Source organism: Nocardioides kongjuensis (assembly GCF_013409625.1).
GTDB lineage: Bacteria > Actinomycetota > Actinomycetes > Propionibacteriales > Nocardioidaceae > Nocardioides > Nocardioides kongjuensis.
In genome coordinates, this window is the sequence record NZ_JACCBF010000001.1 from 626,458 (window position 1) to 738,960 (window position 112,503).

Here is a 112,503-nt window from a genome sequence, read left to right on the forward strand (position 1 = left end):
GGCCGACATCGCCGACCGGGTGCTCGGCTGGACCGATGGCGACGCGGGCGAGGACAGCCTCGAGGGCCTGATCGTCGCCGGTCTCGCGGCCGGGCGCACCGGCGACCTCACGCCACCGGCCAGCAAGGGCCGCACCATCATCCTGACCTCCGGCACCACGGGTACGCCGAAGGGCGCGCCCCGGCCCCAGGGCGGCCTGCCGGCCGCGATCTCGCTGCTGTCGCGGATGCCGCTCAAGAGCGGGTGGAAGTGCCACGTCGCCGCGCCGCTGTTCCACACCTGGGGCTTCGCGCACTACCAGCTCGCGATGATGCTCGGCACCACGCTCGTGCTGACCCGCAAGTTCGACCCCGAGGACGCGCTGCGCCTGCTGCACGAGGAGGAGTGCGACTCGTTCGCGGTCATCCCGGTGATGCTGCAGCGGATCCTGGCGCTGCCCGAGGAGACGCTCGACCGGTACCCGCTGCCGCACCTCAAGGCGGTCGCCTCCTCCGGCTCGGCGCTGCCCGGCGACCTGCCGACGCAGTGGATGGACCGCTTCGGCGACAACCTCTACTCCATCTACGGCTCCACCGAGGTCGCCTGGGCCTCGATCGCCTCCCCGCAGGACCTGCGCGAGGCGCCGGGCTGTGCCGGTCGCCTGCCGCACCAGACCGTCGTGCGCATCCTCGACGCCGACGGCCGCGAGCTGCCCGTGGGGGAGTCGGGCCGGATCTTCGTCGGCAACTCGCTCCAGATCGAGGGCTACACCGGCGGTGGCGGCAAGGAGATGATCGACGGCCTGATGTCGTCGGGCGACGTGGGTCGCTTCGACCGCGAGGGACGGCTGTACGTCGAGGGCCGCGACGACGAGATGATCGTCTCCGGCGGCGAGAACGTCTTCCCCAAGGAGGTCGAGGACTGCATCGCCGCCCACGACCGGGTCGCGGAGGTCGCCGCCATTGGCGTCGAGGACCCCGACTTCGGCAAGCGGCTGCGCGCCTTCGTGGTCCGCGTGCCCGAGGCCGAGCCGGTCAGCGCCGACGAGCTCAAGGACCTGGTCAAGGAGAACTTGGCCCGGTTCAAGGTGCCGCGCGAGATCGTCTTCCTCGACGAGCTGCCCCGCAACGCGACCGGCAAGGTCCTCAAGCGCGAGCTCGCGGCGATCGAGCCGACGGACTCCACCCCGTGAGGCCCGACGTGGCCGGCCCACCCAGCGCCGCCACCGGCATCGAGGTCGGAGGGCTCGCCCCCGACTTCACGCTGCGCGACCAGTTCGGCCAGGACATCACGCTGTCGTCGTACCGCGGGGTGAAGGCGGTCGCACTCGTCTTCTACCCGTTCGCGTTCAGCGGCGTGTGCAGCGGCGAGATGCACGGCATCCGCAGCCGGCTCGACGAGTTCCTCACCTTCGACACCGAGGTGCTCGCGATCTCCTGCGACCCGGTCTACGCGCTGCGGGCGTTCAGCGACGCCGACGGGCTCAACTTCGGGCTGCTCAGCGACTTCTGGCCGCACGGCGAGGTGGCGCGGGCCTACGGCGTGTTCGACGAGCGGGGCGGCAGCGCCGAGCGGTCGTCGTACGTCATCGACAAGGCCGGACGCCTGGCCTGGTCGGTGCACAACCCGAAGCCCGCCGCCCGCAGCGCCGACGACCTGCTCGCGGCACTGCGCGCGGCCGCCGTCCAGCACGACCGGTAGGCAGTTCGCCCCGGTCACGTAGTCCGTTTGGGTCATTTTTCAACTATTTTCCCGCGACCCGTTGGACGGACCGGATCCGGCCGCTACTGTTCTACTCGTTGAACCGCTGGTGACCCGAGACGCCAGCGGTTCAGCTCATTTTTCTCCCCTTCACGCGGGGTGCTCGTTTCGGTCCTGCGGCCGCGCTTCGGTACGCTGGCCCGGCTTCTGGGGCGTATAGCTCAGCGGTAGAGCCCTTCGCTTACAACGAAGTGGTCGGGGGTTCGATCCCCTCTGCGCCCACCGGTCCCACGGTTTTGGCGACACGTCGTCAACAACTGTGGGAGGGTGGCGTCATGTCGATCTCGGTGTCGCGGGCCGTTCCCGCCCTGCTGCTGTCCGTCCTGATCTCGGGGGGCACGGTCGCGCTCGCCGCGCCCGCGCACGCCGACCGGTGGACCTACGACGACGCGGCGGGCGACGTGACGCACACGGTCGAGACCGACACGTCGCTGTCGATCGTGACCGCTCCGGAGCAGGAGAACGGCGACATCACGCAGGTGGCCGTCGACCACCGCCGCGCGAAGCTGGTGGTCGACGTCCGGACCCGCACCCGGATCACGGGCTCCTTCATGGCCGGGGTCGGCATCCGGACGCGGGGTCACCACTTCCTGCTGATGTCGATGCGGGCGCCGGGCATGAGCAGCACCGACCTGATGGACTTCAACAGCGACGGCCCGTCCGAGCGCTGCCCGGGCCTCAAGCGCAGGCTGGTGGCCGCCAAGACGGCCATCCGGTTCACGATCCCTCGTTCCTGCCTCGACGACCCGCGTTGGGTCCGGGTCGGGGTGACGCTGTCGACCTTGGCGATGTTCACGGGCGAGTCCTACGACGACGACGGCCTGCGGACGGGGATGACCCTGTCCTCCTCGGTCGGCGTCGGCGCCGGCAAGTCGCCGAAGATCAGGCGCTGACCCGCGGGCTGGTCAGAGCGGTTCATGAGAACCCTCTCACCGGCGACTCATGCCCACCTCACCCCGGCTCGGGAGGGTGGTGGACGTCGACGGTCCGTCGACGTCCACCGATCGAGGAGGTACCGATGAAGAAGCCCCTGATGGTCGCGCTCAGCGCACTGGGCGGCGTCACGGCCGCCGGCGTCGTCCTCAGCGTGCTCGCCTGGCCGGCCGAGGCGAGCGGCGGCGACGCGCAGCTGGCGTTCAAGCGGGAGCAGGACACCGCCGACGTCGTCCTCGTGGCCGATGACGACGACCCGGACGACGACGGCCCCCAGGCCGCGGACACCCACACCCGTACGGGCACGAGCGCCGGCACCGTGACGAACACGCGCGGTGACGACAGCCGGACCGGTGCGCGCAGTGGCCGGGACGACAGCCGTACCGGCCGGGCGGTCGTGGACTGGACCAACGACGGGCCGGGGCCCAAGGTGCGGGACTGGACCCGCAACCACACCAACGACAAGACCCGCCACAACACGCGCGGCTGACGAGCCGACGATGGGCACGCTGTCGTCCTGGGGCTTCGCCGAGGGTGACGCCATCACCCCCGAGCTGACCGCGTTGCGGTCGCTCGGGGGCGGCTCGGCGTACGAGGCGTACCTCGCCTTCGACGAGATCACCTACGGCCCCGTGGTCGCCAAGGTCGTGCGGCCCGTCGAGGTCGACGACCCGCACACCCTCGAGGGGCTCCTCCGCGAGGCCACCGCCCTCGACGTCGCGCACCACCCCGTCACCGTCCGCGGCCTGAGGCACGACGTCGACGGGCCTCGTCCGCACCTGGTGCTCGAGCACGTCGAGGGGCCGAGCCTGTCGCGCCTGATCCGCCGGCACCGGCGGCTCTCGCCGCAGCAGTACCTGCCGCTCGCGATCGACCTCGCCTCAGCGCTGCACTTCTTCGGGCACGCCGACGTGTGCCACCTCGACCTCAAGCCGAGCAACGTGATCATGGGCTCGCCCGCGCGGCTGATCGACTTCTCGGTCGCGCGTGCGTCCGCGCGTGCCGCCGAGGTCACCGGGCACATCGGCACCGACGCGTACATGGCCCCGGAGCAGGCCGCTCCCGGAGGCGCGTACGGCGTCCCCGGTCACGCGAGCGACCTGTGGGGGCTCGGGACCACCCTGTTCCACGCGATCGCCGGCCACCGGCCGTTCCGCGACGGCGACCCGGCGGCGGTCGAGCCCGCCGACCGGTTCCCGCAGCTGCTGGACGCACCGGCGGAGCTGCCGGGCGACGTACCGGCGACGGTGGCGAAGGTCGTGCACGCCCTGCTGGAGCCCGACCCCGCGGACCGGCCCCTGCCGCGCGAGGTCGCCGAGGCGCTCGAGCCGGAGATCGCCGCCCTGCCGGCGCCGAGGCTGCACTGGAAGGGCTGACCGGTCAACGGTCGAGCCGGTAACCCATCCCACGCACGGTGCTGATCGCCCCGGTGCCGAGCTTGCGGCGCAGGTAGCCGACGTAGACGTCGACGACGTTGGAGCCGGGGTCGAAGTCGAGGCCCCAGACCTGGTCGAGGAGCTGCTCGCGGGAGAGCACCTGGCCCGCGTTGCGCAGGAAGATCTCGGCGAGGGCGAACTCGCGCGCGGAGAGCTCGACCTCGCGGCCCGCGACGGTGGCGCGGCGGGTGCGCAGGTCGAGCTCGATGCCGGCGGCGGTGAGAGCGTCGGGGGTGCCGTTGCCCGCGGGTACGGCGGCCGCCTGGCGCAGGCGCAGCCGGACCCGGGCGCTCAGCTCGGCGAACCGGAACGGCTTGGGCATGTAGTCGTCGGCACCGCCCTCGAGCGCGGTCACGGTGTCGGTGACCGAGTCGCGGGCGGTGAGCACGATGACCGGCACCCGCGAGCCCTGCGAGCGCAGCTGGTCGAGCAGGTCGAAGCCGTCGATGCCGGGCAGGCCGATGTCGAGGACCACGAGGTCGACGTCGCCGGCGAGGGCGTGGTCGAGCCCGGCGTGGCCGTCCGCGGCGACGGTGGTGCGGTGGCCCTCGGCCCGCAGGCCCTTGGCGACGAAGGAGGCGATCCGCTCCTCGTCCTCGACGATCAGGATGTGGGCCACGTCAGGACCTGGGTCTGCTCGGGGTCACCGGGGTCACCGGCGTCGGCGGGAGGGGGCGTCGGCGCGGGTGGCGGGAGCACGACCGGCAGCACCGCGGGGACGTCGACGGCGAGCCGCGCGCCGGGGCCGGGGGCCGACCGGTCGACGTACGCGGTCCCGCCGTGGGCCTGGGCGATCGCGGCCACGATCGAGAGCCCGAGCCCGAAGCCCTCGTCGCCCGCGTGGACGACCGCCCGGCCGAACCGGCCGAAGATCCGGGCCTCGTCGCCGGGGGCGATGCCGGCGCCGTCGTCCTGGACCCAGCAGTGCAGGGTCGAGTCCACCACCGTGGCGCCGATCGCGATCCGGCCGCCGGGAGAGGTGTGCTTGACGGCGTTGTCGGCGAGGGCGAGCAGGGCCTGGGTGACCCGCTGGCCGTCGAGGACCAGCTCGGCGGGCAGCGTGGGCGAGGCCTCGAGCACCCAGTGCCGTTCGCCGAGGGCGCTGGCCTTGGTGAGCACGGCCGCGAGCAACGCCGACGGGTCGGTGGCGCCGGGCTCGAGGAAGTCGGGCCGGTCGCTCTTGGCGAGGACGATCAGGTCGCCGACCAGCCGGGCCATCCGGTCGACCTCGTCGAGGAGCAGGGCGCGGGTCTCGGCCACCTCCTGCGGGTTGCCGGTGTCGAGGAGCTCGAGGTGGCCGCGGAGCACGGTCAGCGGGGTGCGCAGCTCGTGGCCTGCGTCGTCGAGGAACTGGCGCTGGCCGGCGAACGCGTGCTCGAGCCGGTCCAGCATCCCGTTGACGGTGCGGGTCAGGGCGGTGATGTCGTCGTTGCCGCGCTCGGGCAGGCGGCGGGAGAGGTCGGTCGCGGTGATCGTGTCGGCGGCCTGGTGGAGGGTCCGCAGCGGCCGCAGCAGCCGCCCGGACACCCAGGCCGCGGTCGCGGTCACGAGGACCGCGGACAGCAGGGCGACCAGCGTGTAGGTGCGCATCGTCTGCCCGAGCTCGCTGCGGTCCTCGGACAGGTAGGTGACCACGAGCAGCGCGCCGCGCTGGCTGCCCTGCGCGACCGGCTGGGCGGTGATCCGCACCTCGCCGCGGTCGGTGTCGAGGTAGGTCGTGCCACCGTCGACGACCAGGGACGAGACCGCCTCCTGGAACGACGGGGAGTCGACGAGGTCGTCCTTCGGGTACTGCACGAGCGTCCCGTCGCCCACCCAGCCGACCAGGAGCTCGCCGTCGGCGGGGACGTTGCGGGTCAAGAAGCCCTCGAGCAGGTCGCGCACGGTGGTGAAGTCGCCGGTGCGCTGGAGGGCGACGAACTCGTCGAGCTCCTGCTCGACCTCGCCCTGGAGCGACTCGTCGAGCGCCCGGCCCTCGACCCAGTAGACGATCAGGCCCGCGCCGGCGAGGGCGACGGTGACCAGGAGCGCGACGGCCGCGGTGATCCGGGTCCGGACGGACAGGCCCGCGCGGCTCGGAGGAGGTGGCGTCGGCTCAGTCGTCATCGTGCCCGCGGCCGCCACGGTCGTCGTCGTGGCGGTCGTCGCCACGCTCGTCCCGGTCGTCGTGCCCGCGCCGGTCGTCGTCCCGGTCGTCGTCACGGTCGTCGTCACGGCCGCGCCGGTCGTCGTCGCCGTCGTCGTCACCGTCGAGGTCGGGCTGCGGCGTGATCACCTCGGCCGACGGGGTGGTCGGCTGCTCCTGTGGCGTGGTCGGGGTGGTCGGGGTGGTCGCGGTGCTGTCGGCCGGCGCGGGGCCGAGGTCGATCGGGGTGCGGGCGGGCGGCTCGTCCGCCCCGGCGCGGACCACCGCGCCCGCAGCGAAGCCGGCCAGCACCATCAGCGCTGCAACCGGCAGCAGGATCTTCCACGCACGACTCATGACCCGATCATCCTGCCCGATCGTGGGCCGACCGTGAGAGCCGGATGAGAGTCCTCTCATCGCGGCACCCGGCAGCGGAGCGGCTCCCTCCTTTCGGAGGGGGCGCACACCTGGGCCGCGGGCCTAGGGTGGTGACTGTCACATCCGTGTGTCCCGAGCCCAGGAGGCCCCGCGTGTTCGTCCCGTTCAGCGTCAACGACTTCCTCGACCGGGCCGTGCAGGTGTACGGCGAGCGGGTGGGCGTCGTCGACGAGCCGACCCAGCCCGCGCCGAGCCAGGGCGAGCTGACCTATGCGCACATCGGTGAGCTCGCCCGTCGCCAGGCCGCGAAGCTCGACGAGCTCGGGATCGGCGTGGGGGAGCGGGTGGCCATCGTCAGCCACAACAGCAGCCGGCTGCTGACCTCGTTCTTCGGCGTGAGCGGCTGGGGCCGGGTGCTGGTGCCGGTGAACTTCCGGCTCAGCCCCGACGAGGTGCAGTACATCGTCGAGCACTCCGGCGCCCGGGTGCTCTACGTCGACCCGGAGCTCGAGGAGTCGCTGTCGGGGGTGAGCTGCGAGCAGAAGTACGTCCTCGGCGACGACGACGCGCTCTATGCCGCACCTGGTGTCGACCCCAAGCCGTGGGAGCACGACGAGGGCGCCACCGCGACCATCAACTACACCTCGGGCACGACCGCCCGGCCCAAGGGCGTGCAGATCACCCACCGCAACATCTGGGTGAACGCGCTGACCTTCGGCCTGCACGCCGGCATCAGCGACCGCGACGTCTACCTCCACACGTTGCCGCAGTTCCACGCCAACGGCTGGGGCATGCCGTTCGCGATGACCGGCGTCGGCGCGCAGCACATCATCCTGCGCAAGGTCGACGGCGCCGAGATCCTGCGCCGGGTCCGCGACCACGGCGTCACGGTGATGTGCGCGGCGCCCGCGGTGGCCGCCGCGGTGCTGGAGGCCGCCCAGACCTGGGAGGGCGAGGTCCCCGGGCGCGACAGGGTGCGGATCATCATGGCCGGCGCCCCGCCGCCGACGAAGACGGTGATCCGGGTCCAGGAGGAGCTGGGCTGGGAGTTCATCCAGATCTACGGCCTCACCGAGACCTCGCCGCTGCTGACCATCAACCGCACGCGCGCCGAGTGGGACGACCTCTCGGCCGAGGAGCGTGCGACCCGGCTCACGCGCGCGGGCGCGCCCGCGATCGGCGTGCGGCTGGCCATCGACGAGTCCGACGAGGGATCCGGTGAGGTGCTCGCCCGGTCCAACGTGATCCTCGAGGGCTACTGGGAGCAGCCCGAGGAGTCGGCCGCGGCGCTGGCCGGCGGCTGGTTCCACACCGGTGACGGCGGCGTGCTCGGCGACGACGGCTACCTGACGATCGCCGACCGCAAGAAGGACGTCATCATCACCGGCGGCGAGAACGTCACCTCGATCGAGGTCGAGGACACGCTCTTCTCGCACCCGGCGGTGGCGGAGGTCGCGGTGATCGGCGTCCCGAGCGAGAAGTGGGGCGAGACGATCAAGGCGCTCGTCGTGCTCGCCGGCGACGCGACCGCCGGCCCCGAGATGGAGGCCGAGCTGATCCGCTGGTGCAAGGAGCGGCTGGCCGGCTACAAGTCGCCGACCTCCGTCGAGTTCCGCACCGAGCTGGCGCGGACCGCGACCGGCAAGCTGCAGAAGTTCAAGCTGCGTGCTCCCTACTGGGAGGGGTTCACCCGCCAGGTGAACTGATCCGCCGGGACCAGCGTGGCGGCCCACCCGGCGGCCCGCCACGCGGTCACGGTCGTCGCCGCCCACGCCGGGTCCTCGGACGCGACGACGTCGACGGCGGTCTCCACCGGTGCGGCGGACGGCGCGGCGAGGGGCTGCCCGCTGATCGGGTCGGTGAGGTCGGCCGCTCCGTCGACGCAGGTCACCCGGCGCAGGCCGATGCCGAGGCGCCGTTGGTGCTGGGCCAGGCTGAGCGCGGCGATCCCGGCGTCGCCGTACCCGACGACGGAGAGCTGGTCCGGCGGGTGCACCGCGGTCTGGCGGGCGTAGCGGACCGAGCGGAGCAGGTCGCGGCCGTCCTCCCAGGCCGGTACGACGACCCGGACCCCGCTGCGGGTGGCGATCCGGCTGGCCAGGGCACCGACGGCGTCCGCATCGGTGCGGACGGCCGGGTGCCACAGAAGGAGCGTGTCCAGGTTGGGATGGCCGTGGACGGCCACGTGGAGGCCGGGCGCCTGCGCAGAAGTCACAGCACCACCGTAGGCTGAGCCCCCACAGGTCCGCGGCCCAGGAACCCGGTGTGAGACCGGGGCGGTTCCGCCACTGTGACCCCGACGCCCTCGTGGCGGCGGGCAGCCAGACACTGGCCGCGGACGAACCTACCGATGAGGGGCGAGAACCCCGAGGAGGCCTTGAGCGTCATGGCGCGCATCGCACTGCTGTCCACGTCCGACACCGACCTGCTGTCCGCGCGCGCGAGCGGCGCGGACTACGGCTGGGCCAACCCGAGTCGCTCGGACCTGGCCGCGCTCGTCGCCCTGGCCGACGACGCCGATCTCGTCGTCGTCCGGCTCCTCGGCTCCCCGCAGCAGTACGACGCCGAGCTGGCCGCGCTGCGCCGCACCGCCCGTCCGCTCGTGGTGCTCGGTGGCGAGCTGACCCCGAGCGCCGAGCTCATGGAGGCCTCGACCGTGCCGGTCGGGATCGCGGCCGAGGCGCACCGCTACCTCGCCGAGGGAGGACCGCGGAACCTCACCGAGCTGCACCGGTTCCTCTCCGACACCGTGCTGCTGACCGGCGAGGGCTTCGAGGCGCCCGAGGTGATCCCGGCCTGGGGCCTGGTGGAGCGTCCGGCGGTTGCGGGGGACCGCGCCAGGGTGGGCGTGCTCTTCTACCGCGCCCACCAGGCCAGCGGGAACACCGCGTTCGTGCACGCGCTGTGCGACGCGGTCGACGCGACCGGGGACGCGGTCGGCGTACCGATCTTCGCCGGCTCGCTGCGGGCCGCACCCGACGAGCTGTTCACCGCGCTCGGCACGCTGGACGCGCTCGTGGTGACCGTGCTGGCGGCCGGAGGCGCGACGCCCGCGTCCGTCAGTGCCGGCGGCGAGGACGAGACCTGGGACGTCGAACGGATCGCGGCCCTCGACATCCCGGTGCTGCAGGGTCTGTGCCTGACCAGCAGCCGTGCCGAGTGGGAGGAGTCGGACGACGGCGTCACGCCGCTCGACTACGCCAACCAGGTGGCGATCCCCGAGTTCGACGGGCGGATCAGCACGGCGCCGTTCTCGTTCAAGGAGCTCGACGAGGCCGGGCTGCCGTCCTACGTCGCCGACCCGGAGCGGGCGGCGCGGGTCGCCGGGCTGGCGGTCAACTACGCGCGGCTGCGGAAGGTGCCGAACGCCGAGAAGCGGATCGCGCTGATGCTGTCGGCCTACCCCACCAAGCACTCGCGCATCGGCAACGCCGTCGGCCTCGACACCCCGGTCTCGGCCGTGCGGATGCTGCGCCGGCTGCGCGATGCCGGGTACGACGTCGGCGACGGCTTCGGCGTCCTCGACCTCGAGGACGACACGGTCGCCGGGGACACCCTGATCCACGCCCTGATCGCCGCCGGTGGCCAGGACGAGGAGTGGCTGACGTCGGTGCAGCTCACCGACGCGCACGTGCGCATCAGCGCCGACGACTACACGGCCTGGACGGCGGACCTGCCCGACGACCTGCGTGAGGCGATGGTCGAGGCGTGGGGCCCCGCGCCGGGCCGGCTGTTCGTCAACGACAGCGACGAGATCGTGCTCGCGACCCTGCAGGCCGGCAACGTCGTGCTGATGATCCAGCCGCCGCGTGGCTTCGGGGAGAACCCGGTCGCGATCTACCACGACCCGGACCTGGCGCCGTCGCACCACTACCTGGCGGCGTACCGCTGGGTCCAGCACGGTTTCGGTGCCCACGCCGTCGTCCACCTCGGCAAGCACGGCTCGATGGAGTGGCTGCCCGGCAAGAACGCAGCCCTGTCGGCGTCCTGCGCCACCGACGCGGCGATCGGCAGCATGCCGCTGATCTACCCGTTCCTCGTCAACGACCCCGGCGAGGGCGCGCAGGCCAAGCGCCGCGCGCACGCGACGATCATCGACCACCTGGTGCCGCCGATGGCGCGCGCCGAGGCGTACGGCGACATCGCGCGCCTCGAGGGCCTGCTCGAGGAGTACGACAAGATCTCCGCGATGGACCCGGCCAAGCTGGCCGCGATCCGCGGCGAGATCTGGCAGCTGATGCACGCCGCTGAGCTGCACCGCGACCTCGGCATGGACGAGCAGCCCGAGGACGACGACTTCGACGACTTCCTGCTCCACGTCGACGGCTGGCTCTGCGAGATCAAGGACGTCCAGATCCGCGACGGGCTGCACGTGCTGGGCCAGGCGCCCGAGGGCGAGGCGCGGGTCAACCTGGTGCTCGCGATCCTGCGCGCCTCGCAGGTGTGGGGCGGCCAGGCACAGGCCGTGCCGGGCCTGCGGGCCGCACTCGGCCTGGCGCCGGACGCGCCGACGGTCGAGGTGGACCGGGTCGAGGCCGAGGCGCGGGCGCTGGTCGAGGCGATGGAGAAGTCGGGCTGGGACGCGCGACGCGTCGACGACCTGCACGCGTCGCCGGACGTGCGCAAGGTGCTCGCCTTCGCCGCCACCGAGGTCGTCCCTCGACTCGGGCGGACCACCGACGAGCTCGACCACACGCTGCACGCGCTGGCCGGCGGCTTCGTGCCCGCCGGCCCGTCCGGCTCGCCGCTGCGCGGCCTGGTCAACGTGCTGCCGACCGGCCGCAACTTCTACACCGTCGACCCGCGGGCGGTCCCGTCGCGGCTGGCATGGCAGACCGGGCAGGCGATGGCCGACTCGCTCGTGCAGCGCTACCTCTCGGAGGAGGGGGCCTACCCGGAGTCGGTGGGCCTCTCGGTGTGGGGCACGTCGGCGATGCGCACGTCGGGCGACGACGTGGCCGAGGTGCTCGCGCTGCTCGGCGTGCGACCGGAGTGGGACGAGGCGTCCAAGCGCGTGCACACCCTGAGCGTGATGCCGCTCGAGGAGCTCGGCCGGCCGCGGATCGACGTGACCGTGCGGATCTCCGGCTTCTTCCGCGACGCCTTCCCGCACGTCGTGGCGATGCTGGACGACGCGGTGCGGATGGTCGCCGAGCTCGACGAGCCGCTCGAGGCGAACTTCGTCCGGGCGCACGCCCGGGCCGACCTGGCCGAGCACGGCGACGAGCGGCGCGCGACCACGCGGATCTTCGGCTCCAAGCCGGGTTCGTACGGCGCCGGCATCCTGCAGGCGGTCGAGTCCGGGTCCTGGCGCGACGACGCCGACCTCGCCGAGGTCTACACCGCGTGGGGCGGCTTCGCGTACGGGCGCGACCTGGACGGCGTACCCGCCTCCGACGACATGCGCGCCAACTACCGGCGGATCAAGGTCGCGGCCAAGAACATCGACACCCGCGAGCACGACATCGCCGACAGCGACGACTACTTCCAGTACCACGGCGGCATGGTGGCCACGATCCGCGCGCTGACCGGATCCGCGCCCAAGGCCTACGTCGGCGACTCGACCACGCCGGACGCCGTCCGGACCCGCACGCTGCAGGAGGAGACCAACCGGGTCTTCCGCGCGCGCGTCGTGAACCCGCGCTGGATCGGCGCGATGCAGCGCCACGGCTACAAGGGCGCCTTCGAGCTGGCCGCGACCGTCGACTACCTGTTCGGCTTCGACGCGACCGCCGGCGTCGTGCACGACTGGATGTACGAGTCGCTGGCCCAGTCCTACGTGCTGGACGAGACCAACCAGGAGTTCCTGCGCAAGTCGAACCCGTGGGCGCTGCGCAGCATCGTCGAGCGGCTCCACGAGGCGAAGGACCGTGGGCTGTGGTCCGATCCCGACCCGGACGTGCTGGCTGCCCTGCAGGCGGCCTATCTCACGGTCGAAGGGGACCTGGAGGACCGATGAGCGCCGGTCGAGAGGCTGCGGTTTGGTCCCAAACCGCAGCGACACGCCGCACGAGGCTGCGGTCTGTGCCCAATCGGTGCATGTCCGGGGGAGCCCGGTGAGCGCCGCTCGGGTGCGGATCGTCGGTTTCGGGATGGGTCCGCAGCACGTGACGCCGGAGGCCGCTCGGGCGCTGGGGGAGTGCGACTACGCGCTGGCGGTGCAGAAGGGTGAGGACGACCCGCTGCTCGACGTACGGCGGGCGGTGGCCGCCGCCCACGGCCTGGAGCTGGTCGTGGTGCGCGACCCCGAGCGGGACCGCTCGCCGGGCCTGGACCGCGCGGGCTACGAGGGTGCCGTCGCGGACTGGTACGACGCCCGGCTGGCGGCGTACCGCTCCGTGCTGTCGTCGCGGGAGGGCGTGTGTGCCTTCCTGGTGTGGGGCGACCCGTCGCTGTACGACGGGGCGATCCGGGTCTTCGAGGGGCTGGGCGTCGACTTCGACGTGGTGCCCGGGATCAGCGCCCCGCAGGTGCTGGCGGCGCGGCACGGGATCGTGCTGCACGAGGTCGGGCAGCCGGTGCACGTGACGACCGCGCGGCGGCTGCGGGCCGACGTGGCGTCGGGGCAGCGCAACGTGGTGGTGATGCTGACGTCCGGCGTCGACCTCGACGGCTTCGAGGACTGGTCGATCTGGTGGGGCGCGAACCTCGGCGGCACGGGGGAGCGGCTCGTGTCCGGACTGGTGCGTGACGTGGTCGGGGCGATCGCGGCAGCGCGGGCGGCGGCGAAGGCCGAGGCCGGCTGGGTGATGGACCTGTTCCTGTTGAGGGGGCCCGCCGATGGCGCTGCCTGAACGCGACGTGCTGCTGTGCCGCGACTGCTGCTGCGGCACGACCGGCAAGCACCCCGACGTCGACCACCGAGCCCAGCGCGACGAGATCGAGGCGCTCGACGACCCTGCGGGCCGCCGCGGTCCGCGGGTCCGGGTGCGGGTCGTCGACTGCCTCGACGAGTGCGACCGGTCGAACGTCGTGCTGGTGCGGGACTTCACCTGGTTCCCCGGCGGTCGCCGGCCCAAGGACACCTGGCTCGGCGGCGTGCTGTCCCCGGCGTCCACCGACGCCGTGGTCGACTGGGTGCGCGAGGGTGGTCCCGTGCCCGCTGTGCTGCAGCGCCACGTGTTCCGCGGGAAGCGGGGGTGAGTCACATGAGTTCCATGCGTCACCGCTGTCAGGGAATCCATGCAGCCGGACGGCGGCCCCGATGAGCGGCGGGGCGCTGCTGGTGGCGGGGATGACCTCCGACGCGGGCAAGAGCGTGGTGACGACAGGCTTGTGCCGGGCGTTCGCGCGGCGGGGGATCCGGGTGGCGCCGTACAAGGCGCAGAACATGTCCAACAACTCGATGGTCGTCGTCGACAAGGCCGGCGAGGCAGGCGAGATCGGCCGGGCCCAGTGGGTGCAGGCGATCGCCGCCGGTGCCGAGCCCGAGGTCGCGATGAACCCGGTGCTGCTCAAGCCCGGCAGCGACCGGCGCAGCCACGTCGTGCTGATGGGCCAGCCCGACGGCGAGGTGTCGGCGCGCAACTGGCACGACGGGCGCGCCCGGCTGGCGGCCACCGCGTTCGAGGCCTTCGACGACCTGCGTGAGCGCTACGACCTCGTCGTGGCGGAGGGGGCGGGCAGCCCGGCCGAGATCAACCTGCGCGCCACCGACTACGTCAACATGGGCCTCGCCCGGCACGGCGATGTCGCGACGGTCGTGGTCGGCGACATCGACCGCGGCGGCTGGTTCGCCTCCGCCTACGGCACCTTGATGCTGCTCGACACCGCGGACCAGGCCCTGGTCAAGGGGTACGTCGTCAACAAGTTCCGCGGTGACGTCGACCTGCTGCGACCGGGCCTGGCCGACCTCGAGCAGCGCACCGGGCGCCCGACGTACGGCGTGCTGCCGTGGCACCCCGACCTGTGGCTGGACTCCGAGGACGCGCTCGACCTCGCCGGTCGCCGCGCCGAGGTGGGCGCCGGCGTGCGCAAGGTGGCGGTCGTGCGGCTGCCGCGCATCAGCAACTTCACCGACGTCGACGCGCTCGGGCTCGAACCCGCCCTCGACGTCGAGTTCGTCTCCGACCCGGCCCGGTTGGCCGATGCCGACCTCGTCGTCCTCCCGGGCAGCCGGGCGACCCTCGCCGACCTGGCCTGGCTGCGGGAGCGCGGCCTGGACGCTGCGATCGTCCGCCACGCCGAGGCGGGGCGTCCCGTGCTGGGCATCTGCGGTGGCTGCCAGATGCTCGGGCGCCGGATCGAGGACCCCGACGGCATCGAGGGCGTGGCCGGTGCCGCGGTCGACGGGCTCGGCCTGCTCGACCTCACCACGCGCTTCGGCGCACGCAAGCGGCTGGTGCTGCACGAGCCCGCCGGCTACGAGATCCACCACGGGCGGATCACCGGCTCCCCCGTCAACGGGACGGTGACCGGGACGATGGTCCACGGCAGCCTGGAGGACGACGCCACCCGGGCGGCGTACCTCGCCGAGAGCCTCGGGATCGACAGCGCCGCGTCCTTCCCGGCCGCCCGCGCGGCCCGGCTGGACCTGCTCGGCGACCTCGTCGAGGAGCACCTCGACGTCGACGCCCTGCTGGAGCTCACCCGATGAGGGTGCTGCTGCTCGGCGGCACCGGAGAGGCCCGCGACCTCGCTGCCCGGCTGGTCGAGGCCGGCATCCCCGTCGTCTCGTCGCTGGCCGGCCGCGTCGCCCGTCCCCGGCTGCCGGTGGGCGAGGTCCGGATCGGCGGCTTCGGCGGCGTTGCCGGACTGCAGGAGGCGCTGGCCGACTTCGACGTGGTCGTCGACGCGACGCATCCGTTCGCGGCGGGCATCTCCCGCAACGCCGCGCGCGCCTGCGCGGCAGCCGGCGTGCCGCTGCTGCGGCTCGAGCGTCCCGGCTGGGCCGATCGCGCCACCGCGTCGTGGATCTGGGTGCACACCCACGAGCAGGCCGCGACCGTCGCCGGCGAGCTCGGCAGCCGACCGTTCCTCACCATCGGCCGCCAGGAGCTGGCCCGGTTCGTCCCCGCACTCGCCGAGCGCCAGGTGCTCGCCCGCGTCGTCGACCCGCCGGACGTCGAGATCCCGCCCACGTGGGAGCTGCTGACCTCGCGCGGGCCCTACACCCTCGAGCGCGAGCTGGACCTGATGGCCGACCGCGACGTCCTGGTCACCAAGGACTCCGGCGGCGAGCTCACCTGGCCGAAGATGGAGGCCGCCGCGGAGCTCGGCATCCCCGTGGTCGTCGTACGACGGGCGGCGGCGCCGGAGGGCGTCGGCACCGTGCACGACGTCGACGCGGTCGTCGCCTGGTTGCGGTCCCGTTAGGGGGTCCGCTCGTGACCGCGCCGCCCGTGGGTGCGCCGGTCCTCCTTCATCTCCGCCTCGTAGAGGTGGCGACGGCCCGCGACGAGGGCGTCGCGGGCCGCCTGCTCGAGCTCCTTGAACGCGGCGTAGTAGCCGTCGTCGTACTCCTCGACGACCTGGAACGTCCAGCGGCCGTCGAGCACGTTGCGCCCGACGAGCTCGCGCTCGATCCGGTCGGCCAGCTCGCTGTGGCCGGCCCGGCGCAGCCCGTCGACGCCCTTGCCGAGGGTCAGGTCGGCGGTGCCGCTCATCCGGTGGAAGGCGTACAGGTGGCCGCGGGCGACCTCCACCGCCTCCAGTGCCTCCGAGATGTCGCCGAGCGCCTCGACCGTCAGGTCGTCGACGCCGTCGGGACGGGTGTGCTCCTCATCGATCGCCATGCATCGTCGATGCCCGCGACCGGTGAGGAGCACACGCCCGGGATCTCAGAGCGCGGCGCGCAGGGCGTCCGCGAGCGAGGTCGCCGGGCGGCCCAGCAGCTCCTCGAGGTCGGTCGGCTCGACGTACAGCTCGCCGCGGCCCAGACCGAGGTCGGCGTCGGCGAGGACGGCCGCGAACTGCTCCGGCAGGCCGGCGCCCACCAGGACCTTCGTCAGCTCGTCGGCCGGGAGGTCGGTGTAGGTGACGTCCTTGTCGAGGACCTCGCCGACGGTGGCGGCGAGCTCCTTGAGGCTGAACGCGGCGCCGCCGAGCTCGTAGACCGGCTTCGGCTGCTCGAGCAGGAGTGCGGCGGCCGCGGCCTCGGCGAAGTCGGCGCGGGTGGCGGCGCTGACCCGGCCGTCACCGGCTGCACCGACGACGCCGTGCGCGGCGTACGTCGCGAGCTGGTCGGTGTAGTTCTCGAGGTACCAGCTGTTGCGCAGGAAGGTGTGCGGCAGGCCGGAGGCGAGGATCGCCTTCTCGGTCGCCGCGTGCTCGGCGGCCAGCGCGATGCCCGAGGTGTCGGCGTGGGGGATGCTCGTGTAGGCCAGCAGGGTGACGCCGGCAGCCTTCGCGGCGTCGATGACGTTCTGGTGCTGGGGGAGGCGCTGGCCGACCTCGCTGCCCGAGATGAGCAGCACCCGGTCCGCGCCGGCGAAGGCGGCGGCGAGGGCCTCGGCGTCGGCGTAGTCGACCTTGCGGGTGGTGACGCCGAGGTCGGCGAGGCCGGCGAGCCGCTCCTCGTCGCGGCCCAGCGCGACGACCTGGTCGGCGGGGACGCCCTTGGTGAGGAGGGAGGCGACGACGTGGCGGCCGAGGTGGCCGGTGGCGCCGGTGACGACGAGGGACATGGGTGCTGCCTTTCGAACGGTGGGGTCGTGCTTGTCGACCTCCTCAACGGGTCGTTCGGGTAGTTGCTTCCCATTGGTTAGTACGCACTTTGAAGTAAGGTACTGACGTGGCAGAAAGTACCGACACGATCTTCGAGCAGTTCCCGGGCGGGGTGTTCCCCGCGGCCTGCTCGAGCCGGGTGCTGCTCGACCACGTGATGAGCAAGTGGGGCGTGCTCGTCCTGGTCTCGCTCACCGACGGTCCGCAGCGCTGGAGCGACCTGCGCCGCCGGGCCCAGGGGATCAGCGAGAAGATGCTCGCCCAGACCCTGAAGACCCTCGAGGCCGACGGCCTGGTGCACCGCGAGCAGCAGCCGGTGATGCCGCCGCGCGTCGACTACAGCCTCACCCCGCTCGGCGAGGACCTCGCCGAGGTGCTGGTGCCGCTGCTGCGCTGGGTCGGTCGCAACGCCGACGCGATCATCGGGCCGGCCACGACGTGACCGGCCCGACGACGGTGGGCTGACTACTTCGGCGGGGCCGGGACCAGGCAGGCCACCGGGGCGGCCGCGTTGCCCGAGAAGTCCACGGCGTACAGCTCCGCGTCACCCGTCCCGGTCAGGTGCGTGATGCCACCGGCCATCGACGACTGCCGGGGACCGGACGCGGCCTGGGTGTACTTGATCCGCTGGCCGCTGGCGAACGGGCCCCAGACGTGGCCGCTGCCGGTGTCGCGCAGGTAGACGTCAGGGTCGGTGTCGACGACATCGGTGGCGTCGAGCCGGTAGAACCCGTCCTGGTTCTGGCCCTGCGGGTTCGGCCGTGTGCCGCCGGCCTTGGGCACGGTGCCGCCCGGGTTGGTCGACTCGGCGCAGGTGACGCTCGGCGGGGTGGTGTCGACGACCTCGATCGTGCCCGAGCCGTGGCCGGTGTTGCCGGCGGCGTCCGTGGCCTCGCAGCTCACGGTGGTGCTGCCGAGCGGGAACTGCGAGCCGGAGGGCGGCACGCAGGTCGGGGTGAGCGGTCCGTCGACGTTGTCGAGCGCGCTGGCGTCGTACGACACGACGGCGCCGGCGGGGCTGGTGGCCTCGACGGTCTTGCTCTCGACAGTCACGTCCGGGGGCGTGACGTCCTTGACGGCGATGTCGACGCTCTGCACGAACTCCGGGCCGGGGACCGCGCCGTTGATCTTGAACGACACCGTGCACGACACGGTCTGGCCCTGCGGTGCATCACCGGCGAGGGTGATGGTCTCGTCGAAGGTCGTGGTCGCGCCACTGGTGACGTTGCGCGAGCCGGGCGACAGCGTGACCGTCACGCCCGGGTCGCAGGCGACCTCGTGGGTGACCTCGGCCGGCAGGTTCTGCAGCTGGCTGAGGATCACGTCCGAGACCTCGCCGGGGTCGGCGTTGGTGAGGGTGCCGCCCGTCTGCGAGGTGACGTACGACGCCTGCCCGGCCGAGTCGAGGCCGTTCCACAGGTAGCCGTCGGCGCCGGGGACCGCGATCGCGATCACCCGGATGCCGGCCGCCTGCAGGGCTGCCGTCGCGGAGGCCAGGGACTGGCCGGCCGACGGGTCGTGGCTGCTCGAGTCGCCGAACATGACGACGATCGGGGAGCCGTCGGCCCGGAAGTCGATCGAGCCCGGCACCTGCGCCAGGGCGCCGACCCAGTCCTCGGCCGCGTCGCTGCCGCCGCCCGAGAGCGGCGTCCACGCGTTGATCCCGTTGGTCACCGCCGTGGTGTCGCCGGTCAGCTGCTGGCGCAGCAGGAAGTACCCGGTCGCGTCGTCGGTGTCCTTGTAGTCGGCGACGGCGAACCGGGCGCTGGGCTGGGCCGCGAGGATCTGGCTGACGATGCTGGTGGCGTTGGCCTGCACGTTGCCGATGCTCGCGGTCATGCTGGTGGTCGTGTCCGCCAGGAACACGATGTCGGGGTTCGGTGGGATGGGCGGTGTCTCCACCGTCTTGGTGATCGTCACCGAGGCGCCCGGAGCGAGCGCGTCGGTGTAGTGCTGCGGGCTGACGCCCGGGTCGCCGACGGCTGCGACGGTCGCGGCCGCGCTCACGCCGAGCGTGAGCAGGCCGGCCGAGGCCGCCCGGGCCAGGGTGCTGGAGGGTCGAACACGCATGTCAGGTTCCTTTCCGAGGGGTGTGACTGACACCCACGGAGTCGGGGACCGACCGCGTTGATACCCAAATCTGGGTATCAGCTGCGTCGGAGCAGGGCGACGCCCGCCGCGGTCAGTGCGGCCGCGGTGCCGATCCGCCGGGCCAGCACCCGGGCCTGCTCGAGGCCGGCCCGGTCGGGTGCGGGCCCGTCGCCCATCAGCGCCCGGTGCTCGATCCGGCCGCCGTAGTCGTTGGTGCCCCCGAGCCGGATGCCGAGCGCTCCGGCGAAGGCGGCCTCGACCGGACCGGCGTTGGGGCTGGGGTGACCGGCGGCGTCGCGGCGCCAGGCCCGCCACGCTCCCCGCGGGTCGGGGCCGAGCACGGTGCCGAGCACGGCCGTGAGCCGCGAGCCGGGCAGGTTGAGCAGGTCGTCGATGCGTGCGGCCGCCCAGCCGAAGCGCTCGTAGCGGGCGCTGCGGTGCCCGACCATCGCGTCGAGGGTGTTGGCGGCGCGGTACCCCAGCAGCCCTGGTACGCCGGCCACGGCTCCCCACACGAGCGGCGCGACCACCGCGTCGGAGGTGTTCTCCGCCAGCGACTCCAGGGTCGCCCGGACCACCTCGGCCTCGTCGAGCCGGGTGGTGTCGCGCCCCACGAGGTGGGTCAGCTGCTGTCGGGCCCGCGGCAGGTCGCCCTCGGCGAGCAGGCGGCCGACCTCCGCGGCCTCGCGGTCGAGGGAGGTGCCGCCGAGCACCGCCCAGGTGGCCGCCGCGGTGAGGATCGTTCGGGGCAGCGGGCCGGGCAGTGCGCGCTGCGCGACGAGGCCGAGCACGACGGCGCCACCGACCAGGCTGCCGGCGTACAGCACGCCGGCGGTGCGCTCGTCGCGCCAGGTCGCACGCTCCAGGGCCGCGGCGACCTGCCCGAACCCGGCGACGGGATGACCACGCCGCGGATCGGCGAGGAGCCGGTCCGCGGCGTACCCGAGCACCAGCCCCGCAGCCGAGGGGACGGTCACAGGCTGGCGGCGAGCTGGCGGCGGGCGAGGTCCGCCGCCGCTCGGTCGTGGAGCCGGCCGACCAGGACGGTCAGGCCGACGCCGATGCCCGCCCACAGCGCGGCGAGGGTGATCAACGAGGAGCGGCGGAAGTACCAGAGCGTGTCGGCCGGGAAGTCGCCGAGCTCGTTGACCGTCGGCAGCAGGTACCCGGCGACCGACACGACCGCCACGTAGACCCCGGCGGCGACGAAGGTGGCCGTCCAGCCGTCGTACCTGGTGCGCAGTCGGTTGGCCAGCACGACCACCGCGATCGCGGCGAGCACGGAGACCAGCAGCAGCCCGAAGTACGACGCCGTGCGGCCGCCGATCGTCTCGCCGCTGCCGACCGCCGGTGGTGTGGCGGGGTACTTCGTGAACGGCACGAGCGTGACCGCGACGAAGCCGATCAGCACCACCAGCGCGGTGGACCCGCGTGCCGAGAGGCTGCCGAGCCGGCCGAGCACGGCGGCGGCCGCCAGCGCTGCGAGACCGCCGAGGGCCGCGCCGATGGCGAGGGTGCCGGTCAGCAGGCCCCAGCTCTTCTGGTTCTCGCGCGAGATCTCGACCATGCCGTCCTGGCCGGCCGGCTCCTCGGCGTGCTCGGTGTGCCCGGCGTGGCCCTCGCTCGGCTGCGCGGCAGCCGACTCCTCGAGCGCGATGGCGTCGTCGACGTACGGCTCACCGAGGGCGAACGCGACGACGAAGGCGATCAGGCCGGCGACCAGGCCCACCGCGAGCCCGCGGATGAGGAAGGCAGCCGGGCTGAGGACAGACCTGTCCCTGGGAACGGTGCCCATCGGGGGTCAGTGGCAGGGGTAGCCGAGGAGGTGGCGGGCGTCGTGGACCCACTCGTGCACGGCGTTGCCGGCGGGGAGCGAGATCGCACCCTGGTCGGCGCTCACGAAGAAGATCGCCAGCATGGCGAGCAGGCCGAAGAAGACGACCCAGGTGCCGAGCTGCAGCAGCGGGACGACCGGGACCTGGACGGCCGGCGCGGCGATGGGGGTGGCAGTGGACTGCGACATGGTGCCTCCTCAGGGATTCAGCGTCCCTGGTCAATGGGTGTGAGGTGTGAGCAGGCACTCGTTCCTGACTCCACCGCACCCGTCCCCATGCTGTTGCTGGGACGGAGGCGGTGTCACAGTAGCGCGACTGTGCCGGACTCCCACCGGCTTCCTCGTGCCTGCATGAAGGACTCTAGGGCATCGCGCTCAGTGCCCGCAGCAGCTCGTTCGTGGTGTCCGGTGGTCGGACGGCGATCCGGATCCAGCTGCCGTCGAGGCCGGGGAAGGTGTCGGCCCGTCGTACGGCGATCCCGCGCTCGCGCAGGGCGGCGTGCACGCCGTCGCCGACCCGGGCCAGCACGAAGGACGCGGTGGCCGGGAGGTGGTGGATGCCGAGGTCGGCGAGGCCCTTCTCGAGGTGCTCGCGCCAGTCCCGGACCTGCTCGGCCCTGCGCGTGGCCTCCGGCGCCGCCTCGGGGCCGGTGCAGGCGACGACCGCGGCGGCGGCGGTGGTGCCGACCGACCACGGGGTCTGGGCTCGCGCCAGCTCCGCGACGACGAGCGGGTCGCCGACGACGTAGCCCGCGCGGATGCCGGGGATGCCCCAGTGCTTGGTCAGGGAGCGGAGCACGACCATGCCGTCCAGGGGGCCGCCGGCCAGGGACTCGGGCTCGCCGGGGACGCAGTCCATGAACGCCTCGTCGACCACGACCAGGCGGCCCGGGCGGCGCAGGCCGTCCAGCAGGGCGGCGGGGTGCAGGACGCCGGTGGGGTTGGTCGGGTTGCCGACGACGACCAGGTCGGCGTCCTGCGGCACCAGGGCCGGGTCGAGGGTGAACGGCTCGCGCAGCACCACCGGCGTCACCGTGTGGCCGGCCTGCTCGAGCGCGGCATGGGGCTCGGTGAACTGCGGGTGCACCACCACGGGCCGTCGCCAGGCACGCAGCCGGGCGACCAGCGTGAACGCCTCCGCGGCGCCGGCGGTCACCAGCACGTCGTCCTCGCTGCGCGCGTGGTGGGCGGCCACGGCCGCGCGCGCGGCGCTCGGGTCGGGGTAGGCGCCGACCTCGTCCAGCGAGCTGCGCAGGGCTGCGTCGAGCCAGGCGGGGCGCGGGCCGTCGTACACGTTGACGGCGAGGTCGAGCATCCCGCGGGCCTCGACGTCGCCGTGGTGGCGCAGGTCAACCATGGGCGTGCACCGCCTCGGCGAAGCGGGCCGCGAGGCGGGGGTGCCCGGCCCAGTGCGTGTGGAGGTACGACGCGTGCAGGGTCGGCGAGGCGAAGCCGACGTCCTCGCCGTCGATCGTCCACGCCGGGGCCCCGGCGGCCGTCGGGGTGACCGTGGTGCGGTGGAACTCGTGCCCCGTGACCTGCTCGCCGGCGCGGGTCAGCAAGGTGTCGGCGGTCGCGGTGGCGACGGGGTAGCGCAGGGTGAGCCGCTCGGTCATCGCCGCGTCGGCGTCGAGGACGCCGGCCATCGGGGCGCCGTCGAGGGTGCGGCACAGGTAGAGCAGGCCGGCGCACTCGGCGACGGTCGGCAGCCCGTCGAGCACGGCCTCGCGGATCTGGGCGCGCAGGGTGCTGTTGGCCGTCAGGTCGGCGGCGTGCACCTCGGGGAACCCGCCGCCGAGGTACAGGCCCGCGGTGCCGTCCGGCAGTGCCGGATCGCTCGCCGGGTCGAACGGGACGACGTCGCAGCCGTGGGCGGCGAGGAGCTCGGCGGTCTCGGCGTACCGGAAGGTGAAGGCCCGTCCCGCCGCGACTGCCACCTTCTGCCGGGTCGGCGGGATCTGCGAGCCATTGCGCGCCGGGTCGGCGGTCCAGGGAGCCGCTGCGAGCGGGGGCGCCGACCGGGCGAGGGCGAGGACGGCGTCGAGGTCGACGTGCTCGGCGACGACCTCGGCCAGTCGCGCCACGACCTGCTCGGACTCGCCGCGCTCGGCGGCGGTGACCAGGCCGAGGTGGCGCGAGGGGGTGGCGATCGAGGCGTCGCGGGGGATGACTCCCAGCACGGGCAGGGAGATCGACGAGCGGACCTCGTCGGCGTGCCGCGGCGAGCCGGCCTGGTTCAGGATCACGCCGGCGACCGACACGCTCGGGTCCCAGGTCGCCATGCCGTGCACCACCGCGCCGATCGAGCGCGAGGAGCGGGAGATGTCGACGACGAGGACGACGGGCGTGCGGGTCAGCGCGGCGACGTGGGCGGTGGAGGAGAAGCCGTTGCCGCCGATCCGTCCGTCGTAGAGGCCCATCACGCCCTCGACCACGGCGACCTCGGCGCCGCGCGCGCCGTGCAGCAGCAGCGGGGCGACCAGGTCCTCGCCGACCAGGTGCGGGTCGAGGTTGCGGCCGGGACGCCCGCAGGCGAGCGCGTGGTAGCCGGGGTCGATGTAGTCGGGGCCCACCTTGTGCCCGCTCACCTCGTGCCCCGCCGCCGCCAGGGCAGCCATCAGGCCCGTGGCGACGGTCGTCTTGCCCTGTCCGGTGGCGGGCGCGGCGACGACGACGCGGGGCAGGGGCGTCACCACTCGATGCCCTTCTGGCCCTTCTGGCCGACGTCCATCGGGTGCTTGACCTTGGTCATCTCGGTGACCAGGTCGGCGAGCTCGACCAGCTTGGGGTCGGCCCGGCGGCCGGTGATCACGACGTGCTGGTGGCCCGGACGGTTCGCGAGCGTCTCCACGACGTCGTCGACGTCCACCCAGCCCCAGTTGATCGGGTAGGTGAACTCGTCGAGCAGGTACAGGTCGTGCTGCTCGGCCGCGATCCGCCGCTTGATCTCCGCCCAGCCCTCGGCGGCGTCGGCGGCGTGGTCCTCCTCGGACCCGGCCTTGCGCGACCACGACCAGCCCGAGCCCATCTTGTGCCACTCGACGGTGCCGTTGCCCGGGGGCAGCTTCTCGAACGCGGTCTGCTCGCCGAGGCGCCACTTCGCGGACTTCACGAACTGGAACACCCCGATGTCCCAGCCCTGGTTCCAGCCGCGCAGCGCGAGCCCGAAGGCCGCGGTCGACTTCCCCTTGCCGTCGCCGGTGTGCACCATCACGAGCGGCCGGTTGCGGCGCTGGCGGGTGGTGAGCCCGTCGTCCGGTACGACGAGCGGCTGGCCCTCAGGCATGGTCGTCCTCCCTTGCTTGCCAGGTGTCTTCGTGGATGGCGTCGGCGAGCGGGCGGCGCGAGCGCCAGCCGTGCCGCTCGAGGTCGGGCACGGTCTCGAGGTGGCTGACGGTGCCGAGGCACAGCCACGCGACCGGGCGTACGTCGGCCGGGATCCCCAACAGCTCCTGCAGGAAGGACTCCCGGTAGAAGGACACCCAGCCCAGGCCGAGGCCCTCGGCGGTCGCGGCGAGCCAGAGGTTCTGGATCGCCAGCACCGTCGAGTAGAGGCCGGCGTCGGCGATCGCGTGCCGGCCGAGCACGTGGGTGCCGCCGCGCGCCTGGCTGTGGGTGACCACGACGCCCAGCGACGACTCGCAGATCCCCTCGACCTTGATCCTGTCGAAGGTCGTGCGCCGCTCGGGCGGCAGCGAGGCGGCGAAGGTGTCGCGCTCGGTGGCCACGTGGTCGCGGAAGGTGCGCCGCAGCGCGGGGTCGCGCACCAGCACGAAGTCCCACGGCTGCGTCATGCCGACGCTCGGGGCGCGGTGCGCGGCATCGAGGACCCGGTGCAGCACGTCGTCGGGCACGGGCGCGCCGGTGAACTCGGCCCGGACGTCGCGGCGGCGGCCGATGACGTCGTACAGGTCGGTGGTCGTGGTGCTCATGCGGCTCTCCGGGTGACGTCGACGAGCGCCTCGGCGCTGACCTCGCCGATCGGGACGTGCTCGGCGCCGAGGTGCTCGGCGAGCGTGGCGGCCAGGCCCATCCGCATCGGGCCGGACTCGCAGTCGACGACCACGCTGGCGATCCCGGCCTCGGCGAGCAGGCCCGCGGCCATCCGGGAGCGGACCACGGCGTCGGCGCCCGCGGTCGCGCGGCCGTCGGTCACCACGACGAGCAGTGCCCGCCGCTGCGGGTCGCGGGTGCGCTCGACGGCGAGCAGGTGCGCGGCCTCCAGGAGTCCCTCGGCGAGCGGGGTCCGGCCGCCGGCGGGCAGGTCCTCCAGCCGCTGCGCGGCGGCGTCGACGGAGTGCGTCGGCGGCAGCGCCACCTCGGCCTCGGCGCCGCGGAAGGTGACCAGCCCGACCTTGTCGCGACGCTGGTAGGCGTCGAGCAGCAGGCTCAGCACCGCGGTCTTCACCTGCTCCATCCGGCGCCGCGCGGCCATCGACCCCGAGGCGTCGACGCAGAACAGGACGAGGTTCGACTCCCGTCCCTCGCGCACGGCGACCCGCAGGTCGGCCGGCTCCAGCAGCAGCCGACCCCCGGTCCGCCCACGTGCGACCTGGTGGCGCACGGCCGCCCGGATGGTCTCGGTGAGGTGGATCGCACCGCCCGCGGCGGTCGGGGTGGTCGCGCCGATCCGGCGGCCGTTGCTGGTGCGGGCCCGGCTGCGCCGTCCGGCGGTGCCGGCGCCGACGCCGCGGACGGTGAGCAGCCGGGTGCGGTACGCCGCCGCGGTGGCCGCGACGTTGCTCGGCGCGGTGCCCGTGCCGTCGCCATCCGTCGGCGGCGCACTGGCGGGTGCGTCGGCGGGTGCGTCGGCGGGTGCGTCGGCCGGATCGCCGTCGCCGTCGTCGGCTGCGCCGTCCCCGTCGGCGGCGGGGCCCTGGGGCTCCGGCTCGGGCCCGTCGTCGGGGCCGTCCGGCTCCGGCGGCAGGTCGTCGCCGAGCACCTGGTCGAGCAGGTCCTCGTCCAGTCCGGGCGCGTCGAACGGCTTGCGCCGGCGCCGGTGCGGCAGCGCCAGCCGGGCCGCGACCCGGATGTCGTCGAGCGTCACCTGCGAGCGGCCGGACCAGGCCGCGTGGGCGACCGCGGTGCGGGCGGTGACGATGTCGGCGCGCAGGCCGTCGACGTCGAACGCCGCGCACACCTCGGCGATCTTGAGCAGTCCGGCGTCGGTGAGCCGGACCTCGCCGACCAGGCTCCGCGCCGACGCGATCCGCGCCTGCAGCGCGGCCTCCGCGTCGGCGTACCGGGCGGCGAACCCGGCCGGGTCGGCGTCGTACGCCATCCGTCGGCGGACCACCTCGGCCCGCAGGGCCGGGTCGCGCGGGGCGGCGACCTCGACGGTCAGGCCGAACCGGTCGAGCAGCTGCGGGCGCAGCTCGCCCTCCTCGGGGTTCATCGTGCCGACCAGCACGAACCGCGCCTCGTGGGTCATCGAGACCCCGTCGCGCTCGACGGTCGCCCGGCCCATCGCGGCCGCGTCGAGGAGCAGGTCGACCAGGTGGTCGTGGAGCAGGTTGACCTCGTCGACGTACAGGATCCCGCGGTGGGCCTTGGCCAGCAGGCCGGGCTCGTACTCGGCCCTGCCCTCCGCCAGCGCGCTCTCGAGGTTGATGGAGCCGGTGACCCGGTCCTCCGTCGCGCCGATCGGCAGCTCCACGAGCGGGACCGGCCGGTCCTCGACGGGCGGCAGCACGGCGGCCAGGGCGCGCACGATCGTCGACTTGGCCGTGCCCTTCTCGCCGCGCACCAGCACGCCGCCGACCTCGGGAGCGATCGTGGTGAGGATCAGGGCCAGGGCCATCGGGTCCGGTCCGTCCGGGCCGTCGGCGCCGACCACGGCGCTGAAGGGGAAGTGCTGGATCTGGGGGGAGGTCATCGGAGGCGCTCCTTGCGGGCCACGCGTTCGGGGGAGTACAGGTACGACTCGGCGTCCGAGCGTTGATCGCCGGACGCGAGCGCCGGACCGACCAGGATCACGGCGGCCTGCCGCAGCCCGGCGTCCTCGACGAGGTCGGCGACGGTGCCGACGGTGCCGCGCAGCACGAGCTCCTCGGGCTGCGAGGCGCGGGAGACGACCGCGACCGGGCAGTCCTCGCCGTAGTGCGCGACCAGCTCGGCCATCAGCGTGCGGGTGCGGGTGATCGCGAGGTGCAGCACGAGGGTCGCGCCGGTCGCTGCGTACGCCGCCAGCGACTCGCGCTCCGGCATCGCCGTCGAGCGTGCCTGGGTACGGGTCAGCACCACCGACTGCGCGACGAGTGGCACCGTCAGCTCGCGCCCGACGATCGCTGCCGCGGCGGCGTACGCCGGCACGCCGGGCGTCACGTCCCACGGCACCCCGGCCGCGTCGAGGCGTCGGGTCTGCTCGTGCAGGGCGGAGTAGAGCGAGGGATCGCCCGACGTGAGCCGGACGACGTCGCGCCCGCCGACGTGCGCCTGCACCATCACGGCGGTGATCCGGTCGAGGTCGAGGTCCTGGGTGTCGACCCGGTCGGCGTCCTCGCGGCAGTGCGAGAGCACCTCGGCGTCGATGTAGGTGCCGGGGTACAGCACGACGTCCGCCTTGCCGAGCAGGGTCGCCGCGCGCAGGGTGATCAGGTCGGCCGCGCCGGGGCCGGCGCCGACGAAGTGCACGGTCACGGAGCTTCTCCCTCGATCGGCTTGGTCCAGGCCCACTGCACGACGGCACGGGCCGGCGTCCAGCCGGTGAACCGCCCGCCCAGCGGGGTGACGTGCTCGACACAGAGCCGGGTCAGCTCGCCGCCGTGGGCGCCGAAGGCGTCGACGAGCAGCCGCTCGGTCTCCAGGGTCACGCCGTGCGCGACCAGCCGGCCGCCGGGTGCGAGGGCGTCACGGCACAGTCCGACCAGGCCGTCCGCGGTCGCGCCGCCCCCGACGAAGACCGCGTCGGGCGTGGGCAGGCCGGCGAGGGCGTCGGGGGCACGGCCGGTGACCACCTCGAGGCGGGGTACGCCGAGCCGGCTCGCGTTGCGACCGATCCGGGCCGCGCGCTCCTCGTCGGCCTCGACCGCGGTGGCGGTGGTGAGCGGGTGCGCGCGCAGCCACTCGATCGCGACCGACCCGGCCCCGGCGCCGACGTCCCAGAGCCGGTCGCCGGGCCGCGGGGCGAGCCGGGCGAGGGCGCTGGCGCGGACGTCGCGCTTGGTCAGCTGTCCGTCGTGCTCGAAGGCGTCGTCGGGGAGCCCGGTCGCCCACGTGGCGAAGCCGTCGCCGGCGACCTCGAGGGCGAGGACGTGCAGCCGCGGGACCGGGCAGGGGTGGACCGCGTGGGTCTCGGCACCACTGCCCAGGTCGCCGAGGACGTGGATCGTCGTGGCACCGAAGCCGGACTCCTCCAGCAGCGCAGCCACCGCGGCCGGGGTGCTCTCGTCGGAGGACAGCACCAGCAGCCGCCGGCCGGGGGCGAGCTCGCGGCGCAGCGCGTCGACGTCGCGGCCGACCAGCGTCACGACGGCGGACTCCTCGGCCGACCAGCCCATCCGCGCCCGCGCGAGGGACACCGAGGACACGGCCGGGACGACGTCGACCGCGTCGGGTCCGAGCAGCCGGATGAGCGTCGTACCGATGCCGGAGACCAGCGGGTCGCCCGACGCCAGGGCCACGATGCTGCGGCCCCGGTGCTCCTTCAGCACGCCGGGCAGTGCGGACAGCGGGCGCGGCCACGGGCGGCGTACCTGACCGGGGACGGCGGGCACCAGGTCGAGGTGGCGCTCGCCGCCGAGCAGCACCTCGGCGTTGCCGACCAGGGCCCGGGAGGCGGGCGGGAGGTGGCCGTCGGCGCCGATGCCGACGACGGTGATCCGTCGGCCGGTCACTCGACCCACCGGGGCGTCCAGACGATGCCGTTGGGCTCCACCCGGGTGGCGGAGGCGCCGATGATCAGCAGGCACTTCATGTCGATGCTGTCGGTGTCGAGCAGGCCGAGGGTCGTCACGGTCAGTGACTCCTCGGCGCGGCCGACGTCGCGGCCGACGACCACGACGGTGTCGGGGGAGCGGTGCTCCAGCAGGATCTTCTGCATCTCCACGACCTGCTCGCGACGCGAGCGGGAGGCCGGGTTGTAGACGCCCAGCACCAGGTCGGCCTCGGCGATCGCGCGCAGCCGGCGCTCGACGACCGGCCACGGCTTGAGCCGGTCGGAGAGGCTCAGGACCGCGAAGTCGGCGCCGATCGGCGCGCCCGCGCGGGCCGCGACCGCCTGGACCGCGCTGACCCCCGGCAGGACCCGAACGGGCACCGTCGCGTGCTCCGGGTGCTCCGGGTCGGCGGCCGCCTCGAAGACCGCGGCGGCCATGCCGAACACGCCCGCGTCGCCGCCGGACACGACCGCCACCCGCTCTCCGCGCAGGGCCAGGTCGAGCGCGAACCGGGCCCGGTCGACCTCGACCGTGTTGCCCGACGCGTGCCGCTGGAGCCCGGGGCGCTGCGGCACCCGGTTGACGTACGGCGCGTAGCCGACCACGTGCTCGACCTCCCCCAGGGCGGCGCTCGCCTCCGGGGTGAGCCAGCCGTCGGGGCCGGGGCCGAGGCCGACGACGAGGAGCTCTGCGGGTTGCGGTTTGGTCCCAAACCGCATGGATTCTGGCTCGGAACGTGCGGTTTGTGACCAAACGGCGCGCCCGCGCATCCGCTCAGCGGAAGCCGGCCGGGCGGAGTCACCGGGGACCACGATGAGCGAGAAGTACGGCACGGAGTCGGCGTCGACCTCGGCGACGGGCAGCCAGCGCTCCTCGGGCTGGGAGGCGCGCTCGACGTACAGCGCCCCTTCCAGCCGGCCGGCGGCCGCGAGGGCGGCCCGGACGGTGGGGAAGGTCCGGCCGAGCTTCATGATCACCGCGCCGTCGGTGTCGGCGAGGCGGCGGGCGAGCTCGGGCTCGGGAAGGGTGCCGGGCAGCACCGTGAGGACGTCGGTCTGCCGCACCAGCGGGGCCGGGACGGTCGCGGTGGCGGCGGCGAAGGCCGGGATGCCGGGGACGACCTCGACAGGGAAGCGGTCGCGGAAGCGGTCGACGAGGTACATCGAGGAGCCGTAGAACAGCGGGTCGCCCTCCGCGAGCAGGACCACGTCGCGGCCGGCGTCGAGGTGCGCGGCGAGCCGGGTCTCGCACTCGTCGTAGAAGGCGGCGAGCGCGCCGACGTACCCGCCGGGGTGGTCGGTGGTCCCGGTGGTGACCGGGTAGCGCAGCTCCTCCTCGATCGCGTCGGCCGGGATCAGGTCGGCGGCGATGCGGCGGGCGTGCGACTCCTTGCGCACGCCGGCGTGGAAGGCGACGACGGGGGCCGCGCCGATCAGCCGCTCGGCCTTGCGGGTGATCAGCTCGGGGTCGCCGGGGCCGATGCCGACGACGGAGAAGCTGCCGGTGCTCGTGGTCACTCCGCCTCCTGGGCCAGCGCGTTGACGGCCGACGACGCCATCGCCGACCCGCCGCGGCGACCGCGGACGGTGACGAACGGGATGTCGATGCCGTGCTCGTCGGCGAACGCCACCAGCGCGTCCTTGGACTCCGCGGCGCCGATGAAGCCGACCGGGCAACCGACGATCGCGGCGGGCTGCGGGCCACCGGCGAGGATCATCTCCAGCAGGTGGAACAGCGCGGTCGGGGCGTTGCCGATGGCGACCACCGCGCCGTCGAGCAGCGGCTCCCACAACGAGACGGCGGCCGCCGTACGCGTGGTCGACCACTCCTTGGCCAGGGCGGGGACCCGCTCGTCGGTGAGGAAGCAGTGCACCGGGTTGTCGGCCGGCAGGCGGCCGGCGGTGATGCCCATCGCGACCATCCGGGCGTCGCACAGGATCGGCGCACCCGCGTCCAGCGCCGCGCGGGCCGCCGGGACCAGCCGGGGGTGGATGACCAGGTCCTGGACGAGATCGGTCTGACCGCTGCCGTGGATCATCCGGACGGCGACCTTCTCGGCCTCCGCCGGCACCTGCGAGAGGTCCGACTCGCGGCGGATGGTCGCGAACGAGTCGACGTAGATCGCCGGTCCGTCGGCGATGTAGTCGTACCGGCGCGGGGGAGCGGTGAGCTCGGTCATCGGTTCTCCTCGGGGATGAGCACGCCGTGCCAGGGCGTCACGATCACGGTGGGTGCGGTCCAGGCCGCGATGGTGGTCAGGTCCAGCCCGTCGTCGGGTACGGCGACGTGGCGGCCGCCGGCGACCGGGCCGAGGGGGAGCGGCCCGGTCGCGACGGGGGCGCCCGGTGCGGCCGCGGCCGCTGGGGCGAGGGGACGATGGAGCTCGCTCACGTGCCAGGGCGCGTCCGGCCCGGTGCCGCGGGCGGCCAGGAACGCCCGGGCCAGCGCGGCCAGGGCCGTGGGGGCCTCGCTCAGGGCGACCACCTCGCCCCACTGCTCGCCGACGCGGAGCTGGGCGGTGGTGTCGTCGAGGGCGACCAGGCCGAGGTCGAGGTGCTTGTCGGCGAGGTCGCCGCGGCCGTCGTCGAGGGTGAACAGGAAGCGTCCCGGCAGGCCCGCGAGCGCGGGGTCGGCCAGCAGCAGCGCGTCGAGGGCGGCGAGCACGGGCCGCAGGTCGGCGCGGCCGCCGGCGAGGCCGGTCTGGGGGGAGACCAGCACGTTGCGCACCCGGTCGTGGGTGCGCGAGGGCAGCAGGCCGGTGGCCTCCAGCGCCGCCAGCGCGGCGTCCTCGAGGAGGCCGTCCGCGGTCAGGGGCATGGCCCGGACCTGCAGGTTCGCCCGGCCGGTGACGCGGACCCGGCCGTCGCCGTGCTCCTGCGCGACCTCGGCCAGCGCCCGCAGGGCGGCGAGCGGCACGCGTCCGCCGGGGACCCGGATCCGCACCAGGCCGCCGTCGTCGGCGGGCCAGGGGTGCACGACACCGGGGCACCGGTCGGGTCGGCTCCGCACAGTTCCAGCCGGGGGCTGCGCCATGGTGGTCCTTCGAGGCCGGGGCTCCTCGCGATCGCCCCTCATCGACCTCGCGACGGGTGGCCGCAAGGGCCAGCAGGTCTTCGGACTCGGGATCGTCCGGTTCGGAGCGTCTTCCCAGACCCCGGGGGGTCCAGTGACATCAGTGCTCCGGCCGTCACCCACACCGCTGCGCGTCAGTCCCGGACTCGCACCGGGTTCCCTACGCTGGCGGTGGCAGCGTACCAAGGCCGGGCGTCGTCCCCCATCGGTAGCCTGACCGCCATGCCTTCCCTCAAGGACGTCGTCGACCTCGTCCACGGCTGGTACCCGCCCGCGACCGCCGACAGCTGGGACGCCGTCGGTCTCGTGTACGGCGACCCCGAGCAGCCCGTGAAGAGGATCCTGCTGGCCGTCGACCCCACCCCGGAGGTCGCCGCGGAGGCGGCCGAGTGGAAGGCGGACCTGCTCCTCGTGCACCACCCGCTGTTCCTCAAGGGCGTCCACGGCGTCGCGGCGACCACGCCGAAGGGCCGCACCCTGCACACGCTGGCGAAGGCCGACTGCGCGCTGCTCACCGCCCACACCAACGCCGACCAGGCCGTCGGCGGCGTGTCCGAGGCGTTCGCGGTCGCGCTGGGCCTCAAGGACCTCAGCCCGATCATCCCGGCGCCGAGCGAGCCGCTCGACAAGCTCACCGTCTTCGTCCCCTCCGACGCCGCCGCGCCCGTCCGGGCGGCCGTCGCCGAGGCCGGCGCCGGCCGGATCGGCGACTACGACTTCGCCTCCTTCACCAGCGCGCCCGGGGAGGGCCGGTTCCGCCCGCTCGACGGTGCCAACCCGATGATCGGCACCGTCGGCGAGCTGGAGACGGTCGAGGAGGTCCGGATCGAGGTGGTCCTGCCACGGGCGCGCCGCGGCGCGGTCGTGCGCGCGATGCTGGGCGCGCATCCCTACGAGGAGCCCGCGTACGACGTCGTCGAGGTCGCCGACCCGCAGCTGGTCGACGTCGGGACCGGCCGGATCGGCAGCGTCGAGCCGACCACGCTGGCCGGCTTCGCCGAGGCCGTCGCGGCCGCGCTGCCACCCACCGAGCACGGGGTCCGGGTGGCGGGCGACCCCGAGCGCCCGGTCAGGCGGGTGGCCGTGTGCGGAGGCGCCGGCGACTTCCTCCTCGACCGGCTCGCGACCTCCGACGCCGACGTCTATGTGACCAGCGACCTGCGCCACCACCCGGCCGCGGAGTTCCTCGAGAAGGGCGGTCCGGCGCTGGTCGACGTCGCCCACTGGGCCGCGGAGTGGACCTGGCTCCCGGTGGTCGACCAGCTGCTCCACGAGGCGCTCGGCGACGCGGTCGAGACCCGGGTGAGTGCGATCTCCACCGATCCTTGGACAATGCACCTGTGAACGCCGATCCCGCCGCCCAGCTCCGCCTGCTCGACCTGCAGGCCCTCGACTCCCAGGTCGACCAGCTGCGCCACCAGCGCAACAACCCGGCCGAGGCCGCGGAGATCAAGGACCTGCTCGGCAAGCGGGTCGACGTCGACGGCCGCCTGCGCGACCAGCGCATCGTCGTCGACGACCTCGCGGTCGCCCAGGCGAAGGCCGACGCCGACGTCGAGCAGGTCAAGGCCCGTCGTACCCGCGACCGCGAGCGGATGGACTCCGGCGCCATCGCCGACCCCAAGGCGCTCGAGCGGATGCAGCACGAGCTCGAGTCGCTGGAGCGGCGCATCTCGACGCTCGAGGACGAGGAGCTCGAGGTGATGGAGCAGCTCGAGGAGGCGCAGTCGGCGCTCGCCGAGCTCAGCTCCGCCATCGAGGACATCGACGGGAGGCTCGGCACCCTGACCACCGCGCGCGACGAGAAGGTCGCGGCGCTCGACGCCGAGATCGCCTCGGTCGCCGGTGGCCGCGACGCCATCGTCGCCGAGATCCCCGAGGACCTGCTCGCCCTCTACGAGAAGCTCCGCGCCAGCAAGGGCGGTGTCGGCGTCGGCGCGCTGCGCGCCCGTCAGTGCAGTGGCTGCCAGCTGAGCCTCGACGCCGGCGAGCTCGCCGAGATCCGCGCGACGCCCGCCGAGACGGTGCTGCGTCACGAGGAGTGCCAGCGGATCCTGGTCCGCACCCCCGAGAGCGGCCTGTGACCGATCGGGTCGTCGAGAAGGTCGTCGTCGAGGCCGACGGCGGCTCGCGCGGCAACCCCGGCCCGGCGGCGTACGGCGCCGTGCTGCGCGACGCCGCGACCGGTGCCGTGATCGCCGAGGACGCCCGCACGCTGGGGGTGGCGACCAACAACGTCGCGGAGTACTCCGGCCTGGTCGCCGGGCTCGCGCTCGCGGTCGCGCACGCTCCCGGGGCGTCGGTCGAGGTGCGGATGGACTCCAAGCTCGTCGTCGAGCAGATGTCCGGGCGCTGGAAGATCAAGCACCCCGACATGGCCGCGCTCGCGGCCGAGGCACGCGAGCTCGCGCCCGCCGGCACGACGTACACCTGGGTGCCGCGCGCCCGGAACTCCCACGCCGACCGGCTCGCCAACGAGGCGCTCGACGGCAAGCGCTCCGGCGTCAGCATCCCCGGGGACCACGTCGAGGACGAGCCCGAGTCGGCGATCGAGGAGGCCGAGTCGCCGTCCTTCGGTCCGGGCCAGCCGACCACGATCGTGCTGGTGCGCCACGGCGTCACCCCGCACACCACCGGCCGCCGCTTCTCCGGCGGGCTCGGCGGCGACAACCCGCCGCTCTCGGAGGAGGGCCGTGCCCAGGCCGCCGAGGTGGCCGCCTGGCTCACCGAGCTCAAGGACAGCGTCGACGTCGTGGTGGCCTCGCCGGTGCGTCGTACCCGGGAGACGGCCGACATCGTCGCCGCCGCCCTCGGCCTCGCGGTCGAGGAGGAGCCGGCCTTCGCCGAGATGGAGTTCGGCGAGTGGGACGGGCTGAGCTTCACCGAGGTCGCCGAGCGGGACCGCGAGCGCCTCGACGCGTGGTTCGCCGACATGGCGGCCGCGCCGCCGGGCGGAGAGTCGTTCGTGACCGTCCAGAAGCGGGTCCTGGCCGGACTGGCCCGCCTGCTCGAGACCCACGCCGGTCGGACCGTCGTGCTGGTCAGCCACGTCACGCCGATCAAGACCCTGGTCGCGCACGCCCTCGACGCCCCGCTCGAGACGCTGTTCCGGATGGAGCTCGCGCCCGCTGCCGTGTCTGTCCTGGCGTTCTACCCGGACCCGCGCACGGGTGAGCAGAAGGGCTCGATGCGGTTCTTCAACGCGCTCGCGCCCGGCCGTCGTACGTTGCGCGACACGGGGCGCTGGTAGGTCCGACGCGCGTGTCAGTTTCACCGGCCAGCCGGTGAAACTAACGGCCCGCCGGTCTCACAGCTCGCTGACCACCACGTCGAACTGGGTGCCGGTCCGGCCGGGAGCACCCGCCTCGACGGTCCAGCCCAGGTCGCGCAGCACGTCGGCGAACGCGGCGGGCGTGCGCGGGTCGGCGCCGTCCTCGAGCAGGGCGCGCACGATCCGGCCCTTGGTGGCCTTGTTGAAGTGGCTGACCACCTTGCGGGTGCCGTTGTGCTCGTGGAGCACGCGCACGGTCGCCACGCGCGGGGCGAGGTCGGGGCCGGGCTTCCAGAAGTTGGCGTACATCCCCGAGCGCAGGTCCACGAGCAGCCCGCGGCCGAGCGCCTCGGTCATCACGGCCGGCAGCGCCTCGCGCCACACCCCGGCCACGGGGCCGAGGCCGGGCAGGGACGCGTCGCCGGAGAGGCGGTACGACGGGATCCGGTCGCCGAGGCGCACCATGCCGAACAGGCTGGACGCCACCGCGAGCCGTGAGGTGGCCCGACGCTTCGCGCCGGACGACAACGACGCCACGTCGAGGGCGTCGTACAGGACACCGGTGTAGATCCGGTCCGCCCGTGCCGTGGGCGCGGACGGCAGGCCCGCGTTGCGCTCGACGAGGTCGGCCTGGCCCGCCGACAGGCCGAGCACCTCGGCCGCCTTGGCCGGGTCCTCGCGGCACAACGTGACCAGGGCGTCGAGCACGTCGCGGCGCGCGTCGGTCAGTGCGGGGGAGGACAGGGAGGCGAGGTCGAGCGGCTGGCCCCGCCGGGGGACGGCCTTGCCCTCGCTCGGCGGCAGCAGGATCAGCACGGGGCCAACGATAAAGTCACGGACATGCCGAGCAATCTCGTGGTCCGGGTCAAGGCGAGCTCCCCCGAGATCCAGGCGGGTCTGGCCGCGATCGCGAAGGAGCTGGACCTGCCGGGCGAGTTCCCCGCCGAGGTGACCGCGGCCGCCGAGCGGGCCGCCGCCGACGTCGTGCTGCCCGAGCTGGACCGCACCGACCTGCCGTTCATCACCATCGACCCGGCCGGATCGATGGACCTCGACCAGGCGGTGCACATCGTGCGCGACGGCGACGGCTTCGTGGTGCACTACGCGATCGCCGACGTCGCGGCCTTCGTCAAGCCGGGCGACCCGGTCGACGTGGAGGCCAACAAGCGTGGCGAGACGCTCTACGGCGCCGGCACCCGGATCCCGCTGCATCCGCCGGCCCTGTCCGAGGGCGCCGCGTCGCTGCTGCCCGACCAGGTCCGCCCGGCCCTGCTGTGGACGATCCGGCTCGACGCGGAAGGCGCGCAGCTCGACGTACGCGTGGAGCGGGCGCGGGTGCGCTCGACGGCCCGCTGGTCGTACGTCGACGCGCAGGAGGCGCTCGACGCCGGCACCGCCGGTGAGGTGCTCGAGCTGCTGCGCGAGGTCGGGACGCTGCGCGAGCAGCAGGAGGTCGCGCGCGGCGGCATCTCCCTGCCGCTGCCCGAGCAGGAGGTCGACGAGACCGACGGCGGGTTCCGGCTGGTGTTCCGCGAGCAGCTGCCCGTCGAGCAGTGGAACGCGCAGGTCTCGCTGCTGACCGGCATGGGCGCCGCGTCGCTGATGGTCGGCGCCGGGGTCGGGATGCTGCGGACCCTGCCGCCGGCCGACCCGCGCGACGTCGCCCGGCTGCGGCGGGTCGCCAAGGGTCTGCGGATCTCGTGGCCCGAGGACATGGACTACCCGGCGTTCGTGCGCTCGCTCGACCCGTCGGTCTCCCAGCACCAGGCGATGGTCGTCGCATGCACCCGGCTGCTGCGCGGCAGCGGCTACGCCTCCTTCGACGGCGAGCTCCCCGCGCAGACGCGCCACTCCGCGATCGCGGCGGAGTACGCCCACGTCACCGCGCCGCTGCGTCGCCTCGGCGACCGGTACGCCGGCGAGGTCTGCCTCGCCATCTGTGCCCGCACCCCCGTCCCCGACTGGGTGGCCGCCGCTCTGCCCGGGCTGCCGAAGACCCTGCAGGACTCCGCGCGCCGCGCCGGCTCCTACGAGCGCGCCGTGCTCGACCTGGTGGAGGCAGCCGTGCTCGCCGACCGGGTCGGCGAGCAGTTCGCGGGGGTGGTGACCAGCGTCCGTGACGACGAGGCGACCTCGGGCGTCGTCGTCCTCGCCGAGGTCGGGGTCGAGGCCCCGGTCACCTCCACCGCGCCGCTGCCGCTGGGCGAGGACGTCACCGTCACCCTCGCCACCGCCGACCTCGCGGCCCGCAAGGTCGCCTTCACGCTGCCGTGAGCCCGGGCGTGAAGGTCCTGGTCACCGGCGGCGTGCGGTCCGGCAAGTCCCGCCACGCCGAGTCGCTGCTCGCGGCCGCCGCGAGCGTCACGTACGTCGCCGCCGGTCCGGTGTACGACGACGCCGACTGGGCCGCCCGCATCGCCGCCCACCGGGCACGGCGGCCCAGCACCTGGTCGACCGAGGAGACCCGCGACGTCGCCGGCGTGCTCGGCGCTGCGGCCGAGCCGGTGCTCGTCGACTGCCTCGGCACCTGGCTCACCGGCGTCATCGACGACGCGGGACTGTGGGAGGCCCCGGTCGAGGAGGTCGAGGCCCACGTCCTCGGGCTGCTCGACGCGCTGCTCACCGCCCTCGGCGCGACGGGGGAGCAGGTTGTGCTCGTGACGAACGAGGTCGGCCTCGGCGTCGTACCGGAGCACCGGTCGGCGCGCGTCTTCCGCGACCTCCTCGGCACCGTCAACCAGCGGGTGGCCGAGGCGTGCGACGAGGTGCACCTCGTGGTCGCCGGCAGGGTGCTGCGTCTGTAGGGAGACGCTGATCGATCCCGGCCTGCTACGCGTCGCGCGGTCGATCAGCGGTTCCCTAGGCTCCCGCGAGCCCGATCAGCAGCACGGCGAGCGCGACCTCGATCCCGGCGCCGAACACGTCACCGGTCACGCCGCCGAACCGCCGCACCGCGTGGGCCGTCAGGACGGCGACGACGACGAAGGCGGCCGCGACACCGACCGGCCCGCGGACCGGGTCCGCGAGCACCGAGAGAAGCGCCAGGCCCACCCAGCCGACCACCGCCACGAGCACCGGCACGCGCCGGGTGAACGTCACGCCCAGCCCGTCCGGCCGGGCGGGCGGGGCCAGGGTGCAGGCGGTGACCCACAGCGCGGCGCGCGAGGCGCACACGGTGGCACCGGCCAGGACGGCGGAGCGCACCTCGCCGCCGTACGACACGAAGGCCGTCAGGGCGGCCGCCTGCGCCCCGAGCACGAGCACGAGCGCGGCGACGCCCGCCGGCCCCGCCGTGCCGCCCTTCATGACGGCCAGCGACCGCTCCCTGTCGTACGACGACGTGAGCCCGTCGGCGACGTCGGAGAGCCCGTCGAGGTGGAGCGCGCGGCTGCCGACGGCGAGGGCGGCGAGCGCCGTGAAGGCGACGGCCAGCGCGGGCAGCTCGAGGCGGCCGCCCGCCCACACGATCGCCCCGACCAGCACCCCCAGGGGCAGCACAGCCACAGGGGCGAGCAGCATCGCGCCGGTCGCGACACCGGGGGAGACCGTCAGCACCGCGGGGACCCGCAGCGCCGTCAGCATCCCGATCGACAGCCGCAGGCTGCGGCCGACGACGGCGACGCTCACAGGCCCTCGGCGGGCGGCATCAGGTCGGCGAGCAGGGCCACGTCGCGCAGCAGCGCGACCGCCGAGCGCAGCACGGGGACGGCAGCCACGGCGCCGGAGCCCTCGCCCAGGCGCAGCCCGAGGTCGAGCACCGGCTCCAGCCCGAGCTTCTCCAGCGCCAGGGTCTGCGCGGGCTCGGTCGAGCGGTGCCCGGCGGCGAACCACGCGGCCGCGCCGGGCGCGATCCGGTCGGCGTACAGGGCGCAGGCAACGGACATCAGGCCGTCCAGCAGGACGGGTACGCCGCTCTCGGCGGCCTCCACGAGGTAGCCGACGGTCGCGACCAGGTCGGCGCTGCTCAGCGCGGTCAGCGCGTCCATCGGGTCGGCGATCCGGTCGCCGGCGCGGTCGAGCGCCTGCTGGACGACGACCTGCTTGTGGGTGAGCGCCGCATCGTCGACGCCGGTGCCGCGGCCGGTGACCTCGACGGCGGGCAGCCCGAGGGCCGCGGCGACCATGGCGGCGGCCGGAGTCGTGTTGCCGATGCCCATGTCGCCGGACAGCAGCAGCTGGGCCCCCGCGGCGATCTCCTCGCGCGCGACGGTGCGGCCCGCCTCGAGGGCCCGGGTCGCCTCGTGCGCCGAGAGCGCGTCCTCGACGTGGACGGCGCCGCTGCTGCGTCGTACCTTGTGCGCCCGGACCTCGGCCGGCACACCCTCGAGGTCGTCATCGACGCCCAGGTCGAGCACCCGGACGCTCACGCCGTGGGCAGCGGCGAGCGCCGAGACGCCGGCCTTGCCCATCACGAACGTGCGCACCATCGCCGGCGTGATCGCCGGCGGGTAGGCGGAGACGCCGTGCTGCGCGACGCCGTGGTCGCCGGCGAAGATCACCAGTCGCACGTTGTCGAGCGGCTGCGGCGGCACGACGCCCTGCGTCGCGGCGAGCCACACGCCGAGGTCGCCGAGGCGGCCCAGCGCGCCGGCCGGGGTGGCCAGGCCGGCCAGGCGCTCGGCAGCGGCGGAGCGGACGTCAGGATCGGGTGCGGCGAGGGCGCTCATGGTGCCGAACGCTACCGCCGTCGAGCCCTCCGCCACCGGCCTGCTCAGGTGAAGAGCATCACCAGCACCCCGGCCAGGGCGAGCATCATCAGGACGAGCACGATGCCCGACCACTCGTGCTCGTCGGTGTCGTGCAGGTCAGGCGTGTTCGCGGTCATGGTTCCCCCCAGTGACGCGTGTTCCGAGTGTGTCGCCACGGGTCCAACGACCCAGTGGTGAGAACAGCACGGCCCGGGCCTGCCCTAGGGTCCGAGGCGTGGCCCACACCGTGCTCGTCGTCCCGGTACCCGCACTGGAGGGCTACATCCGCGGTCGGTGGGAGCACTACGACGCCGACTGGGTCTCCCGCGACCCCGCCTTCACCCACGCCCACATCACCGCGCTGGCGCCGTTCCGGCCCGCGCCGAGCGACGACGACCTCGCCCGGGTGGCCGCGATCGCGGCCACCACGCCGGCCGTCGAGTTCGTCCTCGACGAGGTCACCGCCTTCCCGGACGGCATCGTCCACGCCGTGCCGTCGCCCGCGGCGCCCTTCGCCGCGCTGACCGCACGGCTGTGGGAGGAGTTCCCGGACTGCCCGCCCTACGCGGGGGAGTTCGCGCACGTCGTACCGCACCTCACGCTGGACCGCCTCGGTCCCGACGTGTCGATCGCGACGGTGAGCGCCGACCTCGCCGGGACCCTCCCGGTGCGGGCGCGCGCGGACCGCCTCGAGCTGCACCGGTACGCCGAGCGCGACTGCCGGGTGCTGGCGAGCTGGTCACTGGCCGGGATCGGCGATCCGGTCGCGCAGCCAGGTCGTGGTGCCGGCCGGTAGGCCCTTGAGCTTCGGGCGCGCGGGCAGGGGAGCCACGAGCAGCGCCGTTCCCTCGGGGAGGGACCACTTCAGCTCGTGGTAGACCCGGGACAGGCCGGCGTCGCTCTCGACGAGGGCCAGGCCGTCGGCGAGCGCACGCAGCTCGGTCCACGGGCCCTGCGCGTCCTCGGGCACGGCGGTGGGGGACCAGGCGAGGTAGACGGCCATGAACGGCCGGTACCCGGCAGGTGCCGAGGTCAGTGCGCCAGCTTGAGCCCGATCACGCACCCGACCAGCCCGAGCAGCAGCAGGATCCGCACCGGGCTCGCCGGTTCGTCACCGCCGACCATCGCGATCACCACCGTCAGCGCGGCGCCGATCCCGACCCACACGGCGTACGCCGTACCGACGGGCAGGGTCCGCATCGCCCACGCCAGACCGGCCATGCTGGCGGTCAGGGTCACCACGAAGACCACCGACGGACCCAGCCTGCTGAACCCCTCGGAGCGCGACAGGGCCGTCGCCCACGCCGCCTCGAGGACCCCGGAGAGCACCAGCACCAACCACGCCACGACTGCCACATCCTTCGTGGCCGTCTTGTCGCGCTCCGGGTACGGCTCCCTCGTCCGGCAACCGGTCACCGGTTGTACGTCCATCGTACGTCGCGTCGATCGACACTCGTCGCCTCCGCACTGCTAGGCTCGTTTCCGTTGAAGAGCGCTCCGCAAGGAGTGCTCCTGCTCTCTCGGTGGGGGCAGAACATCTTGTCGCTCTTGGTCTTCGGTTCAGCTGGGCATCAGGCAAGGGATGTCTTCAGCACCAACGGCCCGGCAGCTCGCCGGTCCGGAACACGAAACCAAGGAGAAAATCATGGCTCAGGGCACCGTCAAGTGGTTCAACAGCGAGAAGGGCTTCGGCTTCATCGCCCCGGCCGACGGCACCCCGGACGTCTTCGTCCACTTCTCGGCCATCCAGGGCACGGGCTACAAGTCGCTCGACGAGAACCAGCAGGTCGAGTTCGACGTCACCCAGGGCCCGAAGGGCCCCCAGGCGGAGAACGTCCGCGCGATCTGACGCACCCCGTCTGACGCAACGCGTGGCCCCCGGCACCTCGGTGCCGGGGGCCGCGTGCGTCTACCAGCGCGGCAGCACCGCTGTCGGCATCCCGCCGTGCACGGCGGTCGCCAGGTTGGCCGCGACCTCGTAGGCGTCGGCGAAGCGTGGGAACTCCGCCCGCGACACCAGCACCCGGCTGCGCACCTGCGCCACCCGCCCGGCCTTCACGTCGTCGTGGCGGCTCGTGAACACGTCGAAGGCGTAGACGTCGTACTCGTCACGCTCCTCCACGTCCGCCACCCCCGCCACCTCCGCCACGTCCCGCAGCCTAGGCCGCCGCTGGCCTACCCTCGGCAGCGTGGCCGACCTGACCGAACCCTGTCCCAACTGCGGAACGCTGATGCGCTGGGAGACCTCCCACGAGCGGTGCGACGGCTGCGGCTACATCCGCCCGTGCTGCGAGGGCGCGCCCTGCCACTGAGCCCTCGGACCGGGGCTCAGACGTGACCGCTGAGCTGCGCCAGCCGGGTGGCGAGCCTGTCCACCAGGGCGCTGGCCTGCTTCGTGGTCAGCCCGTCGCCGTCGCCGAGGCTCGACACCGGCAGGACGTCGACCGACAAGCGGGCACCCCCGGCCAGCGCACGCAGCTCGTCGACCTTCGCGCCGAACGGTGAGCCACTGCCGGGGGAGTAGTAGCGGACGACCTCGTCGAGGTCGCCGGCGAACAGGTCCGCCTTGGTGACGGCGATGACCAGCCACACCGGCTTGTCCCGGCGCACGGCCATCGACGCGATCCGGTGGGCGGTGATCGTCCAGTCCTCGAGCTCGGCGGCCAGCTGGTCCTCGCGCGAGGCGGTGGTGGGACCCGTCGTACCGCCGGCGCGGCGGGGCGTCGCGTAGCCGTTGGCCACGACGTGGATCACGCCGTCGACCGGCTCGTCGTGGAACACCTCGTCGAGCGCGCCGAGCCGGGTCGCGGCGTTGTCGCCGGGCACGACGAGGAACCGGAAGCCGTGGAGGCGCCGCGAGCGACGGGTACGACGCTCCATCACCGCCGAGCCCACCTCGCCCGCGCCGTCGGCCGGGCTGCGACGGGAGAGCCGGTCGGCGAGCTGGGTCTTGCCGACCCCGGTCATGCCCGTCACCGCGACGGTCGGGTAGCGGCGCCGCAGCGCGCGGCCCACCCGCTCGGGTGCGGCGGCCAGCGCGCCGAGCACGCCGGTGGCGACCGTGGCGCTCAGGGCCGCCACCCCGGGCTTGCGCACGACCGTGCGCGAACGACCACTCGGCGACACGACGCCTCCTCCGGCTGCTGACGGTGTGGCTTCAGAGCCTACGTTCCGGGTGTCAGCGTCGAGGTTCGCCCGCTCCGCGACCGGCCGGGCCGAGGGGGTGCCGCGACACACCCCTCACGGCCTAGCCTGACCCATGGCCACCTTCACGCTCACCTGCATCGGGGACGACCGCCCCGGACTCGTCTCGGACCTCTCGGCCCAGCTGAACGCCCACGGCGCCAGCTGGAACCGCAGCCAGATGGCGCGGCTGGCCGGCAAGTTCGCCGGGATCCTGCTGCTCGACGTCCCCGACGCGCGGGCGGACGAGCTCGTCGGTGACCTGGCCGGGCTGGAGGCCGTCGGGCTGCAGGTCACCCTGGCCCGCACCGACGCACCCTCCGACCAGCCCGCGGTGCTGGTCGACCTGGAGCTGCTCGGAGCCGACCGTCCCGGGATCGTGGCCGAGATCTCCGCCGCGCTGGCCCGCGAGCGGGTCAGCATCCGCGAGCTGGTCACCGACGTCCGCGACGCCCCGATGGCCGGCGGCCACCTGTTCGAGGCGCGCGCGGTGCTGGAGGCGCCGACCGGTACCCACGTCGAGGACCTGCGCACGACCCTCGAGGCGATCGCCGACGAGCTGATGGTCGAGATCACGCTCGCCGAGGCGGAGGTCCCGGCCTGAGCCGGATCCTCAGTCCAGGCTGTTGCGCAGGCGCTCGGCGGAGCCCACCGCGAGCTCGGCGTCGTAGTTGCCGGTGATCGGGGTGATGGTGACGTACCCGCGGCGGAACCACACGTCGTCGGCGTCGCGCTCGACGCTGTCGAAGAGGTCGGCGCCGACCGTGTACGTCGACCTGCCACCGACCGCGGGGAGCGCCGCCCCCGCGTAGGTGAGGTCGGCGTACCCGCTGCCGCTGTCCAGCACCTTGACGCCCCGCGCGCGGTCGTGGCCGCCGTTGACGTAGGGGTAGTTGACGTTGAGGCCGACGCCGTCCGGCAGCAGCGGACCGCCGGGGTGCGCGGTGGCCCGGAGCCGGTCGAGGAGCTGGAGCAGGTAGTCGGCGGTGTAGTCGTAGGGGAAGCTGTTCGGGTCCGCGTGCGGGTCGGCGTAGTCCCAGCCGGTGCTGATGGCGATGGCGGGGATGCCGTCGTTGAGCGCGGTCGCGGCCGCCGCGACGGTCCCGGAGTGGATCTGGAGGGACGCGAGGTTCTGGCCCTTGTTGGTGCCCGAGATCACCAGGTCCGGCGGGTCGCCCGCGAAGACGGTGTTGATGCCGAACTCCGCAGCGTCGGAGGGGGTGCCGTCGACGGCGTACTTGCGCGGTGCGGGCTGGGTGACCGCGAGCGTGCCGCCCAGCGTGATCCGGCCACCCATGCCGCTGTTGTTGGCGAGCGGGGCGACCATCGTGACGTCGTGGCCGGCGGCGACGAGGGCGTCGAAGACGGTCGTGATGCCCTGGGCGGCCCAGCCGTCGTCGTTGGTGAGCATGTCCGCAGCCCGCGGGCGGCGGCAGGGCGGTCCGGGACGGCTGCGGCCGGGGCGGTCTGCTCGGGACGGGCGGCCGTGCCCTGGCCGGCGACCAGGAGGGTCGCCGCGCCGGCAAGGGACGCTGCGGCGAGACGGAAGGTGATGGGACGCACGGGAACTCCTCGGAGGTTTCGTCGGGCGCCGGCGGATGCCGGCGCGGGCGACGCTAGGGGCCCGGACGCGGCGTGGGGCGAGGCACAGTGCCCGCGGCGCGGGGCGGGTCTGTGCAGGCTGCCCGTGGCGGTTGCGGCGCTCAGCGGCGGGGCGTCAGGAGCTGCTCGAGCGCGCCGAGCAGCCGGTCGGCGTCCGCGTCGTCGACGTACGGCGCCAGGCCGATGCGCAGGCCGCCGGACTCGCCGAGCCCGAGGTGGCCGGCCGCCTCGTGGGCGTAGAACGACCCGGCAGGGGCGTTGATCCGCTGCTCGGCGAGAAAGGCCTGGACCGCCCTGGGGTCGTGACCCGCGAAGGTCACCAGCAGGGTCGGTGTGCGGCGGGCGGCGCGGGAGTGCACGGTGACGCCGGGCAGGCCCAGCACCCCGCGCTCGATCCGGTCTCGCAGCCGCTCCTCGTGCGCCTCGAGGGCGGTCATGCTCGCGACCAGCCGCTCCCGGCGCGTGGTGGCGGAGGACGGGACCATCGAGGCGAGGAAGTCGACCGCGGCGGTCGTGCCGGCGAGCAGCTCGTAGGGCAGGGTCCCGAGCTCGAAGCGCTCCGGCACCCGGTTGGGCGAGGGCAGCAGCTTGTCCGGCTCCAGCTCCGCCAGCAGCTCGGGCCGCCCGAAGACCGCCCCGCAGTGCGGTCCGAGGAACTTGTACGGCGAGCACGCGAGGTAGTCGGCACCCAGCGCCGCGACGTCGACCACGGCGTGGGCGCAGTAGTGGACGCCGTCGACGAAGAGCTGGGCGCCGGCGGCGTGGACGAGGTCGGCGATCGCCCGGACGTCGGGCATCGTGCCGATCAGGTTGGAGGCGGCGGTGACGGCGACCAGCCGGGTGGACGGCGACAGGTGCCGGGCGATCTCGGCCGGGTCGAGCTCGCCGGTCGCGGGGTCGAAGTCGGCGAACCGGACCGTGGCGCCGACCCGCTGCGCCGCCAGCACCCAGCTGCGCACGTTGGCGTCGTGGTCGAGCCGGGTCACGACGACCTCGTCGCCGGGGCCCCAGCGTTTCGCGAGCGTGCGCGCGAGCTCCATCGTCAGCTGGGTCATGCTGCGACCGAAGACGATCCCCGACGGATCGGCGGCGAGAAGGTCGCCGAGAGCCGCGCGCGCCTCGGTCACGGCGACGTCGGCGTTGCGCTCGGCCTCGGTGAGGACGCCGCGGTTGGAGAGCGGCGCGACGAGGGTGTCGTGGACGGCGCGTGCCACGACGTCCGGGGTCTGGGTGCCGCCGGGACCGTCGAAGTGCGCGGTGCCGCTGGCCAGCGAGGGGAAGTGGGACCGGATCGCGGCCAGGTCGAGCGAGGCGGTCACCGGGCCAGCCGCTCGAGCAGCAGGGCCTCGGCGAGGCAGGCGTTGCGGAAGTCCGCGAGGTGCAGGCTCTCGTCGGTGCCGTGGGCGCGGGTGTCCGGGTCCTCGACGCCGGTCACCAGCACGGCTGCCCGCGGGAAGGCGTCGGTGAAGAGCCGGATCAGCGGGAGCGTCCCACCCACGCCGATCTCGACCGGCTCGGCACCGCCCCAGGCGTCACGGAGCGCACCCAGCGCCGTCTCCCGCACGTCGGCCGGCGGGTCGAGCAGCACCGGGTGGGCCTGCGCGCCGGGCGTGATCGAGAGGTGGGCGCCGTGCGGGACGTGGGCCTGCAGGTGCTCGGTGAGGGCCTTCAGGGCGATCTCGGGGTCGTCTCCGGGGGCGATCCGCATCGAGACCTTGGCCCGGGCCCGGGCGCTGAGCATGTTGGCGGAGCCGTCGACGCTCGGTGCGTCGACGGCGGTGACGGTGATGCACGGCTGGAGCCAGAGCCGGTCGGTGATCGACCCGGTCCCGGTCAGCCGGACCCCGTCCAGCAGGCCGGCGTCGGATCGGAAGCGCGCGTCGTCGTAGTCGACCTCGCTGCCGGTCGCGCGCTGCAGGCCCTCGACCGCCACGGCGCCCTCGGCGTCGTGCAGGCTCGCCAGCGTCGCGACGAGCGTGGTGAGCGCGTCGGGGACCGGTCCGCCCCACGCGCCCGAGTGCAGCGGGTGCTCGAGCGTGCGCAGATCGACGACGACGTCGACCAGGCCGCGCAGCGCGACGGTGAGGGACGGCGTGCCGACCGCCCAGTTGACCGAGTCCGCCACCACGACCACGTCGGCGGCGAGGTCGTCGCGGTAGCGGGACAGCAGCTCGGGGAGGCTCGGTGAGCCGATCTCCTCCTCGCCGTCGACCAGCACGGTCACCCCCACGGGAAGGTCGTCGCCGTGGGCGAGGAGCGCCGCCAGGTGGACGGCCAGGCCGGCCTTGTCGTCAGCGGCTCCCCGCCCGAAGAGGCGGCCGCCGCGGTGGGTCGGCTCGAACGGCGCGGACGCCCAGGCGGCGGGATCCTCCGCCGGCTGGACGTCGTGGTGCGCGTACAGCAGCACCGTCGGGGCGCCCGGGGGAGCAGGGCGGTGGGCGATCACCGAGGGCAGCCCCCCGGCGTACACGACCCGGGACTGCAGGCCGAGCTCGGCGAGCAGCTCTGCGGCGTAGCGCGCACTGCGTGCCACGTCCTCCGCGTGCTCGGGAAGGGCGCTCACCGACGGGATGCGCACCATCGCCTCGAGGTGGAAGAGCACCTCGGGCAGCGCGTCGTCGATCCGGTCGGCGAAACGGGTCGTGGTCATGCGGGGATCCTCCCGGTGGCGTCGTGGGCGGCCGCGACGAGCGCGTCGACGTCGTCGGCCGTGGTGTCGAAGGAGGTCATCAGCCGGACCTCGCCGGTGGTCGCGTCCCAGGTGCTGAAGGTCCAGCGCTCCCGCAGCGCGTCCGCGACGCCGTCCGGCAGCACGGCGAACACCGCGTTCGCGTGCACGGGGTGCGTGACCCGGGTGCCGGGGATCTCCAGCAGCCCGCGGTGCAGCCGCTCGGCCATCGCGTTGGCGTGGGCCGCGTTGCGAAGCCACAGGCCGTCCTGGAGCAGCGCCAGCAGCTGGGCGGAGACGAAGCGGGTCTTGGACGGCAGCTGGGTGCTGGCCTTCTTCAGGTAGGGCAGGCCGGCGGTCGCCTGCGGGTCGAGCACGATGACGCAGTCGCCGAACATGCCGCCGTTCTTGGTCGCGCCGAAGGACAGGACGTCGACGCCCGCGTCCGTCGTGAGCTCGCGCAGGGACGCACCGGTCCGGGCCGCGGCGTTGGCGATCCGGGCACCGTCCACGTGCACCCGCAGGCCGAGGCGGTGGGCCGTCGAGGTCAGGGCGCGCAGCTCGTCGGGTGAGTAGCACGTGCCGAGCTCGGTGCTCTGGCTCAGCGAGAGCACCCCGGCCTGGGCGTGGTGCCGGTTGGCACGGTCCGCCGCGATCGCCGGCAGCACCTCGGGACCGACCAGGCCGTGCGGTGCCGGCACCGTGATCAGCTTGAAGCCGTGGTGCTCGGGGGCCGCGCACTCGTCGGTGTGCAGGTGGGCGGACTCGGCGCAGACCACCGCCTCCCAGCGCTGGGCCATCGCCTGCAGCGCGACGATGTTCGCGCCGGTGCCGTTGAAGACCGGGTACACCTCGGCCTGCGCGCCGAACTCGCGTCGTACGACGTCGCGCAGGCGCGCCGTGTAGACGTCGGCGCCGTAGCCGGGCTGGTGCCCGCGGTTCGCGGTGGCGAGCGCGGCGAGGACCTCGGGGTGCGCGCCGGCGAAGTTGTCGGAGCCGAAGTCGTGCCGCTCGGGGTCGTGGAGCCGCTCGATGCTCATCGTGCCCCCACCACAGCGGGCGCCTCGGCGAAGAGCGCGGCGATGCCGGCCTGCAGGGCCGCGGCGTCGGTGGCGACACCGAGCAGGTCGACGTCCGGCAGGCGCGTGGTGAGCTCGCCGTTGCCGGAGAAGACCCCGAACGAGCGGCCGTGCCGTCGCGCCGCGTCACCGACCCGCGAGATCGCCGCGACCATCCGGTCGGTGGTCACCGACGGCTCGCCGAGCGAGAGCGAGAGGTCGTAGGGCCCCACGAACAGCCCGTCGATGCCCTCCACCGCCGCGATCTCGTCAGCGGCGTCGAGGCCCGCCGCGGTCTCGACCATCGCGAGCAGCAGCGGCTGGTCGGCACTCGGGGCGAGGGCGGCGCGGCACAGTCCCGTGCTGCGCCGCCCTCGTGGGGGAAGCGAGGCCGCCGCGACCAGGTGGGAGGCCTGGTCGGCGGACTCGACGCCCGGGACGACGACACCGGCGGCGCCGGTGTCGAGGATCCGGGCGAGGTGCGCCCCGTCGTGGGAGGCCAGGCGCACCAGGACGGGAACCCGGGTCGCGCGGACCAGCGGTGCGACGTCGCCCGGCTCGATGTCGCCGTGCTGGAGGTCGACGCCCAGCCACTCGATCCGCTCCGCCACGGACGACGCGGCGACGACCTCGAGCCCGAACGGGCCGAGGAAGCTGACCCAGAGTCCCCGTCGGCAGCTCACGCCCTGCGGTCCTTCGCGGGCGGGGGCATGTACGTCGTCCGGCTGGGGCTGACCCCCAGGCGGACAGAGCTCTCGAGCCAGGCGATCGCCGCGCCGGTCGGGTCCACGACGGGGACCCGGTGCCCGGCCGCCGCGAGCCGGTCGCGGAGCTCGGCCGCGACGCCGAGCATGCCGGTGCATCCGAGCACGATGACGTCCGCCTCGCGCTTCGCGACCGCGTCCGCGGCCTGCTCGAAGAGCCGCTCGACGAGCACCTCGTGGTCCTCGAGGCCCAGCACGGGGAGGTCGACCACGCGGATCGTCCCGATCCGGCGCTCGATCGTGTAGCGGCGGGCGAGGGAGTGCAGCATGGGGACCACGTTGGGCAGGACCGTGATGATGCCGACGTTCTCGCCGAGGCTGAGGGCGGTGAGCATGGCCGGCTCGAAGCCGCCGACGACCGGGGCGTCGATGATCTCGCGGGCCGCGTGCACGCCCGGGTCCCCGAAGCAGGTGATGAAGACGCCGTCGACACCGTCGGTCGCGGCCTCCTCGATGCGCTGGAGGATGCCCGGCGCGGAGAGCGCCTCGTCGTACTCCGACTCGATGCTGGCGGTGCCCCGCTCCAGCGCGATGACATCGACCTTCGTGTCGGGCGACGCCCAGGCGAGGACCTCGCTGCGGACGTGCTCGACGAGCGTCTCGCCGATGACGGGAAGGACCACTCGGATGTGCATGTGCTCTCCTTCGGTTGGGTTACCTCGGAGGCTAGGTAGGCCACGTCACAGCGGGAATGTGCATCGTGCCGCTGCCCGCCGCGGGCACTGTGCACGACGACGTGTCGAGGTCAGGCGCCGAGCGCCCGACAGGCCACCTGCAACGCCAGTCGCTGGCTCGGGTCGTCGAGGTCGACGCCGAGGCGGTCGCGGATCTGCTGCACGCGGGTCGTCACGGTGTTGCGGTGCACGCCGAGCGCCTGCGCGGTGAGCACGGCCGAGCCGCCGCTCTCCAGGTAGGCGTGCAGCGTGCTGAGCAGGTGGCTGTGCGCCGGGTCGCGCAGCGGAGCGAGCGCCGTCTCGGCGAAGGCGCGGGTGACGTCGGAGCGCTGCCAGGTCGCGAGCAGCCGAGCGACACCGAGCTCGTCGGAGTGCTCGACAGCCGGGCGGAAGTCGTGGCTGCGGGCGAGGTCCGCCGCGTCCCGTGCCTCGCCCAGCGACTCCGCGAGGCCGTTGGGCCCGCGGTGCGGCCTGCCGATCCCGGCGGTCAGGCTCCACTCGCGGGGCAGGGCCGCGGTGACCAGGCGGACCGCGCGCATCACCCGCCGCGCGTCCTCGGGCGCGGGCTCGTCGTCGGTCGTGATCCACATCGCCCACCCGTTGCCGCGGCTGGCCGAGGCGACGAGCTCGATGCCGTGCCCGGCCAGGCCGGCTGTCAGCTGGTCGACGATGCGCTCGCGGTCGACCGGTGCGTCGGCATCGGAGTGCACGTGGATCCCCACGTGCCACCCGGGCAGCCGCCAGCCCAACGACACGGCGCCCTCCACCACGTCGCGGCTGACCGAGTCGCGGCCCGCCACGATCTCCGAGACCAGCTGCGCGCGGAACACCGAGTCGCGGTCGGCCTGGGCGCGCTGCCCGGAGAGCCAGGACCGGATGAACGGCTCGGTCATCGCCAGACCCACCGCGAGCACGTCGAGCCGCACGTCGGCGGCGCGCTCGAACGGGCACGCCAGCCAGGCGGCCAGTCGGTTCACCTGGGGGTCGAGCACCGGGTGCACGAGCAGCTGCTCGCCGCGCTGCGGCACGGCCTGGTCGAGGTGCAGCCGGGGGTCCACCTCGATCGTGTCCCCCAGGATGCAGGAGCCGTCGGAGGTCATCAGCGAGACCCGGGCCGACAACACCGTCCCGGCGGTGGCGAGGATGTCCTGACCGGTGCGCTTGCTGCTCAGCTGGCGCAGCAGCCTCTCGATGGTGCGGGCCCGGACCTGCTCCGGAGCACGCACCAGCGCCGTGAGCTCGAGCACGAGCTGTCCGGGCGAGCCGCTCTCCAGCCACAGCACGGGGATCTCCAGCCGGTCCGCGAGCCGCACGGTCGACAGCAGCGGACGAGCGGGCCCGGCGACCACGAGCAGGGCGGCCGCACCGGCCTCCTGGGCGCGACGCACCGTGGCCTCCAGGCGGTACGGCGGACTCGCCTGCGCCTCGTCGCACACGACGAGGTGGTCGGCGACCGCCGGGAACGAGCCGTCGTACCAGTGCACGTCGGCCACCCGTCGCTCCAGGCCGGCCGCTCCTGCGACGATCCGGGTGCCCGCGAGCACGGGGTCGTGCAGCAGGTCGGCGACCCTCGGGGCACCGCTCACCGGGCCACCTCCTCGAGCTCCAGGTCCAGGCCGAAGGCCCGGGGGCCGACGACGTCCGCGGCGGACGCGGGCCAGCGGTGCAGGGCCGGCAGGCTGACGAGGGACAGCATCTGCCCCGGCCGCACCTGGCCGACGCTGAGCACGCCGCCGCTGGTCGGGTCGATCCCCACGACGACGTCGGGCGTGCAGGCCCGGGTGATGCCGTCGACTGTCACGGCGAGGAACTCGTCGAGGTGGTCGACCCGGGCCGCCGACCCGGCCGCTCGGTCGCTGACCGTGATGCTGCCCGGCAGGGCGCCGTCGCGCGGGCGGATCTCGTCGACGCGGCCCTCGAAGAGGGCCGTCCCGCCGAGTCGCACGGCGAGGCCGGCGACCTGTCCGGCGGGAGCGGAGCGGAAGGCCGCGCCGAGGGCGACGCACGCCGACAGGCTGCCGGCGATGCCCACCTCGGCGAGCCACGCGGCCGAGGTCGGGTAGAGGGCGAGTGCCCCGGCTCCGCCGAAGGCGCCGGCACAGGTGAGCAGGAGCCGCTCGGCCAGTGGCGCGGAGCTCCTCGTGACCACGACCGTGTCGCCCGCCGGGCTGACGACGCTCAGGGGTGCCGCACTGCCGCCGGCCAGGGCGATCGTCGTCTTGTTGATGCTCGGGAAGGCACGGCCCATCAGGTCGCCGTCGACGAGCGGGAGGTCCAGCTCGGCCGCGGCCACGACTCCCGCGAGGGCGTTCAGCCCGCCGATCTCGATGATGCCGACCGCGTCGAGGCCCCGGCCCGCCTGCTCGGCGACGGCATGGGCTGCGACCGCCATGTCGTGCGGGTCGATCAGCCGCTCCGCCAGCACGTCGGGGGCGCCGACCACGCCGACGTGGACGACGTGGGCGTCCGGCGGCAGCGCGTCGGCGCGTCGTACGACGACCGGCCGGCGTCGCACGGCATGTCGGACGAGCTGCTCGGCGAGGACCACGTTGCCGCCGCCGCCGGAGCCGAGCAGCGTGGCACCCGCGGCGAGCGCGTCGACGTGCTCCTCGGCGATCAGGCCGAGGGGAGCGGCGTGGACATGGCTCACGGTTGCGATGTTCCCAGAACCGGCGGTCAGGCCGGCACGTGCTCGTGGTCGTGGCCGGCGCGCGCCGGCCCGGTCAGGGCCAGCTCACCGACGGCCTTGACCCGGATCCGGGTGGCGTTGCCGGGCAGGTAGGCGAGGGGTACCTCCTCGATGTCGACGACGCGCACCGAGCCGGGACGCGCGCCGGCGGCGGTCGCTCGGTCGACGGCCTCCTGGCGAGCCTCGTCGAGGACGGTGTCGCGCTGGCCCGGGCTGACCGAGAAGACCCGGTCGACCTCGCCGCCGACCTCGGCGATGGCGGCACCGATCGCGTTGGCGACGGCGTGGTTCTCGGGCCGGATCACGCTCGACGCGCCGACCAGCTCGTCGGGCACCAGGATCGAGCCGCCCCCGACGGCGACGACCGGCACGGGGTCGGCGGAGATCCGCATCCGGTCGACGACCTCGCCGACCCGCTCGCCGATCCGGTCCAGCGCGGCCCGGACCAGGGCAGGGGGCAGGTGGGCGACGCGGTCGCGGTCCCCGACGTCGACGAGGCCGGCCGCGACCGCGAGGTCGGTGGCGGTGAGCCGGTCGCCGCCGAAGACCATGGCCTGCTCGGTCAGCCGGTGGCCGACGCTGTGCGGGCCGACCCGCGGTGCTGCCGGGTCGCCCTCGACGAGGCTGCCGCCGCCGATCCCGAGCGAGAGGACATCGGGCATCCGGAAGTTGGTCTGCACCCCGGCGACCGCGACGTCGGCGGACGCCTCGCGGGGGAAGCCGCTCTGCAGGACGCCGACGTCGGTGGTCGTGCCGCCGACGTCGACCACCGCGCAGTCCAGCTGCTGGGAGAGGAACGCCGCGCCGCGCATCGAGTTCGTCGGTCCGGAGGCGAAGGTCGCGACCGGGTAGCGGCGCGCGTAGTCGACGTCCATCAGCGTGCCGTCGTTCTGGCTCAGGAACACCGGCGCCGTGATCCCCGCCGAGCTGACGCTCTGGCTCAGCCCGGTCGTCACCCGGTCCGCCAGGTCGCGCAGGGCGGCGTTGATGACGGTGGCGTTCTCCCGTCCGAGCAGGCCCATCCGGCCGATGTCGTGCGACAGGCTGACGGGGGCACCGGGGGCCGTCTCCGCGATGATCCGGGCGGCCCGCAGCTCGAACTCCGCGTTGACCGGGGAGAAGACCGAGGAGACGGCGAAGGACCGGGCGCCGGCCTCGAGTGCCTTGTCCAGGACGTCGCGGAGCTCCCGCTCGTCGAAGTCGGCGACCTGGCTGCCGTCGTACTCGTGGCCGCCGTGGCACAGGTAGCCGCGCCCGCCGATCGCGGAGCGCAGCCGCTCGGGCCAGTCCGCCAGCGGCGGCAGTGCGCTGGTCGCGGGGAGGCCGAACCGGATCGCGGCCGTCGGGGTCAACCGGGTGCCCTCGACGAGGGCGTTGATGAAGTGGGTCGTGCCGATCATGACGGCGGACACCGTGGAGAGGTCGACGTCCCCGACCCGCCCGAGGTCGGCGATCGCGGCGACGATCCCGCCCGTGACGTCGGGCGTGGTCGACGTCTTCGTGGCGGCGACGACCCGCCGGCCGTCGACGAGGACGGCGTCGGTGTTGGTGCCCCCGACGTCGATGCCGAGGCGCAGCGCACTCGTCATGCGATGCGTTCCTTGGCGGGCGGGGTGCGGTACGTCGTGCGGCTGGCCGTGAGGCGCATCCTGACCTGGGACTCCAGCCACTGCACGGCGGCGGCGGTCGGGTCGACCACCGGGACGGCCGGGCCGTCGGCCGCCAGCCGGTCCTGGACCGCGGCCGCGACGCCGAGCATGCCCGTGCAGCCGAGCACGAGCACGTCGGCCTCGCCGTCCCGGACGGCTGCCCGGGCCTGCGCGACCAGCCGGTCCACGAGCACGTCGTCGTGGGCCAGGCCGAGCACGGGCAGGTCGATCACCCGGATCGTGCCGAGGCGATCGGCGATCGCGTGGCGCCGGGCGAGGCTGCGCAGCATCGGCAGCACGTTCGGCAGCACCTGCAAGATCCCGACCCGCTCGCCCAGGGTCAGCGCCGTCAGCATCGCCGGCTCGAAGCCGCCGACGACGGGGACGTCGGTGATCTCGCGCGCCGCCTGGATCGCGGGGTCGGCGCCGCAGCTGACGAAGATCGCGTCGACGCCGTCACGTGTCGCCTCCGCGACCCGCTCGAGGATCCCGGGGCCAGCGAGCGCCTCGTCGTACTCGCTCTCGATGCTGGCGGGGCCGCGGGAGATCGAGACCACGTCGACCTCGGTCCCCGCCGTCACCCAGGCGCTGACCTCGGTGCGGATCTGCTCGATGAAGGTGTCGCCGATGATCGGCAGGATCACGCGCAGGTGCATGGACCGTCTCCTCGTGTCGGTGGGGTCTGGATGGCGACACTAGGAGGACGACGCTACGCCGCTGCCTTGCAGCCTGCCCATCAAGGCGTCTCTTCCTGTGCAACCGGCCCAGTGACCCGGGACACGTCTGGCGGTTCGATCACTGCCACGGCACCTCGGGGGAGCTGACCCAACCGACCTCCTCGGACAGACACCTGGAGACAGCACATGAAGCGATTCCTCACCGCACCCGTCCTGGCCGGTGTCACGGCGCTCGCTCTGGCGGCGTGTGGCACCGGTTCCACGGGCTCGGCGGACGCGTCGGGCGGCGACAAGCCGCTCGCGGAGGCGAGCGTCGACACCAACGGCGCGCTCGCCGGCAAGAAGATCCTCTACGTCGACGGAGTGCCGGGCAACGCCCTGCTCGACGGCCTGGCGCAGGGCCTCGCGGCCGAGCTGAACAAGCAGGGCGCCACCATGGCGCGGGTCTTCCAGCTCAACGCCCAGAACCAGATCGACCTCGCCGCCGGCAACCAGCGGATCAACGAGGGCATCGCGCAGGGTGTCGACGCGATCGTCACGTTCCCGCTGGACGCCAACGCGATCCGCCCCGGGGTCGAGGCCGCCAACGAGGCGGGCATCCCGATCTTCACCTTCCAGGACCTCGGCGGACTGGACGTCACCGGCAAGCTGAAGTTCCCCGACGAGCAGCGCGGTGACGACACCGGCAAGGCACTCGCCGAGATCGCCGGGGGCCAGGGCGAGGCCACGGTCCTGTCGGGCATCCCCACCGACAACATCGAGGCAGCGGTGCGTGGCGCGGTCAAGGGACTCGAGGACGGCGGCATGAAGCTCGTCGGCGACCCCGACAACCAGCGCAACCTCAAGGACGACGCTCCCGAGGCGCAGCGGGTGGCGCAGACGATCTTCCAGAAGTTCCCCGACCTGAAGGCCCTCGTGGTCTACAACTCCGCCTCGGCCACCGGTGCCATCGCGGCCGCCCGCCAGGCAGGCCTGGCGGACAAGGTCGTGATCGGGACGATGGCGGGCGAGGACACCAACATCGCGCAGGTCGAGGACGGCACCCTCGCGCTGTCCTACGACTTCAACGGCCTCGACTACGGCAAGGCCATGGCCGGACTCGTCGAGCGCGCGCTCTCCGGCGAGCAGCTGCACAACGAGGTCGTGGAGGCTCCGCTCGGCGAGGTCTACACCAAGGACAACGTGGCGGACTACAAGCCGTGGACCGAGCGCCAGACCTACATCAAGATCCCGTCGGGCTTCTGAGCCGATGAGCACGATCCGGGACCAGGCCGTGCCGACGAACAGCGTCGTCGTCTCCGGCGTGACCAAGCTCTACGGCGCGACCAAGGCGCTCGCCGGCGTCGACGTCGCGTTCCGCCGGGGGGTCGTGACCGCCGTCGTCGGCGCGAACGGCTCCGGCAAGACCACCCTGCTCCGGGTCGTGTCCGGACTCCTCGACCCGTCCTCCGGGCGGGTCGAGGGGCCCACCGGGCGTCCCGTCCGGGGGCTCACCTCGGCCCAGGACGCGGGCATCGTGCTGGTCCCGCAGGAGCCCACGCTCGCCGGGCACCTCACCGTCTGGCAGAACGTCAGCCTCGGCCGGTCCGAGGCGGCGAGGGGGCCCTTCCTCCGGGACCGGGCGGCGCGTTCGCTCGCGGCTCGACACCTCGAGGGGCTGCTGCCCGCGGCGGTCCTCGACCGGGTGACCTCCACCCTCAACAAGTCGTCGCGCCAGCTGGTGCAGCTCGCGGCCGCGATGGCTCGCCGGCCGGTCGTGCTGATGCTCGACGAGCCCACGGCGGTCCTCGACGAGGACGGCGTCCAGGCGCTCCACGCACTCATCCGGCGCTTCGTGGCCGAGGGCGGGACGGTCGTGATCGTCTCGCACCGGCTGCGCGACGTGCTCGAGCTGGCCGACGACGTCGTCGTGCTGCGCAACGGCCTGGTGAGCCACACCGGTCCGGTCACCCCGCAGACGGAGCACCAGGTGGTCCGCCTGCTCTCCGCGGAGGAGCGCGAGGACCGTCCGGTCCACCGGCCCGACCGCGGGCACGTCGTCCTGGAGGCGTCGGGCCTGCGCGGCTGGCGAGGTCTGCACGTCGAGCACCTGCGGGTGCACGCCGGCGAGATCGTCGGCATCGCGGGCCAGAGCGGCAGCGGTCGCTCGCGCCTGGCGTCGGTGCTGGCCGGCGCCCACCCGGCCGAGGGCGAGGTCCGGGTCGAGGGCACGTCCTTCCGGCTCGGCAGCATCCGCTCGGCCCAGGCCGCGGGGGTCGCCTACATCCCCGAGGACCGCCAGGTCACCGCGATCCTCGGCAACCAGTCGGTCGCGGCCAACCTGCTCGTCGGTCGTGAGGACGCCACCGTGCGCCGTGGCCCGTTCCGTCGCCGCGCGGCGGAGCGGAGGGAGAGCGCGGACCTCATCGACCGCTTCGAGGTCCGGCCGCGGGACCCCGAGCGTCACGCCGCCCTGCTCTCGGGCGGCAACCAGCAGAAGCTCGTCGTCGGCCGGGCGCTGTCCCGCAAGGCCAAGGTGATCGTGGCCGACGAGCCCACGCAGGGCGTCGACGCCAGCGCCCGGGGCGCCATCCACGCCGCTCTCGCGGCGGCCGCTGCCGAGGGCAGCGCCGTGGTCGCCGTGTGCAGCGAGTTCGAGGAGCTCTTCGACCTCTGCGACCGGGTCGTCGTCGTGCGCGACGGCTCGGTGGTCCTCGACCGCCCCATCGCCCAGGTGAGCCAGGACGAGGTCCTCGCGTCCTCGCTGGGCTCCGACCTTCCCGACCCGAACCACGCTCCGAACCCCACGGAGGAGATCCGATGACCATGACCCAGCCCTCGACCCAGGCGGCCCCGGTGCCCGAGCCGGTCGTCGCGGCCAGCCCGTCGACCCTCAAGCAGCAGGGACTCTTCTTCGCGATCGTCGCGGCGATGTTCCTGCTCGCCATGCCGTTCCTGCCCCAGCTGCGCAGCGGTCCCTACCTGATGGTCCAGCTGGCGACGTACGCCGCCGTGCTGGTGATGGCGCTCGGCCAGACCTTCGTGGTCGTCCAGGTCGGCTTCGACCTCTCGACCGGCGCGATGCAGGGTTTCGTCGGCGGCCTGGTCTTCCTCTTCGTCGGCTGGCACCTCGCGGACGGCCTGGTGATCGTGCTGTCGCTGGCCGCGGCCCTCGGCATCGGGCTGCTCGTGCACGGCCTGCTCATCGCGAAGGGGAAGATGAACTTCTTCATCGTCACCCTGGCGAGCTTCACGATCCTGCCCAGCCTGCTGCGGGTGATCCTCGACGGTTCGAGCAAGCCGGTCTACAGCCCGGCGCTCGACTCGCTGGCCAACGGCTCGGTGCTCGGGATCCGCACGCCGGTCATCATCGCTGCCGTCGTGTTCGGCGTGCTGTGGGTGCTGCTGAACCGCACGGTCTTCGGCCGCAACGTGTACGCCGTCGGCAGCAACCGTGAGGCGGCCCGGCTGGCCGGTGTGAACGTGGACCGGGTCACGATGGCCTGCTACGGCATCTGCGCGCTCTGCGCGGGCATCGCCGGCCTCCTGCTGCTCGGCGCGCTCGGCGCTGCTGACCCGTCGGCGGGCCTCGGCAACGAGTTCTTCGCGCTCACCGCCGTGCTGCTCGGAGGCACCCGGTTCTCCGGTGGCCAGGGCACCCTGCTCGGCACCCTGCTCGGCCTGCTCTTCCTCGTCGTGCTGTCCAACATCCTGCTGCTGAGCGGGATGCCCCAGTTCTGGATCGGCGCAGTCCAGGGCGTCGTCCTGCTCATCGCGGTCGGGATCGACCGAGCGCGTCGCGACGCCTGACCCACCTTCCCAAGGAGTGAATCCCATGTCCCTTCGCATCGGCATCGACGTCGGAGGCACCAACACCGACGCCGTCGTCCTCGACGGCCGCACGGTCGTCGCCTCGACCAAGTCGCCCACCACCGAGGACGTCACCATCGGCATCCGCGCCGCCCTCACCGAGGTGCTCGCGGACGTCGACCCGGCCGACATCGACTCGGTCTTCATCGGCACCACGCACTTCATCAACGCGATCGCCCAGGCCCGCGGGCTGGAGCGGGTGGCGCTGATCCGCCTCGCCACCCCGCCGCAGAGCCTGCTGCCGATGATCGACTGGCCGGACCGGCTGCGCGGGGTCGTGGGCGACGACGTCCACATCGTCGCCGGCGGCGCCCAGTTCGACGGCGCCCCGCTCAGCGAGGTCGACGTCGACGGCCTGCGCGACGTGGCGCGCAAGATCGCCGAGTCCGGGGTCCGCCACATCGCGTTGAGCTCGGTCTTCTCGCCGGTCAACCCGGAGCCCGAGCTGCTCGCCGAGCGCATCCTCGCCGAGGAGCTGCCGGAGGTCTCGATCACCCGCTCGACGCTGGTCGGCCGGGTCGGGCTGCTGGAGCGCGAGAACGCCACCATCCTCAACGCCTCGCTGCTCGAGCTCGCGGCCCGCGTGATCGACGGGCTGGAGCAGGTGGTGGCGTCGACCGGCATCGCGGCGCCGATCCTGCTCTCGCAGAACGACGGCACCGTGATGACCCTGGACCGTGCCCGGCTCTACCCGATCTTCACGATCGCCTCCGGACCGACGAACTCGATGCGCGGCGCCGCACTGCTGACCGGCATCGAGGACGCGGTCGTCGTCGACGTCGGCGGTACGACGGCCGACATCGGCCTGCTCCAGAGCGGCTTCCCCCGCGAGTCCACGGTCGCCCTGAGCCTGGCCGGGGTGCGCAGCAACTTCCGGATCCCCGACGTCCTCTCGCTCGCCATCGGTGGCGGCACGATCATCGCCGAGGACGGCGGCACGGTCGGCCCCGAGAGCGTGGGGTTCCGGATCACCGAGCAGGCCCGGGTGTTCGGCGGTGACACGCTGACCTTCAGCGACATCGCCGTGCGCGCCGGCGCCGACCCGATGGGAGACCCGGCCCTGGTGGCCGACGTGCCGGACGCCACCGTCGCGCAGGCGCTGCGCATCGTGGGCGAGCGCGTCATCCACGCCGTCGAGAAGGCGAAGCTCAGCGCCGACGACACGCCCGTCGTGGTGGTCGGCGGTGGTGGCCCGCTGCTGCGCGTGGTCCCCGGCCTCGAGGACCTCGTCGTCCCGGAGCACGCCGGCATCGCCAACGCGGTCGGCGCCGCCTTCGCCGAGGCCGGCGGCGAGGTCGACCGGATCTACGACCTCAGCGGCACGACCCGGGCCGAGGTGCTGGAGCAGGCGAAGGCCGAGGCGACCGCGCTGGCCGTCGCGTCCGGTGCCGACCCGGCGCAGGTCCGCATCGTCGACGCCGACGACGTGCCGTTGACCCACCTCGGCGGCGGTTCCGCCGTCCGTGTCCGGGTGAAGGCCGCCGGCCCGTTCGCCCAGCAGCCCGCCACGACCCCGGAAGGGAACTGACATGCGCATCATCGACGAGGCAGCCCTCGACGACATCACCCTCGGCTCGACGATCCTCGGGTCCGGCGGCGGCGGTGACCCGTACGTCGGCATGCTGCTCGCCCGCGACGCCATCCGGCGCTTCGGCCCGGTGAGCCTGGTCGACATCGAGGAGGTGCCGGACGACGCCAACGTCGTGTTCATCGCCGGCATCGGCGCGCCCGGGGTGCTGATCGAGAAGCTGCCGCGCGCGGCGGAGTACGAGCGTGTGCTCGACGAGCTCGAGCGGTTCACCGGCGTCACCTACGACTACGTGTGCCCCATCGAGGCCGGCGGCCTCAACGCCGTCACCCCGTTCGCGACCGCAGCCGCGCGCAACCTCCCGGTCATCGACGCCGACGGCATGGGACGCGCGTTCCCGCACCTGGAGATGGTCACCCCGACCCTCTACGGCGGATCCGCGACGCCCATGGTGATGATCGACGAGCACGGCAACACCATGTTCCTGGAGTCGGCGACGAACTCCTGGGCCGAGGCCTACTCCAGGGCTGCGGTCCTGGCCAGCGGCGCGAACGCCGCCTCGGCGCTGTACCCGATGTCGGGAAGGCAGGCGAAGGAGTGGCTGGTCCGCGGTGCGCTCTCGATGGCGCAGGACATCGGCCGCACGATCCGCGAGGCGAGGGACGCCCACGTCTCGCCCGTGCACGCCGTGCTGGAGAAGCAGGGCGGAGTCCTGCTCTTCACGGGCAAGGTGGAGGAGGTCGACCGCCGCAACGAGCGGGGCTGGACCATCGGCACCGCCCACCTGAGCGGGGTGGACGCGGACAGCGGTCACACGATGACGATCCACTTCCAGAACGAGAACCTGGCGGCCAAGCGTGACGGCGAGGTCGTCGCCAGCAGCCCGGACCTGATCATGGCGATGGAGATCGACACCGGTGAGCCGATCCCGGCCGAGGAGATCCGCTACGGCTACCGGGTGGCGGTCATCGGCCTGCCGGCCGACCCGCACTGGCGCACCGAGGCGGGCATCGAGCTCTCCGGCCCCCGCCGGTTCGGCTACGACATCGACTACCGCCCGGTCGAGGACGCGGTGACGGTCGGGTGACCCGCACGGTCCTGCGCGGCGGGCGCGTCTTCGACGGCACCGGCGCCGATCCGTTCGCGGCCGACGTCGCGCTCGCCGGGGGCCGGATCGTGGAGGTCGGCGCCGGCCTGGGGGGCGACGCCGTCATCGACGTGACGGGAGCGCTCGTCGCGCCGGGCCTGATCGACTGCCACGTGCACACGATCTTCGACGGGATGGACCTCGCTCGCGTGCAGGCCCGGCCGTTCTCGATGGAGTTCTTCGAGGCGATCGGGAACCTGCGGACGATCCTGCACAGCGGGGTGACGACGGTGCGGGACGCCGGAGGCGCCGACCTGGGGGTGAAGACCGCTGTCGAGCAGGGCCTCGTCGCCGGTCCCCGGATGAGCATCTCCATCTCGGCGCTGAGCCAGACCGGGGGACACGTCGACGGCTGGAACGTGCACGGCGACCACCAGCGGCTGTTCGTGCCGCACCCCGGCCGGCCCGACTGCGTCGTCGACGGCGTGGAGGACATGCGCAAGCGCGTGCGCGAGCTGCTCCGCGCCGGTGCCGACACGATCAAGGTGTGCGCATCGGGTGGGGTCATGTCGACCCGCGACGACCCGAGGCACCCGCAGTTCTCCTACGACGAGCTCGCCGTGTGCGTCGAGGAGGCAGCGGCCGCCGGCGCCTCGGTGATGGCCCATGCCCACGGTGCGGCGGGCATCAAGCAGGCGCTGCGTGCCGGAGTGCGCTCGATCGAGCACGGTGTGTTCATCGACGACGAGTGCGTCGAGCTGTTCGGCTCCACCGGTGCCTGGCTGGTTCCCACGCTGCTGGCACCGGTGGCCCTGGTCGAGGCCATCGACGGCGGCATGGTCGTCGCCCCCGAGATGGAGGCGAAGGCGCGCGGCATCGCCGCCACCCATCTCGACGCGGTGGCGCGGGCCCACGCGGGTGGCGTACGGATCGCGATGGGGACCGACAGCGGCGTGTTCGCCCACGGCAGCGCGCCCCGCGAGCTCGCCTGGCTGGTCCGCGCCGGCCTCACTCCGGCCCAGGCCCTGCACGCGGCCACCGGCTCGGCAGCCGACCTGCTCGACCGCGACGACATCGGCCGGGTGGCGGCCGGGCGCGTCGCGGACCTCGTGGTGCTCGACGGCGACCTCGCCGACCTCGAGCACTTCGCCGACAACCTGCGCCTGGTCCTCCGGGACGGCGAGGTCGTCCGCCGCCGCGAGGGCGCAGCCTGACGTTTGTGCGAACGTATGAACGGCAGCGTGCGATCTGTTACCTCCTCGAGGCTGCCCCGGTGTGACCTCCGTCGCCATGATGGCGCCACCTGGTGCCCGCCGCGGGCGCCTCGGAGGAGGACGACGTGGGACCAGAGACCTCGCAGCGACCGGGGGCCACAGCCCCTCCCACGGGAGGGCACGCTGCGTCGCACGACGTGCTGAACCGCGGGTTCGGCTTCCGCTCGGCGCTGTCCCTGGCGTTCGCGGACATCTCGCCGATCGTCGCGCTGTACGCGATCTTCGCGCTCGGCCTGTTCGCCGCCGGCCCGCGCTTCTTCTGGGCGTTCCCGCTGGTGCTGGCCGGCCAGATGCTGGTCGCGCTGGTCTTCGGTGAGCTCGCCTCGCGCTGGCCGTACGCCGGCAGCGTCTACCAGTGGGCCCGTCACGCCCGCGGCACCGCGTGGGGCTGGACCGCGGCGTGGGCCTACATCTGGGGCCTGACCCTGACCCTGTCGACGATGGCGTACGCCGCCGCCGGCTTCCTCCTCGAGGCGCTCGACGTCGTCGAGCCGAGCCGGCTGCAGCTGATGGCCGTGTCGATGGGCATCATCGGCCTCGGCACCGCGGCCAACATGGTCGGCCGCCAGGTGCTCAAGGTGATGATCATCGCCAGCATCATGTGCGAGATCGTCGGCTCGGTCGTGCTCGGCATCGTGCTGCTGGCCTTCCACCGGGTCAACCCCGTCTCCACCCTCTTCGACGGCCTCCCGCACGCGGACGGCGGCACCCTGAGCACGATGCTCGTGGCGACCGCCTTCGTCGGCTGGGCCTTCCTCGGGTTCGAGTCGGCCGGGTCGATCGCCGAGGAGGTCGAGGAGCCGGAGCGCAACGTGCCGAAGGCGATCGTGCTCGGCCTGCTGCTCGTCGGCACGATCGTGATGTTCTCGGCCGTCGCCGTCATCCTCGCGATCCCCGACCTGCCCGCCGTCCTCACCGCCCGGACCGGCGACCCGGTCTCGGCGACGCTGACCACCCAGCTCGGCGCCTCGATCGCCAAGCCGCTGCTCATCATGTTCGTGATCGGCTTCGTCTCGGCGTTCCTCGCCGTCCAGTCCGCGGTCTCGCGCGCGGTCTACGGCATGGCCCGCGACGGTGCCCTGCCCGGCGCGAAGGCCCTGTCCCGGCTCGCCGGCCCGGAGCGCATGCCGATCCGCGCGATCGGCCTGACCGCCGTCGTGTCCGCGCTGTTCCTGCTCCTCGCGGGATCCGACCTCTACAACGTGCTGGTGAACTTCTCGGTCCTCGGCCCCTACATCGCCTTCGCGGTGCCGGTCTTCGCCGCCGCCCTGCTCCGGCTCAGCGGCCGCTGGGAGCCGGGTCCCTTCTCGCTGGGCCGCTGGGGTGGCTTCGTCACCTACGCCGCCGCGGTGTGGCTGGCACTCGAGATCGTCAACGTCCTCTGGCCGCGCACGCAGCCCGGCCAGCCCTGGTACATCAACTGGAGCATGGTGATCAGCTTGGTAGCGCTCGGCATCGTCGGCGTCGCGGTCTACGCGAGCCGGCGCGACAGGATCAGCGAGCCGGTGGGGGAGCGGTCGTGAGCGGGCGGGACGCGCGCGTCGCCGTCGTCACCGGCGCCGCCTCCGGCATCGGCGCGGCCGTGTGCCGCGCGCTGGAGGAGACCGGGTGGACCGTGTGCGGCATGGACATGCGCCGGGCCGACCACCTCGAGCACACGGTCGTCTGCGACGTCTCGGACCCGCACGCCGTCAAGGCGGGACTCGCCCGGGTGCAGGCGGAGGTCGGGCCGATCGGCGCGCTCGTCACGGCCGCCGGCCACTACGAGCTGGTGCCGTTCTCCGAGATCGGGGAGGACCGGTGGGCGCGGATGATGCGCGTCCACATCGGCGGCCTGCTCAACCCGGTGCGCGAGGTGCTGCCCGGCATGATCGAGCGGGGGGAGGGTGCGATCGTCGCGATCTCCTCCGAGCTCGGCATCGGCGGCACCGAGAGCGAGGCGCACTACTCCGCCGCCAAGGGCGCGATCCTCGGCTTCGTCCGCAGCCTCGGCGCCGAGGTCGCCGGGCACGGCGTCCGCATCAACGCAGTGGCGCCCGGCCCGACGGACACCCCGCTGCTGCCCGCGCCGCAGCGCACGCCGGAGTACCTCGCCTCGCTGCCCGCCCGCGCCCTCGGCCAGCCGGAGGACATCGCGCAGGCCGTGCAGTTCCTCGTCGACGAGGGTGGCTTCTGCTTCGGCGAAGTCATCTCGCCCAACATGGGAGCAGTGATCTGATGAGCGACCTCCAGCCCCCACGCCACCAGGAGGGCCGCGTCGCGGTCGTCACCGGCGCCACGCAGGGCATCGGCCGCGCGATCGCGCTGCGCCTGGCCGCCGAGGGCGCGAAGGTCGGCGTCAACGGTCGCGCCGACACCGAGCAGATGCGCGAGGTGGTCGAGCTCACCGGTGGCTTCCCGGTCGTCGCCGACATGGCCGACCCGACCTCCGTGCGGACGGCGTTCGCGAGCGTCGAGCAGGAGCACGGCCCGGTCGACGTGCTGGTCTGCAACGCGGCGTACATGTCGATGAGCCCGCTCCTCGACCAGCCGCTCGACGACTGGTGGCGCAACATCGACACCAACCTGTCCGGCACCTACCGCTGCGTGCAGTCCGTGCTGCCCGGGATGCGCAGCAAGGGTCGCGGCAACATCGTGATCATCACCTCCGAGTGGGGCGTGGTCGGCTGGCCGAACGCGACGGCGTACGCCTCCTCCAAGGCCGGCCTGATCGCGCTGACGAAGTCGCTCGGCCGTGAGCTCGCGCCCGAGGACATCACCGTCAACGCGGTCGCCCCCGGCATCATCGACACCCCGCAGCTGCAGGTCGACGCCGACGACGCCGGCCTCACGCTCGAGGAGATGCACGTCGAGTACGGCAAGGCCATCCCCGCCGGCCGGATCGGCCGTCCCGAGGAGATCGCCGCCACCGTCGCTCTCCTCGCGCGGCCGGGACTGAAGGCCTTCGTCGGCCAGACCCTGTCCGCCAACGGCGGCAGCACCCGCGCCCGCGCCTGACCGTCCCTCCCCGAAAGGACCACCCATGACCACGGGTGACGCCACCCTCCCCGCAGCTCCGATCGCCTGGCCGGCCGGCTTCCGCGCGGCCGCCAACCTCGGCTTCGACCTCGACTCCGAGGACGTCGCGCTCACCATCGACCCCGGCACCCGCGACCGGCTGTCGGTGATGAGCCACCAGGCGTACGGCGCCCTGACCGGCGTCCCGCGGGTGCTGGACCTGCTCGACCGGTTCGACCTCAAGGCCACCTTCTTCGCGCCCGGCTACACCGTCGAGCGCTACCCGGACCTGCTGCGCCGGATCCGCGACGCCGGCCACGAGATCGCCCACCACGGCTACCTGCATGAGGCCATGGCCGGCCTGTCGTACGACGAGGAGGCGGCCGTCATCGACCGCGGGCTCGAGTCCCTGGAGAAGGTGCTCGGTGTGCGTCCCGTCGGCTACCGCGCGCCGCTGTGGGAGACGTCGTACTCCACCGCCGAGATCCTGCTCGACCGCGGCTTCCTCTACGACTCGAGCCTGATGGACTCCGACCTGCCCTACGAGCTGGCCGAGCGGCCGGGGGAGGGCGCCCGATCGATCGTGGAGATCCCGGTCTCGTGGGCGCTCGACGACTGGGAGCAGTTCGCGTTCGTGCCCGAGGTCTTCGGTCCCGGCGTGATCGAGGACCCGGCCAAGGCGCTGTCGATGTGGACCGGCGAGCTGACCGAGGCACACCGCTACGAGTCCTGCTTCACGCTGACGATCCACCCGTTCCTCAGCGGCCGCTTGGGCCGGATCCGCGCGCTGGAGTCGCTCCTCGAGACGATGGCCTCCCTGCCGGACCTGTGGGTCACGACGTGCGGCGAGATCGCCCGGCACGTGCGCAGCCTGGACCTCGCCCCGCGGGTCTTCCCGCAGCCGGAGATCCCGGGGGCCTGAGCGGGCCGCCGAGCCCTATCCTCGCCCCATGGCGATCACCGTCGCGGACCTGCTCGAGATGCAGCACCTGCGGCTGCACCTGGTCTCGGGCAAGGGCGGCGTGGGCCGCTCGGTGTCGTGGACGCACGGCTCGGACCTGCCCGAGCCGTGGCGCTGGCTGACCGGCGGCGAGCTGCTGCTGACCAACGGGATGTCCTTCCCCGAGGGCGGCGCCGAGCAGCGTGAGCTGATCGAGAAGCTCGACGAGGCGGGCGCCAGCGCGCTCGCGATCGGCGAGAAGATGTACTGCCCGCCGCTGACCGACGAGCTGCTCGCGGCCAGCGAGCGGCTCGGGCTCAGCGTGCTGTCGGTGGAGTTCCCGATGCCGTTCGTCGCGATCTCCCAGGCGGTCGCCGCGGCCAACCTGCTCGAGCAGTCCGACCGGCTCGTGCGCACCGAGAAGATCTACCGGACCGTGCAGCGCATGGTCAGCACCCACGAGGGCACCTCGGTGCTGCGCGAGCCGCTGGCCCAGGTCCTCGGCTGCGAGGTGCACGTGTGCCACCGCGAGTCGGGGGAGCCGTGGTACCCCGAGGACCCGCGGTTCGACCCGGTCCTCGCCGGGGCGCTGCACGAGATCACCCGTGGCACGGCGGACCTGCGGGCCGGGGCGCTCGTCGTACCGCTGTCAGACGGTCGGGACCTGCGGCTGATCGACATCCCGACCCAGCAGGGTGCGCTGATGGTGCTGGTCTCGCAGGGCCGCAGCCCGGTCGACGCGATCCTCATGCAGCACGCCGTCACCGTGCTCGCCCTCGAGCTGTCCCAGAGCGTCGTGGCCAACGAGCACCGGCGCCGGATCGGTGCCGAGCTGCTGGGCCAGCTGCTCGAGGGCCGGGTCGAGGCGCGGGCAGCCGGCCGCCAGCTCAAGGGGCTCGGCGTCGACCCCGCGAAGGCGCGCCTGTACGCCGTCAGCGGCGACGACGTCGGGCGGCTCCGCGACGCCCACATCGCCCTGTGGCGCAACGGGATCGGCCACGTCGTCACCTACCGCTCCGGCGTGCTCTACGCGCTCGCTCCGCCCGGCGCCGAGGTGCAGGACGTGCTCCGCGCCGACCTCGGACCGCAGGCCCTGATCGGCGTGAGCGCACCGCTGCGCAACGTCGACCGGGCGCCCGAGGCGCTGCGCGAGTCGGCCTGGGCGCTGCGCGCCGCGGAGGGCTCGGTCGGGCGCACCTTCCACTACGGCGACGCCAGCCCGATCGTGGGTGTCGGGGGCATCGACGACGCCGCGGCCCTGGTCTCCCGGGTGCTCGGGCCACTGCTGGAGTACGAGCGCGTCCACGACACGCCCCTGCTCGCCACCCTCGACGCCTTCCTCGCCCACCAGCGCTCCTGGCAGCGCACCGCCGACGCGCTCCAGGTGCACCGGCAGACCGTGCTCTACCGGATCCGCAAGGTCGAGGAGATCACCGGTCGCACCACCAGCGAGACCGGCGACATCGCCGAGCTGTGGCTCGCGCTGCGGGCGCAGTCGCTGCTCACGCCGGCGAAGGGGCCCGCGCCCCGAGGCTGAGCCGACCGCTTTCGCGTGGCTTGTGCGATCGCACGAAACCTCTCGTGCCAGGTGTGACATCTGGAGGGCAGCGCTGTGACCTGGGTCGCAGGCACTCTGGTCGCACCGGGAAACCGGGGACCACCGATGCGCAGAGGAAGTGTGAACGTGCAGGCAGCAGTCGAAGACGCCGACGTCCTGATCGTCGGCGCGGGCCCCTCGGGGGCGGTGGCGGCGTACGAGCTGGCCCGACGCGGCTTCAAGGTCGTCTGCCTCGAGCAGGGTGAGTGGAACCTCCCCGACGACTTCACCGGCGACAAGCCGTCCTGGGAACTGGCCCGCCTCAAGCAGTGGCACCCGAGCCCCAACCGGCGCGGCAACGACGCCGACTACCCGATCAACGCCGACAACAGCCCGCTCGAGCCGCTGCTGTTCAACGGCGTCGGTGGCAGCAGCATCCTCTACTCGGGCCACTGGGTCCGCGCCCTCCCGTCGGACTTCCGGGTCAGGACCCTCGACGGGGTGGCCGAGGACTGGCCGTTCACCTACGAGGACCTGCGGCCCTTCTACGACGAGGTCACCCACCACATCGGCGCCTCCGGACTCGAGGGCGACCCGTCCTACCCCGACGCCCACACCTTCCCGCTGCCGCCGCTGCCGATCGGCAAGGCCGGCCTGCGCGCCGCCCGCGGCATGGACAAGCTCGGCTGGCACTGGTGGCCGGCGCCCAACGCGATCGCCTCCCGCGCCTTCCGCAACCGTCCCGCCTGCCAGCGCTACGGCGCCTGCGAGTCCGGCTGCCCCGCCGGTGCGAAGGCCAGCGCCGACCTGACCTACTGGCCGGACGCGATCGCCGCCGGCGCGGTGCTCGTCACCGGCGCCCGGGTGCGCACGCTGACCACCAACGAGAACGGCCTGGTCGCCGGGGCGGAGTACGTCGACCGCGACGGCCACTGGCACCACCAGCGTGCGGGCATCACGATCCTGGCCGCCAACGGCATCGGCACCCCGCGGATCCTGCTCAACTCCGCCTCCTCCGCGCACCCCGACGGCCTCGCCAACTCCTCCGGCCTGGTCGGCAAACGGCTGATGATCCACCCGTACGCATCGGTCTACGGCACCTACGACGAGGACCTGGAGAGCCACCTCGGGCCGGCCGGCCAGTCCCTGCAGTCGCTGCAGTTCTACGAGACCGACGAGTCCCGCGGCTTCGTGCGCGGCGGCAAGTGGAACCTGATGCCGACCCCCGGTCCGCTCAACCGGGTGCTCTGGGAGCCCGGCACCGACTGGCGCGACGGCTTCGGCAGCAGCTTCCACGACAAGCTCAGCAGCACCTTCGGGCGCACCCTCGAGTGGGGCATCACGACCGAGGACCTGCCCGAGGAGAGCAACGAGGTCGTCCTCGACCCCGACCTCACCGACTCCGACGGGATCCCGGCCGCCAAGATCAACTACCAGATCACCGAGAACAACGACCGGCTGCTCGACTTCCACATCGCCCGCGCCGTCGAGGCCCACGAGGCCGCCGGTGCGGTCAGCATCCACGTCGACCGGGTGGTCCGCGACAGCGGCTGGCACCTGCTCGGCAGCGCCCGGATGGGCGAGGACCGCACGGACTCCGTCGTCGACCAGTGGGGTCGCTCGCACGACATCGCGAACCTGTTCGTCCTCGACGGAAGCAACTTCGTCACCTCGACCGGCGTGAACCCGACCGCGACGATCATGGCCGTCGCCCTGCGCGCCGCCCGTCACCTCGCCGACAACCGCGCCAACCAGGTCTCCGCCTCCTGACGGCCCCGACGGACAGCAAAGGACATCGTGATGCTCGACCCCACCGCTCGTGACCGCCTGGCCATCCTGGCCGACGTCCTGATCCCCGGCTCGGGTGCGTTCCCGTCCGCGTCGGCGGCCGGCGTGCCCGCCGACCTGATCGACCGCGCCCTGGGCTTCCGCCCGGACCTGGTCCCCGCCTTCACCCGCGCCCTCGACCTCGCCGACGGCCTGGACGCCGAGGCCGCGCTCGACCTGATCTCGACGGCCCACATCGCCGAGTTCGAGGCACTCTCGACGCTGGTCTCCGGTGCCTACCTGCAGAGCCCGCAGGTGCAGCAGGCGCTCAGCTACCGCCCGGCGCCGCGCCAGGCCAACGACGACATCGACAGCTACGTCGACATGCTGGAGGTCGTCGTCGACCGCGGCTTCGACATCCACGGGGCGGACCTGTCGTGACCGTCCTGTCCCACGTCATCGACGGTGCCGCCTGGGACGGCGACGGTCCCGCGACCCAGGAGGTCGTCGACCCGTCCACCGAGCAGGTCATCGCCCACGCCCGTCGCGGCACCGCTGCGGACGTCGACCGGGCCGTCGGCGCGGCCCGTCGCGCGAGTGCCGACTGGGGGCGGCGGACGCCGAAGGACCGCGCCGACGCGCTCCTCGCCATCGCCGCGGTGGTCGACGAGCACGCGGCCGAGCTCGCCGAGCTCGAGTCGCGCAACACCGGCAAGCCGCAGGGCCTCGCCGCCGACGACGTCGCCGGCGCCGCCGACACCTTCCGGTTCATGGCCGGTGCGGTGCGCGCGCAGGTGGCGCTGGCGGCGGGGGAGTACGTCGAGGGCAGCACCTCGACGATCCTGCGCGAGCCGGTCGGCGTGGTCGGCGCGATCACGCCGTGGAACTACCCGCTGCTGATGGCCGCCTGGAAGCTCGGGCCGATCCTCGCCGCAGGCAACACCTGCGTGCTGAAGCCCTCCGAGCAGACCCCGCTCAGCACCTTGCGGCTGGCCGAGCTGGTCGCCGACGTCCTGCCCGCCGGTGTCCTCAACGTCGTCACCGGCGACGGTGCCGTCGTCGGCGCCGCCATCGCCACCCACCCGGGCATCGACCTGGTCTCCGTCACCGGCAGCGTCCGCAGCGGGCAGGCCGTCGCGGCCGCCGCGGCCGCCACCCTCAAGCGGGTCCACCTCGAGCTCGGCGGCAAGGCACCGGTCCTCGTCTTCGCCGACGCCGACCTCGACGCGGTCGCCGACGGCATCGTGTTCGCGGGCTTCGGCAACAGCGGCCAGGACTGCGGCGCCGCCTGCCGGGTCCTCGTCGACGCCGCCGTCCACGACGACCTCGTCGCCCGCCTCGTCAAGCGGGTCGAGGCGATGGTCGTCGGCGCCCCGACCGAGGGGGAGGACGTCGAGATGGGCCCGCTCGTCTCCCGCGAGCACCACGCCCGCGTCGTCGCCGCCCTCCAGCGTGCCCACGCCGACGGCGCCCGTGCCGCGGTGGGCGGCAAGGTCCCCGACCGGCCCGGCTTCTTCGTCGAGCCCACCGTGCTCGTCGACATCCCGGCCGGTGCCGCCTGCACGACCGAGGAGATCTTCGGCCCGGTCGTCACCATCGAGACCTTCACCGACGAGGACGCGGCGATCGCCGCGGCCAACGCCACGCCGTACGGCCTCTCGGCCTCGGTGTGGACCGAGAACGCCCGCCGGGCAGCGGGCGTTCCGAGCAGGCTGGACTTCGGGACCGTCTGGGTCAACGACCACCTCGCCTTCGCCACGGAGATGCCGTGGGGCGGCTTCAAGTCATCCGGCTACGGCCGCGACCTGTCGGCGTACGCGCTCGACGACTACTCACGCACCAAGCACGTCATGGTCAAGCACCACGCGTGACCCTCAGCAGCGAAGGAACACCGCCATGTCGCAGGAAAGCACGCTCGTCGAAGGCCTGACGATCCAACCGGTGCCGGAGTCGCAGCGCACCGGCAAGGTCCAGCACCTGTTCTCCTTCTGGTTCACCGTCCAGATCATCCCGCTCGCCGTCGTCACCGGCCTGCTGGGGCCGACCATCTTCGGCCTCGACGTGGGCTCGACGATCCTCGCGATCATCTCCGGCAGCCTCGTCGGCGCGGTGTTCATGGCTCTGCACTCCGCCCAGGGCTCGAAGCTCGGCGTACCGCAGATGATCCAGGCCCGGGCGCAGTTCGGCATGTACGGCTCGGTCCCGATCACCGTGATCGTGGTGCTGATCTACGTCGGCTGGATCGTCTCGCTGATGGTGCTGGCGCAGCAGACCTTGAGCGCGGTGTTCACGGGCCTCGGCCACACCGCCGGCCTGCTGCTCAGCACCGCGCTGACCCTGACCGCCGTCGTGGTCGGCTACCAGCTGATCCTCCGGTTCAACCGGATCATGGTCTGGCTCTCCGGGCTGGCGCTCGTGCTGACGCTCGTCTACACCGGCATGGAGGCCGGTGACGGCGGCGCCAGCATCACCGGCGCCGGCGGCTCGTTCAGCTGGGCCGGCTTCCTCGGCATGGCCTCGGTCGTCGGCGTGTGGCAGCTGTCCTACGCGCCGTACGTCTCCGACTACTCGCGCTACCTGCCCTCCAGCACCGGCACCCGTCCGGCGTTCTGGTACACCTACGCCGGCACCGTGCTCGGCGTGATCGGGGCGATGACCGTCGGCGCCTTCCTGGTCGCCGGCCTCGGTGCGGACGGCGTGCTCGCCGACCTCGACAACATCATGCCGAAGCCCGTGTTCGTCTTCGTGATGCTGGCGTTCTTCCTCGGCGCGATCGACGCCGGCGTGATCAACATGTACGGCTCGTCGCTGTGCGTGCTGACCTGCATCCAGACCTTCCGGCTGAACTGGGCGCCGCGGGCCTCCGCCCGCCACATCACCGCCGTGGTGCTCGCGATCGCCGTCTTCGTCGCCTCCACGACCGTCTCCGACGACTTCATGGCCGACTACACCAACTTCATCCTGGTCCTCGCCTACCTGCTGGTGCCGTGGAGCATCATCAACCTCGTCGACTACTACCTGGTCCACAAGGGCCACTACGACCCCGACTCGTTCAGCGACCCGAAGAGCGGCTACGGCTCCTTCAACGTGCCCGCCCTGGTCAGCTACGTCCTGGGCTGCCTGGTGCAGATCCCGTTCATGTCGACGACCCTCTACGTCGGCGCGATCGCCAAGCAGACCGGCGCCGTCGACACGTCGTGGATCGTCGGGAGCGTCGCGACGTTCTTCATCTATCTCGGCCTGCTGCGGCTCTGGCGCCGGCAGTCGGCCACCCTCCTCGCCCGTGAAACGGAGATGTCTGCATGAGCAACCGCGTGAGCACGCACCAGCCGATCGGCGCCCTCGAGGCGACCAAGGTCCCGCGGTACGCCGGTCTCGGCACGTTCGCGCGGATCCCGTTGATCGAGTCGGTGCCCGACTACGACGTCGCGATCCTCGGCGTCCCGTTCGACGGCGGTACGTCGTACCGGCCCGGTGCCCGGTTCGGCCCGATGGGCATCCGCCAGGCCTCGCGCCACCTGCGGCCGCGCTTCCACGTCGAGCTCGACACCGCGCCCCTGGACGAGTTCCAGGTGGTCGACGCGGGCGACGTGCCGTGCACGCCGTTCAACATCGAGGAGGCCATGCAGCAGATCGAGGACATGGCCCGCGACGTCCACGGCCAGGCGGGCCGCCGGATCGTCACCCTCGGCGGCGACCACACCGTCGCCCTGCCGATGCTGCGCGCCGCACACGCCCAGCACGGCCGGATCGCGCTGATCCACTTCGACGCCCACCTCGACACCTGGGACACCTACTTCAAGGCGCCGATCACCCACGGCACCGTCTTCCGCCGGGCCTTCGAGGAGGGCCTGCTGGCCGAGGACAGGTCGATCCACATCGGCATCCGCGGTCCGATCTACGACAAGATGGACCTGGTCGACGACGCGTCCTTCGGGTTCCGGATCATCCGCGCCGGCGACCTCGACTTCCTCGGCATCGAGGGTGCCGCCGAGCAGGTCCGGCAGCGGGTCGGCGACGCGCCGGTCTACATCTCGATCGACATCGACGTCCTGGACCCGGCCTTCGCGCCCGGCACCGGCACGCCGGAGATGGGCGGGCTCAACAGCCGCGAGCTGCTGCACGTGCTGCGCCGGCTGGACGGGCTCAACATCATCGGCGCCGACGTCGTCGAGACTGCTCCGGACTACGACCACGCGGAGATCACGTGCGTCGCTGCGGCGACCGTCGCCTTCGACCTGGTGACCCTGATGAGCAAGACGCCCTCTTCCGTCACCTCCTGAGGCGTGCCATCCTGACGCCGTCACACAACTGAAGACCCGCCGTTCGTAGCCGAAGCAGGAGAGACCTCGCCACCGAGCGGGGCGCCGTAGGAGCAACTCTCCCCGAGAAACTCTCAGGCACCGTCACTGCCCGTGCGAGGCGACTCTGGAAAGACAGGACCACCCATGACCGGTCCTGCGCCCAAGGTGCAAGCCGCTGTCGCGGTGAAGCTCTCAGGCACCGATGACAGAGCGGGGAGGCACACCACCACGACGGGAGCCTCCGCATGTCCACGAACGACGCCTTCGACCAGCACCTCGCCGACTACGACCCGGACGTCCACGCGGCGATCAGCGCCGAGCTCGCCCGCCAGCAGGGCACGCTCGAGCTGATCGCCTCGGAGAACTTCGCCCCGGTCGCCGTCATGGAGGCCCAGGGGTCGGTCCTCACCAACAAGTACGCCGAGGGCTACCCGGGCCGCCGCTACTACGGCGGGTGCGAGCACGTCGACGTCATCGAGCAGCTCGCGATCGACCGGGTGAAGGAGCTGTTCGGCGCCGAGGCGGCCAACGTGCAGCCGCACTCCGGTGCCCAGGCCAACGCCGCCGCCATGTTCGCCCTGCTGGACCCCGGCGACACGATCCTCGGCCTCGACCTCGCGCACGGCGGGCACCTGACGCACGGCATGCGGATCAACTTCTCCGGCAAGCTCTACGACGTGGTCGCCTACCACGTCGACGCCGAGGACTTCCGGGTCGACATGGCCGAGGTCGAGCGGCTCGCCCTGGAGCACCGGCCGAAGCTGATCGTCGCCGGGTGGTCGGCCTACCCGCGACAGCTGGACTTCGCCGAGTTCCGCCGGATCGCCGACCTCGTCGGGGCGTACCTGATGGTCGACATGGCGCACTTCGCCGGCCTGGTCGCGACCGGCCTGCACCCGAGCCCGGTGCCCTTCGCGGACGTGGTGACGACCACGACGCACAAGACCCTCGGCGGCCCGCGCGGCGGCGTGATCCTGTCGAAGGCCGAGCTGGCCAAGAAGATCAACTCGGCCGTCTTCCCCGGCCAGCAGGGCGGGCCGCTCGAGCACGTCGTCGCGGCCAAGGCCGTGGCGTTCAAGATGGCCGCCTCGCCGGCGTTCCGGGAGCGTCAGGAGCGGACGCTGGAAGGTGCCCGTCTGCTTGCCGCGCGCCTCACGGAGCCGGACGTGGTCGACGCCGGGGTGTCGGTGCTCACCGGTGGCACCGAGGTGCACCTGGTCCTCGTCGACCTGCGCGACTCCGAGTTGGACGGCCAGCAGGCCGAGGACCGCCTCCACGCCATCGGCCTCACCGTCAACCGCAACGCCGTCCCCTTCGACCCCCGTCCGCCGATGGTCACCTCGGGCCTGCGCATCGGCACGCCCGCGCTGGCGACGCGAGGGTTCGACGCCGAGGCCTTCGCCGAGGTCGCCGACATCATCGCGGAGGCGCTGAAGCCGTCGTACGACGAGTCGGTCGCGGTCGAGCTGCGCGACCGGGTCGCGACGCTGGCGGCGGCGCACCCGCTCTACCCGGGGCTCGGCTGAGGCACACTGGCCACTCGGTGCTCGCCGGTCGTGCGGACCGGCGAGCACGGCGTGCTCGGCAGGTCAGCCCCGGTCGATGCTCCGCGGCAGGACCTCGACGACATAGGCGTCGTGGTCGGAGAGACGCCCACCCGCGACGAGCGCCGAGTGGTGCTCGACGTGTGCCTGCCAGCCCGCCGGCACGGCGACGTGGTCGATCGACAGCAGCCCATCGATCTGGTGTGGTGCCGTCGCGGTCGGCGCGCCGAGCCCGAGCTGATGCAGCGCGGCGAGGAGGTGTCGTCTGCCGGCCGCGGATCCACTGTACTCGCGACCGTCCATCGCGTGGTTCCAGTCGCCGCCCCACACGTCGGGACGGGCTGTCGAGATCGCGTCGACGGCGTTGCGCGTGCGTTGCTCGGTCGTCTCGCCGACCCACGGCGACCTCGAGCCGCACGACCGCCAGGGCAGGACGGAGGAGCAGAACCTCAACCCCTCGATCTCGGCCATCGCCGTCGCGCCATGCGGGTCCGGGAGCGGTGCGACCGGGTGCCGCGACCAGATCGCGGCCCAGCGACGGCGCGCGGCCATCGTGGCCGCGGTGACGTGGGTCGTGCCGGGCAGGTCGATGCGATCGGACACCTCGGTGAGCAACAGGACGTCGCACGCCAACGTCGAGAGCAGGTCCGCGTGCCGAGCGTCCCAGCGCCCGGCGAGGTTCCATGTCCCGATGCGCACGAGGGATCCTCGTCAGGCCAGCTGGGTCGCGGTGACGCGACCGTCCTGCACCTGCCAGCGCTGGTCGAGCCGGACGTTGTCGAGCAGGCGGCGATCGTGCGAGACCAGGAGCAGCGCGCCGTCGTACGAGTCGAGCGCCTGCTCGAGCTGCTCGATCGCCGGCAGGTCGAGGTGGTTGGTGGGCTCGTCGAGGACGAGCAGGTTGACGCCGCGGGCCTGCAGCAGCGCCATCGCGGCGCGGGTGCGCTCGCCGGGGGAGAGGCGGCCGACGAGGCTGGTGACCTGGTCGGCCTTGAGGCCGAACTTCGCCAGCAGGGTGCGTACGTCGGCCGGCGCCATGTCCGGCATGGCCAGCTCGAACGCGGTCCCGAGCGGCAGGTCGTCGTCGAGGCCGGTGCGGGCCTGGTCGATCTCGCCGACGGCGACCGACGCGCCCGTGCTGGCCCGGCCCGTGTCCGGGGCGATGCGGCCGAGCAGGAGGCGCAGCAGCGTGGTCTTGCCGGCGCCGTTGGGGCCGACGATGCCGATCCGGTCGCCGGCGCTGACCTGGAGCGACACGGGCCCGACCGTGAACTCACCGAGCCGCACCACCGCCTCGTCGAGCGTCGCCACCACCGAGCTGGACCGCGGTGCGGCGGCGATCGAGAAGCGCAGCTCCCACTCCTTGCGCGGCTCCTCGACCTCCTCGAGCCGGGCGATGCGTGACTCCATCTGGCGGACCTTCTGGGCCTGCTTCTCCGACGACTCCGACTGCGCGCGGCGCCGGATCTTGTCGTTGTCGGGGGACTTCCGCATCGCGTTGCGCACGCCCTGCGAGCTCCACTCCCGCTGCACCCGTGCCCGGCTGACCAGGTCGGCCTTCTTCTCGGCGAACTCCTCGTAGGCCTCCCGCGCGTGCCGCCGTGCGATGGCGCGCTCCTCGAGGAAGGCGTCGTACCCGCCGTCGTAGACGGCCACCTGGTGCTGGGCGATGTCGAGCTCGACGACGCGCGTCACGACCCGGGAGAGGAACTCGCGGTCGTGGGACACGAGCACGACGCCCGCCCGCAGCCCGCGCACGAAGGTCTCCAGCCGCTCCAGCCCGGCGAGGTCGAGGTCGTTGGTCGGCTCGTCGAGCAGGACCAGGTCGAACCGGCTGAGCATCAGCACCGCCAGTGCCGCGCGGGCCGCCTGCCCTCCCGACAGCGAGGTCATCAGGGCGTCCGGTCCCACGTCCAGCCCGAGGTCGGCCAGCATGGGCGGCAGCCGCTCGTCGAGGTCCGGCGCCCCACTGGCCAGCCAGTGGTCGAGGCTGTGGGCGTAGGCGTCCGCGACCGCGGCCGACTCGTCGCCGGCGCCCAGCGCCGCGGCGGCCTGCTCCATCGCGTCGGTCGCGGCAGCGGCGCCGGTACGGCGGGCGACGTACTCAGCCACCGTCTCGCCCGCGACCCGCTCGTGCTCCTGGGGGAGCCACCCGACGAAGGCGTCGGACGGGGCCGTGGAGACCGTGCCCTCGACGGGAGCCAGGTCGCCCGCGAGGATCCGCAGCAGCGTCGTCTTGCCTGCTCCGTTGGCGCCGACGACACCCACCACGTCGCCCGGTGCGACCGTGAGGTCGAGGGCGTCGAAGAGGGTGCGGTGAGCGTGGCCCCCGGCGAGGTTCTTGGCAACGAGGGTCGCACTCATGGGGCGATCGTAGTTTCCGCGGAGAGAGGGGATCAGGCGCCCCTCTTCGGGTACCGCATCCGTGCTGGCAGCGTTGCCGCCACCAGCACGGGCCCGCAGGGATTGCCGACGAAACAGCCGCTTCGCGGTGACCGGTTCGACTCCGGTCTGGGCCGCCCACGACCGTCAGTGGTCCTCGTCCCAGTTGGCGACGATCACCGCGATGGGCGGCAGCACCGCGGCCACGACCGACATCACCACGGCGGCGGTCGTCGACCACAGCCGGACGAGGTTCCAGGCCAGGACGATCAGCAGCAGGCACAGGCCCATCAGGGCGAAGTACCACCGCTTTCGCCGGCGCAGCCGCTCGCTCTGCGAGCTGCGCACCTCGCTGATCGTGAACCGCCGCCGACGTCCCATCGCTCTCCACTCAACCACGTGGATCGGGCGGCGGTCTCGGTCAGGCGCTGTCCTCGGTCAGTGCCGTCGACGGCAGCCAGTCGGCCCCGAGCAGCTGGGCGAGGTCGGCGAGGCCGGTCGTGTCGCTGCCGACGGTGTCCGAGGCGGCGGCGATCCGCTCGACCATCACCTTGCCGACCTGCTCCTCGACGGTGCCCTCGGCGTACGCGATGTGCCAGGGCGAGACCTGGTGGTCGCGGTGCGTGCGGCCGGTCACCTGTCGCCCGGCGATGCCCGAGAAGCGCGCCTGGTGGAACACGCCGACACGTGGCTCGGTGCTCGCCCGGCGCCCGTCGGCGAGCGTCTCGCCGGCGTGCAGGCTGATCGAGGCGACGGTGGTGAAGACACAGACCTTCGCCTCGCCGGTCTGGAACCGCAGCCGCTCGGCCTCGGCGTCGAACCGGTCGCGGCCGTAGATCGTGGCGACCTCGATGCCGGAGTCGCGCAGCCGGTCGGCGATCGGGTCGGCGGCCGTCGCGACGAACTCCACCGAGCACGCCACCTGCCGCTCGGCCCGCACCTGCTGGGCGATCCAGTCGACCGTCGAGTCGACTCGGATCAACCCGGCCTTCTGGCGGAACCGCAGCAGCGCCGCCCGGCCCTTGGCGACGTTGCGGCCACGTCGTGCGATGTCCATCTCGCGGCAGAACTCGCCCCACTCCGCCTCGTACGCCGTCCGCTCGGCCGGCGTCAGCGCGACCGGCATCCCGGAGATCGGCACCGGCCCCCACGGCGCGGCGCGGTGCAGCATCGCCGGAGGCCGCTCGTCGGCGAGCCAGCCGCGGACGAGCTTGAGGTCGGCAGCCCGCCGCGCCGGATCGGCGGTCCAGGCCGCGCCGTACCGTCCCTGTTCCACGGCGACGCCGTGCCGCTCGAGTGCCTCGCCGAACGTCGCACCGGGTTGGGTGGCGGTGGTCCACTCCTTCATCGACTCGCCGAGGACCTGCGCGTACGCCGGCGCGAGGTACGGCAGCTCCAGCGGCGTGTGGCCGGGCGTCGCGGTGGTCGCGATGACGAACGGCGCCTTGTCGTGGGGCTTGGCGTGCCCGGAGACGCGGGTCCAGTGCTTCCACCGCTTGGTGGTCGTGCGGCGCAGCGCGTGGGCCTCGTCCGCGATGATCACGTCCCACGCGTGGTCCTTCACCTTCTCCAGCCGATCCCAGGTGATCACCACCCACTCGAGACCGCTGTCGCCGAGCGCCGTGATCGTGCGGCACCAGTGGCCGATCGTGATCGCGGCCGGTCGGTCGGCGACGACGAGCACGCGCCGGGCACCACGCAGGTCGCCCACCGCGCTCGCCCCGAGCACGGCCGAGATCGTCTTGCCGACACCGGGCTCGTCGGCGAGCAGGAACATCCGTCCGCCTGCTTCGGCACGGGCTGCGATCGCGTCGGCCGCCTCGAACTGGAGCCTGCGGGGCTCGAGGGCATCGGTGGGCTCGGGGTTGGGGACCGGACTGCCGGGGTTGAGGGTGTTCTCGATGAAGCGGCCAAGCGTGTGGGGTCCGGGGGCGTACGGCGCCAGGTGCGCGGGGAGCCGGCTGCCGACGTACAGGTGGGTCTTGACCGCCGGGTGCCAGGTGGCGCCGTCGACCTGCGTCCCGTACGGGACGTCGAGCACCCACACACGCTCACCCGGCCCGGCGACCGGCAACGGCCGCTGTTGGCGGGTCCCGCTCCGGCGCGGACCGCTGCGTCGACGAGCGCTGGATCGGCGGGTGCTGGCCACCCGGCGACGCTACCGGGAGTGGACCCCCGGGCCGGCGTCCGGCGCGCCGTCGTACGCCGGCAGCTCGGGGCCGCCGACCGCGCGCTCGATGAGCGCGGTGAAGTCGTCCGTCTCGGGTCCGGGGCTCGGCTCCTCGCCGTGGCCGGTCGAGGTGAGCATGTCCACGTGCATCCGGCCGATCTCCTGGTTGGCGTCGACGTAGTCGCGCATCCGTTCGCGGTAGGCGGCGAAGCCCGCCTCCGGGTCCCAGCCGGCGCTGGCCAGCTCCCCGGCCAACAGGTACGCGCCGACCAGCGCCAGCCCGGTGCCGGCGCCGGACATCGGCGATGCGCTGAACGCGGCGTCGCCGAGGAGCCCCACCCGCCCGGTGTGCCAGTCGGCCATCACGACCTGGGCGACCTGGTCGAGGTAGAAGTCGGGTGTCTCGTCCAGGTGCTCCAGGATGCGCGCGGTCTCCCAGCCGAAGCCGGCCATCTGCTCGCGCAGCAGCCGCTTCTGTGCCTCGACGTCACGGTGGTCGATCTCGAAGTCGGCGGCCGGGAACGACAGCATCGCGATCGCCCGGGTGGCGTCGGGCACCGGACGCAGCCCGGCCCACCGGCCCGCCTCCTGGTAGTCGTACATCCAGCCGTCCAGCCCGAACTCGTTCGGCACGGTGAAGAACGCGAGGACCAGCCCGAGGTGGCGGACGAACTTCTCGCGCGGCCCGAAGACCATGCCGCGCAGCGCCGAGTGCAGGCCGTCGGCCCCGACCACGAGGTCGAAGCGCCGCCTGTTGCCACCGGCGAACGTCACGTCGACACCGCCGTCGTCCTGGGTGAGCTGGGCGATCCTGTCGCCGAAGACGTACTCGACGTGCTGGCTGGTGTCGTCGTACAGCACCTGGGCGAGGTCGCCGCGCAGGATCTCGATCTCGGACACGTAGCCGTCACCGTCGTGGTCGTCGGCGCGGTATGTCTCCAGCACGGTGCCGTCGGCGTCCACCGAGTACGCGCCGGCGGTGTTCGTGCACGCTGCCCGCACCGCCGCGTCGAGCCCCATCCGCCGGATCACCTCCTTGGCCACCCCGCGCGCGTCCACCGCCTGCCCGCCCGGCCGCAGCCCCGGCGCCTGCTCGACCACCGTCACCGCGGCCCCGCGCCGGTGCAGCCAGTGGGCGAGCGCCGGGCCCGCGATGCTCGCTCCGGTCACCAACACCTTGACGTCGCTCATCGTGTCCTCTGCCCTGCTCTCCTCGTACGTCGGCTGATGCTGGTGTGACCGGCCGACCGGCCGTTAGTCATCGGTCGGCTCCAGCCGGTCGACCTCGAGCCCGCTACCCTCGCGGCGTGGATGTCGCAACGTGCATCGAGCAGGGGCGTGGAGACTTCCTCCTCTTCGCGATCACGCCGCCGCGTCAGTCCACGCCGGCCGAGCGGCTCCCGGAGATCGCGCGGGCCACCGTGGAGCGGCTGGAGCACCTGGATCTCGACGGACTGGTCCTCTACGACATCGACGACGAGAGCTCCCGCAACCCGGCCGAGCGTCCCTTCCCCTTCAGCCCGACGGTCGACCCGTCGACGTACCGCGCCGAGCACCTCGGGTCGTGGCAGGCCCCGGTCATCGTCTATCGCGCCGTCGGCAAGTACCAGCGCGAGGAGCTGCGCACCTGGCTCGCCGAGCAGGACGACCGCCGGACCTTGACCGTCATGGTCGGCGCCTCCTCCAGCAGTACGTCGACGCCGGTCTCCCTCGTCGACGCGCAGGTCCTGCGCGCCGAGGAGAACCCGCGCCTGCTCCTCGGCGGGGTCGCGATCCCCGAGCGGCACAGCCGCCGCGGGGATGAGCACCTGCGCCTGATCGCCAAGCAGGAGGCGGGCTGCCGGTTCTTCGTCACGCAGGTCGTCTACGACCTCAACGCCGCCAAGAACCTGGTCTCCGACTACCGCTACGCGTGCGAGGAGCGGGGACTGGCCCCGGTGCCGATCGTCTTCACCTTCTCGGTCTGTGGCTCGATGAAGACCCTGGAGTTCCTCCGCTGGCTCGGCGTCGACGTGCCCCGGTGGATCGAGAACGACCTGCGCCACTCCACGAACCCACTCACCGCGTCCTTCGAGCAAGCCGCCGCCACCGCAGCCGAGCTCGCCGAGTTCTGCCGCCGGCTGCAGGTGCCGTTCGGGCTCAACGTCGAGAGCGTCTCCATCCGGCGGGAGGAGATCGAGGCTTCGGTCGAGCTCGCAGCGAGGTTGAGCGGGTTGGTCCGCTCTGGTTGAGGCGGTGGAGGTCGTCGGACGGTCGCGATCGAGACGGGCACACGTTCGGCGCGGCGCGACGCTGCACGACCGTTCGAACGAGAAGGGTGCGCCTACTGCTCGGGACTCCGCGGTACGTACCGACGTTCGTGGACCCGGAGAGCCGACCAGTGGATGAGCCCGGCACCACTGGCCATGCCGATCACGACGGCCAGCACTGCCCAGAAGGGCTCGACCCCGCGTGAGATGACAAAAGTCGCGTACGCCGCGACGCCGTAGAGCATCCCTACCGCAAGCCGAAACGCGATGTCGCGACGCATGGGCGCCTCCTTCGATGTCACGGTCATTCTGGCCTGGGCCCGCGCGAGACCGCACTCGAATCGGCGATGCGGGCGTCCGCTACGCGGCGGAGTACGGCATTCGCGATCAGGCCGGTGGCAACGCGACCGCCAACCTCTGCTGCACAGACGCAACGGCCGAGGCGTGCGGGCCCTCGGCGCCGAGCTGGGCGACGAGCTTCTTCGGCCAGAGCACCTCGACCCCGCGCGTGGTGAACGCTCCACCGATCAGCGGCCAGTCGGAGTCGATGAAGCACAGGACGCCACGAGCAGCGGACGGTGTGGCCGGTTCCGTCGAGCTGGCTGCTTCGGCGTCTCGATACGCCCTCGCCCAGGGGCTCGGGCTACTCGACGATCTCGGTGGCTCGGGCTACTCGACGAGCTTGGGGGACGGGCTGGCCTGTAAGCCGGGTTCTGTGATCGGCGACCATCCATCTAGGGCTGCCGTTGCCGACAGCCTCGAGCGACCTACCCGCACACTCGGACGAGCCGCCCTCGAACGTGTGCTGTCTGGTCTTGCTCCGGGTGGGGTTTGCCTAGCTGCGTCGGTCACCCGGCGCACTGGTGGGCTCTTGCCCCACCGTTTCACCCTTACCCCGCCCACGAGGGGCGAGGCGGTCTGTTCTCTGTGGCACTGTCCCGCGGGTCACCCCGGGTGGGTGTTACCCACCACCCTGCTCTGTGGAGCCCGGACTTTCCTCGGGACCCGACGCCTCGCGGCGATGGGTCACGCGGTCGCCCGGCCAGCCCGTCCGCAGCCACTGTAGGGAATGTCCGCGGGCAATGGACAGTTGAAGGCCACATGAACGAGATGCCCGAGATCAAGGTGCTGCCGCCGATCGTGTTCCCGGGTACGACGGCACGCCACGAGGCGGCGTACCGGACCGCCCACGACTTCCTCTCCCGCCGGGCGCCGCGCGAGGCGCTGCAGGTGCTGGAGCCGGCGCTCGACCAGGAGCCGGAGAACCGGGGGCTGCGGTCGCTGCGGGCGTGGGCGTACCTGATGCGCGCGCAGCTGCAGAAGGCGACCGACGAGCTGACCGGGCTGGTGGCCGACGACCCGGCCGACGCCTGGAGCCGGCACGCGCTGGGGCGGGCGCTGGAGCGCCAGTCGAGGTACGACGACGCGCTGCCGCACCTGCGGCTGGCGGCCGCGATGACCGGCGACCCCGAGCACGAGTACGACGTGCTGCGGGTCGAGCGGCTGGCGGGTCGTCTGCAGTAGGTTCGGACCATGTCCGCGGACAACGAGTACTGGTTCTGCCTGACCCACCACCAGGTCGAGGGCGTCGAGGGCTGTCCCAACAAGGACCGGCTCGGTCCGTACCCCACGGAGGCCGAGGCCGCCCGGGCGTTGGAGAAGGCCGCCGAGCGCACCGAGGCCTGGGACCACGACCCGGCCTGGAACGACGACGCCGACGAGGACGAGTAGCCCCTTGGCCCTCGCCCGACGCCGCCGGGTCCGTCCGGTGGCGATCGACCCTGCCACCGGACGGCGGATCTCGCCGTGGCCGTTCGTGGGCCTGGTGCTGCTGGTCTCGTCGTTCTTCCTGTACGCCGCCTCGGGCCTGCTCGCGCCGGCGTGGGCGGTCGTCGTCCTGCTGCTGACCTGGCTGGTCATGCTGGTGCTGTGCTTCGTGTGGTGGAACGCGCACCCCAAGCGCACGGTGGTCCTCGGGATCTTCTCGTTCGTGTGGTGGTGGGTCGCCGTCACCGCCGGCGGGATCTTCCTCGACTGGACGGCCTGAGGTGGCCGAGCCGCGGCGTCGCCTCGCGCCCGAGGTGCGACGCGCGCAGCTGATCGCCGTCGCCGAGGACGTGTTCGTGCAGCACGGATACCAGGGCACCGCCGTCGAGGACATCGCGGCGGCGGCGGGGGTGACCCGGACGTTGGTCTACAAGTACTTCGCCGACAAGGACGAGATCTACCTCGAGTGCCTGCGGGCCGCGCGCGACGAGCTCGACCGGGCCGTCGTCGCGGCGGCCGGGGGAGAGGTCGAGGTCGAGGCGCGGCTGCGCGCCGGGTTCAGGGCGTACTACGCGTTCGTCCGCGACCGCGGTACGACGTGGGAGGTCCTCTTCGGCGGAGGCGCGGCGGTCGCGGGCAAGGTGGCCGCCTCGGCCGCCGAGCACCGCTACCAGACCGCGGAGGTGATCGCCGGGCTGGTGCGTGACGCGGCCCCGCACGTCGCCGAGGAGGCCGCGTCGGCGTACGCCCACGCCATCTCCGGTGCTGCCGAGCAGCTCGCGAAGTGGTGGCGGCGCCACCCCGACGTCGGGCTCGAGACGATGGTCGAGCGGACCATGGACGCGCTGTGGACCGGGCTCGCGACGATCGCCGAGGGCCGCTGAGGGCCCTCAGCCGCGCTTCGCGCGGAACGCCCCCGGCCCGTTGCGCAGGCCCAGCCAGAGCGCGGCCTCGGCCCACGAGCGGCCGGGGTCGGGCTCCTTGCCCGCGCCGAGCCGGTGCAGCTGGTCGGTGTGCCACGACAGGTCGAGGGCGCCGTCGAGCTGCTTGAGGTTGGCGACCTTGCCGAGCACCGGGCGCAGCCCGGCCTTGACGTTCGAGCTCGGCAGCGTGGCGAGTCCCTCCTCGAGGATCGCGCGCGGCGCCTCGGGCAGCAGGCAGGTCGGGCGGCCCAGGCCGACGATGTCGCAGTCACCGGACGCGACGGCGGCCTCCATGGCGGCGGCGGAGCGGAAGCCGCCGGTCACGGCGATGGGTACGTCGCCCGCCAGGTCGCGCACGGAGGCGGCGTACTCGAGGAAGTAGGCCTCGCGTGCGGCCGTCGAGGCGGCCATCGTGCCCATCATCGCGGGCGCCTCGTAGGAGCCGCCGCTGATCTCGATCAGGTCGATGCCGTCGGCGACCAGCGCCCGGACGACCTCGCGGGACTCCTCCTCGCTGAACCCGCCGCGCTGGAAGTCCGCGGAGTTGAGCTTGATCCCGACGCCGAAGGTCCGCGAGGTCGTGGCCCGGATCGCGCGCAGGACCTCGAGCACGAACCGCCGGCGCCGCTCGGCGTCGCCGCCCCACGCGTCGTCGCGCTGGTTGGTGCGCGGGGAGAGGAACTGGGTGACGAGGTAGCCGTGGGCGCCGTGGATCTGCACACCCGCGAAGCCGGCCTGCTCGGCGACGGCGGCGGCGGTGGCGTACCGGTCGACGATCTCGCGGATCTCCGCGTCCTCCAGCGCCCGCGGCTTCGAGGCGCCCGGCACCTTGGCCTGGATCGCGCTCGGCGCGACCGGCCGGTGGCGGCCGACGAGGGCGTTGGCCTGGCGGCCGGGGTGGTTGACCTGCATCCACAGGGGAGTGCCGCCGTCCTGGAAGCCGGACGCCCAGGCGCGCAGCCGGTCGAGGTGGCGGTCGTCCTCGATGACGACGTTGCCGGGCTCGCCGAGGTGGCGCCGGTCGACCATGACGTTGCCGGTCACGACCAGGCCGTAGCTGCCGCCGGCCCAGCGTGCGTACAGCCGCTCGAGCTTCTCCGACGGCCCGCCGTCGCGCTCGCCGAGGGACTCGCTCAGGGCCGACTTCATGAACCGGTTGGCCAGCATCTGGCCGTGGGGCAGGGCGACGGGGGAGCCGAGGTGCGTGGTCACGCCGAGACCTTCTTCCGGTGGGCGGGCGCGGCGAGGGTGGCGGTGAGACGACGGGAGACCGCCGCGAACGGCCGCTGGTACGACGCACCCAGGGCGCGCACGACCAGGTCGACCGCGACCGCGTCGGCGCCGATCAGCACCTTCGGGCGGCCGCGCCGGACGCCGCGCAGGATGGTGCGGGCGGCGGCCTCGGGCGTGGTCCGGGTCAGCTTCTCGTTGAAGACCCGCGCGATGCCGGAGGTGTCGGCGGCGTTGCTCGCCGTCGCGTTGTTGACGATGTTGGTCTTGATCCCGCCGGGGTGCACGCACGTGACGCCGACCGGCTGGCCGGAGATGAGCAGCTCCTGGCGCAGCGCCTCGGTGAACCCGCGCACCGCGAACTTGGCGGCGTTGTAGGAGCTCTGGGTCGGCACGCCGAACAGGCCGAAGATGCTCGACACGTTGACGACGTGGCCCTCACCGGACGCGGCGAGGTGGGGGAGGAACGCCTTGGTGCCGTGCACGACGCCCCAGAAGTCGACGTCGACGACCTTCTCGATGTCCTCGTAGGGGCTCTCCTCGACGGTGCCGAAGATGGTGATGCCGGCGTTGTTGACGACGAGGTTGACCGCGCCGAAGTGGGCGGCGACCGCGTCGGCCCAGGCGTGCACGGCGGCCCGGTCGCGGACGTCGAGCACCGTGCTGTGCGGCTGCGCACCCCGCTCCTCGAGCAGCAGCGCCGTCTCGGCGAGGCCGTCGGCGTCCCAGTCGCTGATCGCGACCCGGGCGCCGTCGGCGACGAGCTGGAGGGCGAGCGCCCGGCCGATGCCGGATCCCGCGCCGGTGATCGCGGCGACCTTGTCCTGGAAGTCCTTCATGGCCGGGAAACCTAGTTCCCAGTCAGGTGACTTGACAAGTCACTTGACTTGCAAAGTCGGCGAGACCTGCGCCACGATCGGCCCATGGCAGCGGCGGCGAGGGCGACGGCGACGGCGGGACGGCGTCAGGTCGACCGTCGTGCCGCGACCACCGAGCGCCTGCTCGACGCGACCATCGAGTGCCTCGCCGAGGACGGGTACGTCGCCACCACCACCCGCCGCGTCGCCGAGCGTGCCGGGGTCAGCCAGGGCGCCCAGCAGCACTACTTCCCGACCAAGGCGGCCCTCGTCGACGCGGCGATGCTCCGCCTCGTCGAGCAGCTCCTCGCCGACGCCGCGACCCGTGGCCTCGACGTCGGCTCCGAGCAGGAGCGGGCCGGCGCGCTGCTCGACATGATCTGGGAGATCCACAACCTCCCCGTCACGCCGGCGGTCCTCGAGCTGTTCAACGTCGCGCGCACCGAGCCGGTCCTGGCGGCGCGGGTGGCCGAGATCGTGTGCAGCGGCATGAGCGAGATCCAGGGGATCGCGGCGGCCCTGCTGCCGTCGTACGCCGAGCGCGAGGGCTTCGCCGACCTCATCCAGATCGCGATGGCCACCGTCCGCGGCACCGTCGTGGTCGCCAACATCCCCGGCGCCACGGACGCGTACCCGGACTGGCCGGTGCTGCGCGCCCACCTCCTCGCGAGTCTCGAGCGGCTAGGCTCGCCCGCATGACCTCCCGGAACCACTAGGACTCCGCTGCGGCCGGTCGCCTCGCGCCGGCCGCGTCCTCGGCGTCCCCTCACCCCTTCTGTTCCGGAGGAATCCCATGTCCGGCGTCACCGACGCCGGGAGCACCCGCCTGCTTCTCGCCGGCCCCGCGGTCGCGCGCACCTTCGCGTGCGCGCTGCTCGGCCGGCTGGCGTACGGCGTGCTCCCGCTCTGCTTCCTGTTCACCGTCCGCGACGCGACCGGGTCGTTCGCGGTCGCGGCCACCTGCTCGGCGACCCTCGGGCTCGCCACCCTCGTCATGCCCGTCCAGGCCCGGCTGCTCGACCGGCTCGGCCAGCACCGCGTGCTGCCCATCGCCGCCGGCTGCTGGTCGGGACTGCTGCTGTGTGTCGTCGCGCTGGCGCAGGGACAGCACCCGGCCGGCGCGTGGCTCGGACTGTCCCTGCTGCTCGGGCTCTGCGGCCCGCTGCTCGGGCCCTCGATGCGCGCGCAGTGGCGCGAGATCGCGCCGGAAGGCCCACCGCGCCGCCGGGCCTACGCGCTGGACTCGGTCGGCGAGGAGTCGCTCTACCTGGTCGGGCCCGTCGTGGCGGGCGGCGTGCTGGCGGCCGGCCCCGCGTGGGTCGGGCTGCTCGTCGCCGCCGGGCTGGTCTGGTCCGGCACGCTCGCGCTGCTCGCCTCGCCGTACCGGCCGCCGGTCCGAGCGGTCGCCGCCGCTCCAGCCGCGCGCCGAGGCGGACCTGCCGGCCTGAGCGGGCTGAGCGGGCTGGTGCTCGCGCTGCTGCTCTTCGGCGCCGGCAGCGCGGCGAGCTTCGTCGGCATCGCCGCCCTGGCCGACCGGGCAGGCCGCCCGGGCCTCGCCGGTCCCGTCGAGGCGGCCCTCTCGGTCGGGGCGGTAACCGGCGGACTCCTGTGGGCCCGGCACGGCCACCGTGGTCCCGCCGGCCGGGTGCTCGCCCTGCTGGTCGCCTTGCTCGCCGCCGCCCAGCTCATCGTCGCAATCACCGGCGGCCTGCTGGTCGCCGCTGTCGTGCTCGGGGTCGGCGGCCTCGCCACGTCGCCTGTCCTCGTGGTCGCCTACGCCGCCGTCGACGAGCGCGTCCCGGCCGGTCGTCGTACCGAGATGTCGACGTGGGTCAACGTCGGCGTCAACAGCGGCAGCGCGCTCGGTACGGCGGGGGCCGGGCTGCTCGCCGGCGGGGGAACGGCACTGCCGTTCGTCCTCGCTGCCGGGCTCTCGGCGGGCGCCGCCGGCGTCGCGCTGGCGTGGGGCAGGATGTCCCCATGGCCATCCACATCACCGACGACGCCGCCGCCGACGAGCTCCTGAGCTCCAACCCGTTCGCGCTGCTCGTGGGGATGATGCTCGACCAGCAGTACCCGATGGAGCACGCCTTCATGGGCCCGCAGAAGGTCGTCAGCCGGTTCGGCAGCTTCGACCCGGCGGCGATCGCGGCGGCCGACCCCGAGGAGTTCGCGGCGCTGTGCTCGACCACGCCGGCGATCCACCGGTTCCCGGGCTCGATGGCAGCGCGGCTGCAGGAGCTGGCCCGCATCGTCGTCGACCAGTACGACGGCGACGCCTCGCGGCTGTGGACCGAGGCGGCCGACGGCAAGGACCTGCTCAAGCGGATCCAGGCGCTGCCCGGGTTCGGGGCGCAGAAGGCGAAGATCTTCACCGCGCTGGTGGCCAAGCAGCTCGACGTCCGGCCGACCGGGTGGGAGAAGGCGGCGGGCGACTACGCCCTCGACGGCTTCCGCTCGGTCGCCGACGTCGTCGACCCGGTGTCGCTGCAGAAGGTGCGCGACCACAAGAAGGCGGCGAAGGCGGCCGCCAAGGCGAAGGCTTAGCGCCACCGCCGACGCCCCGGCCGCCGTATCCTCGGGACACCCCCTGCGGAAAGGTGCCGAGATGTCATCCCAGACGGACGAGTCGGACCGGGTCGCGCTCGGGGGGCTGCGGGTGGCGCCGGTCCTCCACGCGTTCGTCCGCGACGAGGCGCTGCCGGGCAGCGGCCTGGACGAGGCGGCCTTCTGGACCGGTGTCGAGGCGCTGCTGCGGACCTTCGTCCCGCGCAACCGCGCGCTGCTGGCCCGACGCGACGAGCTGCAGGCGCAGCTCGATGCCTGGCACACGGCGCACCCGGGCCCGGTGACCGACCAGGCGGCCTACGTCGCGATGCTGCGCGAGATCGGCTACCTGGTCGAGGAGCCGGACGACTTCGAGATCGAGCCGGGGGAGGTGGACGCGGAGGTGGCGGTCCAGGCCGGGCCGCAGCTCGTCGTCCCCGTCCTCAACGCCCGCTTCGCGGCGAATGCGGCCAACGCGCGCTGGGGTTCGCTCTACGACGCGCTCTACGGCACCGACGTGGTGCCGGAGGACGACGGGCGCGAGCGGGGTGCGTCGTACAACCCCCGCCGAGGGGCGGCCGTCATCGCGCGGGCCCGGGCGTTCCTGGACACGCACTTCCCGCTCGCGATGGGCAGCCACGCCGACGCGACCGGGTACGCCGTCACCGGCGGCGGCCTCGTCGTCGACCTCGCCCACGGCTCCACCGGCCTCGCCGAGCCGACCCAGTACGTCGGGCACCGCGGTGACCCGGCGACCCCCGAGGCGGTGCTGCTCGTCCACCACGGGCTGCACGTCGAGGTCCAGGTCGACCGCACGGACCCGGTCGGCCGCGACGACCCGGCAGGGATCAGGGACGTCGTCCTGGAGGCGGCCGTCTCGACGATCATGGACCTCGAGGACTCGGTGGCCGCCGTGGACGCCGAGGACAAGGTCGTCGGCTACCGCAACTGGCTGCTGCTCAACCAGGGCACGCTGAGCGCGGAGGTGAGCAAGGGCGGCACCACCTTCGTCCGCGGCCTCGCGCCCGATCGCACGTACGACGGTCCGCACGGTCCGTTCACGCTGCCCGGCCGGTCGCTGCTGTTCGTGCGCCAGGTCGGGCACCTGATGACGACCGACGCGGTCCTCCTCGACGGCCCGGACGGTCCGGAGGAGGTGCCCGAGGGAGTGCTCGACGCGGTCATGACCGCGCTGTGCAGCCTGCCCGACCTGCAGGGGCGCACGGAGCGGCCGAGCTCGCGGGTCGGTGCGATGTACGCGGTCAAGCCGAAGATGCACGGCCCCGACGAGGTCGCGTTCACCGACGACCTGTTCGCCGCCGTCGAGGACCTGCTCGGTCTGCCGCGCGCGACGATCAAGCTCGGGATCATGGACGAGGAGCGGCGCACCTCGGCCAACCTGAAGGCGTGCATCCACGCCGCCCGCGGCCGGGTCGCGTTCATCAACACCGGGTTCTTGGACCGCACGGGCGACGAGCTGCACACCTCGATGCAGGGCGGCCCGATGGTCCGCAAGGCCGCGATGCGCTCGACCGCGTGGATCGCCGCCTACGAGGACCGATCCGTCGACATCGGCCTGGCCTGCGGCCTGGCCGGACGGGCGCAGATCGGCAAGGGGATGTGGGCGGCGCCGGACGCCATGGCCGCGATGGTCGAGCAGAAGATCGCCCACCCGCAGGCCGGCGCGAGCTGCGCCTGGGTGCCGTCGCCGACCGCCGCCACCCTGCACGCGATCCACTACCACGAGGTCGACGTCGCGGCCCGGCAGCGCGAGCTCGCCGGCGGGCTGGTCGAGGGGCGGAGCACGACGCTCGAGCAGCTGCTCACCGTGCCCCTCGCCGACGACGCCGAGGTGGCGGCCTGGTCCGCGCAGGACAGGGCGGACGAGGTCGACAACAACCTGCAGGGCGTCCTGGGCTACGTGAAGCGCTGGGTCGACGACGGCATCGGCTGCTCCAAGGTGCCCGACATCCACGGTGTGGCCCTGATGGAGGACCGGGCGACCTGCCGGATCTCCAGCCAGCACGTCGCGAACTGGATGCGCCACGGCGTGGTCACCCGCGACGAGGTCGAGGCGGCGCTGCGGCGGATGGCTGCGGTCGTCGACGAGCAGCAGGCCGGCGAGGGTTACGTGCCGATGGGTCCCGGCTTCGACGGCCACGCCTTCGCGGCGGCCCGGGCGCTGGTCCTCGAGGGGCTGACCCAGCCCAACGGCTACACCGAGCCGATCCTGCACCGGCAGCGTCGTTCGGTGAAGCGCGAGGCGGCGCAGGGGTGAGCACCGACGCGCTCGCCGCGACCCTGACGGCGGACCTCGACGCACGACTGGCCGAGGCCGACGCGGCACTGGCGCGCGACTACCCCGGCGAGCGGCCCGGCCGACAGCCGGTGCACACGCTCTACGTCCCCGCCGACCGCTACGACGCCGGCCTGGTCCCGCGCGCCGGAGCCGAGGCGCTGGCCGCCCTCGACGAGCACGCCGACGCCTTCGCCGCGCTGGTGGGCGATCCCGCGATCGTCGAGCGGGTGCGGGCCAAGCTGGCGGCCGAGCCGGTCGAGGACCTGCGGATCGACTTCGAGGACGGCTACCTCGACAAGTCCGACGCCGAGGAGGACGCCGACGTCCAGCGGGCCGCGACCGACCTCGCTGCGAGCCAGCGCGACGGACGGGCCGCGCCGTTCGGCGGCATCCGGGTCAAGAGCCTCGACCCGGCGACCCGGGCGCGGGGGATCCGCACCCTCACCGCCTACGTCGCCGTCCTCGCCGCGGCGGGAGCCGACCTCTCCGGGTGGGTGGTGACCCTGCCGAAGGTGACCAGCGTCGACCAGGCGGAGGCGATGGTGCACGCTTGCGCCACGCTCGAGCAGCACCTCGGGCTGGCCGCGGGAGCGCTGCGCTTCGAGGTCCAGGTCGAGACGCCGCAGTCGATCCTCGGCGCCGACGGCACCGCCCTGGTCGCCCGGATGATCCACGCGGCGGGGGCTCGGCTGACCGGGCTGCACTACGGCACCTACGACTACTCGGCCTTCTGCGGGATCTCCGCGGAGCAGCAGTCGCTCGAGCACGCGGTGGCCGACCACGCCAAGGTGGTGATGCAAGCGGCCGCGGCCGGCACCGGGGTGCGGCTCTCCGACGGGTCGACCAACCTGCTGCCGGTCGGCGGCCCCGCGGAGGTGGCCGCGGCGTGGGCCAACCACCTCCGTCTCGTGCGCCGATCGCTCGAGCACGGGTTCTACCAGGGCTGGGACCTGCACCCGGCCCAGCTCCCGACCAGGTACGCCGCGACCTACGCCTTCCACCGCGCCGGGCTGCCGAGCGCGGTGGCGCGGCTCGCCGCCTACCTCGGGGCCCGCACCGACCACGGCGGGATCGCCGACGAGCCCGCGACCGCACGCGCCCTCGCGTCGTACCTGCTGCGTGGGCTCGACTGCGGCGCCGTCGACCCGACCGAGGTGCCCGACGTCGCAGCGCTGCGCGACCTGGCCGCCGGACGACCGGAGAGGAGCCGCGCATGACCCACCACCTGGGAGCCAACCAGTACGGCAAGGCGGAGACCCGCGTCGTGCGGATCGTCCGCGACTCGCCGGTGCACGAGATCCGCGACCTCAACGTGTCGACGACACTGCGCGGCGACTTCGCGGCCGCCCACGTCGCCGGTGACCAGGCGGCGGTGCTGCCCACCGACACCCAGAAGAACACCGCGTTCGCCTACGCCAAGCTGCACGGAGTCGACTCGCCCGAGGACTACGCGCTGGCCCTGGCCCGCCGGCTCCTCGATGCCTGCCCCGCCGCCCGCCAGGCCCAGGTCCGGGTCGAGCAGTACGCCTGGGACCGGATCGGCGACCACTCCTTCGTACGCCGCGGCGGCGGCGTGCGGACCGCCGTCGTGACCGTCGGGCCCGACGAGGCCCACGTGCTGTCGGGCGTCGAGGACCTGGTGCTGCTCAACACCACCGACTCCGAGTTCAAGGGCTTCCTCCGCGACGAGTTCACCACCCTCGCCGAGGCGGACGACCGGATCCTCGCCACCGCTCTGGTCGCCCGGTGGCGGCACACGACGACCGACGCGGGCAGGGAGACGGACTGGAACGCGTCGTACGACGCCGCGCTCGCCACCTTGCTGAGCACCTTCGCCGGCACCTACTCCCGCGCGCTGCAGGAGACGCTCCACGCGATGGGCGGCGCGCTGCTCGACGCGCAGGACGGGCTGGCCGAGGTGCGCTTCTCGGCGCCCAACAAGCACCACTTCCTCGTCGACTTCAGCCCGTTCCGCGTCGACGGGCTGACCAACGAGGGCGAGGTCTTCGTCGCCGCCGACCGGCCCTACGGCCTGATCGAGGCCCAGGTCGTCCGCGACGACGCGCCGCCGGCCGGCGACGCCTGGCTCGGCGTGCCGGGGTTCTGCTGATGACCGGCGTGACCACGACCCGGGAGACCCTGCTCGGCTGCCTGTCCGTGCCGCGCTGGGCCGACGAGGTCCTCGCCGGGCAGCCGTACGACGACCGGGCGGCCCTGCTCGCCGCCGCCGACGCCGCGGCCCGTGCGCTCAGCGACGCCGAGCTGGACCAGGCACTCGCGGCCCACCCGCGGATCGGCGAGCGCGGGGGAGCGCGCTCGCAGCGCGAGCAGGCCGGCGTCGACCCCACCGCCGGTGACACCGCACCCCGGCTCGCCGCCGGCAACGCCGCCTACGAGCAGCGCTTCGGGCGGGTCTTCCTGATCCGCGCCGCCGGCCGGGACGCCCCGGCGATCCTCGCCGAGCTCGAGCGCCGGATGGGCAACGACGACGCCGCGGAGCGCGCCGAGACCGTCGACAACCTGCGCCAGATCGCCCTGCTCCGGCTCGAGGAGGTCCTGTCATGAGCTCCCTGTCCACCCACGTGCTCGACACGGCGAGCGGGCGCCCGGCGGCCGGCGTACCGGTCCGGCTCGAGACCCGCTCCGGCGCGCTGCTCGGCGACGGGGTGACCGACGCCGACGGCCGCATCGCCGCCCTCGGGCCGGCGGACCTGGCCGAGGGCGTCTACGTCCTGCGTTTCGACACCGCCGCCTACGTCACCGGCTTCTACCCCGAGGTCGTCGTCGTGTTCACGATCGCCGATGCCGGCCAGCACCACCACGTGCCGCTGCTGCTCAGTCCCTACGGCTACTCGACCTACCGTGGCAGCTGACCTCGACCTGGTCGTCCGCGCCCGCCGCGCGGTCGTGGGTGACCGGGAGCAGGCGGTGGCGGTGGGCGTCGCCGGCGGCCGGATCGCCGTGCTGGCGTCGTACGACGACCCGCCGGCCGCGGCCGCGGCCCTCGCCCTCGGTGACGACGAGGTGCTGCTGCCCGGCCTGGTCGACACCCACGTGCACGTCAACGAGCCCGGCCGCACCGAGTGGGAGGGCTTCGCCTCCGCGACCAGCGCCGCGGCGGCCGGGGGCGTCACCACGATCGTGGACATGCCGCTGAACTCGATCCCGCCCACCACGACCGTGGCCAACCTGCGGGCCAAGCAGGACGCGGGGCGGGGGCAGGTGCAGGTCGACGTCGGGTTCTGGGGCGGCGCCGTCCCGGGCAACCTCGCCGACCTCGAGCCGCTGCACCGGGCCGGGGTCTTCGGGTTCAAGTGCTTCCTGCTCGACTCCGGCGTCGCGGAGTTCGGCCACCTCGACCCCGACGGCTTCGCCGCGGCGATGGCCGAGACCGCCCGACTCGGCGCGCTGATGATCGTGCACGCCGAGGACGGCTCGCTGCTCGACGAGTCCGCCCTCGACGGGGAGCACTACGCCGGCTTCCTGGCCTCGCGACCCGCGGCCGCGGAGGAAGCGGCGATCGCCCTGGTCGTCGACCGGGCGCGGGCGACCGGTGGCCGGGCGCACGTCGTCCACCTGAGCAGCGCGGGCGCCGTCCCGGTGCTGCGCGCCGCCCGGACCGAGGGCGTCGACGTCAGCGTCGAGACCTGCCCCCACTACCTGACCTTCGACGCCGAGCACGTCGCCGACGGCGCCACCGAGCTGAAGTGCTGCCCTCCGATCCGGGAGGCCGCCAACCGCGAGGCGCTGTGGGCCGCGCTGGCCGGGGGAGACGTCGACTTCGTGGTCTCCGACCACTCGCCCTGCACCGCCGACCTCAAGCACCGTGACGGCGGCGACTTCGGCGCCGCGTGGGGTGGCATCGCGTCGGTCCAGCTCGGCCTGCCGGCGGTGTGGACCGCCGCCCGTGCCCGCGGACGAACGCTGGCCGAGGTCGTGGGCTGGATGGCGACCGCGCCGGCGGACCGGGTCGGGCTGGCCCACAAGGGGCGGATCGCGGTCGGCGCCGACGCCGACCTGGTCCGGTTCGCCCCGGACCAGGAGTTCACCGTCGACGTCGAGCGGCTGCTCCACCGCAACCCGGTCTCGCCGTACGCCGGGCGACGTCTGGTCGGCGTGGTCCGCGAGACGTGGCTGCGGGGCGTCCCGGTCGACGGCACTCCCCGCGGAAGGCTGCTCGAGAGAGGAAGACGATGACCTACCCCACGACCTACCACGTCCCCCGGGGCGGGCTGCCGCCGCAGAACGCGCTGACCACCGACCGCGCCCGGTTCACCGAGGCGTACGCCGTGATCCCGGCCCGCACGCTCAGCGACATCACCGCCTCCTTCCTGCCCGGCTGGACGGGGATGCGGATGTGGGTGCTCGCCCGGCCGCTGTCGGGCTTCGCCGAGACCTTCAGCCAGTACGTCGTCGAGGTCGCGCCCGGCGGCGGCTCCGACGCCCCCGAGGCCGACCCGGGTGCCGAGGCCGTGCTCTTCGTCGTCGCCGGCACCCCGGTGCTCACGCTCGACGGCGCCGAGCACCGCCTCGAGCCCGGCTCCTACGCGTTCCTCCCGCCCGGCTCCCGCTGGACGCTGCACAACCGCTCCGACGAGACCGCGGCCCTCCACTGGATCCGCAAGGCCTACGAGCGGGTCGCCGGCCTCGACGTGCCTCCCGCCTTCGTCACCCGCGAGCAGGACGTCGCGCCGATCGAGATGCCCGGCACGGCCGGCGCCTGGTCCACCACCCGCTTCGTCGACATCGCCGACCTGCGCCACGACATGCACGTCAACATCGTCACCTTCGAGCCCGGCGGCTCCATCCCGTTCCCGGAGACCCACGTCATGGAGCACGGGCTGTACGTGCTCGAGGGCAAGGGCGTCTACCTGCTCAACCGGGACTGGGTCGAGGTCGAGGCCGGCGACTTCATGTGGCTGCGTGCCTTCTGCCCCCAGGCCTGCTACGCCGGCGGTCCGGGGCGCTTCCGCTACCTGCTCTACAAGGACGTCAACCGGCACGCCGGGCTGTCCACGTGACGACAGGCGGGCCCCGATGCCGGAGTGGCTGGGGGAGCCGTGGCAGAATGAGAAAAGCGGTCTTGACACCTCCGGTCTTTGCCGCGCCCTAGAACCGTCAGCATCGAGAGGTGTTCGTGTCCTCGAACCATCGTTCGGTCCCGCCCGCCCTGCTCAGCCACCCGTCGATCGCCGCGCTCATCGAGCGCGCCGAGCCGATCGGCCGGGTCGCCGCGGAGGACCTCCGCCAGGCATTCGCCGCCGCTGAGGTCGCCCCGGCCCAGCTCAAGGGCCTGATGGCCCACCTGTCGGGTCTCGGCATCTCCGTCGAGCTCGGCGCGCCCGTCGAGCAGCGCGCCGTCGCCGCGGCCGCACGCAAGACGGCGTCGGCGACCGCGACCACCGCCAAGAAGGCAGCCCCGGCGCCGGCCAAGAAGGCCGCTCCCGCCCCGGCGCCGAAGGCCCCGGCGAAGAAGGCGGCGCCCGCGAAGGCAGCCGACGAGGACGCCCCGGTCGACCTCGGCGACCTCGAGGTCGAGGCCGCTCCGGTCGTGGGCCCCGACGGCAAGAAGATCCTCGCCGACATCCCCGACGAGCAGTTCGAGAAGGACGTCGCCGCGGACCCGACGATCAAGGAGGACGAGAAGAACGCGTCCTTCATCGTCTCCTCCGCCGACGAGACCGACGAGCCCGCCCAGCAGGTCATGGTCGCCGGCGCGACCGCCGACCCGGTCAAGGACTACCTCAAGCAGATCGGCAAGGTGCCGCTCCTCAACGCCGAGATGGAGGTCGAGCTCGCCAAGCGGATCGAGGCCGGCCTGTTCTCGGAGGAGAAGCTCGGCAAGGGCGGCAAGCTCTCCCCGAAGGTGCAGGAGGAGCTCGAGTGGATCGCTGAGGACGGTCGCCGCGCGAAGAACCACCTGCTCGAGGCCAACCTGCGACTCGTCGTCTCCCTCGCCAAGCGCTACACCGGCCGCGGCATGCTGTTCCTGGACCTGATCCAGGAGGGCAACCTCGGTCTGATCCGCGCGGTGGAGAAGTTCGACTACACCAAGGGCTACAAGTTCTCGACGTACGCCACCTGGTGGATCCGTCAGGCGATCACCCGCGCCATGGCCGACCAGGCCCGCACCATCCGTATCCCGGTGCACATGGTCGAGGTCATCAACAAGCTCGCCCGCGTCCAGCGCCAGATGCTGCAGGACCTCGGTCGCGAGCCCACCCCGGAGGAGCTCGCCAAGGAGCTCGACATGACCCCGGAGAAGGTCGTCGAGGTCCAGAAGTACGGCCGCGAGCCGATCTCGCTGCACACCCCGCTGGGTGAGGACGGCGACTCCGAGTTCGGTGACCTGATCGAGGACTCCGAGGCCATCGTCCCGGCCGACGCGGTGTCGTTCACCCTCCTCCAGGAGCAGCTGCACGCCGTCCTCGACACGCTCTCCGAGCGCGAGGCGGGTGTCGTCTCGATGCGCTTCGGCCTCACCGACGGCCAGCCGAAGACCCTCGACGAGATCGGCAAGGTCTACGGCGTGACCCGCGAGCGGATCCGCCAGATCGAGTCGAAGACGATGTCGAAGCTGCGGCACCCGTCGCGCTCGCAGGTCCTGCGCGACTACCTCGACTGACAGCTCCACGCACGGCGGCCCCACCGGATCCCGGTGGGGCCGCCGCCGTTCTCGGTGAGACCTCTGGACAACTCGCGGTCGGCTCCGCCACGCTGGGCACGCCGCGGAACCTGAGGAGTGTTCATGTTTGCTCGCGTCGTCGCCCTGGCCGTCCTCGTGCCCGTGCTGGCCCTGCCCGTCGTGCCTCGTGCCGGTGCGGTCGAGCCCGGCCCGGTGCCGGTCACGACGAGCGAGATCCGCACCCCGCTGCACGTCGACGGTCGCCGCCTGCGCGACGCCGACGGCCGCGACGTGCTGCTGCGGGGCATCAACCTCGGCCGCAAGAGCGCGCCGTACCTCCCCGACGTCACCGACGCCGACCTCGCCCGGATCCGCAGCCTCGGGCTCAACCACCTGCGGCTCTACACGTCGTGGCAGGCCGTGATGCCGAACCCGGGGCACGTCGACACGGCGTACCTCGCCCGCTTCCGCGACCTGGTCGACCGCGCCGGCGCCGCCGGGCTGCTGGTGACCGTCGACATGCACCAGGACCTCTACGGCAAGCCGGCCGGCAACGGGGCCCCGCTGTGGGCCTACCGCCCCGGCCTGTGCCCCTCGCTGCCGCTGGCGCAGCTCACGGGCGCCTGGGGAGCCGACTACTTCTCGCCCGCGGTGGACTGCGCCTTCACCGCCTTCTGGACCTCCGCCGACCTCCAGCGCTCCTTCGCCGATGCGTGGGTCGCGGTCGCCCGGGCGGTCGGCGACGCGCCGAACGTGGTCGGCTACGACCTGTTCAACGAGCCCTTCCCGGGCCTGGTGCCGCCGGTGGTGTTCGAGACGGCGTACCTGTTCCCGAGCCAGGCTCGCTGGCTCGAGGCGATCCGTACCGTCGATCCCGACGCCGTCGGCTTCATCGAGCCGAACGTCATCAAGTCCGAGACCGTCGTCGAGATCCCGCCGGTCGGCCTGATGCCGCCGAACTCCGTCTACGCGCCGCACCTGTACGGCCCCTGGGACCTGACCGCCGACGTCCCGCTGCTCGAGAAGACCCGGGTCCTCGCCGACGCCGCCGTCGCCTCGTCGCGGCTGGCCGCCTCGCTGGCGGGCGTCCCGCTGTGGATCGGGGAGTGGGGCGTGTTCTCCGGTGCCGGCGGCGCCGCTGGGTACGTCGACCACGTCTACGACATGGCCGACAGCGCCCTGGCCGGCACCGCGCTGTGGGAGTACACCGACCCCGGCTACGGCCCGTTCCGCTCCGACGGCGGCCCGACGCCGATCCACGACGCGGTCCGGCGCCCGTACCCGCAGGCCGTCCCGGGCACCCTCACCGAGGTCCACTACGACAGCGCCACCGGTGCGCTGGACGTGGCGTGGACCGGCAGCCCCGGCGGTACGGCGTCCCTCCAGGTCCCGGCCGGCACCTACCCGGGCGGCATCCGGGTCACCGGCGCCACCGGGTGGACCTGGGACCCGGCCAGCGGTGTGCTGGACGCCACGCTCGCGCCGGGCGCGGGCGCGCTGCGCGTCGTGCCCCAGGGCTGAGTGGGGACCCTGGGACCGGCGAGCGCCCGCAAAACGGCCGAGGCCCCGAGCGCTGCTCGGGGCCTCGGCGCGGATCCGGGTCAGTCGGCGGCGGGCGCCGGCTTGTCGGTCAGCTTGTGGGTCTCGTCGTGGAAGTTGACGGCGACGTCCTTGAGCGCATCTCCGTGCTCTCGCGCGTGGTGGGCGCAGAAGAGAAGCTCTCCGCCCGTGGCGAGCTCTACGCGGAGGTAGGCCTGGGCGCCACAACGGTCGCAGCGGTCCTCCGCGGTCAGCGGGGCGCTGGGAGCAACAGCAGTCGTCATCTCGGGCCTCTCTTTCGTGCGATCACCACCCTCAGCGGGTGGACGTCCGGATCAACGTAGCGACTGGATCAAAGATTCCCGTCTCCATGTGGTCCATTCCACTTTCGCTTTCACCTTCATCCAAGCACCTGATGGGGGAAGCTTCTGTGATTTTCCACTGCCCGAAACAAGCTTGTGACCATCCGATCGACCGGTTCGGTGTGACCCGTCCGGGTTCCGTCATCCTCCTCCGCTCGTAGGCCGTGTCCCTGTGCTGGCGCCCGGCGTGTCGCGGGTAGATTCGTCCTCTCAGCCGTACCCGTGATCCACCGTGAGGAGCCGGTCATCGCCGACAACACCTACAACGCAGCACACCTCCTGGTCCTCGAGGGCCTCGAAGCCGTGCGCAAGCGTCCCGGGATGTACATCGGCTCCACCGACACCCGGGGGCTGATGCACTGCCTCTGGGAGATCATCGACAACGGCGTCGACGAGGCGCTCGGCGGCTTCGCCCGCACCGTCGACGTGACCCTGCACCCCGACGGCTCCGTCGAGGTCTACGACGACGGGCGCGGCATCCCGACCGACAAGGAGCCCAAGACGGGCCTGACCGGCGTCGAGGTCGTGGCGACCAAGCTGCACGCCGGCGGCAAGTTCGGCGGCGGCTCGTACGTCGCCACCGGCGGTCTGCACGGCGTCGGCCTCTCGGTCGTCAACGCGCTGTCGAGCCGGATGGACATCGACGTCGACCGCTCGCCGGCCAGCCAGGGCATCAGCTTCCAGCGCGGCGTACCCGGCGTCTTCGACGGCGAGGGCCCCGGCGCCTCGTTCACCCCGCAGTCCGGCCTGTCCCGCAAGGGCGGCCGCGTGACCAAGGGGCGGTCCGGCACCCGGATCCGGTTCTGGCCCGACCGCCAGATCTTCACCAAGGACGCCGACTTCGTCCTCGACGGGCTGATCGGGCGCGCCCGGCAGACCTCGTTCATCGTCCCCGGCCTCGAGCTGGTCATCAGGGACCAGCGCGCTGCGGATCAGGCGGAGTGGACCGAGGAGAGGTTCCGCCACGACGGCGGCATCGGCGAGTTCTGCGACTACCTCGCCACCGGCGAGCCGGTCACCGAGGTGCTGCGGCTGCAGGGCAGCGACGTGTTCACCGAGACCGTCCCGCTGCTCGACGACAAGGGCCACATGACCCCGCAGGACGTCGAGCGCGAGCTCACCGTCGACGTCGCGGTGCGCTGGGGCAGCGGCTACGACACCGAGCTGCGCTCGTTCGTCAACGTGATCGCCACCCCCAAGGGCGGCACCCACGTCTCCGGCTTCGAGAACGCCCTCACCAAGACGTTCAACGAGTCCATGCGCGCGGCGAAGGCGCTCAAGGTCAACGACGACGACGTCATCAAGGACGACATCCTCGAGGGCATGACCGCGGTCGTCACGGTCCGCCTCGCCGAGCCCCAGTTCGAGGGCCAGACCAAGGAGATCCTCGGTACGCCGGCCGCGCGGACCGTGGTGCGCAAGGTCGTGGCGAAGGAGCTCAAGGAGTTCCTGACCTCGACCAAGCGGGCCGAGAAGGCGCAGGCCAAGCTCTTGATGGAGAAGGTCGTCGCGGCGTCCAAGACCCGGATCGCGGCGCGGCAGCACAAGGAGACCCAGCGCCGGAAGAACGCGCTGGAGTCCTCGACGCTGCCGGCCAAGCTCGCCGACTGCCGCTCCGGCGACAACGAGCGCACCGAGCTGTTCATCGTCGAGGGAGACTCCGCGCTCGGCACTGCCAAGCTGGCCCGCAACGCCGAGTTCCAGGCGCTGCTGCCGATCCGCGGCAAGATCCTCAACGTGCAGAAGGCGTCCGTGGGCGACATGCTCAAGAACGCCGAGTGCGCCTCGATCATCCAGGTCGTCGGCGCCGGCTCCGGGCGCACCTTCGACCTCGACGCCCGTCGCTACGGCCGGATCATCTTCATGGCCGACGCCGACTCCGACGGCGCCCACATCCGCACCCTGCTCGCGACCCTCTTCTTCAAGTACATGCCCGACCTGGTCAAGGCCGGCCGCGTCTACTCCGCCGTCCCGCCGCTGCACCGCATCGAGATCTCCAACCCCAAGAAGGGCCAGGAGAAGTACGTCTACACCTACTCCGACGACGAGCTGCAGCGGAAGCTGGCCGAGCTGAAGAAGAAGAACGTCAGGTGGAAGGACCCGGTCCAGCGCTACAAGGGTCTGGGCGAGATGGATGCCGACCAGCTGGCCGAGACCACCATGGACCCGCGTCGTCGTACCCTGCGCCGGCTCACGGTCGACGAGCTCGAGGTGGCCTCCGAGGTGTTCGAGCTGCTCATGGGCAGCGACGTGGCGCCCCGCAAGGAGTTCATCATCCAGGGGGCCTACGAGGTCGACATGGAGACGCTCGACGCCTGACCCGGCCGGAACCGCCGACGGTGGCATCGGCGGAACCGTGCGCGTTCTGTGGCGCAGGTCTCTGGCGCGACCGGCCAAAGTCCATAAAGTCAGTCGAGATACATTCGACGACAGGACAGCCATGATCGAGATCTCCGGACTGACCAAGAGCTACGGCTCGACCACCGTGCTGGACGGCATCGACCTGCAGGTCCCGGACGGCCGGATCGCGGCCGTCGTGGGCCCGAGCGGGGCGGGCAAGAGCACCCTCGCACGCTGCGTCAACGCACTGGAGCGCCCGACGAGCGGCAGCGTGACGGTGCACGGGCAGGACCTCGCCGCACTGTCGGGCAAGGACCTGCGCCGCGCCCGCCAGCAGATCGGCACCGTGTTCCAGTCGGCGAGCCTGCTGCGCCGGCTGACGGCGGCGCAGAACGTCGCCCTGCCGCTGCGTCATCAGGGCGTCGCCGAGCCCGAGGTACGTCGACGGGTCGGCGAGCTGCTCGAGCGCGTGGACATGCTGCACCGGGCCAACCACTACCCGTCCCAGCTCTCCGGTGGCCAGCGCCAGCGGATCGGCATCGCCCGAGGGCTCGCCCTCCAGCCGTCGGTGCTGCTCTCGGACGAGGCCACCTCCGGGCTCGACCCCGAGTCCACCCGGGCGATCCTCGCGCTGCTGACCGAGCTGCGCGACGACCTGGGTGTCACGATCCTCGTGATCACCCACGAGATGGACGTCGTGCGGGGCATCGCCGACCACGTGGCCCAGCTCGACCACGGCCGGATCGTCGAGCAGGGGCCCGTCAGCGACGTCGTACGACGCTCCGACTCGCCCCTGGCGCAGGCACTGCTGCCCATGCCGCCGGTGCTGTGCGTGCCCGGGCTGCGGCAGTGGCGGCTGCGGCTCGCGGGCGACGTCGCCCCGACCTGGCTCTCCCGGGCCGGCGCCGAGCTCGGCGTGGACGTCGCCGTGCTGGCCGCCCTGGTGGAGGAGTCGGGCGCGGTGCCCGTCGGCCGCCTGGTCGTCGGCCTGCCGCCACGGCTCGAGGACGAGGTCGTCGTGACGACCTTCCGGCGGCTCGGGGTCGTCGCCGAGCCCGAGGTCGGGGTCGAGCCCGTCCCCGAGCGGGCGAGCCGGGAGTCGGCCGCATGAGCGCCCTGGCCCCGCTGATCGCCACGCCGTGGCCCGACGTCCCCGACCTGCTGCTGCCCGCGCTGGGGGAGACGGCGCGCACGGTCGCAGTGGTGATGACGATCGTCGTCCTGCTCGGCGGCCCCCTCGGGCTCCTCATCTTCAACACCTCGCCGTTGGGGCTCACGCCGAACCGGGCCGCCCACGTGACGATCAGCTGGATCGCCAACCTGGGCCGGTCGCTGCCGTTCCTGGTGCTGATGGCCGCGATCATCCCGGTCACCAAGCTGGTGTTCGGCACGACCATCGGCTTCAAGGCGGCCCTCATCCCGATGGCGGTGGCCGGCGTCGCCTTCTTCGCCCGGCTGACCGAGAACGCCGTGCGCGAGGTGCCCCGCGACCTGCTCGACGTCGGCCTCGCGGGCGGCTCCGGCAGGTGGCAGATCATGGCCGGCATCCAGCTGCGCGAGGCGCTGCCCGGCCTGGTCGCCGGCTTCACCCTCAATGTCATCGCGATGATCGAGTACTCCGCCATCGCCGGGGCGATCGGCTCCGGGGGCATCGGCTACCTGGCCGTCAACTACGGCTACCGCCGCTTCGACAACACCATCATGATCGCCTGCATCGTCTTGCTGATCGCTCTCGTGCAGCTGATCCAGTTCACCGGCGACCGCGCCGTCCGCGCGCTCACGCACTGACACTCCGCACCGACGCTGACGCGTCCCCGTGCTGCCTCCACCCCCTGCGAAAGGAAGCTCTGCCATGTCCACCACCCGTTCCACCCTCGACACCCACACCCCGGGTGACCGGCCCGAGATCGACCTCGGCGGCGGCCGCGGTCGCCGCTGGATCCTCCTCGCCGTCGCCGGCGTCGTGCTGATCGGCGTCGTCGTCGCGCTCGTGCTGCGCTTCGCGGCCGACGACGAGAAGACCGTCGCCGGCAGCCACTTCTCCGACGACTTCGCGATCGCCTACCAGGCCAGCTCCGCCTCCGAGCAGGCGTTCCTCGAATACCTCGACAAGGAGATCGCGCCGGACTACGGCGTCCACATCGACGGCGTCGGGATCGAGGACGGCAACCAGCTCGACCAGGCCACGGCCGACGGGAAGTACATCGCGAACATCTACCAGCACAAGCACTGGCTCCAGCAGGTCACGGACTCGACCGGGATGAGGCTGACCGCGCTGGGTCCGGTGTTCCAGTGGTCGTACTCGATCTACTCGGCGCGCTTCGGCTCGCTCGAGGAGCTCCCGGACGGCGCGACCATCGCGCTGCTCAACGACCCGGCCAACACGGCGCAGGCCCTGTGGATCCTCGAGCGGGCCGGCGTCCTGACCTTCAAGGACGGCGTGAACCCCTGGGCCGCGACCGAGCAGGACATCGCGAGCAACCCGCGTGGATTCCGGTTCACCTACATGGAGTACGGCGCCGGCCCGCGCACCCTGGACTCGGTCGACGCCGTCGTGGACTACAACATGTCCTTCGTCGACGCCGGCACCCCGGACGACCAGCGGATCTACGCCCCCGACGCGCCCAAGGAGTTCGCCGGTCAGCTGGTCGTCGGCACGGCGTACCTGGACGACCCGCAGGTCGCCAAGCTGAAGAAGGTCTTCTTCGACCCGCGGGTGCAGGAGTACCTCGCGACGAACGACGACCCGGACCTGTCGGGCCAGCTGGCTCCGGTCTCGGCGAGCTGACGCGGGCCCTGGGAGGGGCTCAGGCCGCGAGCCTCCGCGCGTGCGCGACGAGCGCCGCGTGGAGGTCGCGGACCGCGGCCCGGACGTGATCGGTCTTGCGCTGCAGGAGGACCAGGGTGACCCGGGTGGCGTCGCCGGCGATCGGACGGGCGGTGATCAGCCCGGCCAGCTCCAGCGGGTCGCCGGCGACGCTGTAGTCGGGGAGCACCGTGACGCCCAGGCCCTGGGAGACCATGAACTTCCCCATCTCGGCGCCGTCGGTCGTGTGGCACACCCGGGGCAGCCGGCTGCCGAAGATCCGGTGCGCGAAGCGGTGCATCACGTAACCGGCCCGCATGGCGACGAAACGCTCCTCGCGCAGCTGGTCGACGCTCACCTCGTCCGCTGCCGCCAGCGGGTGGTCGGCCGGCATCACGACGACAGGGCGCCCGTGCAGCAGGGCGGTACCCAGCAGGTCGTGCGCCGGCTCGTCGCCGGCCAGCAGGTTGACCAGACCGAGGTCGAGGGAACCTTCGAGGAGGCCCTGCTGGATCTCGGCCTGCTGCACGTTGAGGACCTCGACGGTCGCATTGGGGGCCGACTCCTGGAAGTCCCGGGAGGCCGGGACCAGCAGGGTCGAGGTGGCCGCGTTGACCGTGCCGATCCGCACGGTGCGGCTCACGTTGTGCTGGTCGCCCGCAGAGGTCCGGAGCCGGTCGACCGCGTCCAGGACCGCGACCATGTCCGGCAGCAGGTCCAGGCCCTGGCGGCTGATCCGGGCGCCCGTCCGTCGCCGGTCGAGCAGGGTCACCCCGAGCTCCCGCTCGAGCTTGCTGACGGCCTCGCTGAGCGCGGGCTGCGAGATGTGCAGGCTCTCACTCGCGCGGCGCAGCGACCCGTGCTGCGTCACGGCCGCGACGTACTCCAGCTGCTCGATCCTCATGGCGGCCTCTCAAATCAAGTAAGTAGAGTCAGTTACTATGAAAAGCGTAGCGCAGCACGGCCGGGGCCCGATCTGCGCGGAGTGGAAGGCCCTGCCGATGGTGCCGTCGTGCATTGCGACGGCGAACCGCGCGGTTCGGCCTTGTCCGGCCAACCAAAGACGAGCAATCTGATCGACATACCCGAATTGAGGAGCAGTGATGACCAGCAACCCGACCCGCGCGCCCGAGCCGCTGAAGTTCGCCTACTGGGTGCCCAACGTGAGCGGCGGCCTCGTGGTGAGCAGGATCGAGCAGCGCACCGACTGGGGACTCGACTACAACATCGAGCTTGCCCGGCTGGCCGAGGCCAACGGCTTCGACTACGCCCTCTCGCAGGTGCGCTACATCGCGTCGTACGGTGCCGCCTACCAGCACGAGTCGACCTCGATCAGCCTCGCCATCGCGCTGGCGACCGAGCGGCTCAAGGTGATCGCCGCGGTCCACCCGGGCCTGTGGCAGCCGGGCGTGCTCGCCAAGCTGGTCGCGAGCTCCGACCAGTACACCAAGGGCCGGTTCTGCGTGAACGTCGTCAGCGGCTGGTTCAAGGACGAGTTCACCAAGCTCGGCGAGCCGTGGCTCGAGCACGGCGAGCGCTACCGCCGGTCGGAGGAGTTCATCCGGTACCTGCGGGAGATCTGGACCAGCGAGCACGCCGAGCTCAACGGCGACTTCTACCGGCTGCACGACTTCGACCTCAAGCCGAAGCCGTACGACGTGCCCGGCCGCGCGCACCCCGAGATCTTCATGGGCGGCAACTCGACCGACGCGCGCGGCATGGGCGGCCGGGTCGCCGACTGGTACTTCATGAACGGCAACACCCCCGACGGCATCGCCGAGCAGATCCACGACGTCAGCGACGTCGCCGCCGTCAACGGCCGGGCCGGACAGGTGCGCTTCGGCGTCAACGGCTTCCTCATCGGTCGCGACACCGAGGCCGAGGCCCGCGACGTGCTGCGCGAGATCGTCGACAAGGCCGACCGCGAGGCGGTCGAGGGCTTCGGGTCCGCGGTCAAGCAGGCCGGGCAGTCGACCGGCGACAAGGTCGGCATGTGGCAGGACTCGGAGTTCGCCGACCTGGTGCAGTACAACGACGGCTTCCGCACCGGCCTGATCGGCACGCCGGAGCAGATCGCCCACCGGATGCTGGAGTACAAGCGCCGCGGTGTGGACCTGTTCCTGCTCGGCTTCCTGCACTTCCAGGAGGACGTGCAGTACTTCGGGCGCGAGGTGCTCCCGATCGTGCGCGAGCTCGAGGCCGCGGAGCTGGAGCGGGTCTGATGCCGGTCCCCGTGCTGTCCGACCGCGAGGCGATCGCCGTCGCCGCCGAGCTCGGCGAGCGGTTCGCGAAGGGCGCGGCCGCGCGCGACGCCGACCGGGTGCTGCCCGTCGACGAGCTCGCCGAGCTGTCCGCGTCCGGGCTGCTCGCGGTGAGCGTGCCTGCGGCGTACGGCGGTGCCGGGCTCCCGGCGTCCGTGCTGGCAGAGGTGTTCCGCCTGCTGGCCGCCGGCGACCCGAGCATCGCGCAGGTCCCGCACAGCCACTTCGTCTACGTCAACGCGCTCAGCCACCAGGGGACGCCCGACCAGCAGGCGTTCCTCTTCGGCGAGGTGCTGGACGGGAAGCGGTTCGGCAACGCCCAGTCCGAGATCGGCACGCGCCACGTGCGTGACTTCCGGACCACGTTGCGGCCCGACGGCGCCGGCGGCTGGGTGCTCGACGGGGAGAAGGGCTACGCCACCGGCGCCCTGCTCGCCGACTGGATCCCGGTGCTGTGCCACCTCGACGTCGACGGGCCGTTGCACGTCGCCTGGGTCGAGCGGCACGCCCCCGGCGTGAGCGTCGTCGACGACTGGAACGGCATGGGCCAGCGGACGACGGCCAGCGGCACGGTGCGGCTCGAGGGCGTCGCCGTCGGCGCGGACCGGATCACGCCGTACCACCTGACCTTCGAGGGGCCGCAGACCTACGGCGCCTTCGCCCAGCTGCTGCACGCGGCTCTCGACGCGGGCATCGCCCGCGCCGCCCTCGCCGACGCGGCGGAGTTCGTCACCACCAAGAGCCGGCCCTGCCCGGACGCCATCGCGGAGCTCGGCACCACCCGGCACGCCGAGGACCCCACGGTCGTCCAGGCGTTCGGCGAGCTCGAGCTCGCGGTGCGGGCCGCGGAGGCGCTGCTCGCCGAGGCCGGTCGCGCGGTCGACCGGGCCGATGCCGACCTCGATGCCGAGTCGGCCGGCGCCGCCAGCCTGGCGGTCGCGGCGGCGCGGGCCGCGACGACCAGCGCGAGCCTCGAGGCGGGCACGCGTCTCTTCGAGGTCAGCGGGACCCGGGCCGCCCTCGACTCCCTCAACCTGCACCGGCACTGGCGCAACGCGCGCACCCACACCCTCCACGACCCGGCCGCCTGGAAGGTGCGTCACCTGGGGCGCTGGGCCCTCGACGGCCAGCTGCCTCCCAACCACGGCCAGCTCTGACCACCCACCCGCGGACTCGCAGAAGGACGACATGACTCATCAGCTCAAGTTCCACTGGTTCCTGCCCACCAACGGCGGCGACGGACGACACGTGGTCGGCGGGGGACACGGCGTCACCTCGTTCACGGGGGAGCGCCCCAACTCCGTCGCCTACCTGGGCCAGATCGCGCGCAGCGCCGAGCAGCTCGGCTTCGAGGCGGCGCTGACCCCGACCGGGGCCTGGTGCGAGGACGCCTGGGTCTCGACGGCCATGCTGAGCTCGCTGTCGGAGCGGCTGAAGTTCCTCGTCGCCTTCCGGCCCGGTCTCACCTCGCCGTTCCTGGCGGCGCAGATGGCCGGGACCTTCCAGAACCTCTCCGGCGGCCGGCTGCTGCTGAACGTGGTCACCGGGGGCGAGTCCCACGAGCAGCGGATGTACGGCGACCACCTCGACAAGGACGCTCGCTACGAGCGCTGCGACGAGTTCCTGCACCTGGTCCGCGCGCTCTGGGCGGGGGAGAGCGTCACCCACGAGGGCGAGCACTACCGCCTCGACGACGCGGTGCTGGCGCAGATCCCCGACCCGCTGCCGGAGATCTACTTCGGAGGATCGTCGGCCGCCGCCGGCCGAGTGGCCGCCCGGCACGTCGACGTCTACCTGACCTGGGGCGAGCCGCCGGCCGCCGTACGGGAGAAGATCGAGTGGGTCTCCAAGCTGGCCGCCGACGAGGGGCGCCAGCTGCGCTTCGGCATCCGGCTGCACTCGATCGCCCGCGACACCTCCGAGGCGGCCTGGGCCGAGGCGGACCGGCTCCTCGCCGGCATCGACGACGACCAGATCGCACAGGTCCAGGCGGGCCTGCGGCGCAGCGAGTCGGTGGGCCAGGCCCGGATGCTGGAGCTCAACGGCGGCAGCAGGGACTCCCTGGAGATCCACCCGAACCTGTGGGCCGGGGTCGGCTTGGTGCGGGGCGGCGCCGGAACTGCCATGGTCGGCAGCTTCACCGAGATCGCCGACCTGGTCGAGCAGTACGTCGAGGTGGGGATCTCGGAGTTCGTGATGTCCGGCTACCCCCACCTCGAGGAGTCCTACTGGTTCGGTGAGGGCGTGCTGCCCGAGCTGGCCCGGCGGGGCCTGTGGTCACACCCGGCTCCGGCCGCCCGGTCGGTCGCAGCGGTGCCCTTCGGTGGCCGTCAGGTGGTGTCGTGAGCACAGCGGTCGTCGTCGGCAATCCCAGGCCGGCGTCGCGCACCCTCGCCGCGGCGACGCTGCTCGCCGGCCAGCTGACCGGCACGACGCCCGACCCGGTCGTCGACCTCGCCACCGTGGGCGCCGGCCTGCTGGAGCTGGACGACCCCGGGACCGGGCGCCTGGTCGAGCAGGTGGAGCAGGCGGACGTCGTGGTGTTCGCGTGCCCGACCTACAAGGGGACCTACACCGGGCTGCTCAAGCTCTTCCTCGACCGTTTCGAGGCGCGGCCCCGACCCGCGCTCGCCGTCCCGCTGATGCTGGGGGCGGGTCCCGGGCACTCACTGGCCGCCGAGCTGACCCTGCGTCCGGTGCTCGCCGAGCTCGGCTTCACCACCGTGCGCGGCCTGTACGTCCTCGACAGCCAGCACGATGACCCGGCCGCCCACGCGGCCTGGCTGGAGCAGGTCCGGCCGGTCGTCTCCGCCCTCCACCGATCGGGAGCATCCGCATGAGCCTCACCGCACTGACCACCAACCAGGACCTCGACCCGGGGCGGCTGCGTGAGGCCTTCGGCGTCTTCCCGAGCGGCGTCGTCGCCGTGGCCGCCGAGGTCGACGGCACGCTGACCGGGCTCGCCGCGAGCTCCTTCACCTCGGTCAGCCTCGACCCGCCGTTGGTCTCGTTCTCGGTGGCGAACACCTCGAAGACCTGGCCGGACCTGCGCCGCGCCGACCACCTGGGGCTCACCGTGCTGGCCGAGCACCACGGAGACGTGTGCCGGCGGCTGGCGGGCCCGGTCGAGCACCGCTTCGACGACGTCGAGGTGACGGTGAGCCCCGAAGGCGCGGTGCTCCTGGACGACGGGCTCGCCCGCTTCGACTGCACCATCCACCACGAGGTCCGGGCGGGCGACCACACCCTCGTGCTGCTCGAGCTGCACGCCGTCGACCACGCCGACACGGCGCAGCCGCTGGTGTTCCACCGCAGCGGATTCGGGAGGCTCACCGCCGCCGTGTGACCTGTGCCAGCATGAGGCCATGAGCGCCGCCGACCGCACCGCCGTCGTCAAGCTGCTCAAGGCACGCGGCGCCAAGACCCGGCGCGGTCACCTGCGGATCCCGGTCGGCGAGCTGTTCTGGTACGTCGACGTGCTCGCCGACGGCGTCGGCCCGACCGCGCCCCTGCGGCTCGAGGTCGGCTGCTGGACCGGTGCACTGCCGCCCGAGCCCGACGGCGGCGCCGTCGACTGCCCGCTGCTGATGGACGTGCCGCTCGGCAGCGACCCGGTCGGCACCGCCACGGCGCTGCTCGACCGGATCACCGCACTCGGCGACCTCGCAGGTCTCGGTCGCAGCCTGGGCGACCTGCCCGGTGCGCTGGTCGACCAGCGGCTGCGGGACCTGCTGTAGGAGGCCTCAGACCTCCTGGGACAGCAGGCCCGTGTCGACGTCGTAGATGAACCCGCCGACCTTGACCGAGTCGGGGATGAGCGGGTGCGAGGTGACCTTGCGGACGTCCTCGGCCAGGCTCCGCTTCTGGTCCTCGATCACGTGGAAGGCGTGCCAGGTGACGTCCTGGCCGACAGCGGCGCCGATCTTGTCGTGGATCTCGGCCTCGCTGTTCGACGCCATCGCACAGCGGGTGTGCGGGATGACCAGGATCCGGTCGACGTTGAGCAGGTGGGCGCCGAGCACGAGCGCCTCGAGGGCGGCCTCGGTGACGCGGCCACCCGGGTTGCGGAAGATCTTGGCGTCGCCGTAGTCGAGGCCGAGCATCCGCAGCGGGTCGATGCGGGAGTCCATGCAGGTCACGATCGCGACACCGGCATGGGCCTTGCCGTCGAACCCGCCCTGGTCGAAGGTCTCGGCGTAGTCGCGGTTCGCCTTCAGCAGATCGTCGAAGTCACCCATGAGCCTC

General features: G+C 73.1%; 110 protein-coding genes, 1 tRNA gene, 1 other RNA gene, 1 pseudogene and 4 riboswitches (1 of these 117 only partly in view). Of the genes and pseudogenes, 65 read left to right on the plus strand and 48 right to left on the minus strand.

Annotated features, from left to right (window positions below; translation table 11 throughout):
- The 6 genes from BJ958_RS02975 to BJ958_RS03000 all read left to right on the plus strand — a co-directional run.
- Positions 1-1,171, plus strand: the 3' portion of a protein-coding gene (locus tag BJ958_RS02975) for an AMP-binding protein (RefSeq protein WP_179725404.1). Its footprint begins 482 nt before the window's first position; only the last 1,171 of its 1,653 coding nucleotides appear in the window; its start codon lies off the left edge, out of view; it ends in the stop codon at positions 1,169-1,171.
- Positions 1,168-1,680, plus strand: a complete 513-nt coding sequence (locus BJ958_RS02980; protein ID WP_343052541.1) for a peroxiredoxin — start codon at positions 1,168-1,170, stop codon at positions 1,678-1,680. Before BJ958_RS02975 ends, BJ958_RS02980 begins: the two co-directional genes overlap by 4 nt.
- Positions 1,681-1,890: 210 nt before the next feature.
- Positions 1,891-1,962: transfer RNA gene (locus tag BJ958_RS02985), tRNA-Val, on the plus strand.
- A 53-nt stretch (positions 1,963-2,015) separates the two neighbouring features.
- The gene (locus tag BJ958_RS02990; RefSeq protein WP_179725406.1) at positions 2,016-2,633 is read left to right on the plus strand and encodes a hypothetical protein; all 618 of its coding nucleotides are present in this window, start codon (positions 2,016-2,018) and stop codon (positions 2,631-2,633) included.
- 125 nt (positions 2,634-2,758) lie between these two features.
- Positions 2,759-3,163: a hypothetical protein gene (locus tag BJ958_RS02995; protein ID WP_179725408.1), complete on the plus strand. Its 405-nt coding sequence runs from the start codon at positions 2,759-2,761 to the stop codon at positions 3,161-3,163.
- A 10-nt stretch (positions 3,164-3,173) separates the two neighbouring features.
- Positions 3,174-4,049 carry a serine/threonine-protein kinase gene (locus BJ958_RS03000; protein WP_179725410.1) on the plus strand — a complete coding sequence of 292 codons (876 nt, stop codon included), beginning with the start codon at positions 3,174-3,176 and terminating at the stop codon, positions 4,047-4,049.
- Between the two features lie 4 nt (positions 4,050-4,053).
- On the opposite strand, the gene BJ958_RS03005 is transcribed toward BJ958_RS03000, so the two are convergent.
- Genes BJ958_RS03005 through BJ958_RS03015 form a run of 3 tightly spaced genes read right to left on the minus strand, consistent with a single transcriptional unit; the run spans position 4,054 to position 6,591 of the window.
- The gene (locus BJ958_RS03005) at positions 4,054-4,728 is read right to left on the minus strand and encodes a response regulator (protein ID WP_179725412.1); all 675 of its coding nucleotides are present in this window, start codon (positions 4,726-4,728) and stop codon (positions 4,054-4,056) included.
- Positions 4,713-6,323 (minus strand): sensor histidine kinase, encoded by a 1,611-nt coding sequence (locus tag BJ958_RS03010; protein ID WP_343052542.1) that lies wholly within the window; start codon positions 6,321-6,323, stop codon positions 4,713-4,715. The genes BJ958_RS03005 and BJ958_RS03010 overlap by 16 nt, the downstream gene beginning before the upstream one ends.
- On the minus strand, positions 6,205-6,591 hold the full coding sequence (locus BJ958_RS03015; protein ID WP_179725414.1) for a hypothetical protein: 387 nt from the start codon (positions 6,589-6,591) through the stop codon (positions 6,205-6,207). Before BJ958_RS03015 ends, BJ958_RS03010 begins: the two co-directional genes overlap by 119 nt.
- A 173-nt stretch (positions 6,592-6,764) precedes the next feature.
- Between BJ958_RS03015 and BJ958_RS03020 the strand changes: the two genes are divergently transcribed.
- Entirely contained in the window at positions 6,765-8,318 is a 1,554-nt protein-coding gene (locus tag BJ958_RS03020) for an AMP-binding protein (RefSeq protein WP_179725416.1), read from the plus strand.
- On the opposite strand, the gene BJ958_RS03025 is transcribed toward BJ958_RS03020, so the two are convergent.
- Complete coding sequence (locus tag BJ958_RS03025) at positions 8,285-8,827, minus strand: hypothetical protein (protein ID WP_179725418.1); 543 nt, start codon at positions 8,825-8,827, stop codon at positions 8,285-8,287. The genes BJ958_RS03020 and BJ958_RS03025 overlap by 34 nt on opposite strands.
- 21 nt (positions 8,828-8,848) lie before the next feature.
- A riboswitch (cobalamin riboswitch) is annotated at positions 8,849-8,963 on the plus strand.
- A gap of 35 nt (positions 8,964-8,998) precedes the next feature.
- On the opposite strand from BJ958_RS03025, the gene cobN reads away from it, so the two are divergent.
- From cobN to BJ958_RS03050, 5 genes are all read left to right on the plus strand, one after another.
- A complete protein-coding gene (cobN, locus tag BJ958_RS03030; protein WP_246318999.1) occupies positions 8,999-12,571 on the plus strand; it encodes a cobaltochelatase subunit CobN in 3,573 nt (1,190 codons plus the stop codon).
- Positions 12,572-12,668: 97 nt separating this feature from the next.
- A complete protein-coding gene (locus BJ958_RS03035; protein ID WP_273516729.1) occupies positions 12,669-13,406 on the plus strand; it encodes an SAM-dependent methyltransferase in 738 nt (245 codons plus the stop codon).
- Positions 13,393-13,755, plus strand: a complete 363-nt coding sequence (locus tag BJ958_RS03040) for a (2Fe-2S) ferredoxin domain-containing protein (protein ID WP_179725422.1) — start codon at positions 13,393-13,395, stop codon at positions 13,753-13,755. Before BJ958_RS03035 ends, BJ958_RS03040 begins: the two co-directional genes overlap by 14 nt.
- A 61-nt stretch (positions 13,756-13,816) precedes the next feature.
- A complete protein-coding gene (locus BJ958_RS03045; RefSeq protein WP_179725424.1) occupies positions 13,817-15,208 on the plus strand; it encodes a cobyric acid synthase in 1,392 nt (463 codons plus the stop codon).
- The gene (locus tag BJ958_RS03050) at positions 15,205-15,927 is read left to right on the plus strand and encodes a cobalt-precorrin-6A reductase (protein ID WP_179725426.1); all 723 of its coding nucleotides are present in this window, start codon (positions 15,205-15,207) and stop codon (positions 15,925-15,927) included. Before BJ958_RS03045 ends, BJ958_RS03050 begins: the two co-directional genes overlap by 4 nt.
- On the opposite strand, the gene BJ958_RS03055 is transcribed toward BJ958_RS03050, so the two are convergent.
- Both BJ958_RS03055 and BJ958_RS03060 read right to left on the minus strand, forming a co-directional pair.
- A complete protein-coding gene (locus BJ958_RS03055) occupies positions 15,924-16,346 on the minus strand; it encodes a hypothetical protein (RefSeq protein ID WP_179725428.1) in 423 nt (140 codons plus the stop codon). The two genes, BJ958_RS03050 and BJ958_RS03055, sit on opposite strands and share 4 nt — an antisense overlap.
- Before the next feature lie 45 nt (positions 16,347-16,391).
- Positions 16,392-17,237 carry an NAD(P)H-binding protein gene (locus tag BJ958_RS03060; protein ID WP_179725430.1) on the minus strand — a complete coding sequence of 282 codons (846 nt, stop codon included), beginning with the start codon at positions 17,235-17,237 and terminating at the stop codon, positions 16,392-16,394.
- Between the two features lie 107 nt (positions 17,238-17,344).
- Here BJ958_RS03060 and BJ958_RS03065 point away from each other — a divergent pair, with 107 nt between their 5' ends.
- Positions 17,345-17,719: a winged helix-turn-helix transcriptional regulator gene (locus tag BJ958_RS03065; protein ID WP_273516736.1), complete on the plus strand. Its 375-nt coding sequence runs from the start codon at positions 17,345-17,347 to the stop codon at positions 17,717-17,719.
- A gap of 23 nt (positions 17,720-17,742) precedes the next feature.
- On the opposite strand, the gene BJ958_RS03070 is transcribed toward BJ958_RS03065, so the two are convergent.
- The 13 genes and pseudogenes from BJ958_RS03070 to BJ958_RS03130 form a co-directional block, all read right to left on the minus strand.
- Positions 17,743-19,347: an HYR domain-containing protein gene (locus BJ958_RS03070; RefSeq protein ID WP_179725432.1), complete on the minus strand. Its 1,605-nt coding sequence runs from the start codon at positions 19,345-19,347 to the stop codon at positions 17,743-17,745.
- Positions 19,348-19,424: 77 nt separating this feature from the next.
- Entirely contained in the window at positions 19,425-20,345 is a 921-nt protein-coding gene (locus BJ958_RS03075; protein WP_179725434.1) for a cobalamin biosynthesis protein, read from the minus strand.
- Positions 20,342-21,163, minus strand: a complete 822-nt coding sequence (locus tag BJ958_RS03080; protein ID WP_179725436.1) for a CbtA family protein — start codon at positions 21,161-21,163, stop codon at positions 20,342-20,344. The genes BJ958_RS03075 and BJ958_RS03080 overlap by 4 nt, the downstream gene beginning before the upstream one ends.
- A gap of 6 nt (positions 21,164-21,169) precedes the next feature.
- The gene (locus BJ958_RS03085) at positions 21,170-21,391 is read right to left on the minus strand and encodes a CbtB-domain containing protein (protein ID WP_179725438.1); all 222 of its coding nucleotides are present in this window, start codon (positions 21,389-21,391) and stop codon (positions 21,170-21,172) included.
- Positions 21,392-21,563: 172 nt separating this feature from the next.
- Positions 21,564-23,898: pseudogene (gene cobBC / locus BJ958_RS03090) on the minus strand (bifunctional hydrogenobyrinic acid a,c-diamide synthase/histidinol phosphate aminotransferase CobBC).
- On the minus strand, positions 23,892-24,488 hold the full coding sequence (gene cobO / locus BJ958_RS03095; RefSeq protein ID WP_179725441.1) for a cob(I)yrinic acid a,c-diamide adenosyltransferase: 597 nt from the start codon (positions 24,486-24,488) through the stop codon (positions 23,892-23,894). The pseudogene cobBC and the gene cobO overlap by 7 nt, the downstream one beginning before the upstream one ends.
- Positions 24,481-25,134, minus strand: coding sequence for a 5,6-dimethylbenzimidazole synthase (bluB, locus tag BJ958_RS03100; RefSeq protein WP_179725443.1), 654 nt, complete (start codon positions 25,132-25,134; stop codon positions 24,481-24,483). Before bluB ends, cobO begins: the two co-directional genes overlap by 8 nt.
- Entirely contained in the window at positions 25,131-27,077 is a 1,947-nt protein-coding gene (locus tag BJ958_RS03105; protein ID WP_179725445.1) for a VWA domain-containing protein, read from the minus strand. The genes bluB and BJ958_RS03105 overlap by 4 nt, the downstream gene beginning before the upstream one ends.
- Complete coding sequence (cobM, locus tag BJ958_RS03110; RefSeq protein WP_179725447.1) at positions 27,074-27,841, minus strand: precorrin-4 C(11)-methyltransferase; 768 nt, start codon at positions 27,839-27,841, stop codon at positions 27,074-27,076. The genes BJ958_RS03105 and cobM overlap by 4 nt, the downstream gene beginning before the upstream one ends.
- Positions 27,838-29,037, minus strand: coding sequence for a precorrin-6y C5,15-methyltransferase (decarboxylating) subunit CbiE (cbiE, locus tag BJ958_RS03115; RefSeq protein ID WP_343052543.1), 1,200 nt, complete (start codon positions 29,035-29,037; stop codon positions 27,838-27,840). The genes cobM and cbiE overlap by 4 nt, the downstream gene beginning before the upstream one ends.
- Positions 29,034-30,596: a precorrin-3B C(17)-methyltransferase gene (cobJ, locus tag BJ958_RS03120; protein WP_179725451.1), complete on the minus strand. Its 1,563-nt coding sequence runs from the start codon at positions 30,594-30,596 to the stop codon at positions 29,034-29,036. The genes cbiE and cobJ overlap by 4 nt, the downstream gene beginning before the upstream one ends.
- Positions 30,593-31,258 (minus strand): precorrin-8X methylmutase, encoded by a 666-nt coding sequence (locus BJ958_RS03125; protein ID WP_179725453.1) that lies wholly within the window; start codon positions 31,256-31,258, stop codon positions 30,593-30,595. The genes cobJ and BJ958_RS03125 overlap by 4 nt, the downstream gene beginning before the upstream one ends.
- Entirely contained in the window at positions 31,255-32,088 is an 834-nt protein-coding gene (locus BJ958_RS03130) for a nitrite reductase (RefSeq protein ID WP_343052544.1), read from the minus strand. Before BJ958_RS03130 ends, BJ958_RS03125 begins: the two co-directional genes overlap by 4 nt.
- 93 nt (positions 32,089-32,181) lie before the next feature.
- A riboswitch (cobalamin riboswitch) is annotated at positions 32,182-32,337 on the minus strand.
- Positions 32,338-32,373: 36 nt separating this feature from the next.
- Here BJ958_RS03130 and BJ958_RS03135 point away from each other — a divergent pair.
- From BJ958_RS03135 to BJ958_RS03145, 3 genes are read left to right on the plus strand one after another with little or no spacing between them, the layout of a single operon-like run.
- The gene (locus BJ958_RS03135; protein WP_179725457.1) at positions 32,374-33,495 is read left to right on the plus strand and encodes a Nif3-like dinuclear metal center hexameric protein; all 1,122 of its coding nucleotides are present in this window, start codon (positions 32,374-32,376) and stop codon (positions 33,493-33,495) included.
- Positions 33,492-34,235 carry a zinc ribbon domain-containing protein gene (locus BJ958_RS03140; protein ID WP_343052545.1) on the plus strand — a complete coding sequence of 248 codons (744 nt, stop codon included), beginning with the start codon at positions 33,492-33,494 and terminating at the stop codon, positions 34,233-34,235. Before BJ958_RS03135 ends, BJ958_RS03140 begins: the two co-directional genes overlap by 4 nt.
- Entirely contained in the window at positions 34,232-35,401 is a 1,170-nt protein-coding gene (locus BJ958_RS03145) for a bifunctional RNase H/acid phosphatase (protein WP_179725459.1), read from the plus strand. Before BJ958_RS03140 ends, BJ958_RS03145 begins: the two co-directional genes overlap by 4 nt.
- Before the next feature lie 57 nt (positions 35,402-35,458).
- On the opposite strand, the gene yaaA is transcribed toward BJ958_RS03145, so the two are convergent.
- Complete coding sequence (gene yaaA, locus BJ958_RS03150) at positions 35,459-36,238, minus strand: peroxide stress protein YaaA (protein ID WP_179725461.1); 780 nt, start codon at positions 36,236-36,238, stop codon at positions 35,459-35,461.
- A gap of 24 nt (positions 36,239-36,262) precedes the next feature.
- On the opposite strand from yaaA, the gene BJ958_RS03155 reads away from it, so the two are divergent.
- A complete protein-coding gene (locus tag BJ958_RS03155; RefSeq protein WP_179725463.1) occupies positions 36,263-37,696 on the plus strand; it encodes an RNB domain-containing ribonuclease in 1,434 nt (477 codons plus the stop codon).
- Positions 37,693-38,226: a bifunctional adenosylcobinamide kinase/adenosylcobinamide-phosphate guanylyltransferase gene (gene cobU / locus BJ958_RS03160; protein ID WP_343052546.1), complete on the plus strand. Its 534-nt coding sequence runs from the start codon at positions 37,693-37,695 to the stop codon at positions 38,224-38,226. The genes BJ958_RS03155 and cobU overlap by 4 nt, the downstream gene beginning before the upstream one ends.
- A gap of 55 nt (positions 38,227-38,281) precedes the next feature.
- On the opposite strand, the gene BJ958_RS03165 is transcribed toward cobU, so the two are convergent.
- Together BJ958_RS03165 and cobT are read right to left on the minus strand one after the other, a co-directional pair.
- On the minus strand, positions 38,282-39,049 hold the full coding sequence (locus BJ958_RS03165) for an adenosylcobinamide-GDP ribazoletransferase (protein ID WP_343052547.1): 768 nt from the start codon (positions 39,047-39,049) through the stop codon (positions 38,282-38,284).
- Positions 39,046-40,089, minus strand: coding sequence for a nicotinate-nucleotide--dimethylbenzimidazole phosphoribosyltransferase (gene cobT / locus BJ958_RS03170; RefSeq protein ID WP_179725465.1), 1,044 nt, complete (start codon positions 40,087-40,089; stop codon positions 39,046-39,048). Before cobT ends, BJ958_RS03165 begins: the two co-directional genes overlap by 4 nt.
- 256 nt (positions 40,090-40,345) lie before the next feature.
- Between cobT and BJ958_RS03175 the strand changes: the two genes are divergently transcribed.
- Positions 40,346-40,906, plus strand: coding sequence for a 2'-5' RNA ligase family protein (locus tag BJ958_RS03175; protein WP_179725467.1), 561 nt, complete (start codon positions 40,346-40,348; stop codon positions 40,904-40,906).
- Here BJ958_RS03175 and BJ958_RS03180 read toward each other — a convergent pair.
- Together BJ958_RS03180 and BJ958_RS03185 are read right to left on the minus strand one after the other, a co-directional pair.
- A complete protein-coding gene (locus tag BJ958_RS03180; RefSeq protein WP_179725470.1) occupies positions 40,850-41,113 on the minus strand; it encodes a hypothetical protein in 264 nt (87 codons plus the stop codon). The genes BJ958_RS03175 and BJ958_RS03180 overlap by 57 nt on opposite strands.
- Before the next feature lie 29 nt (positions 41,114-41,142).
- Positions 41,143-41,457 (minus strand): SMR family transporter, encoded by a 315-nt coding sequence (locus tag BJ958_RS03185; RefSeq protein WP_179725472.1) that lies wholly within the window; start codon positions 41,455-41,457, stop codon positions 41,143-41,145.
- 13 nt (positions 41,458-41,470) lie between these two features.
- Positions 41,471-41,535: riboswitch (guanidine-III (ykkC-III) riboswitch) on the minus strand.
- A gap of 220 nt (positions 41,536-41,755) precedes the next feature.
- On the opposite strand from BJ958_RS03185, the gene BJ958_RS03190 reads away from it, so the two are divergent.
- Positions 41,756-41,959 carry a cold-shock protein gene (locus BJ958_RS03190; RefSeq protein ID WP_179725474.1) on the plus strand — a complete coding sequence of 68 codons (204 nt, stop codon included), beginning with the start codon at positions 41,756-41,758 and terminating at the stop codon, positions 41,957-41,959.
- 60 nt (positions 41,960-42,019) lie between these two features.
- Here BJ958_RS03190 and BJ958_RS03195 read toward each other — a convergent pair whose 3' ends face one another.
- Together BJ958_RS03195 and BJ958_RS03200 are read right to left on the minus strand one after the other, a co-directional pair.
- A complete protein-coding gene (locus tag BJ958_RS03195; protein ID WP_179725476.1) occupies positions 42,020-42,259 on the minus strand; it encodes a hypothetical protein in 240 nt (79 codons plus the stop codon).
- A gap of 179 nt (positions 42,260-42,438) precedes the next feature.
- A complete protein-coding gene (locus BJ958_RS03200) occupies positions 42,439-43,236 on the minus strand; it encodes a GTPase domain-containing protein (protein WP_218865573.1) in 798 nt (265 codons plus the stop codon).
- Positions 43,237-43,369: 133 nt separating this feature from the next.
- Between BJ958_RS03200 and BJ958_RS03205 the strand changes: the two genes are divergently transcribed.
- Positions 43,370-43,897, plus strand: coding sequence for a glycine cleavage system transcriptional repressor (locus BJ958_RS03205; protein WP_179725478.1), 528 nt, complete (start codon positions 43,370-43,372; stop codon positions 43,895-43,897).
- A gap of 9 nt (positions 43,898-43,906) precedes the next feature.
- On the opposite strand, the gene surE is transcribed toward BJ958_RS03205, so the two are convergent.
- The 10 genes from surE to BJ958_RS03255 form a co-directional block, all read right to left on the minus strand.
- Positions 43,907-44,704 carry a 5'/3'-nucleotidase SurE gene (gene surE, locus BJ958_RS03210; protein WP_179725480.1) on the minus strand — a complete coding sequence of 266 codons (798 nt, stop codon included), beginning with the start codon at positions 44,702-44,704 and terminating at the stop codon, positions 43,907-43,909.
- Between the two features lie 292 nt (positions 44,705-44,996).
- Positions 44,997-46,214, minus strand: a complete 1,218-nt coding sequence (locus BJ958_RS03215; RefSeq protein WP_179725482.1) for a cysteine desulfurase-like protein — start codon at positions 46,212-46,214, stop codon at positions 44,997-44,999.
- Positions 46,211-47,545 carry a M20/M25/M40 family metallo-hydrolase gene (locus tag BJ958_RS03220; protein ID WP_179725484.1) on the minus strand — a complete coding sequence of 445 codons (1,335 nt, stop codon included), beginning with the start codon at positions 47,543-47,545 and terminating at the stop codon, positions 46,211-46,213. Before BJ958_RS03220 ends, BJ958_RS03215 begins: the two co-directional genes overlap by 4 nt.
- Complete coding sequence (locus tag BJ958_RS03225) at positions 47,542-48,603, minus strand: threonine aldolase family protein (RefSeq protein WP_179725486.1); 1,062 nt, start codon at positions 48,601-48,603, stop codon at positions 47,542-47,544. Before BJ958_RS03225 ends, BJ958_RS03220 begins: the two co-directional genes overlap by 4 nt.
- Positions 48,600-49,304 carry an aldolase/citrate lyase family protein gene (locus tag BJ958_RS03230; RefSeq protein ID WP_179725488.1) on the minus strand — a complete coding sequence of 235 codons (705 nt, stop codon included), beginning with the start codon at positions 49,302-49,304 and terminating at the stop codon, positions 48,600-48,602. The genes BJ958_RS03225 and BJ958_RS03230 overlap by 4 nt, the downstream gene beginning before the upstream one ends.
- Positions 49,301-50,020 carry an aspartate/glutamate racemase family protein gene (locus BJ958_RS03235; RefSeq protein WP_179725490.1) on the minus strand — a complete coding sequence of 240 codons (720 nt, stop codon included), beginning with the start codon at positions 50,018-50,020 and terminating at the stop codon, positions 49,301-49,303. The genes BJ958_RS03230 and BJ958_RS03235 overlap by 4 nt, the downstream gene beginning before the upstream one ends.
- Before the next feature lie 110 nt (positions 50,021-50,130).
- Positions 50,131-51,645: a helix-turn-helix domain-containing protein gene (locus BJ958_RS03240; RefSeq protein ID WP_179725492.1), complete on the minus strand. Its 1,515-nt coding sequence runs from the start codon at positions 51,643-51,645 to the stop codon at positions 50,131-50,133.
- Positions 51,642-52,709: an S-methyl thiohydantoin desulfurase domain-containing protein gene (locus BJ958_RS03245; RefSeq protein ID WP_179725494.1), complete on the minus strand. Its 1,068-nt coding sequence runs from the start codon at positions 52,707-52,709 to the stop codon at positions 51,642-51,644. Before BJ958_RS03245 ends, BJ958_RS03240 begins: the two co-directional genes overlap by 4 nt.
- Before the next feature lie 26 nt (positions 52,710-52,735).
- Positions 52,736-54,337: a hydantoinase/oxoprolinase N-terminal domain-containing protein gene (locus BJ958_RS03250; RefSeq protein WP_218865574.1), complete on the minus strand. Its 1,602-nt coding sequence runs from the start codon at positions 54,335-54,337 to the stop codon at positions 52,736-52,738.
- A complete protein-coding gene (locus tag BJ958_RS03255) occupies positions 54,334-55,053 on the minus strand; it encodes an aspartate/glutamate racemase family protein (RefSeq protein WP_179725496.1) in 720 nt (239 codons plus the stop codon). Before BJ958_RS03255 ends, BJ958_RS03250 begins: the two co-directional genes overlap by 4 nt.
- Before the next feature lie 207 nt (positions 55,054-55,260).
- Between BJ958_RS03255 and BJ958_RS03260 the strand changes: the two genes are divergently transcribed.
- The 17 genes from BJ958_RS03260 to BJ958_RS03340 all read left to right on the plus strand — a co-directional run bounded on the left by BJ958_RS03260 (position 55,261) and on the right by BJ958_RS03340 (position 75,883).
- Complete coding sequence (locus tag BJ958_RS03260) at positions 55,261-56,319, plus strand: sugar ABC transporter substrate-binding protein (RefSeq protein WP_179725498.1); 1,059 nt, start codon at positions 55,261-55,263, stop codon at positions 56,317-56,319.
- Between the two features lie 4 nt (positions 56,320-56,323).
- Positions 56,324-57,877, plus strand: coding sequence for an ATP-binding cassette domain-containing protein (locus BJ958_RS03265; RefSeq protein WP_179725500.1), 1,554 nt, complete (start codon positions 56,324-56,326; stop codon positions 57,875-57,877).
- On the plus strand, positions 57,874-58,863 hold the full coding sequence (locus BJ958_RS03270) for an ABC transporter permease (protein WP_179725502.1): 990 nt from the start codon (positions 57,874-57,876) through the stop codon (positions 58,861-58,863). Before BJ958_RS03265 ends, BJ958_RS03270 begins: the two co-directional genes overlap by 4 nt.
- A 25-nt stretch (positions 58,864-58,888) precedes the next feature.
- The gene (locus BJ958_RS03275) at positions 58,889-60,451 is read left to right on the plus strand and encodes a hydantoinase/oxoprolinase N-terminal domain-containing protein (RefSeq protein ID WP_179725504.1); all 1,563 of its coding nucleotides are present in this window, start codon (positions 58,889-58,891) and stop codon (positions 60,449-60,451) included.
- 1 nt (position 60,452) lies between these two features.
- Positions 60,453-61,538 (plus strand): S-methyl thiohydantoin desulfurase family protein, encoded by a 1,086-nt coding sequence (locus BJ958_RS03280; protein WP_179725506.1) that lies wholly within the window; start codon positions 60,453-60,455, stop codon positions 61,536-61,538.
- Positions 61,535-62,752: an amidohydrolase family protein gene (locus tag BJ958_RS03285; RefSeq protein WP_179725508.1), complete on the plus strand. Its 1,218-nt coding sequence runs from the start codon at positions 61,535-61,537 to the stop codon at positions 62,750-62,752. Before BJ958_RS03280 ends, BJ958_RS03285 begins: the two co-directional genes overlap by 4 nt.
- Before the next feature lie 197 nt (positions 62,753-62,949).
- On the plus strand, positions 62,950-64,335 hold the full coding sequence (locus BJ958_RS03290; protein WP_218865575.1) for an amino acid permease: 1,386 nt from the start codon (positions 62,950-62,952) through the stop codon (positions 64,333-64,335).
- Entirely contained in the window at positions 64,332-65,030 is a 699-nt protein-coding gene (locus BJ958_RS03295; protein WP_179725512.1) for an SDR family NAD(P)-dependent oxidoreductase, read from the plus strand. The genes BJ958_RS03290 and BJ958_RS03295 overlap by 4 nt, the downstream gene beginning before the upstream one ends.
- On the plus strand, positions 65,030-65,809 hold the full coding sequence (locus BJ958_RS03300; protein ID WP_179725514.1) for an SDR family NAD(P)-dependent oxidoreductase: 780 nt from the start codon (positions 65,030-65,032) through the stop codon (positions 65,807-65,809). Before BJ958_RS03295 ends, BJ958_RS03300 begins: the two co-directional genes overlap by 1 nt.
- Positions 65,810-65,834: 25 nt before the next feature.
- Complete coding sequence (locus BJ958_RS03305) at positions 65,835-66,731, plus strand: polysaccharide deacetylase family protein (protein WP_179725515.1); 897 nt, start codon at positions 65,835-65,837, stop codon at positions 66,729-66,731.
- A 28-nt stretch (positions 66,732-66,759) separates the two neighbouring features.
- A complete protein-coding gene (locus BJ958_RS03310) occupies positions 66,760-68,286 on the plus strand; it encodes a PucR family transcriptional regulator (RefSeq protein WP_179725517.1) in 1,527 nt (508 codons plus the stop codon).
- 147 nt (positions 68,287-68,433) lie between these two features.
- Positions 68,434-70,056: an FAD-dependent oxidoreductase gene (locus BJ958_RS03315; RefSeq protein WP_218865576.1), complete on the plus strand. Its 1,623-nt coding sequence runs from the start codon at positions 68,434-68,436 to the stop codon at positions 70,054-70,056.
- A 30-nt stretch (positions 70,057-70,086) separates the two neighbouring features.
- Positions 70,087-70,494: a hypothetical protein gene (locus BJ958_RS03320; RefSeq protein WP_179725521.1), complete on the plus strand. Its 408-nt coding sequence runs from the start codon at positions 70,087-70,089 to the stop codon at positions 70,492-70,494.
- On the plus strand, positions 70,491-71,924 hold the full coding sequence (locus tag BJ958_RS03325) for an aminobutyraldehyde dehydrogenase (RefSeq protein WP_179725523.1): 1,434 nt from the start codon (positions 70,491-70,493) through the stop codon (positions 71,922-71,924). The genes BJ958_RS03320 and BJ958_RS03325 overlap by 4 nt, the downstream gene beginning before the upstream one ends.
- Before the next feature lie 25 nt (positions 71,925-71,949).
- On the plus strand, positions 71,950-73,359 hold the full coding sequence (locus BJ958_RS03330; protein WP_179725525.1) for a purine-cytosine permease family protein: 1,410 nt from the start codon (positions 71,950-71,952) through the stop codon (positions 73,357-73,359).
- The gene (speB, locus tag BJ958_RS03335; protein WP_179725527.1) at positions 73,356-74,336 is read left to right on the plus strand and encodes an agmatinase; all 981 of its coding nucleotides are present in this window, start codon (positions 73,356-73,358) and stop codon (positions 74,334-74,336) included. Before BJ958_RS03330 ends, speB begins: the two co-directional genes overlap by 4 nt.
- Positions 74,337-74,471: 135 nt before the next feature.
- Positions 74,472-74,576, plus strand: a riboswitch (glycine riboswitch).
- A 26-nt stretch (positions 74,577-74,602) separates the two neighbouring features.
- Positions 74,603-75,883 carry a serine hydroxymethyltransferase gene (locus BJ958_RS03340; RefSeq protein WP_179725529.1) on the plus strand — a complete coding sequence of 427 codons (1,281 nt, stop codon included), beginning with the start codon at positions 74,603-74,605 and terminating at the stop codon, positions 75,881-75,883.
- A gap of 63 nt (positions 75,884-75,946) precedes the next feature.
- Here the strand turns inward: BJ958_RS03340 and BJ958_RS03345 are convergent, their stop codons facing one another.
- The 5 genes from BJ958_RS03345 to BJ958_RS03365 all read right to left on the minus strand — a co-directional run bounded on the left by BJ958_RS03345 (position 75,947) and on the right by BJ958_RS03365 (position 81,644).
- A complete protein-coding gene (locus BJ958_RS03345; protein WP_179725530.1) occupies positions 75,947-76,600 on the minus strand; it encodes an endonuclease/exonuclease/phosphatase family protein in 654 nt (217 codons plus the stop codon).
- Positions 76,601-76,612: 12 nt separating this feature from the next.
- The gene (locus BJ958_RS03350) at positions 76,613-78,265 is read right to left on the minus strand and encodes an ABC-F family ATP-binding cassette domain-containing protein (RefSeq protein WP_179725531.1); all 1,653 of its coding nucleotides are present in this window, start codon (positions 78,263-78,265) and stop codon (positions 76,613-76,615) included.
- 165 nt (positions 78,266-78,430) lie between these two features.
- Positions 78,431-78,664, minus strand: a complete 234-nt coding sequence (locus BJ958_RS03355; RefSeq protein WP_179725532.1) for a DUF3099 domain-containing protein — start codon at positions 78,662-78,664, stop codon at positions 78,431-78,433.
- 40 nt (positions 78,665-78,704) lie between these two features.
- Positions 78,705-80,324, minus strand: coding sequence for a DEAD/DEAH box helicase (locus BJ958_RS03360; RefSeq protein WP_246319000.1), 1,620 nt, complete (start codon positions 80,322-80,324; stop codon positions 78,705-78,707).
- A gap of 117 nt (positions 80,325-80,441) precedes the next feature.
- The gene (locus tag BJ958_RS03365; RefSeq protein ID WP_179725534.1) at positions 80,442-81,644 is read right to left on the minus strand and encodes an FAD-dependent monooxygenase; all 1,203 of its coding nucleotides are present in this window, start codon (positions 81,642-81,644) and stop codon (positions 80,442-80,444) included.
- 116 nt (positions 81,645-81,760) lie between these two features.
- On the opposite strand from BJ958_RS03365, the gene BJ958_RS28920 reads away from it, so the two are divergent.
- Entirely contained in the window at positions 81,761-82,684 is a 924-nt protein-coding gene (locus BJ958_RS28920) for a methylenetetrahydrofolate reductase (protein ID WP_179725535.1), read from the plus strand.
- A 92-nt stretch (positions 82,685-82,776) separates the two neighbouring features.
- On the opposite strand, the gene BJ958_RS03375 is transcribed toward BJ958_RS28920, so the two are convergent.
- Both BJ958_RS03375 and rnpB read right to left on the minus strand, forming a co-directional pair.
- Positions 82,777-82,983: a hypothetical protein gene (locus BJ958_RS03375; protein WP_179725536.1), complete on the minus strand. Its 207-nt coding sequence runs from the start codon at positions 82,981-82,983 to the stop codon at positions 82,777-82,779.
- 405 nt (positions 82,984-83,388) lie between these two features.
- Positions 83,389-83,752, minus strand: an RNA gene (gene rnpB / locus BJ958_RS03380) — RNase P RNA component class A.
- A 51-nt stretch (positions 83,753-83,803) separates the two neighbouring features.
- Between rnpB and BJ958_RS03385 the strand changes: the two genes are divergently transcribed.
- The 4 genes from BJ958_RS03385 to BJ958_RS03400 are packed head-to-tail and all read left to right on the plus strand — an operon-like array spanning position 83,804 to position 85,353.
- Positions 83,804-84,226 (plus strand): tetratricopeptide repeat protein, encoded by a 423-nt coding sequence (locus BJ958_RS03385; RefSeq protein WP_179725537.1) that lies wholly within the window; start codon positions 83,804-83,806, stop codon positions 84,224-84,226.
- Positions 84,227-84,235: 9 nt separating this feature from the next.
- On the plus strand, positions 84,236-84,433 hold the full coding sequence (locus BJ958_RS03390; protein WP_179725538.1) for a hypothetical protein: 198 nt from the start codon (positions 84,236-84,238) through the stop codon (positions 84,431-84,433).
- 37 nt (positions 84,434-84,470) lie between these two features.
- Positions 84,471-84,749 (plus strand): hypothetical protein, encoded by a 279-nt coding sequence (locus BJ958_RS03395; RefSeq protein WP_179725539.1) that lies wholly within the window; start codon positions 84,471-84,473, stop codon positions 84,747-84,749.
- A 1-nt stretch (position 84,750) separates the two neighbouring features.
- Complete coding sequence (locus BJ958_RS03400) at positions 84,751-85,353, plus strand: TetR family transcriptional regulator (RefSeq protein ID WP_179725540.1); 603 nt, start codon at positions 84,751-84,753, stop codon at positions 85,351-85,353.
- 6 nt (positions 85,354-85,359) lie between these two features.
- Here the strand turns inward: BJ958_RS03400 and BJ958_RS03405 are convergent, their stop codons facing one another.
- Positions 85,360-86,604 carry an NADH:flavin oxidoreductase/NADH oxidase family protein gene (locus BJ958_RS03405; RefSeq protein ID WP_343052548.1) on the minus strand — a complete coding sequence of 415 codons (1,245 nt, stop codon included), beginning with the start codon at positions 86,602-86,604 and terminating at the stop codon, positions 85,360-85,362.
- On the minus strand, positions 86,601-87,461 hold the full coding sequence (locus tag BJ958_RS03410) for an SDR family NAD(P)-dependent oxidoreductase (RefSeq protein ID WP_179725541.1): 861 nt from the start codon (positions 87,459-87,461) through the stop codon (positions 86,601-86,603). The genes BJ958_RS03405 and BJ958_RS03410 overlap by 4 nt, the downstream gene beginning before the upstream one ends.
- Positions 87,462-87,545: 84 nt before the next feature.
- Between BJ958_RS03410 and BJ958_RS03415 the strand changes: the two genes are divergently transcribed.
- The 12 genes from BJ958_RS03415 to BJ958_RS03470 all read left to right on the plus strand — a co-directional run bounded on the left by BJ958_RS03415 (position 87,546) and on the right by BJ958_RS03470 (position 100,471).
- A complete protein-coding gene (locus tag BJ958_RS03415; protein ID WP_179725542.1) occupies positions 87,546-88,178 on the plus strand; it encodes a TetR/AcrR family transcriptional regulator in 633 nt (210 codons plus the stop codon).
- Positions 88,179-88,272: 94 nt separating this feature from the next.
- Entirely contained in the window at positions 88,273-89,505 is a 1,233-nt protein-coding gene (locus BJ958_RS03420) for an MFS transporter (protein WP_179725543.1), read from the plus strand.
- Positions 89,460-90,026: an HhH-GPD-type base excision DNA repair protein gene (locus BJ958_RS03425; RefSeq protein WP_179725544.1), complete on the plus strand. Its 567-nt coding sequence runs from the start codon at positions 89,460-89,462 to the stop codon at positions 90,024-90,026. The genes BJ958_RS03420 and BJ958_RS03425 overlap by 46 nt, the downstream gene beginning before the upstream one ends.
- Before the next feature lie 61 nt (positions 90,027-90,087).
- A complete protein-coding gene (locus BJ958_RS03430) occupies positions 90,088-92,304 on the plus strand; it encodes a malate synthase G (RefSeq protein WP_179725545.1) in 2,217 nt (738 codons plus the stop codon).
- On the plus strand, positions 92,301-93,542 hold the full coding sequence (locus BJ958_RS03435; RefSeq protein ID WP_179725546.1) for a DUF6986 family protein: 1,242 nt from the start codon (positions 92,301-92,303) through the stop codon (positions 93,540-93,542). Before BJ958_RS03430 ends, BJ958_RS03435 begins: the two co-directional genes overlap by 4 nt.
- Entirely contained in the window at positions 93,539-94,435 is an 897-nt protein-coding gene (pucL, locus tag BJ958_RS03440; protein ID WP_179725547.1) for a factor-independent urate hydroxylase, read from the plus strand. The genes BJ958_RS03435 and pucL overlap by 4 nt, the downstream gene beginning before the upstream one ends.
- Positions 94,435-94,890 (plus strand): 2-oxo-4-hydroxy-4-carboxy-5-ureidoimidazoline decarboxylase, encoded by a 456-nt coding sequence (gene uraD, locus BJ958_RS03445; protein ID WP_179725548.1) that lies wholly within the window; start codon positions 94,435-94,437, stop codon positions 94,888-94,890. The genes pucL and uraD overlap by 1 nt, the downstream gene beginning before the upstream one ends.
- Entirely contained in the window at positions 94,887-95,198 is a 312-nt protein-coding gene (uraH, locus tag BJ958_RS03450; protein WP_179725549.1) for a hydroxyisourate hydrolase, read from the plus strand. The genes uraD and uraH overlap by 4 nt, the downstream gene beginning before the upstream one ends.
- Positions 95,188-96,522, plus strand: a complete 1,335-nt coding sequence (gene allB / locus BJ958_RS03455; protein WP_343052549.1) for an allantoinase AllB — start codon at positions 95,188-95,190, stop codon at positions 96,520-96,522. The genes uraH and allB overlap by 11 nt, the downstream gene beginning before the upstream one ends.
- On the plus strand, positions 96,519-97,346 hold the full coding sequence (locus BJ958_RS03460) for a bifunctional allantoicase/(S)-ureidoglycine aminohydrolase (protein ID WP_179725551.1): 828 nt from the start codon (positions 96,519-96,521) through the stop codon (positions 97,344-97,346). The genes allB and BJ958_RS03460 overlap by 4 nt, the downstream gene beginning before the upstream one ends.
- A gap of 110 nt (positions 97,347-97,456) precedes the next feature.
- The gene (locus BJ958_RS03465) at positions 97,457-98,950 is read left to right on the plus strand and encodes an RNA polymerase sigma factor (protein WP_179725552.1); all 1,494 of its coding nucleotides are present in this window, start codon (positions 97,457-97,459) and stop codon (positions 98,948-98,950) included.
- Positions 98,951-99,073: 123 nt separating this feature from the next.
- Positions 99,074-100,471: a cellulase family glycosylhydrolase gene (locus tag BJ958_RS03470; protein ID WP_179725553.1), complete on the plus strand. Its 1,398-nt coding sequence runs from the start codon at positions 99,074-99,076 to the stop codon at positions 100,469-100,471.
- A gap of 80 nt (positions 100,472-100,551) precedes the next feature.
- Here BJ958_RS03470 and BJ958_RS03475 read toward each other — a convergent pair whose 3' ends face one another.
- Positions 100,552-100,773 carry a DUF7455 domain-containing protein gene (locus tag BJ958_RS03475; protein ID WP_179725554.1) on the minus strand — a complete coding sequence of 74 codons (222 nt, stop codon included), beginning with the start codon at positions 100,771-100,773 and terminating at the stop codon, positions 100,552-100,554.
- A 300-nt stretch (positions 100,774-101,073) separates the two neighbouring features.
- Here BJ958_RS03475 and BJ958_RS03480 point away from each other — a divergent pair, with 300 nt between their 5' ends.
- The 4 genes from BJ958_RS03480 to BJ958_RS03495 all read left to right on the plus strand — a co-directional run bounded on the left by BJ958_RS03480 (position 101,074) and on the right by BJ958_RS03495 (position 105,979).
- Complete coding sequence (locus BJ958_RS03480) at positions 101,074-103,170, plus strand: DNA gyrase/topoisomerase IV subunit B (protein ID WP_484549455.1); 2,097 nt, start codon at positions 101,074-101,076, stop codon at positions 103,168-103,170.
- 121 nt (positions 103,171-103,291) lie between these two features.
- On the plus strand, positions 103,292-104,302 hold the full coding sequence (locus tag BJ958_RS03485) for a methionine ABC transporter ATP-binding protein (RefSeq protein ID WP_179725555.1): 1,011 nt from the start codon (positions 103,292-103,294) through the stop codon (positions 104,300-104,302).
- Complete coding sequence (locus BJ958_RS03490; protein WP_179725556.1) at positions 104,299-104,979, plus strand: methionine ABC transporter permease; 681 nt, start codon at positions 104,299-104,301, stop codon at positions 104,977-104,979. Before BJ958_RS03485 ends, BJ958_RS03490 begins: the two co-directional genes overlap by 4 nt.
- 64 nt (positions 104,980-105,043) lie before the next feature.
- Positions 105,044-105,979: a MetQ/NlpA family ABC transporter substrate-binding protein gene (locus BJ958_RS03495; RefSeq protein WP_179725557.1), complete on the plus strand. Its 936-nt coding sequence runs from the start codon at positions 105,044-105,046 to the stop codon at positions 105,977-105,979.
- Between the two features lie 19 nt (positions 105,980-105,998).
- Here the strand turns inward: BJ958_RS03495 and BJ958_RS03500 are convergent, their stop codons facing one another.
- Positions 105,999-106,901, minus strand: a complete 903-nt coding sequence (locus tag BJ958_RS03500; protein ID WP_179725558.1) for a LysR family transcriptional regulator — start codon at positions 106,899-106,901, stop codon at positions 105,999-106,001.
- Positions 106,902-107,100: 199 nt separating this feature from the next.
- Between BJ958_RS03500 and sfnG the strand changes: the two genes are divergently transcribed.
- From sfnG to BJ958_RS03530, 6 genes are read left to right on the plus strand one after another with little or no spacing between them, the layout of a single operon-like run.
- Complete coding sequence (gene sfnG / locus BJ958_RS03505) at positions 107,101-108,219, plus strand: dimethylsulfone monooxygenase SfnG (protein ID WP_179725559.1); 1,119 nt, start codon at positions 107,101-107,103, stop codon at positions 108,217-108,219.
- Positions 108,219-109,415, plus strand: a complete 1,197-nt coding sequence (locus BJ958_RS03510; protein WP_179725560.1) for an SfnB family sulfur acquisition oxidoreductase — start codon at positions 108,219-108,221, stop codon at positions 109,413-109,415. Before sfnG ends, BJ958_RS03510 begins: the two co-directional genes overlap by 1 nt.
- 31 nt (positions 109,416-109,446) lie before the next feature.
- A complete protein-coding gene (locus BJ958_RS03515; protein WP_179725561.1) occupies positions 109,447-110,604 on the plus strand; it encodes an LLM class flavin-dependent oxidoreductase in 1,158 nt (385 codons plus the stop codon).
- Positions 110,601-111,098, plus strand: a complete 498-nt coding sequence (locus BJ958_RS03520; protein WP_179725562.1) for an NAD(P)H-dependent oxidoreductase — start codon at positions 110,601-110,603, stop codon at positions 111,096-111,098. Before BJ958_RS03515 ends, BJ958_RS03520 begins: the two co-directional genes overlap by 4 nt.
- Positions 111,095-111,604 (plus strand): flavin reductase family protein, encoded by a 510-nt coding sequence (locus BJ958_RS03525; RefSeq protein WP_179725563.1) that lies wholly within the window; start codon positions 111,095-111,097, stop codon positions 111,602-111,604. Before BJ958_RS03520 ends, BJ958_RS03525 begins: the two co-directional genes overlap by 4 nt.
- A gap of 19 nt (positions 111,605-111,623) precedes the next feature.
- Positions 111,624-111,995 (plus strand): hypothetical protein, encoded by a 372-nt coding sequence (locus BJ958_RS03530; protein ID WP_179725564.1) that lies wholly within the window; start codon positions 111,624-111,626, stop codon positions 111,993-111,995.
- Between the two features lie 6 nt (positions 111,996-112,001).
- Here the strand turns inward: BJ958_RS03530 and BJ958_RS03535 are convergent, their stop codons facing one another.
- A complete protein-coding gene (locus BJ958_RS03535; protein WP_179725565.1) occupies positions 112,002-112,496 on the minus strand; it encodes a beta-class carbonic anhydrase in 495 nt (164 codons plus the stop codon).
- Positions 112,497-112,503 lie beyond the last annotated feature (7 nt).

Coding starts and splice junctions, on each gene's coding strand:
- BJ958_RS02990 (WP_179725406.1), top strand. CDS start 2,016: ATGTCGATCTCGGTGTCGCGGGCCGTTCCCGCCCTGCTGCTGTCCGTC.
- BJ958_RS02995 (WP_179725408.1), top strand. CDS start 2,759: ATGAAGAAGCCCCTGATGGTCGCGCTCAGCGCACTGGGCGGCGTCACG.
- BJ958_RS03000 (WP_179725410.1), top strand. CDS start 3,174: ATGGGCACGCTGTCGTCCTGGGGCTTCGCCGAGGGTGACGCCATCACC.
- BJ958_RS03015 (WP_179725414.1), bottom strand. CDS start 6,591: ATGAGTCGTGCGTGGAAGATCCTGCTGCCGGTTGCAGCGCTGATGGTG.
- cobN (WP_246318999.1), top strand. CDS start 8,999: ATGGCGCGCATCGCACTGCTGTCCACGTCCGACACCGACCTGCTGTCC.
- BJ958_RS03040 (WP_179725422.1), top strand. CDS start 13,393: ATGGCGCTGCCTGAACGCGACGTGCTGCTGTGCCGCGACTGCTGCTGC.
- BJ958_RS03045 (WP_179725424.1), top strand. CDS start 13,817: ATGAGCGGCGGGGCGCTGCTGGTGGCGGGGATGACCTCCGACGCGGGC.
- BJ958_RS03050 (WP_179725426.1), top strand. CDS start 15,205: ATGAGGGTGCTGCTGCTCGGCGGCACCGGAGAGGCCCGCGACCTCGCT.
- BJ958_RS03055 (WP_179725428.1), bottom strand. CDS start 16,346: ATGGCGATCGATGAGGAGCACACCCGTCCCGACGGCGTCGACGACCTG.
- BJ958_RS03060 (WP_179725430.1), bottom strand. CDS start 17,237: ATGTCCCTCGTCGTCACCGGCGCCACCGGCCACCTCGGCCGCCACGTC.
- BJ958_RS03070 (WP_179725432.1), bottom strand. CDS start 19,347: ATGCGTGTTCGACCCTCCAGCACCCTGGCCCGGGCGGCCTCGGCCGGC.
- BJ958_RS03080 (WP_179725436.1), bottom strand. CDS start 21,163: ATGGGCACCGTTCCCAGGGACAGGTCTGTCCTCAGCCCGGCTGCCTTC.
- BJ958_RS03085 (WP_179725438.1), bottom strand. CDS start 21,391: ATGTCGCAGTCCACTGCCACCCCCATCGCCGCGCCGGCCGTCCAGGTC.
- cobO (WP_179725441.1), bottom strand. CDS start 24,488: ATGCCTGAGGGCCAGCCGCTCGTCGTACCGGACGACGGGCTCACCACC.
- bluB (WP_179725443.1), bottom strand. CDS start 25,134: ATGAGCACCACGACCACCGACCTGTACGACGTCATCGGCCGCCGCCGC.
- BJ958_RS03105 (WP_179725445.1), bottom strand. CDS start 27,077: ATGACCTCCCCCCAGATCCAGCACTTCCCCTTCAGCGCCGTGGTCGGC.
- BJ958_RS03125 (WP_179725453.1), bottom strand. CDS start 31,258: ATGACCGAGCTCACCGCTCCCCCGCGCCGGTACGACTACATCGCCGAC.
- BJ958_RS03135 (WP_179725457.1), top strand. CDS start 32,374: ATGCCTTCCCTCAAGGACGTCGTCGACCTCGTCCACGGCTGGTACCCG.
- BJ958_RS03155 (WP_179725463.1), top strand. CDS start 36,263: ATGCCGAGCAATCTCGTGGTCCGGGTCAAGGCGAGCTCCCCCGAGATC.
- cobT (WP_179725465.1), bottom strand. CDS start 40,089: ATGAGCGCCCTCGCCGCACCCGATCCTGACGTCCGCTCCGCCGCTGCC.
- BJ958_RS03180 (WP_179725470.1), bottom strand. CDS start 41,113: ATGGCCGTCTACCTCGCCTGGTCCCCCACCGCCGTGCCCGAGGACGCG.
- BJ958_RS03190 (WP_179725474.1), top strand. CDS start 41,756: ATGGCTCAGGGCACCGTCAAGTGGTTCAACAGCGAGAAGGGCTTCGGC.
- BJ958_RS03205 (WP_179725478.1), top strand. CDS start 43,370: ATGGCCACCTTCACGCTCACCTGCATCGGGGACGACCGCCCCGGACTC.
- surE (WP_179725480.1), bottom strand. CDS start 44,704: ATGCTCACCAACGACGACGGCTGGGCCGCCCAGGGCATCACGACCGTC.
- BJ958_RS03220 (WP_179725484.1), bottom strand. CDS start 47,545: ATGACCACGACCCGTTTCGCCGACCGGATCGACGACGCGCTGCCCGAG.
- BJ958_RS03225 (WP_179725486.1), bottom strand. CDS start 48,603: ATGAGCATCGAGCGGCTCCACGACCCCGAGCGGCACGACTTCGGCTCC.
- BJ958_RS03235 (WP_179725490.1), bottom strand. CDS start 50,020: ATGCACATCCGAGTGGTCCTTCCCGTCATCGGCGAGACGCTCGTCGAG.
- BJ958_RS03250 (WP_218865574.1), bottom strand. CDS start 54,337: ATGACGAGTGCGCTGCGCCTCGGCATCGACGTCGGGGGCACCAACACC.
- BJ958_RS03255 (WP_179725496.1), bottom strand. CDS start 55,053: ATGCACCTGCGCGTGATCCTGCCGATCATCGGCGACACCTTCATCGAG.
- BJ958_RS03260 (WP_179725498.1), top strand. CDS start 55,261: ATGAAGCGATTCCTCACCGCACCCGTCCTGGCCGGTGTCACGGCGCTC.
- BJ958_RS03265 (WP_179725500.1), top strand. CDS start 56,324: ATGAGCACGATCCGGGACCAGGCCGTGCCGACGAACAGCGTCGTCGTC.
- BJ958_RS03270 (WP_179725502.1), top strand. CDS start 57,874: ATGACCATGACCCAGCCCTCGACCCAGGCGGCCCCGGTGCCCGAGCCG.
- BJ958_RS03275 (WP_179725504.1), top strand. CDS start 58,889: ATGTCCCTTCGCATCGGCATCGACGTCGGAGGCACCAACACCGACGCC.
- BJ958_RS03280 (WP_179725506.1), top strand. CDS start 60,453: ATGCGCATCATCGACGAGGCAGCCCTCGACGACATCACCCTCGGCTCG.
- BJ958_RS03300 (WP_179725514.1), top strand. CDS start 65,030: ATGAGCGACCTCCAGCCCCCACGCCACCAGGAGGGCCGCGTCGCGGTC.
- BJ958_RS03305 (WP_179725515.1), top strand. CDS start 65,835: ATGACCACGGGTGACGCCACCCTCCCCGCAGCTCCGATCGCCTGGCCG.
- BJ958_RS03310 (WP_179725517.1), top strand. CDS start 66,760: ATGGCGATCACCGTCGCGGACCTGCTCGAGATGCAGCACCTGCGGCTG.
- BJ958_RS03320 (WP_179725521.1), top strand. CDS start 70,087: ATGCTCGACCCCACCGCTCGTGACCGCCTGGCCATCCTGGCCGACGTC.
- BJ958_RS03330 (WP_179725525.1), top strand. CDS start 71,950: ATGTCGCAGGAAAGCACGCTCGTCGAAGGCCTGACGATCCAACCGGTG.
- speB (WP_179725527.1), top strand. CDS start 73,356: ATGAGCAACCGCGTGAGCACGCACCAGCCGATCGGCGCCCTCGAGGCG.
- BJ958_RS03340 (WP_179725529.1), top strand. CDS start 74,603: ATGTCCACGAACGACGCCTTCGACCAGCACCTCGCCGACTACGACCCG.
- BJ958_RS03350 (WP_179725531.1), bottom strand. CDS start 78,265: ATGAGTGCGACCCTCGTTGCCAAGAACCTCGCCGGGGGCCACGCTCAC.
- BJ958_RS03355 (WP_179725532.1), bottom strand. CDS start 78,664: ATGGGACGTCGGCGGCGGTTCACGATCAGCGAGGTGCGCAGCTCGCAG.
- BJ958_RS03365 (WP_179725534.1), bottom strand. CDS start 81,644: ATGAGCGACGTCAAGGTGTTGGTGACCGGAGCGAGCATCGCGGGCCCG.
- BJ958_RS03375 (WP_179725536.1), bottom strand. CDS start 82,983: ATGCGTCGCGACATCGCGTTTCGGCTTGCGGTAGGGATGCTCTACGGC.
- BJ958_RS03385 (WP_179725537.1), top strand. CDS start 83,804: ATGAACGAGATGCCCGAGATCAAGGTGCTGCCGCCGATCGTGTTCCCG.
- BJ958_RS03390 (WP_179725538.1), top strand. CDS start 84,236: ATGTCCGCGGACAACGAGTACTGGTTCTGCCTGACCCACCACCAGGTC.
- BJ958_RS03410 (WP_179725541.1), bottom strand. CDS start 87,461: ATGAAGGACTTCCAGGACAAGGTCGCCGCGATCACCGGCGCGGGATCC.
- BJ958_RS03415 (WP_179725542.1), top strand. CDS start 87,546: ATGGCAGCGGCGGCGAGGGCGACGGCGACGGCGGGACGGCGTCAGGTC.
- BJ958_RS03420 (WP_179725543.1), top strand. CDS start 88,273: ATGTCCGGCGTCACCGACGCCGGGAGCACCCGCCTGCTTCTCGCCGGC.
- BJ958_RS03425 (WP_179725544.1), top strand. CDS start 89,460: ATGGCCATCCACATCACCGACGACGCCGCCGCCGACGAGCTCCTGAGC.
- BJ958_RS03430 (WP_179725545.1), top strand. CDS start 90,088: ATGTCATCCCAGACGGACGAGTCGGACCGGGTCGCGCTCGGGGGGCTG.
- pucL (WP_179725547.1), top strand. CDS start 93,539: ATGACCCACCACCTGGGAGCCAACCAGTACGGCAAGGCGGAGACCCGC.
- uraD (WP_179725548.1), top strand. CDS start 94,435: ATGACCGGCGTGACCACGACCCGGGAGACCCTGCTCGGCTGCCTGTCC.
- uraH (WP_179725549.1), top strand. CDS start 94,887: ATGAGCTCCCTGTCCACCCACGTGCTCGACACGGCGAGCGGGCGCCCG.
- BJ958_RS03460 (WP_179725551.1), top strand. CDS start 96,519: ATGACCTACCCCACGACCTACCACGTCCCCCGGGGCGGGCTGCCGCCG.
- BJ958_RS03470 (WP_179725553.1), top strand. CDS start 99,074: ATGTTTGCTCGCGTCGTCGCCCTGGCCGTCCTCGTGCCCGTGCTGGCC.
- BJ958_RS03475 (WP_179725554.1), bottom strand. CDS start 100,773: ATGACGACTGCTGTTGCTCCCAGCGCCCCGCTGACCGCGGAGGACCGC.
- BJ958_RS03485 (WP_179725555.1), top strand. CDS start 103,292: ATGATCGAGATCTCCGGACTGACCAAGAGCTACGGCTCGACCACCGTG.
- BJ958_RS03490 (WP_179725556.1), top strand. CDS start 104,299: ATGAGCGCCCTGGCCCCGCTGATCGCCACGCCGTGGCCCGACGTCCCC.
- BJ958_RS03495 (WP_179725557.1), top strand. CDS start 105,044: ATGTCCACCACCCGTTCCACCCTCGACACCCACACCCCGGGTGACCGG.
- BJ958_RS03500 (WP_179725558.1), bottom strand. CDS start 106,901: ATGAGGATCGAGCAGCTGGAGTACGTCGCGGCCGTGACGCAGCACGGG.
- sfnG (WP_179725559.1), top strand. CDS start 107,101: ATGACCAGCAACCCGACCCGCGCGCCCGAGCCGCTGAAGTTCGCCTAC.
- BJ958_RS03510 (WP_179725560.1), top strand. CDS start 108,219: ATGCCGGTCCCCGTGCTGTCCGACCGCGAGGCGATCGCCGTCGCCGCC.
- BJ958_RS03515 (WP_179725561.1), top strand. CDS start 109,447: ATGACTCATCAGCTCAAGTTCCACTGGTTCCTGCCCACCAACGGCGGC.
- BJ958_RS03525 (WP_179725563.1), top strand. CDS start 111,095: ATGAGCCTCACCGCACTGACCACCAACCAGGACCTCGACCCGGGGCGG.
- BJ958_RS03530 (WP_179725564.1), top strand. CDS start 111,624: ATGAGCGCCGCCGACCGCACCGCCGTCGTCAAGCTGCTCAAGGCACGC.
- BJ958_RS03535 (WP_179725565.1), bottom strand. CDS start 112,496: ATGGGTGACTTCGACGATCTGCTGAAGGCGAACCGCGACTACGCCGAG.